General features: G+C 57.2%; 72 protein-coding genes, 1 tRNA gene and 3 pseudogenes (1 of these 76 running past the window's edge). 32 read left to right on the top strand and 44 right to left on the bottom strand.

Annotated features, from left to right (window positions below):
* Positions 1-22: 22 nt before the first annotated feature.
* Positions 23-105: transfer RNA gene (locus HS103_08670), tRNA-Leu, on the bottom strand.
* Between the two features lie 420 nt (positions 106-525).
* On the opposite strand from HS103_08670, the gene carA reads away from it, so the two are divergent.
* Positions 526-1659 carry a glutamine-hydrolyzing carbamoyl-phosphate synthase small subunit gene (gene carA / locus HS103_08665; protein ID MBE7512872.1) on the top strand — a complete coding sequence of 378 codons (1134 nt, stop codon included), beginning with the start codon at positions 526-528 and terminating at the stop codon, positions 1657-1659.
* On the opposite strand, the gene HS103_08660 is transcribed toward carA, so the two are convergent.
* The 5 genes from HS103_08660 to HS103_08640 form a co-directional block, all read right to left on the bottom strand.
* The gene (locus tag HS103_08660; GenBank protein MBE7512871.1) at positions 1656-4490 is read right to left on the bottom strand and encodes a hypothetical protein; all 2835 of its coding nucleotides are present in this window, start codon (positions 4488-4490) and stop codon (positions 1656-1658) included. The genes carA and HS103_08660 overlap by 4 nt on opposite strands.
* A 64-nt stretch (positions 4491-4554) precedes the next feature.
* Positions 4555-5970 (bottom strand): hypothetical protein, encoded by a 1416-nt coding sequence (locus HS103_08655; GenBank protein MBE7512870.1) that lies wholly within the window; start codon positions 5968-5970, stop codon positions 4555-4557.
* Positions 5967-6221, bottom strand: a complete 255-nt coding sequence (locus tag HS103_08650; protein ID MBE7512869.1) for a hypothetical protein — start codon at positions 6219-6221, stop codon at positions 5967-5969. Before HS103_08650 ends, HS103_08655 begins: the two co-directional genes overlap by 4 nt.
* On the bottom strand, positions 6184-7614 hold the full coding sequence (locus tag HS103_08645) for a protein phosphatase 2C domain-containing protein (protein MBE7512868.1): 1431 nt from the start codon (positions 7612-7614) through the stop codon (positions 6184-6186). The genes HS103_08650 and HS103_08645 overlap by 38 nt, the downstream gene beginning before the upstream one ends.
* 17 nt (positions 7615-7631) lie before the next feature.
* Positions 7632-8291: a VWA domain-containing protein gene (locus HS103_08640; protein MBE7512867.1), complete on the bottom strand. Its 660-nt coding sequence runs from the start codon at positions 8289-8291 to the stop codon at positions 7632-7634.
* A 608-nt stretch (positions 8292-8899) separates the two neighbouring features.
* Here HS103_08640 and trpB point away from each other — a divergent pair.
* Together trpB and HS103_08630 are read left to right on the top strand one after the other, a co-directional pair.
* A complete protein-coding gene (trpB, locus tag HS103_08635; GenBank protein ID MBE7512866.1) occupies positions 8900-10165 on the top strand; it encodes a tryptophan synthase subunit beta in 1266 nt (421 codons plus the stop codon).
* The gene (locus tag HS103_08630) at positions 10162-10965 is read left to right on the top strand and encodes a tryptophan synthase subunit alpha (GenBank protein ID MBE7512865.1); all 804 of its coding nucleotides are present in this window, start codon (positions 10162-10164) and stop codon (positions 10963-10965) included. The genes trpB and HS103_08630 overlap by 4 nt, the downstream gene beginning before the upstream one ends.
* Positions 10966-11230: 265 nt before the next feature.
* Here HS103_08630 and HS103_08625 read toward each other — a convergent pair whose 3' ends face one another.
* The 3 genes from HS103_08625 to HS103_08615 form a co-directional block, all read right to left on the bottom strand.
* On the bottom strand, positions 11231-12286 hold the full coding sequence (locus HS103_08625) for an ABC transporter ATP-binding protein (protein MBE7512864.1): 1056 nt from the start codon (positions 12284-12286) through the stop codon (positions 11231-11233).
* Positions 12287-12311: 25 nt separating this feature from the next.
* Positions 12312-13862 carry an iron ABC transporter permease gene (locus tag HS103_08620; GenBank protein ID MBE7512863.1) on the bottom strand — a complete coding sequence of 517 codons (1551 nt, stop codon included), beginning with the start codon at positions 13860-13862 and terminating at the stop codon, positions 12312-12314.
* A gap of 285 nt (positions 13863-14147) precedes the next feature.
* Positions 14148-15143, bottom strand: coding sequence for an iron ABC transporter substrate-binding protein (locus HS103_08615; GenBank protein ID MBE7512862.1), 996 nt, complete (start codon positions 15141-15143; stop codon positions 14148-14150).
* 225 nt (positions 15144-15368) lie between these two features.
* On the opposite strand from HS103_08615, the gene HS103_08610 reads away from it, so the two are divergent.
* Complete coding sequence (locus HS103_08610) at positions 15369-16997, top strand: hypothetical protein (GenBank protein ID MBE7512861.1); 1629 nt, start codon at positions 15369-15371, stop codon at positions 16995-16997.
* 7 nt (positions 16998-17004) lie between these two features.
* Here the strand turns inward: HS103_08610 and HS103_08605 are convergent, their stop codons facing one another.
* The gene (locus HS103_08605; protein MBE7512860.1) at positions 17005-17364 is read right to left on the bottom strand and encodes a hypothetical protein; all 360 of its coding nucleotides are present in this window, start codon (positions 17362-17364) and stop codon (positions 17005-17007) included.
* A gap of 664 nt (positions 17365-18028) precedes the next feature.
* On the opposite strand from HS103_08605, the gene HS103_08600 reads away from it, so the two are divergent.
* Positions 18029-20059, top strand: coding sequence for a flotillin family protein (locus HS103_08600; protein ID MBE7512859.1), 2031 nt, complete (start codon positions 18029-18031; stop codon positions 20057-20059).
* A 193-nt stretch (positions 20060-20252) separates the two neighbouring features.
* Here the strand turns inward: HS103_08600 and HS103_08595 are convergent, their stop codons facing one another.
* Positions 20253-21935: a methylmalonyl-CoA mutase family protein gene (locus tag HS103_08595; GenBank protein ID MBE7512858.1), complete on the bottom strand. Its 1683-nt coding sequence runs from the start codon at positions 21933-21935 to the stop codon at positions 20253-20255.
* Between the two features lie 257 nt (positions 21936-22192).
* On the opposite strand from HS103_08595, the gene HS103_08590 reads away from it, so the two are divergent.
* The 3 genes from HS103_08590 (at position 22193) to HS103_08580 (ending at position 26311) form a co-directional block, all read left to right on the top strand.
* Positions 22193-22918, top strand: coding sequence for a TetR/AcrR family transcriptional regulator (locus HS103_08590; protein MBE7512857.1), 726 nt, complete (start codon positions 22193-22195; stop codon positions 22916-22918).
* A 257-nt stretch (positions 22919-23175) separates the two neighbouring features.
* Positions 23176-24141, top strand: a complete 966-nt coding sequence (locus HS103_08585) for an NAD-dependent epimerase/dehydratase family protein (GenBank protein ID MBE7512856.1) — start codon at positions 23176-23178, stop codon at positions 24139-24141.
* Positions 24142-24715: 574 nt separating this feature from the next.
* Complete coding sequence (locus HS103_08580; GenBank protein ID MBE7512855.1) at positions 24716-26311, top strand: amidohydrolase; 1596 nt, start codon at positions 24716-24718, stop codon at positions 26309-26311.
* A 16-nt stretch (positions 26312-26327) separates the two neighbouring features.
* On the opposite strand, the gene npdG is transcribed toward HS103_08580, so the two are convergent.
* From npdG to HS103_08565, 3 genes are all read right to left on the bottom strand, one after another.
* Complete coding sequence (npdG, locus tag HS103_08575; protein ID MBE7512854.1) at positions 26328-26984, bottom strand: NADPH-dependent F420 reductase; 657 nt, start codon at positions 26982-26984, stop codon at positions 26328-26330.
* 68 nt (positions 26985-27052) lie between these two features.
* Entirely contained in the window at positions 27053-28372 is a 1320-nt protein-coding gene (locus tag HS103_08570; protein ID MBE7512853.1) for a nucleotide sugar dehydrogenase, read from the bottom strand.
* Between the two features lie 216 nt (positions 28373-28588).
* Positions 28589-30568, bottom strand: a complete 1980-nt coding sequence (locus HS103_08565) for a substrate-binding domain-containing protein (protein MBE7512852.1) — start codon at positions 30566-30568, stop codon at positions 28589-28591.
* Between the two features lie 268 nt (positions 30569-30836).
* Here HS103_08565 and HS103_08560 point away from each other — a divergent pair, with 268 nt between their 5' ends.
* The 5 genes from HS103_08560 (at position 30837) to HS103_08540 (ending at position 36338) form a co-directional block, all read left to right on the top strand.
* Positions 30837-31787 (top strand): ABC transporter ATP-binding protein, encoded by a 951-nt coding sequence (locus tag HS103_08560; protein MBE7512851.1) that lies wholly within the window; start codon positions 30837-30839, stop codon positions 31785-31787.
* Positions 31784-32590 (top strand): ABC transporter permease subunit, encoded by an 807-nt coding sequence (locus tag HS103_08555; protein MBE7512850.1) that lies wholly within the window; start codon positions 31784-31786, stop codon positions 32588-32590. Before HS103_08560 ends, HS103_08555 begins: the two co-directional genes overlap by 4 nt.
* A gap of 137 nt (positions 32591-32727) precedes the next feature.
* Positions 32728-35712 (top strand): preprotein translocase subunit SecA, encoded by a 2985-nt coding sequence (secA, locus tag HS103_08550; protein ID MBE7512849.1) that lies wholly within the window; start codon positions 32728-32730, stop codon positions 35710-35712.
* Positions 35713-35727: 15 nt separating this feature from the next.
* Positions 35728-36045, top strand: coding sequence for a hypothetical protein (locus HS103_08545; GenBank protein ID MBE7512848.1), 318 nt, complete (start codon positions 35728-35730; stop codon positions 36043-36045).
* Positions 36042-36338, top strand: coding sequence for a hypothetical protein (locus HS103_08540; protein MBE7512847.1), 297 nt, complete (start codon positions 36042-36044; stop codon positions 36336-36338). Before HS103_08545 ends, HS103_08540 begins: the two co-directional genes overlap by 4 nt.
* A gap of 43 nt (positions 36339-36381) precedes the next feature.
* Here HS103_08540 and HS103_08535 read toward each other — a convergent pair whose 3' ends face one another.
* Positions 36382-37494 carry a hypothetical protein gene (locus HS103_08535; protein ID MBE7512846.1) on the bottom strand — a complete coding sequence of 371 codons (1113 nt, stop codon included), beginning with the start codon at positions 37492-37494 and terminating at the stop codon, positions 36382-36384.
* Between the two features lie 29 nt (positions 37495-37523).
* Here HS103_08535 and HS103_08530 point away from each other — a divergent pair, with 29 nt between their 5' ends.
* Positions 37524-37853: a Nif11-like leader peptide family natural product precursor gene (locus HS103_08530; protein MBE7512845.1), complete on the top strand. Its 330-nt coding sequence runs from the start codon at positions 37524-37526 to the stop codon at positions 37851-37853.
* A 28-nt stretch (positions 37854-37881) separates the two neighbouring features.
* Here the strand turns inward: HS103_08530 and HS103_08525 are convergent, their stop codons facing one another.
* Positions 37882-38895 (bottom strand): hypothetical protein, encoded by a 1014-nt coding sequence (locus HS103_08525; protein MBE7512844.1) that lies wholly within the window; start codon positions 38893-38895, stop codon positions 37882-37884.
* Positions 38896-38990: 95 nt separating this feature from the next.
* Between HS103_08525 and HS103_08520 the strand changes: the two genes are divergently transcribed.
* The 10 genes from HS103_08520 (at position 38991) to HS103_08475 (ending at position 51538) form a co-directional block, all read left to right on the top strand.
* Positions 38991-39872 carry a hypothetical protein gene (locus HS103_08520; protein ID MBE7512843.1) on the top strand — a complete coding sequence of 294 codons (882 nt, stop codon included), beginning with the start codon at positions 38991-38993 and terminating at the stop codon, positions 39870-39872.
* A gap of 14 nt (positions 39873-39886) precedes the next feature.
* Entirely contained in the window at positions 39887-40831 is a 945-nt protein-coding gene (locus tag HS103_08515) for a P1 family peptidase (protein ID MBE7512842.1), read from the top strand.
* Positions 40832-41183: 352 nt separating this feature from the next.
* Entirely contained in the window at positions 41184-42278 is a 1095-nt protein-coding gene (locus HS103_08510) for an ROK family transcriptional regulator (GenBank protein MBE7512841.1), read from the top strand.
* A 12-nt stretch (positions 42279-42290) separates the two neighbouring features.
* The gene (locus tag HS103_08505; protein MBE7512840.1) at positions 42291-43583 is read left to right on the top strand and encodes a 6-phospho-beta-glucosidase; all 1293 of its coding nucleotides are present in this window, start codon (positions 42291-42293) and stop codon (positions 43581-43583) included.
* Positions 43580-44854 carry a 6-phospho-beta-glucosidase gene (locus HS103_08500; protein MBE7512839.1) on the top strand — a complete coding sequence of 425 codons (1275 nt, stop codon included), beginning with the start codon at positions 43580-43582 and terminating at the stop codon, positions 44852-44854. Before HS103_08505 ends, HS103_08500 begins: the two co-directional genes overlap by 4 nt.
* Positions 44851-45876, top strand: a complete 1026-nt coding sequence (locus tag HS103_08495) for an ATPase (protein ID MBE7512838.1) — start codon at positions 44851-44853, stop codon at positions 45874-45876. The genes HS103_08500 and HS103_08495 overlap by 4 nt, the downstream gene beginning before the upstream one ends.
* Positions 45877-45960: 84 nt before the next feature.
* Complete coding sequence (locus HS103_08490; GenBank protein MBE7512837.1) at positions 45961-47226, top strand: sugar ABC transporter substrate-binding protein; 1266 nt, start codon at positions 45961-45963, stop codon at positions 47224-47226.
* Positions 47227-47353: 127 nt separating this feature from the next.
* Positions 47354-48307, top strand: a complete 954-nt coding sequence (locus HS103_08485) for a sugar ABC transporter permease (GenBank protein ID MBE7512836.1) — start codon at positions 47354-47356, stop codon at positions 48305-48307.
* 26 nt (positions 48308-48333) lie between these two features.
* Entirely contained in the window at positions 48334-49197 is an 864-nt protein-coding gene (locus tag HS103_08480) for a carbohydrate ABC transporter permease (protein ID MBE7512835.1), read from the top strand.
* A gap of 16 nt (positions 49198-49213) precedes the next feature.
* Positions 49214-51538, top strand: a complete 2325-nt coding sequence (locus tag HS103_08475; protein MBE7512834.1) for a glycoside hydrolase family 9 protein — start codon at positions 49214-49216, stop codon at positions 51536-51538.
* Positions 51539-51570: 32 nt separating this feature from the next.
* Here the strand turns inward: HS103_08475 and HS103_08470 are convergent, their stop codons facing one another.
* From HS103_08470 to HS103_08450, 5 genes are all read right to left on the bottom strand, one after another.
* On the bottom strand, positions 51571-53778 hold the full coding sequence (locus HS103_08470) for a hypothetical protein (GenBank protein ID MBE7512833.1): 2208 nt from the start codon (positions 53776-53778) through the stop codon (positions 51571-51573).
* A 2-nt stretch (positions 53779-53780) separates the two neighbouring features.
* The gene (locus tag HS103_08465; GenBank protein MBE7512832.1) at positions 53781-54689 is read right to left on the bottom strand and encodes a DegV family protein; all 909 of its coding nucleotides are present in this window, start codon (positions 54687-54689) and stop codon (positions 53781-53783) included.
* A 1-nt stretch (position 54690) separates the two neighbouring features.
* On the bottom strand, positions 54691-55890 hold the full coding sequence (locus HS103_08460) for an AAA family ATPase (GenBank protein ID MBE7512831.1): 1200 nt from the start codon (positions 55888-55890) through the stop codon (positions 54691-54693).
* A 90-nt stretch (positions 55891-55980) separates the two neighbouring features.
* Positions 55981-59007, bottom strand: coding sequence for a class I SAM-dependent DNA methyltransferase (locus HS103_08455; GenBank protein ID MBE7512830.1), 3027 nt, complete (start codon positions 59005-59007; stop codon positions 55981-55983).
* Between the two features lie 385 nt (positions 59008-59392).
* A complete protein-coding gene (locus tag HS103_08450; GenBank protein ID MBE7512829.1) occupies positions 59393-60121 on the bottom strand; it encodes a DNA alkylation repair protein in 729 nt (242 codons plus the stop codon).
* Positions 60122-61006: 885 nt separating this feature from the next.
* On the opposite strand from HS103_08450, the gene nrdR reads away from it, so the two are divergent.
* The 6 genes and pseudogenes from nrdR to HS103_08420 all read left to right on the top strand — a co-directional run bounded on the left by nrdR (position 61007) and on the right by HS103_08420 (position 69372).
* On the top strand, positions 61007-61630 hold the full coding sequence (gene nrdR / locus HS103_08445; GenBank protein MBE7512828.1) for a transcriptional repressor NrdR: 624 nt from the start codon (positions 61007-61009) through the stop codon (positions 61628-61630).
* Positions 61631-61763: 133 nt separating this feature from the next.
* Positions 61764-62333: pseudogene (locus HS103_08440) on the top strand (ribonucleoside-diphosphate reductase, adenosylcobalamin-dependent).
* A 969-nt stretch (positions 62334-63302) separates the two neighbouring features.
* Positions 63303-64016 (top strand): annotated as a pseudogene (locus HS103_08435) (intein-containing adenosylcobalamin-dependent ribonucleoside-diphosphate reductase).
* A gap of 1473 nt (positions 64017-65489) precedes the next feature.
* A pseudogene (locus tag HS103_08430) lies at positions 65490-66368 on the top strand (hypothetical protein).
* Positions 66369-67133: 765 nt separating this feature from the next.
* The gene (locus HS103_08425) at positions 67134-68270 is read left to right on the top strand and encodes a hypothetical protein (protein MBE7512827.1); all 1137 of its coding nucleotides are present in this window, start codon (positions 67134-67136) and stop codon (positions 68268-68270) included.
* A gap of 67 nt (positions 68271-68337) precedes the next feature.
* Positions 68338-69372 carry a hypothetical protein gene (locus tag HS103_08420; protein ID MBE7512826.1) on the top strand — a complete coding sequence of 345 codons (1035 nt, stop codon included), beginning with the start codon at positions 68338-68340 and terminating at the stop codon, positions 69370-69372.
* 37 nt (positions 69373-69409) lie between these two features.
* On the opposite strand, the gene HS103_08415 is transcribed toward HS103_08420, so the two are convergent.
* The 7 genes from HS103_08415 to HS103_08385 form a co-directional block, all read right to left on the bottom strand.
* A complete protein-coding gene (locus HS103_08415) occupies positions 69410-70540 on the bottom strand; it encodes a hypothetical protein (GenBank protein ID MBE7512825.1) in 1131 nt (376 codons plus the stop codon).
* 134 nt (positions 70541-70674) lie between these two features.
* Positions 70675-71103, bottom strand: coding sequence for a response regulator (locus tag HS103_08410; GenBank protein ID MBE7512824.1), 429 nt, complete (start codon positions 71101-71103; stop codon positions 70675-70677).
* A 129-nt stretch (positions 71104-71232) separates the two neighbouring features.
* Complete coding sequence (locus HS103_08405) at positions 71233-71373, bottom strand: hypothetical protein (GenBank protein MBE7512823.1); 141 nt, start codon at positions 71371-71373, stop codon at positions 71233-71235.
* 16 nt (positions 71374-71389) lie between these two features.
* Positions 71390-72454 carry a Gfo/Idh/MocA family oxidoreductase gene (locus tag HS103_08400; GenBank protein MBE7512822.1) on the bottom strand — a complete coding sequence of 355 codons (1065 nt, stop codon included), beginning with the start codon at positions 72452-72454 and terminating at the stop codon, positions 71390-71392.
* A complete protein-coding gene (locus HS103_08395) occupies positions 72451-72693 on the bottom strand; it encodes a hypothetical protein (protein ID MBE7512821.1) in 243 nt (80 codons plus the stop codon). Before HS103_08395 ends, HS103_08400 begins: the two co-directional genes overlap by 4 nt.
* 168 nt (positions 72694-72861) lie before the next feature.
* Positions 72862-73251 carry a c-type cytochrome gene (locus HS103_08390; GenBank protein MBE7512820.1) on the bottom strand — a complete coding sequence of 130 codons (390 nt, stop codon included), beginning with the start codon at positions 73249-73251 and terminating at the stop codon, positions 72862-72864.
* Entirely contained in the window at positions 73248-73946 is a 699-nt protein-coding gene (locus HS103_08385) for a hypothetical protein (GenBank protein ID MBE7512819.1), read from the bottom strand. The genes HS103_08390 and HS103_08385 overlap by 4 nt, the downstream gene beginning before the upstream one ends.
* Before the next feature lie 140 nt (positions 73947-74086).
* On the opposite strand from HS103_08385, the gene HS103_08380 reads away from it, so the two are divergent.
* A complete protein-coding gene (locus tag HS103_08380) occupies positions 74087-75571 on the top strand; it encodes a B12-binding domain-containing radical SAM protein (protein ID MBE7512818.1) in 1485 nt (494 codons plus the stop codon).
* Between the two features lie 316 nt (positions 75572-75887).
* Here HS103_08380 and HS103_08375 read toward each other — a convergent pair whose 3' ends face one another.
* Both HS103_08375 and tatA read right to left on the bottom strand, forming a co-directional pair.
* On the bottom strand, positions 75888-77546 hold the full coding sequence (locus HS103_08375) for a pyridoxal-phosphate dependent enzyme (protein MBE7512817.1): 1659 nt from the start codon (positions 77544-77546) through the stop codon (positions 75888-75890).
* Positions 77547-77645: 99 nt separating this feature from the next.
* Complete coding sequence (gene tatA / locus HS103_08370) at positions 77646-77870, bottom strand: twin-arginine translocase TatA/TatE family subunit (protein ID MBE7512816.1); 225 nt, start codon at positions 77868-77870, stop codon at positions 77646-77648.
* 157 nt (positions 77871-78027) lie between these two features.
* Between tatA and HS103_08365 the strand changes: the two genes are divergently transcribed.
* Positions 78028-78807 carry a site-specific DNA-methyltransferase gene (locus tag HS103_08365; protein MBE7512815.1) on the top strand — a complete coding sequence of 260 codons (780 nt, stop codon included), beginning with the start codon at positions 78028-78030 and terminating at the stop codon, positions 78805-78807.
* On the opposite strand, the gene HS103_08360 is transcribed toward HS103_08365, so the two are convergent.
* The 14 genes from HS103_08360 to HS103_08295 form a co-directional block, all read right to left on the bottom strand.
* Positions 78737-79609 carry a hypothetical protein gene (locus HS103_08360; protein MBE7512814.1) on the bottom strand — a complete coding sequence of 291 codons (873 nt, stop codon included), beginning with the start codon at positions 79607-79609 and terminating at the stop codon, positions 78737-78739. The genes HS103_08365 and HS103_08360 overlap by 71 nt on opposite strands.
* Positions 79610-80449 carry a DsbA family protein gene (locus tag HS103_08355; GenBank protein ID MBE7512813.1) on the bottom strand — a complete coding sequence of 280 codons (840 nt, stop codon included), beginning with the start codon at positions 80447-80449 and terminating at the stop codon, positions 79610-79612.
* Between the two features lie 90 nt (positions 80450-80539).
* Positions 80540-80866 (bottom strand): Uma2 family endonuclease, encoded by a 327-nt coding sequence (locus HS103_08350; protein ID MBE7512812.1) that lies wholly within the window; start codon positions 80864-80866, stop codon positions 80540-80542.
* 84 nt (positions 80867-80950) lie between these two features.
* Positions 80951-82060: a DegT/DnrJ/EryC1/StrS family aminotransferase gene (locus HS103_08345; protein MBE7512811.1), complete on the bottom strand. Its 1110-nt coding sequence runs from the start codon at positions 82058-82060 to the stop codon at positions 80951-80953.
* Positions 82061-82423: 363 nt separating this feature from the next.
* Positions 82424-82939, bottom strand: coding sequence for an acyltransferase (locus HS103_08340; GenBank protein MBE7512810.1), 516 nt, complete (start codon positions 82937-82939; stop codon positions 82424-82426).
* 30 nt (positions 82940-82969) lie between these two features.
* Positions 82970-83584, bottom strand: coding sequence for a sugar transferase (locus tag HS103_08335; protein ID MBE7512809.1), 615 nt, complete (start codon positions 83582-83584; stop codon positions 82970-82972).
* Positions 83581-84807 carry a glycosyltransferase family 4 protein gene (locus tag HS103_08330; GenBank protein MBE7512808.1) on the bottom strand — a complete coding sequence of 409 codons (1227 nt, stop codon included), beginning with the start codon at positions 84805-84807 and terminating at the stop codon, positions 83581-83583. The genes HS103_08335 and HS103_08330 overlap by 4 nt, the downstream gene beginning before the upstream one ends.
* Positions 84807-85928 carry a glycosyltransferase gene (locus HS103_08325; protein ID MBE7512807.1) on the bottom strand — a complete coding sequence of 374 codons (1122 nt, stop codon included), beginning with the start codon at positions 85926-85928 and terminating at the stop codon, positions 84807-84809. The genes HS103_08330 and HS103_08325 overlap by 1 nt, the downstream gene beginning before the upstream one ends.
* Positions 85925-86845: a polysaccharide deacetylase family protein gene (locus HS103_08320; protein MBE7512806.1), complete on the bottom strand. Its 921-nt coding sequence runs from the start codon at positions 86843-86845 to the stop codon at positions 85925-85927. Before HS103_08320 ends, HS103_08325 begins: the two co-directional genes overlap by 4 nt.
* Positions 86845-87921, bottom strand: coding sequence for a glycosyltransferase (locus HS103_08315; GenBank protein ID MBE7512805.1), 1077 nt, complete (start codon positions 87919-87921; stop codon positions 86845-86847). Before HS103_08315 ends, HS103_08320 begins: the two co-directional genes overlap by 1 nt.
* Before the next feature lie 9 nt (positions 87922-87930).
* Positions 87931-88854 carry a class I SAM-dependent methyltransferase gene (locus HS103_08310; GenBank protein MBE7512804.1) on the bottom strand — a complete coding sequence of 308 codons (924 nt, stop codon included), beginning with the start codon at positions 88852-88854 and terminating at the stop codon, positions 87931-87933.
* Between the two features lie 6 nt (positions 88855-88860).
* Positions 88861-90735 carry an asparagine synthase (glutamine-hydrolyzing) gene (asnB, locus tag HS103_08305; GenBank protein MBE7512803.1) on the bottom strand — a complete coding sequence of 625 codons (1875 nt, stop codon included), beginning with the start codon at positions 90733-90735 and terminating at the stop codon, positions 88861-88863.
* Positions 90736-90751: 16 nt separating this feature from the next.
* Entirely contained in the window at positions 90752-92359 is a 1608-nt protein-coding gene (locus HS103_08300) for an O-antigen ligase family protein (protein MBE7512802.1), read from the bottom strand.
* A gap of 12 nt (positions 92360-92371) precedes the next feature.
* A protein-coding gene (locus HS103_08295; GenBank protein MBE7512801.1) for a hypothetical protein crosses the window boundary here: on the bottom strand, positions 92372-92517 show its end. The gene runs 1024 nt beyond the window's last position; only the last 146 of its 1170 coding nucleotides appear in the window; its start codon lies off the right edge, out of view; it ends in the stop codon at positions 92372-92374.

The following is a 92517-nucleotide window of genomic DNA, read 5'->3' as shown; positions in this document are numbered from 1 at the left end:
CTAAAGGCGGTGTTTTCTTGTGTGCCGAAGGTGGGAGTCGAACCCACACTCCTTTGGGGAACTACGCCCTGAACGTAGCGCGTCTGCCAATTCCGCCACTTCGGCAAGTATTCACCTATTGTAGGCGGTGGTCAGCCCAATGTCAAGTGTATTGCAGTACCCTCACTGGTTGGACTGCAACCAGCCTTCTTACAAGAAGGACGGGCGTCGTTCGTTTTCCCTTGATCGCCACCGCCTACCCATCGGTAAGTATATCGTGATAAGCGGGCTGTCAACCACTGCGGGGTCAATCTCGTTGAAAAATACTGTAGGCGAGTAGTCTCTCAAGAAGATACCGAACATTCCGCACCCCACCGCTAACCCCTTTTCTGTAAACCAAGAGGGGGCTAGGGGTGTTGGATCAGTACACTTATGCGCATAGCTATGCTGGATGAGTAGTCCATCCCCACGATTGATTCCTATTCCCTTTTCGGCTAGAGTTGCTGCGGATTATTGACCAAGCGAAAATGAAAAGGGAAACGCGCTGTGCCACAGGCTGTGATTGCACTTGAAGATGGGAGTCTCTACCCAGGACAAGGATTCGGGGCAGAGGGTATCCAAGTGGGCGAGGTTGTTTTTAATACGTCCATGACGGGCTATCAGGAATTACTCACCGATCCGTCCTACCACCGCCAGATCGTCGTCTGCACCGTCCCCCATGTCGGGAACGTGGGCATTAACGCTGATGATCCCGAATCGGAGCGGGTGTGGGTGGCGGGCTTTGCTGTGCGTGACCTCAGCCCAACGGTGAGCAATTACCGCAGCAGCGCAACGCTGGATGCCTATCTCAAAAACGCGGGCGTAATCGGCATCAGCGGCGTGGAGACGCGCTCCCTTGTGCGGCGCTTGCGAACACAGGGCGTCATGCGGGGGGTCATTGCGCACGGCGCGGCGGCGGCGGATACAACTGCGCTGATCGCCCAAGCGCGGGAATGGTCGGGGATGAACGACCTCGATCTAGCAAGGGAAGTGACCTGCCAAACGCCCTACACCTACGAAGAAGCGGCTGATCCAGCATGGTATGTGGCGGGGGAGGCAGCCCCCAACGAAGCATGTGGGCATATCGTCGCCTACGATTTCGGGATCAAACACAACCAATTACGGCTGCTCACCTCGCGAGGGTTTCGCGTCACGGTTGTTCCGGCACAAACAACCGCTGAGGACGTTTTGGCGCTTAACCCCCATGGCGTGTTCCTCTCCAATGGACCCGGCGACCCTGCCGCCGTGACTTACGCAATTGAGGCAACACGAGCGCTGCTTGGGCGTATCCCAATTTTCGGAATTTGCTTGGGGCATCAAATTTTGGGTTTGGCGTTAGGGGGGAAAACACATAAACTGCTCTTTGGGCATCGCGGCGGCAACCAACCCGTGATTGACCCCGAAAGCGGGGCAGTGACCATCACTGTCCATAATCACGGCTTTGCCATCACGCCCGGCTCCCTCCCCGAAGGGGTGGTTGTGACGCGCATCAACTTGAACGACGAGTGTATCGAAGGGATACGTGCCGACCATCTGAACGCCTTCAGCGTCCAATACCACCCAGAAGCAGCGCCGGGCCCGCACGATGCGGTGGATTTGTTCGATGAGTTTGCGCGGCGGGTGGGGCATGTATTGTCTTAGGATAGTTTGGGCGAGTGTGCAGCGACGCGCTCTGTCGCAAGGGGTGTGTCGCTTACCACGTTCACCGTTAGATCGCTCTCGCGGGAGGGTCCAATAATGACCACCCCGCGAGGATCGCTGAACGATTCCGAAGGCAAATCAGCATAAGCCGGATCGACGCGGATGGTGATCACTTGCGCCTTACCGGGGTCAAGGGTGAATTCCGCTGGTTCGGCGAGCAAATAGGGGGCGGGGTGGGTGCTTAGCGTCCATGCCCGCCCCCCTTCATTCGTCACTTTGAAGGTCGTTTCCTCACCACTGCGAAGGCTGATCGCTGGCGGGTTGATGGCGACCCATGGCGCCGACTCACTCAACACCAGCATCACCCGTACCACGATTTCTTGTCCCCCACCACTGATCGTAATCGCCTCATTCTCACTGATAATGCCCGGTAGTTGGCGGAGCGCTTTATCGGCAAGGAAGATTTTGATTTCGGCGGTGCTTCCTTTGGGAATTTCGATAGGGAGCGTCCGTGTGGGATGCTCGAAGGAAAGCCAGTCCAGATTGAGCGTGATCATCCCCGTCCAGGTGGCGGCACCGGCATTTAGCAGGCGAATCACTTGGGGATTGGTATTTGTTATGCTGTCCCCGATCTGCCCAAAATTCAAGGTGGGCGTTTCAAGGATCACCCCTTCCGGTTCATCGCGCACATCAAAATAGGCGCTGACAACGAGAGGTTCGCGCCCGCCTTGCACCGCAATTGCCTTCTCAAAGGTGCTGATGCCCACCTTCAACACCGTTTGCGCCTTATCGCTGAGGCTGATCGGGATGGTGATCGTTTCTTCCGGCGGGCAGGTAAAGCGCCGCTCTGGGACAACCAGCCACGAGTGCGCCGCACGGATTGTCCCCTCCCACCACGTTGGACCGAGGTTATAGATCGTCAGGCTGCCCTCCGGTAATTCCCCACGCACGAAAGGTGGAAAGCGAACGGGCTGCACAGCCAGAAAGGGCGGACGCTCAACCACCGTTAGGGAGACGGGGACGACCTCTGGATAGGGGAGTGAATCGCCTTTTGGCGTGAAGATCAGTTCGTCCACCAAAAAGGGTTGATCAAGGGCTGCCTCCTCAGGAACGGAAAGCAGGTTGATCCGCACCTCCAGCGTGCCATGCGGCGGTACGATCACCTCCTCTGGATCAACGCTCACCCATCCTTGCCGCGCCGTTAGCGTCCCTTCCCAAGCGGCACCGCCTTCATTCCATAAGGTGAAGGCTTGGCTAGGCAGAACGATGTTTCGCTCCACCTCCTGAAAGCCAATCTGGGCGTTCGGAAGGGTCAGATGTCCGCGTGCCGGCGTGACGACAACGTGAATGGGAATTGCCAGTGGGGAACCCTCGTGGGGAATCACCGTGAGGGCATTTTTAAACGTATGAGTCCCCACCGTGAGCGTTTTCCAATCAGGGAGAAGGCGAACGCTCCCCTCTACCGCCGACCATGCCCCGCCCTCTAAGGCGGTGGGAGGGACAACCTCCAGCCATGAGACAGCACTTTGCAGGCGTCCCTTCCATGCGGCAACCCCATAATTGATGATTCCCACCCGTGCCGTAGGGCTGGCGTTCAAGCCCGCCTCAACCTCACCAAAATCAACGGGTTGGGCGTCAAGGGCAATGGGCGGGCGGGCAATGGTGAGGGTGACGCCCAAATCACAGGCGTGACCGCCCCCTATGATCAACACCCCATTGCCAATGGTTTGTGTTCCGTTGGGCAAGGCGAGGGCAGATTCGTTGAGGGTCAATGTCCATTGGGCAGAGCGTCCCGCCGGAAGGCGAACAGCCCCCTCCGGGGTAACAGTCACCCACGCGAGGGGGGCAAGAACCTCTCCCCGCCACCCGTTTTTTCCGGCAGTGATGGTCAAGGTAACGGGATCGGGTATGCCCGCACGAAATTCTGGAAAGGTAATCACCTCGCGGTCTAGGGTGAAGGGGCGCTCTGCCTCGGCTTGAAGGGTGAGCGTATCTTCTCCGATGACGAGCGAATCGCCAAGTTTAAGCGGACGCCGCGCACGCGGCGGCACAAAGATGCCATTCAAGGTCACCGCCCCATTGTGATCTTCGGGCAGAAAGAGGGAGAGCATCCCCCCTTCATTGAGGATCACAAGCATGTGGCGAAGGCTTTCCAACCCAACCGCTTTGGCACGGGGGCGATCCAACCTCAAGCCTTGTGCGCCAACATGGATGAGATGTTTCCCAGTATGCAGGGCAAGCGGCAAGGAAGGGGCGGCGCTCTCCCCAACGACGCCGCTCACCCATAGGCGGCGGGTAGTCTCCCCTTCGCGGATGAGTATCTCCCCAAAGAGCAGTTCGCCCCGCCGGAGGGCATCCCCTTCAAGGTGCAGCGTCAGGTGGTGCGCTCCTGCCGCCGGAACATGATCGGGGGTGATCTGCGCCCCGTACAATCCGGCAGGATCAACGGTTGCCGCAGCCGTTGTTTCAATGAGCAGCGGCAGAGAAAAGGGCAAAGTGGGGGCAAGTTCGCCCAGATCAATGAGTGCGTTGTCGTCAAAAGACACAGAATCCACCCCTACTGGCTGCCATCCATTATGAGCGGCGACAAGGACGCCCGCCCGTATCGTTCGTTCAAGGAAAAGATTATCACAGCGCACCCCGCCAGAGCGGACAACCAGAACAGCACCCGCCCGCCGCCACAAGACCGTTTGTCGCCCCTGCCCACGCAGATGAAGCGGGACATCGACAAAAAACGGTCCGGCATATTCTCCCGGCGCAAGGTCGATCTCTGTGCCGGATGTGGCGGTACGCAGTGCCTCGCGGAGTTCGGCGGCGGTTGAAACATGCATAGCCCAGTCCCTTTCCCCTTACCGGTTTAGGGTGGGCAAGGGGTGCAGCGCGTCACGGTATGCTTTATCGTATGCCTTGCATCGTCACCTGTGCCAAACGCCCCCCCGTGCCAATTAAGAGGGTTTGCCCATGCTCTAGGCTGATCGGCTGCCCCACCTGAATGGGCTGTACGGTCCCTTTTTCGGCAAGGCGCAAATCGGAAATGTTCAGATTCCTAAGCTGCCAGCCATGTTCACGGGTATAGGTAACCTCGGCAAACGGTTGTTTGTCTTCCTCTTTCAAAATTCCCCGTTCCGCCATATCCGCCTGAATATGCCATTTGTGCAGCGTCCGCCCCTGCCACCCAACAATCCGCCCCTTATCCACTTGGAAATGACCATTTTGCCCAACCCCACGATAAAGGCGCAAGACGGGGACAGTTTGGGGAAACTTCACCGCCGTCCCACACCAGGGGCAAACCGCCGGACGATCCCGCAGCAGGACGAAGAACTTTCCCACACATGCCTCATGGGAACAAGGGATGATTTGGTCAAAAAGGCGAAGCAGCGCCTCATCCCATTCGGAAGCACGCGGGCGCTGTGTGGGTGTTCGCAAGCCAATGGTGAACGCCTTGCGCATGATTCCCTCAACCTCATCGCCAAGCGCCCATGCGCCGGGGAAGTCTTTTGCGGGGCGATTGGAGGTGTCGTTGGGGTCTTCAATGTAAAGCGCTCTCTCTCCAAACATGAGCGCATCATCGCGGCTAGGGTCATTCAGATCGTAATTTTTCGGTCCGCGTAAGGGGTGGCGCATCAGCAGCAGTTGGTAGATGAGTACGGCAAGCGAATGCAAATCGGCATCAATGGACGGTTTTGCCGTGTTATCGCCGCGAAAACTGGCAGCGACGATCTCTGGAGCAATGTAATCGCCCGTGCCGAGGATTTCCGGTGGCAGCACACCCGGCACCACCAAACTATCTAGGTCGATGAGAACAACCCTCTGAAGGGCGACATTTGCCAAAAAATTGTTTGAGGAAAAATCCGAATGGCAAAGCCCTGAGTTGTGCAGTTTCGAGGCAATGCGTGCCATATCGCTGGCAACCCGCGTCCGATCCAGCCATGTCCCACGCATCGCGTCGGGCATCTTTTGTAACAGTTTTGGGGAAAGCCACCAATGCAGCGGCTTGTAATCGCCACCATAGGTTACATTGCGCATCCGCACGCCCACTTGGGGCTTTTCAGAAATGCCATTGGGCCAGGCAAAGAGGTCTTTGATCGTGTGGTCGGGGCGGCGCAGCGCGGAATCACCTGGACTGGTGCGCGTGACGTTGAATTCGGTGATGATTTTCTTCAACCGCTCCGTCTTTAAGCGATCCGGCGTCGTATAAAGTTTGACAACAGAGCGCTTATCGCGTGAATGATAGAGATTTCCCTGCCCGCCGGAAGCGAACGGGTCATCCTCATAAATTTCCGTTGTGCCATCGGTGAAGGTGACAATCATCGTTTCCCTTTGCCCTCAACAACAGGCGTTGAGTCCTCAATCATATCGAGTTCACCATCCTCGCTCAGGTGAAGGGTCTGCTGCCCTTTGGGGTTCTCTCTGGTCGAAGACAGCGGGGCATAAGTGCCCTGCCGCTGCAATTCGCGCTGAATAGCCTTATCCCACCAGCGTTTGACGCCCCCGGAGAGGACGATCTCATCCCATGCATCCTGATCAGTCGCCCAACGAGAGGACGAGCAGCGTCCGGTCATCGAAACTTCCCCGCCGTTCATAGCTAATAAATTCGAGCAGCGCCCGTTCCCGATCTCGCAGGGGGTAACACAACACCCGCTGGCGCAGCGGCTCAAACAACTGCGTAGAGAAGGCTTCCCCGCTTGCCTCCAAATCGCCAGAGAGTCCGTCGGTCATCATCGCTAAGAGGCGAATCGGCTGTTCAAAGTCATAGACGATTGTCCGCCGCTTCCACACATTCACCTTCGCGCTGGTGAGGAACAGCGTCCGTCCGCTGTCCTCAGGGTCGGTGTCCGGTTCGGTGAGGTTGTAGTATGTGCCAACGACATCCTCGGCGACAATGATTCCATCCCCCACATGAACAACCCCAATCAGGCAGCCGCGCCGCTGCGGGGCGTGGATCACCAATTGTAGGGTCGTATGCAAATCGCTCACGGGCAAGTTCCGCGCACGGGCAAAGTCCTCTACGGCGTCGTGAGCGGCATCAATGCCTTCCCAAATGGCGCGTGCCACATCATCGGGAGAGGGCGGGTTGGGCATTGCCTTACGCATCGCGGCTACCGCTTCCCGCACGGCAAGGTTCGAGCCGATCCGTGCCAATGGCGCTGACCCCGCCCCATCGGCAACGGCGAGGATGTTCCAATAGCGAGTGGCGACGGCGGCAACGGCATCCTCACGAAACGTCCCCTGATGGGCGTGCGTTTTTCCACGGTGGCTGGCGGCAGCGATCTGGTAATCCTCTGTGCCGCGCAGGGAAAGGGTGAACTGATCGGGATAGGCGTTCAAGTCCCCCTGGTTGCTCGGCAGGTTGCGCCAGCGCGTCGGCGTCACACGGACGGGGTGCGGCGCTTGTGGAAGGGGGGAAAGCGGCGGCACATGCCTCGTCCCTACACCATCAAGGGCATACTCATCATGCGCGGGCTGATAGGCGTCGTAGCGCTGTGTGGGCGTCTCTCGCTGTCGTCCGCCGCGCTCGGTATAGTATTCGGAAAGGTTATCCTCAATAACTTCCGCCATCCAGCGGGCGGCGTGTTCCAAGCCGGCAGCCGATTGTTGGACGATTCGATAGGGAGAGCGGGCGAGAGGTTGATCTTTCGTCAGGGAGGTAATCTCGCGGATCACCGTGTAAGGAATGGAATCCGTATAAGTAACATAAAGGCGGCGCCCCCGCCCGTCAGGTCCATTCAGCCATACCCGAAGGCGTTCCACCCAATTCGAGGCGGGGGCGGCGGTGATCAACAAAAAGACAAAGGCATCAGAGTCAGCCGGAAGGCGATCCGCCCACCGCCCGTCCATGCTCCGCGCCTGCATTCCCACCGAAAAGCGAAGCCGCGCCTGAACCACCGAAAGGATAACCTCTGGGTCAGGGCGCTCTGCCCAATTCCGCATATCGGCAAGAAAGTAGATGTTCATGGCTCACCCAGGCATGGTTACGACCCATCCCCAATTCGTTTGATGATTGGGGGGAGGGGGACAATCTCCAACCCGTTTTCCTCTGCTTTTGTGTTGATGCGCTGGCTCGTTTTTTGGATACTGGAAGACACCCAACGGAAGAACTGCCGAATGGCATCTCCGCTTGTATCCGACATCAGCAAGCAAACGGGGGTAATTTCCTTCAAGACATTGACATTCACGTTGTTGCCACAGCCAAGCGCCACAAAAGACCCCAGTTTGCGGGTTTTCAAGGTAGCTAGGGGCGCACGCCATTCATCGGTAGGTGCGCCGTCGGTGAAAAGGAAAATAAGCGGACGGTAATCCCCTTTACGCCCTTCTCCTGCCGAGCGAATTTCCCGCTCAAGCGCCTGATCCAGCAGCGTCAAGGATGCCCCAAGCGCCGTACTCCCTCCCGCCGTCAGAATCGGGGGGGTGAAACTCTCTACAGAGGTAAGCGTAACAATCTGCCGTGCCGAGTTTCCGAAAACAATCACACTAAGGTAGACCGTCTCAATGGAATGGGGGTTGTTCATCAATTCATTGTGAATCATGATCACCCCTTGCTGTACGGCTTGGATAGGCGCACCTTGCATTGAGCCAGAGACATCCAACAGCAAATAGACGGGGCGGCGGCGAACAAATTGATCAGCGTCCATATCAAACCCTCTCCACAACGCATAGCGCAAGCATACCATACTCTAACAAAACTGAGAATTGCCTATTGGGGTTTCATAGGGGGCTAGCCGTCCACCACCGTGATTTCTAACGAACCCCTATCCCCCCGCCCCCTTTTCCTGCACACAGGGAAAGGGGAGACATGCTGCGGCGTAAGCGGGCGCCCCTGTGTGATCGCCCCTACAGGTATGGATGGTTTCCCCCTCGCCATAGGGAGAGCGCGTACACGCGAAGGCGAGTCCCAGGGGATGAGGGCTGTCTGATTCTAGGGGTACCTTTCTGATGGTCTACTAAGTACAAACAAAAAAGCCCTTTGGGGTGGGGACGACGGGAAAGCCCATACGGATATGCCTCTTAAGCCCCGAAGGGGTGGCTGTTTTCAGCCCGCTGCTTTAGCGGCGGGATCATACGTCAGCCCGCCTTTTCACTGTGGTGGTACTTAGGGCGCCTTTCCCTCCTCTCAGCCTCGTCCCTTAGTGCGGGGGCGCGGGCAAAGACTTTCCGCCACCGTCATCACAACGAATCGGTGCGGACAATGCGCCCCTCTGGTAAGATTGGCGGGTCGCCTACTGCAAAAAAATAAACCCAAATGCGGTTTACAGGATGTGCCATGAACACCCCCAACCACCTCCCCGATACGCCGCCCCTCCCCGATGAGCGCGGCTATTTTGGCAAATTTGGCGGACGTTTTGTCCCCGAAACCCTCGTCCCCGCCCTGGATGAACTGACGGACGCTTACGCCCGCCTGAAGGATGACCCCGAATTCACCGCCGAACTCGCCCACCTTCACCGTACCTACACCGGACGCCCGACGCCTATCAGCCATGCCAAGCGGCTTAGCGATCACCTCGGCGGGGCGCAGATTTATCTGAAGCGCGAAGACCTTGCCCACAGTGGGGCGCATAAGATCAACAACGCGCTAGGGCAGGCGCTCATTGCCAAGCGGATGGGCAAACAGCGCATCATTGCCGAGACCGGCGCCGGGCAGCACGGCGTTGCCAGCGCCACCGTCTGCGCTTTGCTTGGCTTGGAATGTATCGTTTACATGGGCAGCGTCGATATGGCGCGGCAGGCGCCGAACGTCTTTCGGATGCGTTTGTTGGGCGCCGAGGTACGGGCGGTGGAAAGCGGCAGTAAAACCCTCAAAGATGCGATCAACGAGGCAATCCGCGATTGGGTGACGAACGTCCACACCACCTACTACCTTCTTGGCTCAGCGCTCGGACCCCACCCTTACCCGCGGATCGTCCGCGATTTTCAATCGGTGATCGGCATTGAGGCGCGGGCGCAAATCCTCGACCTCGCACGGCGCTTGCCCGATGCCGTGATCGCCTGTGTGGGCGGCGGAAGTAACGCCATTGGCATGTTTCATGCCTTCCGCGACGATCCGGCGGTGCGCTTGATCGGCGTTGAGGCGGGCGGCTATGGCATTGCCAGCGGCAAACATGCCGCCCGCTTTGCCGACCCTACCATCGGGCGTTTGGGAGTCCTTCACGGGACCCGCTCCTACGTCATGCAAGACGACGACGGGCAGATCGCTGAAACGCACAGCATTAGCGCCGGGCTGGATTACGCCAGCGTCGGACCCGAACACAGTTTTCTGCGCGATAGCGGACGGGCAGAATACACCCTTGCCGATGATGCCGAAGCGCTTCATGCCTTCCAAATGCTCTGCCGATACGAAGGAATCATCCCCGCCCTCGAATCCTCCCATGCCGTTGCTGAGGCGATCCGCCTTGCCCCCACACTGCCCCGCACGGCGATCCTCTTGGTCAACCTCTCCGGGCGGGGGGATAAAGACCTTGACACCGTAATCAAGGCGCTTGATGCCCAGAAAGTGGTGGCAGGCAAATGATCTCAACTCACAGCGGCTTAGGGTCTATTCAAGCCACCTTCGCCCGTGCCAAAGCCGAAGGGCGGGCTGCCTTCATGCCCTTTTTCACCGTTGGCTACCCAACCCTTCCCGATTCGATTGAGGCGCTGGTTGCCCTTGCCGAATCCGGTGCTGATGCCCTGGAAGTGGGGATGCCCTTTTCTGATCCGCTTGCCGATGGTCCCGTGATTCAGCACGCCTCCAATGTGGCGCTGGCTCAGGGGACAAAACTCCGTGATTGCCTGGCTGCCATTCGCACTCTGCGGGCGCGGGGCGTCACCATCCCCCTCATCCTGATGGGCTATGTGAACCCTGTCCTCAATTATGGGTTAGAACGTTTCGTCAGCGAGGCTGCGGAAGCCGGTGTTAGCGGCTTGATTCTTCCCGACCTCCCCCCAGAGGAATCCGCCGATCTAACGACCTACACAGAGCGGGCGGGCGTCGGTCAGATTCCGCTCGTCGCCCCCAACACCACGCCGGAGCGCATCCGCCACATCGCGGCGATGGCACGCGGCTTCATCTACCTTGTCTCGGTGACGGGCGTCACTGGCGCACGGGCAGCGCTCCCACCCGATCTGGTCAGTTATGTGAGGCGCGTCCGGGCGGAAACGCCGCTTCCCCTTGCTGTGGGCTTTGGGATCAGCACGCCAGAACAGGCGCGGGGGGTTGCCGCCCACGCCGATGGCGTGATCGTCGCTAGTGCCTTGATTCGTCTGTATGAAAAGGAAGGGCTTCCGGCTGTGCGATCATTGGCGGCTGCGCTGCGGGCTGCTTGTGGATAGCGCGCACACGATGCACCCCTCCGAGGTACGAACATGCGTTGGTGCGGGGCTAAAGCCCTCGCGCTAGGACGAATCACCCCGTTGGGGCTTAAAACGGAAGATGGGTGCGCCGGTCAAGCGCGGACACCCCAGGCGGCATCCCTTTCTTGGTGCGGCGCATGGATTCCCCCTCCCCTTGCGGGGGAGGGGGCTAGGGGGTGAGGGCGCATTCCAAGCCCCGTAGGGGGGGCGTTCTTCGCCCGCTGCTTTAGCGGCGGGCGATGTCTCACCCGCCCGCAAATGCCCGCACCTTGCCGCGCACTGCTACCCGCACCCCCATCCCCGCCGTGTAGGGCGGCGACGCCTCTACGCGGGCGATGATCACGCTTTCCCCAAGCGCCACCCCCACCCGTTGATCGCGCCCGTAATACTCCCGCCACAAAACGCGCCCCTCGCCAGAGGTGTCGCCATCTGCCCACTCCGCAGCGGGCGTCAGGCGCACCATCTCCGGGCGAATCATAACCGCCACCGCGCCCGTTCTCGGTTCGTCTAAGGGCAAATCGCCTAGCGCACAGCGCACCGTTTCCCCTCGCCCTATCCCCGCCAAGAACGACGCCTCACCAATGAAGGACGCCACCTTTCGGTTGATCGGCGCATTGTAAATGACCTCCGGCGTATCACACTGGACGATATGCCCCTCTGCCATGACCGCCACCCGATCTGCAAGGCTCAGCGCTTCCTCTTGATCGTGGGTGACGAAAACACCTGTTATCCCCACCCGTCGCAAGATCGCCCGTATTTCAACGCGCATCATTCCCCGCAGCGCGGCATCTAGGTTCGAGAATGGCTCGTCCAAAAGCAGCATATCCGGCTGCGGAGCGAGGGCGCGTGCAAGGGCAACGCGCTGCTGCTGCCCGCCGGATAACTCATGGGGCATCCGTTGGCGAAACCCCTCCAGCCCAACCAAATCCAACAGTTCGGTAGTGCGGCTCGCTTTGGCGGTGGCGTTGCCTTTCACCCCAAAGGCGATGTTCTCCGCCACATTCAGATGGGGAAAAAGCGCGTAATCTTGAAAGACCATTCCCACCCGCCGCAATTCCGGTGGGGTTTGCACACCATCTCCGGCAACCACCCGCCCGCCAATCGAGATCGTCCCGCCCTGTGGGGTATCCGGCTGCTCAAAGCCGGCAATCACCCGCAAGAGCGTTGTTTTTCCGCAGCCGCTTGCGCCCAAAAGCGCCATGATCTCGCCAGCGTAAACCGTCAGCGAAACGCCGCGCAAGGCGGGTTGGCTGCCAAACGTTTTATGCAGTTGGGCGACGATGAGTGCCGGAGAATCCATCAGCGCTGAGGAAATGTTAGGGGTGTTAATGGTTGCCAGCGCCATCCCGCAGGATGAACACAAGCGAGAGCGCCGAAACCGCCACAATGACCAGGGCAGGGGCGGCGGCAAGCGCCCAATCGCCGTTTGTTTGCGCTGTCCACAGGTGGGTTGTCAGCGTGCGGAAACCTGTCGGGGAGAGCATCAAGGTTGTGGGGAGTTCTTTCATCGTGTTCAGGAAAACAAGCGCCATCCCGCCAAGCACACCCGCCCGCATCAGAGGGAGCGTCACCCGCCGCGTTGTCTGCCATGCCGAAAGCCCCAAGCTGCGCGAGGCATCTCCCAATCGGGGGTTGATCTGGGTGAGGGCGCTCCGTGTCGCCCCGATGCTCAGGGGCAAAAAGCGCACCCCGTACCCGAAAATCAAAATAGGGAGCGTCTGATACAGCGCGGGGAGGGCGTTCGCCGCCACAAAGACGAGGGCGAGCGCAATGACCAAGCCGGGCAAGCCATGCCCCAAAAAGGTGATCTGAACGATCCACCGTCCCCAACGCCCGTTTGAACGCACCGCAAGCAGCGCCATCGGCAGCGCCACCACCCCGACGACAAGAGCCGCAGCCCCGCTGACCGTCACCGTGTTCAGTAGCGCCCCATCCAATAGCGGCAGCGTCACCCCTGCTGCCGCCCCCTCAGCCAACCACGCCGCCAAGACCATCCCGGGCACGCCCACCCCCAAGCACACCAGTCCCCCACAAAACAGAAGCGCTGGCACTTTCCATCCCCGCAAGGCGACAACCCGATGTTTGCGGCACGCCCCCACCCCTGCCCGATAGTTCTTTTTCTGGCTGGCGATGCGCCGCTCAAGAAAAATCAGCCCAAAAGCGAAAACAACCAACACCAACGAAAGTGTGGCGGCAATCCCGCGATTGAACGAACTGGTGTATTGGACGAAGATCACGCGGGTGAAGCTGTCATACTGCATGATTGCCACTGCCCCAAAATCGCTCAGGGTATAGAGCGCGGCGAGGATCATCCCCACCCCCAACGCCGGGCGCAGTTGGGGAAACGTCACCCGCCGAAAGGTGGCGAAGGCGCTCAAGCCCATGCTTCGCCCTGATTCTTCCAACGCCGGATCGGTGTTCAATAGCGCGGCACGCAGCGGCAAGGCGACGTAGGGGTAGGTGAAGAGGGTGATCACCAGCCACGCCCCGAAAAAACCATAGATGGAGGGTAGGCGCTCAACCCCCAACGGGAGGAGCATCTGCTGAAGGTAGCCCTTTGCCCCAAACGCGGCGGCAAACGTCATCGCCCCAATGTACGAGGGGATTACGAGTGGCAGCAAGCCGAGGATCAGCCACGCCCGCCGGAAGGGGACATCTGTCCGCGTCGTCAGCCAAGCAAACAGGACGGCAAGCACCGTCGCCGCGCCGACTACCGCCCCCACCAACACCACTGTGTTCCCAATGATCGCCATCACCCGCCCACTAAAGAGATAGCGGATCGCTGCCTCCCCGCCACTTGCCGCCCGAAAGACCAAATACCCAACGGGGATCAGCACCGCCGCTGCGACGATCAGCCCAAACAGATGGAGCGCCATTCCCCCCGTCGTTTGCGGAAGGCGAAAACGAGGCAAGATGATTCCCCCCCGCAGGGGGGGCAGCGCGTTGGGGGCGATGGGGCGGGCGGGCGATGTGCTGCGGGCAATCTGCATCGGGCTATCTTTCGTCCTGTTCTCGCTCTCGGCTTACTATTCGTTATAAACGTTAACGGGTTATTTTTCTATGACGAACGATCTGTAAATTGTCTGCTTTTCGTCATGTGTCTATTCTATGGTGCATAGGTTTGCTGGCGGGCAATCCTCTCGAATTGCCCGCCTCTCCCTTTACGGAAGGACGCCAGTCTCTTGCAGCAGCGCCAGTGTGCCGCGCAAATCGGCAAGGTCGCTCAGGTCAATCTCTGGCATCTCCAGATCGGCAAGGGGCGTCAGCCCGTCGGCAAGCGCCACCCCTTCGATCAAGGGATACTCGAAGGTTGTCTCGGCAAAGTATTTTTGCGCCTTCTCTGAGAGCAGATAATCGATCAACTTCGCCGCTGTCTCGCGCTTTTTGCTCGTCGTCAAAATGCCCGCGCCGGCAACGTTCACCAGCGCCCCTGGATCACCTTTCGGGAAGAACGCTGCCGCCACCGCTGTATCCGGCGTTGTGGCGCGAAGCTGCCAAATGTAGTAGTGGTTTGTGATCGCCATCTCCACAACGCCATCGGCAACATCCTTCACCATCGGGACATTTCCCGAATAGACTTTCGTCTCGTTGGCTACCATTCCCTTCAGCCATTCGGCTGTTTTTTCCTCGCCAAGCAAAACGCGCAGCGCCGTCACCTGGCTTTGCAGGGAAGCATTCGTTGGCGCCCATGCCACACGCCCCTTGTATTCCGGCTTCACCAAATCAAGGATCGAGGTCGGCAGTTGATCGGCTTTGAGCGCCTTCGTGTTGTATGCCAATACGCGGGCGCGTCCCGACACCCCCACCCACACACCATCGGGCGATTGAAATTCTGCCGGGACACGCTCTAAGAGGGTGTCGGGGATCACCGTCAGGCGTTCTTCCGCCGCCAACGCCCCAAGCGCTCCGGCATCCTGTGCCAAAAAGACATCCGCCGGGCTGTTATCGCCTTCCTCAAGGATGGTCGCTGCCATCTCCGCCGTATCCCCGTAGCGAATTGCCAGTTTAATGCCCGTATCTTTCGTGAATTCTTCCAATATGGGGGACATCAATTTCTCATTGCGTCCCGAATACAGGGTGAGCGTTTCCTCAGAAGCGCGGGCGGTTGCTGTAAACCCTGCCGCGCCAAGTGTTGTCAGAAGGACAGCCAGCGCCATGATCACGCAGAGCGAACGTTGTTTAACCGTCATGTTGTCTTTAGCCTTTCTTTCGGTATGATTTCCAACCTTGACGGGCATAAGCCTACAGGAACGCTCGGTACGGCGTCAATCAGGCGGCTGAATAGTTTGTCTCACCCATTTCCTTAACAATACTGAAGTAGGGTTGTCATTGTCTATCATGGGAGTTGCGTTCATTTTTTATGGGGCAAAATGGAATCTTCTATGCGGGTTAAACTTTCTAAGGGTGACTTCACCGTGCGCCTTTGTGCCGTGCTATTCGCCCTTCTTGCCTGCAACCTAAGTGCAACAGAACCGCCTGCCGCCTCTCCCTCAGGGGAGAGCGCTTTCGCCACCCCCGCTCCGGTAATCACGGCGACGCGCCCCGCCCTGACGACGAATACCGCTGCCGCCGCTGCCCTCGTTCCCACCGCTCCCGCCGCGCTGCCCGCCGCCCCCTGTATTCCCCTTGCGCTTGGCGAGCCAGCCGCCCTTTACGAAGGGGATATTCGCGTCAATTACGCCGAAAAAACCGCCGCTGCCGCCTTGCGCATTACCTACCGCAACCCCACCGGACGCGATCTCTCTAACCTCGTTCTCAACGTCGATCCAAACCGTTCGGCGGGTGTCTTTTTGCTGGATAACCTCACCTTAGCAAGCGCCGTAAGTACGGGCAAAAATGCCATTGTTGGCTATACCCTTGAGGGGGGGCGGCTCACCATACGCCTTGATGAACCGCTCCGCCCCGATTGCCTAATCGCCCTTGATGTTCGCTTTACCCTGACTGTCCCCAAATTAGAGGCGGCGCGGATGCGTGCCTTCGCCTACACCGCCCGTCAGATGAACATGGGCTATCTCCTCCCAGAGATCGCCCCCTTCCGTAAGGGGCAGTGGCTTACCCCAGAGGCTGGGCGGGTGGGCGAATACACCTATTCGGAGATGGCACATTTTCGCCTTCGCGTCAGCGTCCAAAACGCCCCTAACGTTGATGTGATTGCCCCAGGCATTGCCGAACGTACTGCCGATGGCGGTTGGCAGTTCACCCTGAACGGTGGGCGCTCGTTCACGCTCACCGTGACAGACGCCATGCGCACCCTCTCCGCGACAACGGCGGATGGGCTTGCGATTGATCTCTACTACTTCCCCCGCCGCAAAGACGATGCCCCCTCCGAAGGGGCAAAACATGCCCTCCAAACGGCACGCGAGGCAGCCGAACGCTATACCGCCCTGTTCGGGGCGATTCCTGCCCCGCGCCTTGCCATTGTCGAGGGTGATTTCTTCGATGGGATGGAATACAGCGGCATTGTCTACGTTGGCACACAGTGGTTTGATCTCTATCGGGGGCAGTTGGATTCATGGCTGACGCTGATCACGGCGCACGAGGTTGCTCATCAATGGTTTTATGCCCTTGTCACCAATGATCAGAGCCTGTCCCCCTTCTTGGACGAGGCATTGGCGCTCTATTGCGAGGCGCTCTATTTGGAGACGAAATCGGCAGAGGATGTGGCCTGGTGGTGGACGTTCCGCGTCAAACAATACCAGCCTCGCGGCTATGTCGATGCCAGCATCTACGATTTTTCCGACACACGGAGCTACATCAATGCTGTTTATTTGCGTGGGGCGCAAATGGTTCAGGCGATTCGGGAGGGGCTAGGCGATACGCTCTTTTTTGCTTGGCTGCGGCGCTACCTAGAGAGAGGGCGCGGCAGCATTCTCACTCCGGCGGATTTGTGGCAGGCGTTGGGCGAAAACGCCTATCGGGGCATTGCCCCCATTCGGGCAGAATACCTTCGGGATGCCGACCCGCTCCGGCTAGACCCCCAAGCGACGCCCACCGCCGCCGCACAGAAATAACCCTAGACTAAGAGACGTTCACGGCGGCTACATCGTCATCGTTTTCCAGCGAACGTCCGTGCAGGTGGCGGCGAATATCTTCTAATGCCGCTTGAAATAGGCGTGTCAATTCCCGATCCGACCCTTTATAGCGCCGCAAGGTTTGCGTGGCACAGGCGGCACAACCCCGCATGGCACGATAGCTATCCGTCTCGCAGGCAAGACAACCATCCAGCCGGATCATCATCAGCACGAAGGCGAGGCTCATCTCATCCCCTTCGGGAACAGCTAAGACACGGGCGACAAGCTGCTGCCATTCCTCGCCGCGTAAATTACGCAGACTGGCGATGACGTAATGGGGAAAGAGCAACTCATTCTTCGTGTACATCCCTCCGCCTTTCTAAACAATTGTTCTCAGTTAAAAACATCCTTCATCAAACGCCATTCTATCATGGAACATTGCAGGTAATACGATCTTAACCATTTTCTATCCAAACCTTCCGACATTTTTTCTAATTCACAGACGTTGCGCAGTTGCCCTCATCCTCCTCGCCCGCAGAATTTCTCGCCTTTCCCTGTCTATAGGGAAAGGGGCGGGGGGATAAGCTCACCTTACGCAAACAATGTGATTCTCCCTGAGATTAGCTGTATAAAAGGGTGGGGAGGGGCAGCACCCCTCCCAAAGAGAATCCCCCACTACACGGGCGAGGGGGTGAGGGGCTGTGCGTAAGGTGAGTGAGTTAGAAATTTTTCTGGTGAACTAGGAGATGTTCTTCCCCCCTAACCATTGGGGGTATATCTTAATCTCTGATCGGGTGTACGATTCATTGGTGTGATCCTATTACGGCTTACGCAGTTGCGCCTGTTTACCCTGTATTCATCGAAAGGGGAAGTTTGAGGGGGCTTCCCCCTCAAACAATGGATTCCTCCTTCTCCCACTGGGAGAAGGGAGGCAGAGGGAGGCAGAGGGAGGCAGGGGGATAAGGGCAACTGTGTAACGTCTACCTATGTCATGCTCACCCCTGAGCATAAGAAAGGGATTTAGGCAATTTATGGGCGCCCTCGTTGCAATTGTCGTCCCACTGATTATTCTTGCCATACTCATCTTCGTGTTGATGGGTATTCGTTATGTCCCCAACAACAAGGTGGGGATTGTCGAAAAACGTTTTGCCACCAAAGGCTCGGTGAAATCGGATAGTTTCATCGCGCTCAACAAAGAAGCCGGCTATCAACCCGAAGTCTTGCGCGGCGGTCTGCGCTGGCTGATGCCCTTCCAATACAAAGTCCATCTCGCCCCGCTGGTGACCATCCCCCAGGGGCAAATTGGCTACGTGTTTGCCCGTGACGGTGTGCCGATGGCGCCCACCCAAACACTGGCAAATGTCGTCCCAGAGGCAAAAACCTTCCAAAATATGGAGGCATTCCTACGCGGCAGCGGGCAGCGCGGACCGCAGCGGGAAATCCTCCGTGAAGGGACGTATGCCCTTAACCTCGTCCAGTTCATCGTCTTCACCCAAGAGGGCATTTATTACCTGCCCATCAGCCGCGATGAAGAAGCCGTGTTCAAGCGTATGGCGGCGCTCATCCAAGAGCGTGATGGCTTTCGCCCCGTCGTCATTCGCGGCTCGGATGACAAAGTGGGCATTGTCACCGTTCATGACGGACCCTCCCTTGATCAAGAGGAGATCATCGCTCCCACCGTCGGCAACGATCCGGCACAACCAGCCACCTATCACAACAACTTCCAAGACACCGAAAAGTTCCTCAAAGCGGGCGGGCGGCGCGGACGCCAATACCATACCCTTGTCGAAGGCACGTATTACATCAACCGCTTGTTCGCTACCGTTGAGATGATTGATAAAACAACCATCGAAGTCGGCTATGTGGGCGTTGTCGTTTCCTACATTGGCGAACGCGGCGGCGACCTCTCCGGTGAGGAATACAAACACGGTGAGATGGTGGCACGGGGGCAAAAAGGTGTTTGGAGTGAGGCACTTATGCCGGGCAAATATGCCTTCAACACCTATGCCGGTAAGGTGATCACCGTCCCCACCACAAACATCATCCTCAAATGGAACAGGGACGAAATTGGCTCTCACCGCTTCGATGAGAACCTCTCCGCCATTGAACTGATCACCAAAGATGCTTTTGAACCGCTGCTGCCCCTCTCCGTCGTCATGCATATCGACTACCGCAAAGCGCCCCTCGTCATCCAGCGCTTTGGCGACATCAAGCGTCTTGTCGAGCAAACGCTTGACCCCATGGTTGCCGCCTACTTCAAGAACATTGGGCAAACACGCACGCTGATCCAACTGATCCAAGAGCGTTCGCAAATCCAGAAGCAGTCCTCCGAGGAAATGAAGGAACGCTTTGAGCATTACAACCTCGAATTGGAGGAAGTTCTGATCGGCACGCCCTCGTCCTCGGCGCAAGACCGCAAAATCGAGGAAATCCTCGCCCAACTGCGGGATCGCCAGATCGCCATTGAGCAGGTTGAAACCTACAGCCGCAAGCAGACTGCCGCCGAAAAAGAGCGCGAACTGCGTGAGGCAGAATCGGTGGCGAAATCGCAAACGGCGCTGACCGAATCGCAAATCAACATCAACGTCGAAAGCAACGTCGGGAAGGCGGCTTACCAACGTTCGCTCCAAGATGCGGCGAAGATCAAGGCGCTGGCAGAGGCAGAGGCAGAGCGCGAGGCGCGTATCGGTATTGCCAAAGCCCTTGCCATCGAAGAACAAGTCCGTGCCTATGGCGGACCGCAGTACCAAGTTTTGCAGGAATCGATTGATCGGTTCGCCCAAGCGGTGGAGACCTCCGGCGTGGACATCGTGCCGCGCATGGTCGTCGGCAATGGCGGCGGCGGCACGAACGGGCAGGGCGGCTCATACAGCGCCTTTGAAGGGCTGATGATGCTCTTGCTCTCCGAAAAACTAAACTTGGGCGTTACCCCTACCCAAAACGGCGGGCAAATGCCAGAGGAAATCAAGCGCCTGCGCGACGACATCATGCAAAATCTTGCCCGCAAACCGGAAAGCGGTGTCGGCACGCCCGGTGGAACGGCAGAGCCAGACTCAAAGTAGGGGCGCATTGTATGCGCCCGGGTTTGCGCCGGACGGTTAGGATTGACCGTCCCGCCCTAAAGGACGGGGCTGAAAGCAGGGAAAGACCCAAAATCTGCTTTCAGCACGCAGGCTTTAGCCCCGTGCCTCCCCGCATCCCCGTAGGGACGCCCTCTTGGGGCGTCCGCTTTGTCTAGGCATCTGCTATTGCCCCCTACAGCACCTCTTTTTCCACATGGAGTCCGAACTGCACCCGCAGCACGTCCATGATCTCTTGAAGGGTGCAATAGGCGCGGGCGCAGTCTAAGAGGTGTGGCATCAGGTTTTCCGTCCCCCCCGCCGCCGCGTGGAGGGCGCTCAGCGCCGTTCCAACCTTCTCGTTGTCCCGCGTCTGGCGCAGTTCGGCTAAGCCCGCCGCCTGCTTCTCATATCCCTTCGGGTCCATCACCAAAATCGGAATGTCAATCTTTCCGTTCGTCTCCGCGTACTGATTCACCCCGATCATGATCTGTTCGCCCGCTTCCATCTCCCGTTGATAGCGGAAGGCGGCGTCAGCGATCTCTTGCTGCATAAATCCGGCATCCAGCGCCGGCAGCAGCCCCCCATACGCCTCAATGCGACGGAAGTAATCGTACACAGCAGCTTCCGTCTCGTTCGTCAGTGTCTCTAGGAAGTAGGATCCTCCGAGCGGGTCAAGTGTGTTCGTCACGCCACTTTCGGCAGCGATAATCTGCTGCGTGCGGAGGGCAATCGTCACCGCTTTTTCGCTCGGCAGCGCCAGCGCCTCGTCCATGCTGTTCGTGTGGAGCGACTGCGCCCCGCCGAGGACAGCCCCCAACGCCTGAATCGCCACCCGCACGATGTTGATCTCCGGCTGCTGCGCCGTCAGGCTGACTCCCGCCGTTTGACAGTGGAAGCGCATCAGCCACGAGCGGGGGTCTTTTGCCCCGAACGTCTCGCGCATCTCCCGCGCCCAAATACGCCGCGCCGCCCGCAGCTTAGCGATCTCCTCAAAGAAATCGTTGTGAACGTTGAAGAAAAATGACAGGCGCGGGGCGAAGTCGTCAATCTCCAGTCCCCGCTGCCGCGCCCACTTCACATACTCAATGCCATCGGCAAGGGTGAAAGCAAGCTCCTGAATGGCTGTGCTACCTGCCTCCCGAATGTGATACCCGCTGATGCTGATCGTGTTCCACAGCGGCATATGCTTTGCCCCAAACTCAATCGTATCGGTGACAAGGCGCATCGACGGTTCTGGCGGGAAGATGTATTCCTTTTGGGCGATGTATTCCTTCAAAATGTCGTTTTGGAGCGTCCCCCGCAGCGCAGACATGGGGACGCCCTGTTTTTCGGCGGCGGCAATGTAAAACGCCCAGATCACGGCGGCGGGACTATTGATCGTCATGCTTGTGCTGATCTCTCCAAGAGGAATCCCCTCGAAAAGGCGCTCCATATCCCGCAGCGAGGCAACGGCAACGCCGCATTTCCCAAACTCGCCTAGCGCTTCTGGCGCATCCGAGTCGTAGCCCATCAGGGTGGGTAGGTCAAAGGCGACGGAAAGCCCCATATTCCCTTGCGAGAGCAGGTACTTGTAGCGGGCGTTTGTCTCCTCCGCCGTGCCAAAGCCGGCAAACATGCGCATCGTCCACAGCTTGCCCCGATGCCCCGTCGCATGGACGCCCCGCGTGTAGGGATACTCGCCGGGCAGACCGAGATCGCGCAGGTAGTCGAATTCGCCCAGATCGGCAGGTGTGTAGAGCCGCTTGATCGCCTTGCCGCTCGTTGTGATGAACGTTTTCCGGCGTTCGGGCATTTTCCCCAGTGTCGGTTGGAGCGTCTCCCGCTCCCACGAATCAAGGGCGGATTCAAGTTCTTCTAAGCGTTTCGCGTCGTACATAAAAGGCGCTCCTTATCAAAAAATGATCGGGCAGTGATTGGGCATGGTCTTGTTTGTGCGTGATGCACAAATTATGACACAGCCCGTCAACAAAACCACGCCTCACCCCAACACCGTGCCTTTAACACCCTTTTTGACTGTATAGACAATTCTCTAACAATCATTCGCTTTACATTGTTAAGTTAACGGTGTAAAGTTATTTAAAAGTTAACGGTGTAAAGTTAACGCCGTAAAGGAAACGAAAGGAAGGGTTGGTTATGCCCCGTGTTCGCAGCGATGCTGCCCATGAAACGATGAGCATCACGATTAAGCAAGCCGCCCGCGCCCTGATGGTAGAGAAAGGGACAGCGGGAGTCACCATTCGGGGGATTGCCAAGAGACTAGCGGTGACGCCCCCCGCACTCTACACCTACGTTCACAGTGTGGACGATCTGATCACCGCCCTGATTGTTGAGGATTTTACGGCGCTCTCCGATGCGCTGGCGGCGGCGGCACAGATGAAGAAGGAAACGCCCGTCCTCCGCCTGCGGGGGGTGCTGCGGGCATACCGCCAATGGGCGGTGGATCACCCAATGGATTTTCAGTTGATCTATGGGAATCCGATTCCGGGTTATGTCGCCCCGCGTGAGGTGACGGTGCCGGCGGTGGCGCGGGGCTTCGCGGTGATCATCCGCACCATCGAGGATGTGCTAAAGACCGAACGGTATCAGCCGCAGCCCCCTTATGATCGCGTGCCGCAGGCGCTGACGGGGCGCATTGCCCAACTGCGGCAAGATTACGCCGCCGCCGAACCAGACGCCGAGCCGGTTTCGGACATGGCGTTTTACTTGGGCATTGTCGGCTGGAGTCAGATGCACGGGCTGATCACCCTAGAGGTCTTGAACCATTTGCAAGGGGTGGTGGCGAACACGGCACACCATTTTGACACCCAAATGCGCTTCATGATCCAATCCTTCGGGATTATCGTGCGGGACAACGAATAGGGCATGTAGGGAGTGGGCTTGTGAAGGGGACTAATCCTTACAGAGATTACGCAGTTGCCCTCACTCCCTAACCCTCACAAGGGGAGAGGGGGAATCCTAGTTTTGAGGGGGCTTCCCCCTCAAGCTGCCCCTTTGCCAAAACACAGGGGAAATAAATCCAACTGTATAAGGCGAGATTCTTCGTATCTTGTTGACGAGCGACTCGTGAACACCTACACAGTAAGCAGCGTAACAGAGAAAACAAAGGACAGTAACCAATGGCTGGCACGCTACACATCGTTTTTGGGACGGGACCGCTAGGAAAGAACACGGCGCGGGCATTGATCGGCATGGGAAAACAAGTGCGGATGGTCAACCGCAGCGGGAAACTGGCGGGGATGCCCGCCGAGGTTGAGGTTGTGGCGGCGGATGCTTACAATCCGACAGCGGTGATCCAGATCACCCGCCATGCGGAGACGATCTACCAATGCGCCCAACCGGAATACCACGACTGGGCAGGGAAATTCCCCGCGCTGCAAGCCTCGATTATGCAAGGGGCGGCGGCAAACGGGGCAAAATTCATCGTCGGGGATAACCTCTACCTGTACGGGGATGGCGGTGGGCAGACGATCACCGAGGAGTCCCCAATCAAGCCGATCTCGAAGAAGGGAATCATCCGGCGGGATATGGCGGCGGCGGTTATGGCGGCACACGGGCGCGGCGAAGTGCGGGCGGCAATCGGACGTGCCTCCACCTTCTTTGGTGGGGAATACGACGTGATCGCGGAGATGGTCTACAAGGCGGCGCTCTTGGGGAAGCGGGTGCAGTTCTTCGGCAAGGGGAACGTCCCCCACACCTTCACCTATATCCCCGATTACGGGCGATTGCTGGCAGCGTTGGGGACTCGTGAGGAAGCGCTAGGGGAGGCATGGATCGCCCCCTCGAATCCCGCCCTTACCCAAGAGGCGTTCTTGACCTTAATCAGCGCTGAGGTGGGCAAGCCGCTGAAGGCGAGCTATGCCAACCGCCTGATGATGAGCGTCTTTGGGCTGTTCAACCCGGGTGCGCGGGAGACGGTGGAGATGATGTACGAGTTCGAGAAGCCGTATATCATCAGCAGCGCGAAGGCGGAACGCACCTTTGGTCTGAAACCGACACCCTTCCCACAGGCGATTCGGGAGACGTTCGATTGGGCGCGGGCGCAGTTCATGACTCCCACCGAGAGGATGGCGGCGGGGGGATAATCCTCGGAGGGGCGCGACCACGTGGTCGCCCGTGTCAATAAAGCGTGGCATGGTTAATTTAGGAATGGTAGTGATCGAACGACACAACAAAACCATACGATAGAAGGACTTACACAGCTCACCTTACGCAGTTGGGTTTGTTCACCCCGTATTCGTCGAAAGGGGCAGTTTGAGGCCCCTCAAAAAAGTGCATTCCCCCTCTCCCGCGTGGCGGGAGAGGGGTTAGGGGTGAGGGTCTGTGCGTAAGGTGAGTTACGCAGTTGAACGTGTTTCCTCTGTATTCATCCAAAGGGGATGTTTGAGGGGAAGCCCCTCAAAACCTCTTTTCCTCCTTCTCCCTGAGGGAGAAGGAGGTAGGGGGTGAGGGCAACGGTGTAACGTCTACACCTATAATTCGGTGAAGAAGGTATTCCTATCCATTGTTCAATCCTTTCGTTGTTGTCTTGGAGTGTCCATGGGCGATACCTTCTTTTCCTTACCAGACAAGCCTTTTAGCGGTGGGGTCACTGGGGTTACACTATCAACACAACCGAACATTGACCGGTCATTCAGGACAGGGAGTTTTATTACACTTATGGATCGCCTTTTGACAAACGCCACCGTTCACACCCTTCAGCCGGAGCAGCCCCGCGCCTCGGTGATCGCCGTGCGCGGCGGGCGGATCGTCGCCGTTGGCGGGGAAGACCTGCTTGCCTTGCGAACGAAAGAAACGGTGATCGATGATTTGGCGGGGGCGACGGTCATCCCGGGCTTGGTGGATGCCCACATTCACTGGGCATGGACGGCGCAAGGGCTGCGCGAGATTGAGCTTTTTGCCGTGCCAAGCAAGGCGGAGGCAGTGGCGCGGGTGGCGGCGCGGGCGGCGCTGACGCCGAAGGGCGTTTGGCTCACCGGGCGCGGGTGGGCGCAAGACCTGTGGGCGGATCGCGCTTTTCCCGCCGCCGCCGATCTGGACGCCGTGACGCCCAACCACCCCGTCTTTCTGAAGGCGCGGAGCGGTCACGCGGGGTGGGCGAACAGCGCCGCCCTGCACCTTGCTGGAATCAGCGCGGCGACGCCCGACCCCGAAGGCGGTGTGATTGAGCGCGACGACAAGGGACGCCCCACCGGAATCCTCTTTGAAACGGCAATGGACATGGTGGATCGGATTGTGCCGCGCCCCACTCCGGCGGAGCTTGCCGATTTGATGGCAGAGGCACAGCAGCACGCTTGGCGGGCGGGCTTGACTGGACTGCACGATTACGACCCGCCCCGCGCCTTTGAAGCGCTGCAAATCCTCCACGAACGGGGCGCGTTGGGGCTGCGCATCGTGAAGAACATCAACGATCCGTACATTGATCAGGCAATTGGGTTGGGGCTGCGGTGGGGCTTTGGCGATGATTGGCTGCGGCTTGGCGGGCTGAAAATCTTTGCTGATGGGGCGTTGGGGGCGCGGACGGCGGCGATGATCGACCCCTATGAGGGCGAACCGTACAACCGAGGGGTGATCGTCACCGACAAAGAGACGATGTATGCCCTTGTCTCGCGTGCCAGCCGCGCTGGATTTCCGGCGACGATTCACGCCATTGGCGATAAAGCCGTTCATGATGTGCTGGATGTCTATGAGGCGGTGCGCGGGGAGGAAGCAGCGGCGGGCATTCCCCGCGCAGCACGGCGTCACCGCATTGAACATGTGCAGGTGATTCACCCCGCCGATGTGGGGCGTTTGGCGGCGCTGGAGATTATTGCCTCAATGCAGCCGATTCATGCCACCGCCGATTACGAGATGGCGGATCGTTATTGGGGGGGGCGCTCGGCGCTTGCCTATAACGCCCGTGTCCAGATTGATCAAGGCGTGCGCGTCGCCTTTGGATCGGATGCGCCCGTTGAGCCGTTCGCCCCGCTGGTGGGGATTCACGCCGCCGTCACGCGCCGCCGCGCCGATGGCACACCGGGCGAGGCGGGGTGGTATCCGGCGCTGCGCCTGAGCGTTGATGAGGCGATTCGCGGTTATACCGAGGGGGCGGCATACGCGGCGGGGATGGAGGATCGCTTGGGGCGGATCGCGCCGGGCTTCCTTGCCGATCTGACGATTTTAGAGCGCGATCCGTATGCCATTCCGCCGGATGACTTGTTGACGGTGAAGGTGGTGGGGACGATGACCGGCGGGGTATGGCGCTATGGGGGGTAGCGCCACGTCGGGCGGCTCACCCGGCAAACCCTGTAATCGTGATCCCCGCGCCCTTCACCTTGTACTTTTTGTTGATGTAGAGCAAGACGGGCGTCAGCGCTTCCACCGCCACAGCGTTGATCAGCGCTCCGGCGTCAATGCCGCGCATCCCCGCCGCCATGACGAGCGTGATCGCCGTATTTTTCGCCGCCTCGTCATCGCCACAGACCAAGACATCGCAGGCGGGGGCGTGGTCAAGGTGCATCAGGTGGGCGGCGCTCACATTTTGAAAAGCGGCGACGACCTTTGCCCCCCTGCCGAGGATTGTCTGCGCCTCGACACAGGCGGATTTCCCCTCTGGAACATAGACCTTGCGAATGTCTGGCGGCTGCATGGGGACAGTCACATCAATGACGACCTTCCCTTGCAGCACATCGTGAAGGGCGCTAAGGGTGGATGTGTGGGCGTCATAAGGGACGCTGATCACAACGACCTGAGCGGCGCGGGCGGCATCGGCGTTGCCCATCCCTTGCAGCGGCTTATGGGTGGGACTGCCCTGAGCAGCGAGTTCAGCATTGAGTTCGGCGGCTTTTTCAGCTGCCCGCGCCCCATCCCGCGAGCCGATGAGGATGGGCATCCCCGCGTTTGCCCAACGGAACGCCAAGCCTGCTCCCTCTTTGCCCGTCCCGCCAATGACAGCGATCACGGTGGATGTTAGATCAGACACAAAATCTCCTTCTCGTTTAAGCCGCACAGGAAAGTTTACAAGCCGACGATTCGTGCGCCGTTCGTGCGCATTCCGGCGGTGGCGTTGCGCGTATCGACAATCAATTGGGCATTGGCGATCACCGCCGAATAATCGGTGATACTGTGATTCGTGACAATGACGACGCAATCCGCCGCTTGCAGCCACTCTGTCGTGAAGGGCACGGATTCGAGATGCCCGCCATGACCATGATCTAGGCGAATGGAGGGGACAAAGGGATCGTGATAGCTGACCTCCGCACCCCGTTCGATGAGGAGTTGGATGATATCTAGCGCCGGACTCTCGCGCACATCGTCAATATCTTTCTTATAGGCGACGCCCAAGATCGCCACCTTTGATCGTTTGATCGATTTCACATCATCGTTGAGCGCCGTCGCCACCTTGTTCACGACGTAGATCGGCATGGAGGTGTTGATCTCGCTGGCGAGTTCGATGAACCGCGCCGTGTAGTTGAGCGTTTTCATCTTCCAACTGAGGTAGAGCGGATCAATCGGGATACAGTGTCCGCCCAAGCCGGGACCGGGGTAGAAAGGCATGAAGCCAAAGGGTTTCGTACTCGCCGCCCGAATCACCTCCCAAACATCGACGCCCAGTTTATCGCACATGAGGGCGAGTTCGTTGACCAGCCCGATGTTCACCGCGCGAAAGGTGTTTTCCAGCAGTTTGACCAGTTCAGCAACGGTGGGGGAGGAGACGGCGACAACGGTATCCACGATGCTCCCGTAATAGGCGCAAGCAACTTCCTGACAGGCAGCGGTGACACCGCCGATCACTTTCGGCGTGTTGCGGACGCCGTAGGTCTTGTTGCCGGGATCAATCCGTTCTGGCGAGAAGCCGATGAAGATGTCCTCGCCGGGGGTTAGCCCGCCCGCCGTCAGTTTGGGGATGACAATTTCGTTCGTCGTCCCCGGATAAGTGGTGCTTTCGAGGACGATCAACATGCCGGCGTGAACGACCTGCACCAGCGATTCAACGGCGCTGTTCACATAGCTCATATCGGGGTCTTTTGTCTTGAGCAGCGGCGTTGGCACGCAGATGCTCACCGCGTCTACCTCGCGCAGCGCCCCATAATCGTCGGTGGCGCTAAGTTTGCCCGATTGGGTGAGGGGGGCGACTTGTGCCGTCGGGATGTCGGGAATATAGCTTTCGCCTCGGTTCAGGGCGTCCACCTTGCGGGTGTCTAAATCCAAACCGATGACACGGTAGCCTGCCTCGGCAAAGGCGACGGCAAGGGGCAGCCCAACATAGCCAAGCCCGATAATGCCCACAACCCCGCTGCGGTCATGGAGGCGTTCCAACGCCTGTGTTTTGCTCATAAGGGGTTTCAATGATTCCTTCACGGTTTCAATTCAGGGGAAAGATTGTACCGCGACTTGACGGAAATTGGAGGGTGGGGCTTGAATGTGTTCCCCCCGTGCTAAAGCACGGGGCTGAGATCAGGGCAAGACGCGCGCACTCTCTGCCCCGCCTCCTTGTGGAAGTAGGGGGAATCCTGTTCGGCGTCTGTGTGCGCCCGCTGCTAAACGATCCGTCTAGGGCGTTGCCACTGCGGTGGGCGTCACTTGGAGCGTCTCTTTGGTCATCATCCGCCCCTCAATCAGCACCAATTTAGGGACTACTGCCCCGCCCAACAAGCGGACGGCGGCATCAACGGCAAGCACCCCCGCCCCCACCGGATCATTATCGAGTGTGGCACGGAAATACTCGCCAGCGGTGATCAACCGTCGCACTTCCAATTCGGCATCGACACTGACAATGCGCACCTCGTCAAAGCCTTTGCCTGCCTCCCGTAGGACACTGACTGCCCCAAGCGCCCCATTATCATTGATGCTCATGATGACATTCACTTCGGGGTGTTCGGCAAGGATGCGCGTCATGCTCTTTTTGCCTTCCTCCGACAAGCCGCCTATGTAGCGCCCTAACAGAACAGCGTCAGGAGCGCCCGCTTTCAGCGCCGCTTCCATTGCGTTGGCGCGGATGGTAACTGTCGGCACGTCGGGGTATTCAAGGATGACCACATTCGCCTTTCCCCCCATTTCCTCATTGATCATCGCTACCGTGTATTCGCCAACCTTGCGCCCCATGGTCTCGTTCGTCAGGGTGAGGCTGACGGCGTTTTTGCCCCAAACCTTTTCGCCAGCACTCACAACAACCACGCCACCATCTTGGGCTGCTTTGACAAGCGGCGCAATGAGTCCCTCATCAAGCGGACACATAAGGATCACCTTTGCCCCATCGGCAAGGAACTTATTCAAGATCGTCGTCTGGCGCGATTTTTCCGCTTTGCCGTCTTCCACCCGCACGGCAAACCCGTAACTTTCCGCCCGTAGGCGCATGGAGCGCACCAACGAGGCGTGGTATTCCGTCTCTGTGGTACACGCCATAACACCAATGAAGGAGGTCTTTAAGATCGCACGGGCAGTCTCAATCTCTGCCGCTGTGGGGATAACCGACTCCGGCGGACCGCTTTCGGGGCGCTGTGCCTCATCAACAGTGGCAGCCACCCCCGTTGTTGCCGAGGGGTTCAGCCGCGAGACAAGAAACAACCCTAGCGTGAGCAAAACAATCGTCAGCAAGCCAATGGCGGCGATGTTCCGCGTGCGGACAGAATTCAAACTGCGCAAATTCGTCAACGAGACGGAGGTCATAATCAGCGTCCGCTGCTGCGTGACGAGCAGCCCTTGCACCGCCAAGCCAAAATCCCGCGCCAATTCCGTTGCGTTGGGGTAGCGATCTTCGGGTTTCTTTGCCAGTGCGCGGAGTAAGACGGCGTTCACCGAGGCGGGAAGGTCTGGGCGGAATTTTGAGGCGGGGGGCGGCGGCTCGCCCACGTGCGCCTTCATCACCGAAAACATCGAATCCCCGCTGAAAGGGGGCTTCCCCGTGACCATCTCGTAGAGGACAACGCCGAGGCTGTAGAGGTCAGAGCGGTAGTCGCCTTTGCTGGTGAGCGCCTGTTCGGGGGAAATGTAGGTGGGCGTCCCGACCAGGGCGCCGGTTTTGGTCAGGTTGTTTTGGTTGGGCTGCTCGCTTAACTGTGCCAAGCCAAAATCGGCAAGGTAAATATCGTCCTGATCATCGATCAAAACATTGCTCGGCTTAATATCGCGGTGGACGATGCCCTTGCCATGCGCGTAATCCAATGCGCCGGCAAGCTGCTTCAGAATGGTGCTGACCTTATCCAGCGGCATGGCGCCCTGCGTGATGCGGTCTGCCAACGTGCCGCCGCGAATGATGCGCATGGCAAGGTAAATTTGCCCCTCTGGGGTGCGCCCATGATCATAGACGGGGACAATATGAGCATGTTCCAGCCCGGCTGCCATCTCCACTTCGCGGTGAAAGCGATCCACAAAATCTGGGGAGTTGGCTAATTGAGCGGAAAGCACTTTTAGGGCAATATCGCGCTTCATTGCCGTTTGGTGCGCACGGTACACATCCGCCATGCCTCCATGCCCGATCAGCGAAACAACCTCGTAGCCTGCAATGTGTTTCCCAATGAGCGGATCGGTCATGGTCAAGTTCCCTCGATAGGTTTTGATGTGTGCTTATCCCTCGCCCCCTCCATTGTACCGTAAAGTTTGATTCCCGTTTTAACCATCTTTGCTCAGAATGGTTGCCTTTACAGGGGTAGACGTGCGAGAGGGGTAGGGTCTCTCTGGTGCGGTGCTAAATGAGACCTTGCTCATCTACCCCCTCATAGTTGGGGGATTGAACGAATCTCTAGAATGGGTGTAGGATGTTGCGTGGTTTCACGTCTCCCTTATCTATGGAGGCATAGGTATGACACAGCAATCTTCATCAGCCATTCACACAACTGGACTGACAAAATTCTACACGCCCGGCAAACCGCCGGCGTTGACCGACCTGACCCTAACGGTGAATCAGGGTGAGATTTTCGGCTACCTCGGACCGAACGGCGCGGGCAAAACAACGACGATCAAACTCTTGCTTGATCTGATTCGCCCCACGCGGGGGAGTGCTTCTGTGCTAGGCATGGATTCCCAAAAGCAAGGCGTTGAGGCACGGCGGCGAATTGGTTTTCTGCCCGGTGAACTTAACCTATGGGACGGTCTAACGGCGCGGCAGGTGATCGCCTATTTGGGTGGGCTGCGCGGCAAGGTCGATTGGTCATATGTCAATGCCCTTGCCGAACGGCTGCAATTTGACCCGACGAAAAAAGTCCGCAGCTATTCATCTGGGAACAAGCGCAAATTGGGCTTGATCGTTGCGCTGATGCACAAAGCCGATTTGCTGATTTTGGATGAGCCAACGAACGGGCTTGATCCGCTCATGCAGCAAATCTTCCTTGACCTGATGATGGAAGTGCGGCGCGAAGGGCGAACGGTGTTTCTCTCGTCCCATGTCCTCAGCGAGGTACAGGCGATCTGTGATCGGGTGGCGATTATCCGCAATGGGCAGCTTCAGACGGTGGATCGTGTTGATGCCCTGACCCATGTCAATTTCCGTTGGGTCAGCGTCCGCACGGCGTCGCCCGTCCCTGCGGCGCGGCTGGCTGGCGTCCCGGGCGTGGCGGATGTCAGCGTAAATGGCGACCCAACCACGCTTAAGTTCCGTCTGACGGGCGATATTGACCCCGTATTGAAGGCATTTTCCGGCGAATACATCGCTGATATTCGGACACAAGAAGCATCGCTGGAGGAAATCTTCCTCAAATACTATGGCAATGCCGCCGAGACAGCCATGACCGCCGGGAAGGAGGCAGTCCGATGAACACCGTCGTCTTTAAGGAAACCTTCCGTCGCAATTGGCGGATGATCTTCATCTGTGGCAGTTTCATGATCGTTTTGGCGGTCTATGTTGCCGTGCTGTTGAACGACTCCAAACTGGTAGAGCAGATGACGACCTTGTTGGCGAGTGTTCCCTTCCTGCTGAAAACCTTTGGCGGTGGGGATGCAGCGTTCATGGCGTCGCCCGCCGGACTGTTGAACTACAGCTTTTTCGGCTGGGTTATGTGGATGCTCTCTGGGTATGCGGTGGCGGCGGGGCTGAACATCACCGCCAATGAAGAAGAACGTGGGATTCTGGATGTCGTCTTGAGCGCTCCGCTCCCCCGTTGGCGTGTCCTTGCCGAAAAGCTCGCGGCGCACATCCTCGTTTTGGTGGGGATCGTCCTGATTAGTGCAATGGGAATGGTTGTGGCGGTCAGCCTATCTAGCGTCCTGCGCGATCAGGTCACCCCAGGGCAGTTGGTAGTGAGCGCGATCAATATGCTTCCCTCAGCGATCTTGGTCTTGGCGTTCACGGCGTTGGCGGGGGTTGTTTTCCGCCGCCGCAATACGGCAATGATGGTCGGGACATTCTTCGTCGTCGCCAGCTTCCTTGTGGAAACGCTAGGGCGCAACCTTGATACGGGTGGTGGCTTGCGGGCGCTTTCGTACTTCAACTATTACGACAGCGCAACGGTCATGCAGCATGGGTTGAACGTGGGGAATGTGGGTCTTTTGTTAGGCGCTGCGGCGCTGCTCACCGCCCTCACGGTATGGCGCTTCCAACGGCGTGAGATCGGCATCTAACCCCATCCTCTCAGTCTGCGCCGGTAGGGGTGCCCCCTGGGCGCCCCCCCGCACAGCAATCCAACACAACGCCAACATTCTCTGCCCTCCCGCTATGCTATAATAGGCGCTTGATCATTCGGGAGACAGAAACGACTATGGTGTTTAAGAAAATCGCCCGCGCTATGTTTGGCGACCCAAACGAGCGCGACCTAAAACCCTATCGCACACGCTTAGAGGCGATCAACGCCCTTGATACGGAGATGCGAGCGCTCCGTGATGAAGACTTTCCCCGCAAAACCGAGGCATTCCGCGCCCGCCTGCAAGAAGGCGAGACGCTTGACGATCTGTTGATCGAGGCATTTGCCCTCGTCCGCGAAGCCGCCCGCCGCACGATTGGACTGCGCCATTACGATGTTCAATTGATCGGCGGAATGGTGCTGCACGATGGCAAAATTGCCGAGATGAAAACGGGCGAGGGGAAAACCCTTGTCGCCACCCTCCCCCTCTACTTGAACGCGCTCAGCGGGGGCGGGGCGCACCTGATCACCCCCAACGATTACCTCTCCAAATTTGGCTTGCAACAGATGGGGAAGGTCTATCACCTTTTGGGGCTGCGGGCAGCGGTGATCCAGAACTATGCCAATGATCCCTCCAAAGGCTCTTTCCTTTACGACCCCACCTTTAGCAGCGACGATGATCGCTACCAGAACCTTCGCCCGTGCAGCCGCCGCGATGCCTACTACGCGGACATTACCTACGGGACGAACAACGAATTCGGCTTTGACTACCTGCGCGACAACATGGTGCGGGCGCTGGAAGAAACCGTGCAGCGCGAACACTATTTTGGCATTGTGGACGAGGTAGACAACATCCTGATCGATGAGGCGCGTACTCCGTTGATCATCTCCGGCGTTGCCGACCAAGCCAGCGATCTTTACGAGAAATTCGCCCGCATCGTGCGCGATCTGAAGCCAAGCAGCCAAGACAGCATCGATGACAAAGAGCCGGACGGCGATTACGTTGAAGATGTCAAATCGAAAAATGTCTACCTCACCGAGGCGGGCATTGAGAAGATCGAACAGCGCCTTCGCCGTCAGGGGTTGATGGAGGGCGAAAACCTCTACAGCCCGGAAAACTCCGACATGATTCCGTACCTCGATAACAGCCTTCGGGCGCTGGTGGTCTTTCACCGCGATAAGGAATACATGGTCGAAAAGGGGCAGGTGATCATCGTTGACGAGTTCACCGGACGCCCGATGTATGGGCGGCGCTTTTCGGAAGGGCTGCATCAGGCGATTGAGGCAAAAGAAGGGGTCACCATCCAGCGCGAAAACCTGACGCTGGCGACGATCACCTTCCAAAACTACTTCCGCATGTACAAAAAACTTGCCGGCATGACGGGGACGGCAATGACCGAGGCGGATGAGTTCCTCAAAATCTACAAGCTGGATGTCATTGCCATTCCGACCCACCTTGAAAACATCCGTACCGATCAGGAAGACCTGATTTACATGACCGAAGGGGCAAAATGGCGGGCGATTATCGGGGATATTCAAGAGCGCCACGCCCGTCAGCAGCCGGTGCTGATTGGGACGGTAGCCATTGAGACGAGCGAACGGCTTGCCAAACTCCTGAAGGACGCCAAAATTCCGCATATTGTCCTGAACGCCAAGCAGCACGAACGCGAGGCGCAGGTCATTGCCCAAGCGGGACGTCCCGGCGCGGTGACCATCGCCACGAACATGGCAGGGCGTGGGGTGGATATCCTTTTGGGTGGCAACCCCGAAGGGTTGGCGCGGGTGGGGCTGCGTGATGAGAACATTGAGGTGACCGAAGCCACCCCCGAACAGTGGCAGGTGGCTTTGGAAAAAGCGAAAGCTGCCTGCCAGCGTGACCGCGAAACCGTGCTTGCTGCTGGCGGGCTGTATGTCCTCGGCACAGAGCGCCACGAGGCGCGGCGTATCGATAACCAACTGCGCGGGCGGGCGGGGCGGCAGGGCGACCCTGGCGAATCGCGCTTTTACCTCTCCCTTGAAGATGACCTGATGCGGCGCTTTGGCGGGGATCGGGTGAAGGGCTTGATGAAAACCTTCCGCATGGATGAGGATGTCCCCCTAGAGGCGCGGCTGGTCAGCGGGACAATTCACCAAGCGCAGACGCGCATCGAAGGCTATAACTTTGATATTCGGAAGCGCGTCCTCGAATATGATGATGTGGTGAACAAGCAGCGCGAGGTGATCTACAAACAGCGGCGGGAGATATTGCAAAGTGAGAACCCCCGCGACCAGATTGAAAAGATCATCGCGGAGGAGATCACCGCCCTTGTCGATGAGCATTATGTAGAGACGACAGCAGAAACCGATCCAGAAAATGCGTGGCGTCCTGAAGAACTCTATCGGGATGCCCTGAGGCTCTTCCCTGTCCCCTTTCACGCCCACCCCGCCCATTGGCAAACTGCCGATGAAGAAACAATCACCGTTGAACTGACAAAAACAGCGCTGACTGTCTATGATGGGATTGAGCAGAAGGTCAACAGCGTTTTCAACAATGAGGCGATGATGCGTCAGGTGGAGCGCGAGGTCATGCTCCGCGCCATTGATCAACTGTGGATGCGCCATCTGACCGATCTCGATGTGCTGCGCGAGGGCATTGGGTTGGTTGCCTATGCGCAGCGTGACCCACTTGTAGAGTACAAGCGCGAGGCGTTCATGATGTGGGAAGACCTGAAAACCCAAATCAAACACAACATCGCCCAGACGGTTTTCCGCATTGACGCCCAACCGGTAGTTCAGCCCGCCGCAGCCGGGGCGGGGAGCGCCGCCAAGCCAGCGGCAGCGGGGACATCGAACACCATTGGAGCAAAGAACATCCGGGCGGTGCAAGCCTCGGTGAACACGTATGCTGGAAACAGCGGCGGGCAGAACGGCGGGGCAGCCCGCCAGCCGCAGCCGCAAACCAACCGTGACGCCGCCCCCGAACCGATCCGCGCTGATGTGTGGGCAAAGACAAAACCCAACGATCCATGTCCGTGTGGGAGTGGCAAAAAGTACAAATACTGCCACTATCGGGAAATTCAAGAGAAAAAAGTACTCGTCAACCATGACGAGGTGAAACGCGCCGTTGGAAAACGCCGGAAATAAGCGTGGCATGACCCTATGGAAAGCGCTGGTAGTGGTGCTTCCGCGCATCAAGCAATCACCATCCTAACGTGGTTTTTCCTCACCGCGCTGGCGGGCTTTCTGCTCTTGATTGCCCGCCAATATCAACGCGAGTTTGGCGAACGCACCTTCTTTTGGGCGTTCGCCCTTCCCCCCGTTCTTATTGGCATTGGGGCGGCACGTTATGCCTTCACCGACCAAGCCGGTGGCGATCCCCTCGGTGATCTCACCTCTGGCGTAGGATTGTTCCTCTTTGCCATCTTTTCCTGTCTTCTTACCGCCCAAATGCTCCGCTCGAAAGATGCGGCGGAATGATCCTCGTGGCGCTCATCTCCCCTGTAGCGCTCATCGTTGTTTTTGCCGCCCTTGCTCTGTTGAGCAAACGTTTGGGAGAGGTCTCCAACCGCCCGCCTATCTATCGCGGCTACTATGTGGGGGGGGCATTCGTCGCCTTAGGCGGACTCTTACGGGTGCTGTGGGGGGATGCCAACGCGGTTTTGATTGGGGATCGCGCCCTTGTCTACGATCTGCCTGTTTTCCTCGGCGTGGGAATTGCCGTTGTTGTCACCTGGCGCTGTTGGGGGTGGCTGCTGACGGAACGGGATTGAGCGGAATTGCTGGTTGTGAATCATTCGATGCGCTCTTTTGCGCTCACCCCATATATCGCGCTAAACGGGCTGCCCCGTCGTTGGCGGCAAGCGTCTCTAGGGTTGAGCCGATGAGGGCGATCAGGCGCTCTGCTGGCGGGCGCTCAGCATAGACATCGTGAAACGCCTCTAGGGTGATCCCTGCCCGCCAGACCAAGACTTTAAGTGCCTCGATAGCTCCTTCGGAAAGGGGCGGCGTCCCCCAGTAATTTTCAAAGCGCCCACCAGCACGGTAGGCGGGGTACTGTTCCAAGCCCATAAAGCGCAGCCACCAATCAGCGCGGTAACGCCCTGCTGCTGCGACAATGCCCTGATAATCCGCGATCACCTCGTCCAAAAGGTTGTTGCGCATCGCCCCAAACGCCCGTAGGGTGACGTAATGTGTCCCCTCGTGGGCGCGGCGGATCGTTTGCGAGAGGGTGCGCCATTGCTCTGCTGTCAAGCCCATCGCCTCGGCGGGAATGGCACTATAATCGCCGCCGCTGAGCAGCATCAGCCGATCTTGATAGCGTTCGGGGCTGCTGGAAAGCTGTTTTTTGAAGGCTGCCCATGTCAGTGTTGGGGTCTCACCCCCCAACGCCGCAAACTGTTCCCGAACCCGCCCCCAATTGATCATGCCGGTGATCAGGCACGCGCCCATTGAGGAGGGGACGGGCTTTGGCTCATGGCGCATGGAGAGCGCCCGCACCAGGGTGACGAAATCTTCCCGATCTGGGGTGAACAAAACCGGGATGCGCCCGGCAAGGGTGGGGTAGAGAGTCACGGTGAGCGCAGCGGGGGCGTTCAGGCTAAGCCGTTCTGCCTCGGAACGATGGGCAGAGGCATCCCCCTGACGCATTGCCGCCTGATACTCCCGTGTGGCGCTGATTCCCGCCCGAACGGGAAAGGCAAACTGGCTGAGCGCTTCCCGCAGCGCGGCATAGATACCGCTCTTTGCTGTGGCAATCCCTTCCCAAAAAGGGACGAACGGCTCATCGGGTAGAGGGAGGGGGAAAGCGCTTGGCTGAAACGGATTTTTGTTGTAAAGAAGGACTTCCTCCGCCACATCACCGACAATTCCGAGGGAGTGGAGGATCGTCCGCCGTTCGTTGGTTGATTCGATTTCAAAACTGACCATAATTAGATCAACTTTCAGGAGGGTAGGGAATGTCCAAAGAAAATGCCCGCGCCTTTCTCCAGCGTTTGATTGTGGATCGAACACTGGTCACCCGTTGTAAATCCGCCAGCCAGAGTGGACGGCTGCGGATTGCCGCGGAAATTGGTCTGCCGTACACGGAAGACGATATGCGCAGTGTTCTCCGCGAAGGTGTGAACCGCGCCCGCCGCGACACCTCGGACGAACTGAGCGAGGCGGAGTTGAGCCACGTGACGGGAGGGACACTCACCCTTTCGGCAGAGATCGTCCATCTTTTGCCCACAGGCGAGGGCGCGACAGAGTGGCTGACGGGAACACCGTTGGTCATCACGATGGGCTGATTATCGCCTGATCATTGCCTAAACCTACTTACCGCGTGAGTGGGGTGAAGGTGACTGAAGCAAGGATCGAATCGAGCAGGGGTTGGGTGACTTCGGCAAGGTGACCGGGCGTCGTCCAGCGAAAGACGATCAAAGCAACATCGGATTTCACCCCAATAAAGGAGATGATCTGCCCGCTGGCACGATCAATCTCCGTATAGACCGCCCCCTCTCGCCCGCCGATGGTCAGCGGGGTTAGCACGTCCGTTTTCCGCGCCTGAATCACCCGCCCTACCGCTTCAGCGGCGGTTAATGTTGTGTCCAATTCCTCGGCGATAATGACCAACTGAACGCCATTCACAAAGCCTGTATCATCTCGATAATCGCTTAGCGAGGCATCTCGATAGAGCGCCGCATTGGGGGCGAGAGGAATTTCTTTCCAGCCAAGCGGGAGTTCTAAGCCCACCCCGCCAGCGGGAAAGGTGATTGGCGTTTGGCGCAGATCGGGCAGGCTGTAAACGGTTGGCAGGACAAGCGCCGCCGAAGTGCGAATGGCATCGTAGACGAGGGCGAACTCCGCCCACTGCGCATCGGCGGCAACGGCGATCATGACAACGACGCGCCCATCGGGAATCCGAAAGGCGGTGGACTGCCCCATCAAGCCGTTTTTCGGATCATCGACATTGATATACCCCGCCCGCAGCCCCGCCACATAGCTTACACCCCGTTCCGAGCCAATGACGCCGGAGTCGGGAGCAATGCTCACCGAGGCGGCAATCATTTCGAGAGAGGTATCTTTGGCAAGGCGCAAATCGCGCACGGGGTCTACAATGCGCAGCGAAATGACACGATCCACCGCCGCCGGATCAAACGAGCCAGAGGGGGTGATCACCATCTCGCCAGCGGTGAAGATGGGCGCTTTCCACGATGCCGGAATCGCAAGGCGCAACCCAATATCCCAATAAACGATGGCGCGTGTTCCCTCTTGGGCGCGGCTTGGTTTCCCCCCGCTTAGCAAGCAGGCGCACAGCAGCATGAGCAGAAGAAAACGAAAACGTGTCATACCCATTGCCTGAAAATCCTGAAATGAAGTGATGTTATACTACCACACCACAGCAGCTTATCGGACTCGGTTCGGACTCAGGGAGGTAGGCGATTATGCAGCGGGATTCCCAACCCAAACCCCCAATGCTCCATACGAAAACACAACTTCATCGCGCCTACCGTCTGATTCAGGCTGGACAAAAAACAGAAGCGTTGGAAGTGATCACGCCGCTGCTTGCCCAACAACCGAACAATATCGATGCGTGGTGGTTGGCTGCCTTTGCCGCACCTACCGTTCAGAAAGCCGTTTTTGCCTGCCAGAAAGTTCTCACCCTCAAACCGGATCATTGGGCGGCACAGCACATGCTGGCGGAACAACAGCGCTTGCTCTCGCTTTCGAGTGTGGGCGTTGAACCCGATCACAGCAATCAACCGATTGCCCTAAAAGCGGCAAAGGCTGAACGGCGGCGGATTCGCCCTTTTCAGATTGTTCTGCTGCTGACGATACCGGTTATCCTGAGCGCCATGCTCTTGGTCTACATCAACCTGACGGGGAACACCTTTGGCTTACAGATTGGGGGGCTTTTCAATGGAACGTTTGATCTGCCCTCGATTGTCACCATTCCCTCTGTCGATACCGGATTGGTGGAGGGGGTGAATAACCCGAACCTGACGACGCGGGCGGGGTCGCTCGTCATTGGGGCAACCCATGAGTACCGCTTCCGCGCCACAAAGGGGATGAACCTCATCGCCATTGTGCGGTTTGCCTCCTCCAATGGGGAAACCCCCTGGCGGGCATTTCAACTCTTTGACGCCAGTCAAGCCCAAGACAATAGCAAGCCGCTTGCCATTAGCCCAAAGGCAAAAGGGACACAAGGCGAAATTCGCCTTGTGATTCCCGCCACCGGAAACTACATCCTGAAGTTGTATGGAACGGCGGGTGTGGCGCAAGGGCGCTACCAACTGCTGGTGACCTTCGCCCCTCAGAAGCCCTAACTCTATCCCTAACAATGATTCCATCACAGGCTACGCTAACTGCTATCTCGGGTGTGCGCGTTGGACACGCCACCGATCCCGACCATCCAACGGGCTGCACCGTGATTTTGCTCCCGCCCGGGACGGTGGGCGGCGTGGATCAGCGCGGCGGCGCCCCCGGCACACGGGAAACCGATCTGCTTCGCCCGCTCCATCTGGTGCAGCACATCAACGCTGTCGTGCTGACGGGCGGCAGCGCCTTCGGACTGGCGGCAGCCGATGGCGTCATGCGTTGGTTGGAGGAACGCGGAATCGGCTTTCCAACGCTGTCGGGCGTGGTGCCGATTGTCCCTGCCGCTGTGATCTACGACCTGACCAGCACGGGAAACAAACGCCGCCCCGATGCGGCAATGGGCTATGCTGCTTGCGAAAACGCAAGCAGCGAACCCGTCGCTGAGGGACGTGTGGGCGGCGGGGCGGGGGCGACAGTGGCAAAAATGTTCGGCACACCCGCCCTCGGCGGGGTTGGCTCGGCGGCGGTGGAGATCGGCGGGGGGCTGATCGTCGCCGCGCTGATCGTCGTCAATGCGCTCGGTGAAATCCTTTCCGAAGATGGATCGATCCTTGTCGGCGCACGAAACCCCGCGAATCCGACTGAGATCATCCCCGCCCTAGAGATTCTGCGGATGCCCTTCACGCAGCCCCCCGCGCCGACGAATACAGTGATCGGGATTGTGGCGACGAACGCTGCCCTTGATAAAGAGGGGACGAACAAAGTGGCGCAGATGGCGCATGATGGGCTGGCGCGGGCGGTGCGTCCGGCGCACATGCCCTTCGATGGGGATACCATTTTTGCGGCGGCAACAGGTGAGATTCAAGGGGAGGGCTTGGGCGCGGGCTTTGTGGGGATGATTGGGGCGTTCGCCGCCGAGGTGACGGCAGCGGCGATTCGGCGGGCGGTGCGGGCGGCGGCGGGATAGAGATGTATCGAACGCCCCTCCTGATGGGCTGCTAGGCTGTGTTGACGTTTTGGTTCAGAACCCCTCTATCCCCCCCCGGTTACTGCGCAGCAGTCGCCTTTCCCCGTAGGCAGGGAAAGGGGGGAGAAATGCGCCCTCAGTTGCAAACGGTCAGAGAATCACTCGCGCCGCGCCCTACCGCTTAAGAACCTCACCCTTCTCACCTTGCTTCTTTCGATCACTATCCTCAGTTTGTCCAATTGCTTGACAAACGTTTTTTCTCCGCATACAATGATCATTAATTGATTGCGTGCTTGCAATCAATTAATGAATGAGCGTTATTTTTTTCCTTTTAGGTGGACGTTACAGGGCAATGTCGCAAACGCAACATCCTGAATTGATGCGGCAGCACAACCGGGCAATGGTCTTGGCGACCATTCAGCGGCAGGGACCTATCTCCCGTGTGGAGTTGGCGCAGATGCTTGACCTGAACGCCGCCACGATCTCCCGCATCACGCGGCTGCTGCTTGATGAAGGGGTGATTCTGGAAGAAGGCGAAGACGAGAGCAAGAACGTTGGACGCAAGCGCGTCTTGCTGCGCTTCAACAACCGCGCTCAGTTGGTCGCCGCGATCCGCGTCGATGAGACCCAAATTACAGGCATTATGGCAGACCTCAGCGGCGCGATTCTGACCCGCCGCACGCAGTTAATCACCCCTTTTCTCATGCCCGCCCTCAGCGCCTCTGAACTGCCCACGCTTTTGCTCACGCTGATTGAGGAATTGTTTGAGGCAAACCCTAGCTATCGCTCCCAGTTTTCGGCGCTGACTCTGACGGGTGACAGTGATCTCCTTCAACAGCAGACCCTACAAGATACGTTGCAAACCCGCCTTGAAATTCCGGTGGCGGCGATCCATCCGGCGGCGGCGGTTGCCCTAGCCGAGACGGAATCGGAACTGCTGCGAGGGGAAACTGCTTTCCTAACGCTCTATTTGGGGGTGCAAAGCTGCTGCTGCCTCTACCTTGAGGGAAAAACACGCATCGGGGGGTTAGGGGTTGATGCCGACGGCAGCCCGCTGCACAGCCGCTTATGCGATGGGGGATTGATTGCCCACGTCCAAGCCGGATTTGCCGACTGTCCTGAGAGCGTCCTCACCACCCGCCCGCTGAGCGCACGCCTAATCTTTGAGGCTGCGCGGCAGCGGGATGCGCTTGCCCTGCGTGCCGTCACCCATCTTGCTAACGATCTAGCAAACGCCCTGCTGTGGATGCGCAGTTTATTTGCCGTTCAGCATGTCGTCTTGAGCGGGGCGTGGATTTACGCTGCCGATGTCTTGATTCCCTTGCTGCATACGGCGTTAGGGGCGCACAGTGGCGGTCTGCTGCTCCATCCAGCACATAAACGGGATGATGCAGCGCTGTTGGGGGCGGGTAAGTTGGCTATTTCCCTCGCGGAAACAACGGTTTAAGGAAGGGCTGTCATGGGCGCAAAACTCGTAATCATTGGCGGCGGCAGCACCTACACACCCGAAGTGATCGATGGGCTGATTCAACGGCGGGACGAGATTCCCCTCCGCGAACTTGCCCTTGTCGATATCTACCAAGAGCGTTTGGCGGTGATGCACGGGATGGTCTCCCGGATGCTTCACCATGCCGGCTATCCGCTCACCCTAAGCGCGACGACCCACCGCGAGCGGGCGCTGGACGGGGCGGATTTTGTCATTGCCCAACTGCGGGTGGGCGGGATGGCAGCACGCTTGATTGATGAAACTGTCCCCCCACGCTTTGGCGTGATTGGGCAAGAGACCATCGGTCCCGGCGGACTGCTGAAGGCAATGCGCACGATCCCAATCATGTTAGGCATTGCCGAGGATATCGAACGGTACTGCCCTTCCGCGTGGCTGCTCAACTTTACCAACCCATCGGGGATGGTCACCGAGGCGCTGCTGCACGAGACAAAGGTCAAAACACTTGGCTTGTGCAATATTCCGATGGATATGCACTCTGATGCGGCGCGGCTTCTGGATGTCTCCCTAGAACGGATCACCCTTGATTACATTGGGTTGAATCACTTGGGATGGGTGCGCGATGTTCATCTGGATGGCGTGTCCGTGATGGAGCGCGTCTTGCAAGCGACCATCCATGCCGCCCGACAGGAAAAAGACCCCCTCTTTTCGCCCGATCTGCTGCATACCCTGGGGCTTCTCCCAGGGTATTACCTTTCCTATTATTACAACCGAGATCGGATGCTCACCGAACAGGTGCAAAGCACGCAGTCGCGCACAGAGCGCGTGATGGAAATTGAAAGTGAGTTGTTCCGGCTCTATGCCGACCCGCTGACGGTGGAGCGCCCCGCTCTGCTGAACCAACGTGGCGGACGCCACTACTCCACAGCGGCAATGCGCATTATCCATGCCTTGTGGCACGATACGGGCGCAGTGAACGTTGTTAATGTCTTGAATCAGGGAACGTTTAGCAGCCTTCCGCCAGATGCGGTCATTGAAACCGCCTGCCGTGTTGATGCCGAAGGCGCTCACCCGCTGCCCGCCGCGCCGATACCAACGATCATTCGCGGGTTAATGGAATCCGTCAAAGCCTCGGAAGCGCTGGCTGTTCAGGCGGCAGTGGCGGGCAATTTAGGGATAGCCTTGCAATCTCTGCTGGCACATCCCTTAGTTCCGTCGTTTGCGGTGGCGCGTTCCCTCTTAGCGGCGTTGGTCGCCGAACATGCTGACTATCTCCCTCAATTTGCCCCAAGGAAACTGACCCAATGAAACCGTTGCGAATTGCTGTGGTGGGGGGCGGCAGCACCTACACCCCCGAACTTGTGGAGGGCTTTGTTCGCCATGCGGCTGAACTCCCCCTTGAACATCTGGTGCTGATGGATATTTCCGAGGAACGCCTGCGCACCGTTGGCGGGCTGGCGCAGCGTATGTTAGCGCCGTGCGGCGTCGAAGTGTCTCTGACGACACAGCTTGACGATGCCCTTGACGGGATGGATTTTGTCCTCACCCAAATGCGCATTGGCGGTTTGGCGGCACGGGCGCTTGATGAACAACTCCCTTTGCCACACGGCGTCTTGGGTCAGGAAACCGTCGGACCGGGCGGCTTTGCCAAAGCGCTGCGCACCATTCCGGTGATGCTGACCATTGCCCGCCGCATGGCAGACATTTCCCCCGATGCGACCTTGATCAACTTTACCAATCCAGCGGGGATCGTCACCGAGGCAATCTTGCGTCACACCGCGACCCGCGCCATTGGGCTGTGCAACGTGCCGATCAACTTGCGGATCAGCCTTGCCCAGACGCTCAATGTCCCCCTAGAAGCCGTTGAACTTGAGTATGTGGGGCTGAATCACCTCAGTTGGACGCGGGTGTGGGTCGATGGCAAGGATGTCACCGCCCACGTCTTGGCAACAGAGTGGGGGACAAGCGGCGGGCAGGTGGACGCGGGCTATTTGAAAGCCGTTGGACTGCTGCCCAACTACTATTTGCGCTACTACGTGCATCCTGATCGTGTCCTCCAAGAGCAGAAAAACGCCGCCCAAAGTCGGGGGCAATATTTACAGACGGTGGAAGCGGAACTGCTAAAACTGTACAGCGACCCCACCCTGCGCGAAAAGCCCAAACTGCTGGAAACACGTGGCGGGGCGCATTACTCAACGGCGGCGGTGGAATTGATCCGCTCTATTGCGCTGGATCGCCGTGATGTGCTGATTGTGAACACGCGCAACGGAACAGCCGTCCCCGATCTGCCGCCGGACTGCGCGGTAGAAGTCCCCTGCGTCGTCAGCAAAACGGGCGCCCGCCCCTTGACCATGGGCAGCCTACCGCCCACCGTGCGCGGCTTGATGGGTGCAGTGAAGGCATACGAAGAACTGACCATCCAAGCGGCAGTCACCGGCAGCGAGGATATGGCAATCATGGCGCTGTTCAGCAACCCCCTCGTTGGCTCATGGGATAAAGCCGTTGCCCTGTGGAAGGCGATTAAGACCGCCCATTGGGACTATCTCCCCCAGTTCCATCCCAAAGGAGAAGGGTCATGACCGGCACGGCAGGCACACCTCTCCCCCCCTATTTCCTCGGCGTTGATGGCGGCGGCTCAAAAACGGACGCCCTCATCCTTGATGGGCGGGGCATGGTCTTAGGAAAAGGGCGGAGCGGGCGCGGGAATTACCACACCGCAGGCATGGCAGAAGTGATCGCCAATGCCCGCAGCGCTATTGGGCAGGCGGTGGCAGAGGCTCAAACAAGTGGCGCTGATCTGTCTGGTACTGGGTCTCTTGCCCTCGAAAGCGCCGCATTTTGCATGGCGGGGGCAGACCTTCCCCAAGATTTTACCCGCCTGCGTGAGGCGTTCACCGCGCTGCCGTTGGGCTGTTCCTTTGAAGTCTATAACGATGTGATCGGCATTTTTCGGGCGGGCAGCCGCTTTCCCTATGGGGTCGGCGTCGTCTGTGGGACGGGCTTCAATGCGGGCGGTGTCGATCAACACGGGCGCGAGCTTCGCTTTCCGGCACTCGGTGGGTTCACCGGAGATCGAGCGGGGGGCGATCATCTAGCGATAGAGGCGGTTGGGGCTGCCTTTCGTGCGTGGGATGGACGCGGAGCGCCAACCCTCTTGGAAGGCGCCATTTTGCGCCTATGGCAAAAGCCTGATTACCTGACCCTCGCTGCCGATTACGAAAACGGGACGATTTCCGCCGATCAGATGCGGGCGCTTGTCCCGCTGCTCTTTGAGACAGCGGCGGCGGGGGATGCGCTTGCGCAAGGGATCATCCGCGAACAGGGGCTAGAACTTAGTACGGCGGCACTCACGATGCTGCGCTGCCTCGATCTATTGGGGACGGATTGTGATGTCGTCCTCGGCGGCGGCGTGTTTCGGGCGGCAAACCCCTTGCTCACTGACACCATTCGAGATCAGCTTGCTTCCGCTGCACCACAGGTTGTTGTGCAGCGTTTAAACCAGCCCCCCGTTGTTGGGGCGGCGCTTTTGGCAGCGGATCGCTGCGCCTACCCCACAGGGGATGGGTTTTTAGCCACACTGCGCAAGCAGATGGCGCTCTAAGGTTGGGTGAGTCATGGCGCTTTTCGATGGGGCGCTGTGTGAAACGATCACCAAAATGTCCGAAAGGTTTGGAGGAGTTGTTCGATGATTAAGAAAGTTGGTTTACTCTTTGTGGTGGTGGCGCTGCTGCTGATAGCCGCTGCGCCTAGCACACATCCGGCACAAGCTGCCCAAGAGCAGACGATCACCGTGTGGGGGTTTGTTTGGACGGCAGATTGGCTGGACAGCATCAAACCCGGCTTTGAGGCGGCGCACCCGGGCGTTACGGTGAATATTGAGCGGTTTGAGTACGATCCCTATCGGGATGCGGTGGTCACGGCGCTTGCCGCCGGGGAAAACGCGCCTGATGTGGTGACCCTTGATCCCATGTGGGCGGGCGATCTGATCCGCAATGGGGCAGTGGTTGCTTTGGATGGAATCGAGAACGAACTGAACCCGGCAGACTTCACTGGGGGCGGTTGGGAACTGTGCGGGTACGCCGGCAAACAATATGGCGTTCCCGCCGATCTCGATTTCAATGTGGTGTTTTACCGCAAAGATATCTATGACCCGGCAATCAAGGCGGCAGGGCTGGATGGCTTCCCCGCTAACACAGCCGATTTTGTGAAGGTTGCGCAGGCAATCACAAAAGACAAGCAGTATGCCATTCTGCTCGGTGTCAATGACTACTACGGGTTCTATCAGGGCTTCCTGACGCCCTACAACGGGCGCTTGGTCAGCGAAGATGGCAGCACCTACCTCTATAACAACGAGGCGGCGGTGGCAGCGCTGACGCTCTACAACGACCTCGCCAACACCTACAAAGTTGCCCGCTTGTGGGACGATGCTTCCGATGGCGATCAGGCTGCCGCGCTGAAGAATGGCGAAGTTCTCGCCGTGATGCGTGGCTCATGGTATGCCACCGAACTGGCAGCCGTCGCCCCAGAGTTGGAAGGCAAATGGGGCGTTGCGCCCATGCCCTTTGGTCCTGAAGACCGGAAATACCACGCCTCCACAGGTGGGGCGTGCTTCTCCATTCCGAAGGCATCGAAGGCACAAGACCTCGCCCGCCAATTCTTGGTTTATATGGAACAGCCCGAAGTCATGGCAACCTACTATGAGAAGGTCGGTGGCGTCCCTGCCCTCCAGACGGCATGGCAGCACATTGACCTAAGCCAAGACAACGAGTACCTCGGTGTACCGCTGGCAAAGCTGATCTCTGAATGGGCGGTGCAGGTGCGCGGGATGGAATTACCCTCGGCGGAAGTTGCCGAACATCTTGGCGAAGCGATTTACATCGTGACGAAAGAGGGCGGCGACGTGAAAGAATCACTCGATAACGCGGTGGCATCTAGTCCGGCGCTGAAGTAAGCCTTTCTTCTGGCGGGCATTGGGACCAAGCGCTTGGCGGTGCTTCCCAATGCCCGTGTCGTCGCCCTGTCTCTATCATACCTACCTTTTGTCATACCGTGCGGCGTTGGGTCACTGGAAGGTTCGCATGTCTCAACTAGCATCTCGATTGTTCGCCTCCCGAACCCTGACGGGCGAGAAACCATACCGCACAGGGCGATTCTGGGAGAAAAACGCGCCCTATGTCTTTGTTGCACCGTTTTTTTTGGCATTTTTGGCGTTTCAACTGTTCCCGATTGGCTTTTCGGTTTTTTTAAGCCTTCATCGCTGGGATCCTTACGCCGATGCGGGCAAGAGTTTCATTCCGCTGGATGGCGTGTTTGATAACTTTACCAACCTGTTCAACGATGCCCGCTTTTGGAACAGTGTCGGCGTCACGCTGCGGATCACCCTCTTTTGTGCGGTCATCGGCGCGGCATTAGCCGTCCTCATCGCCGTGTTGATTGACCGGATGCCCGATTGGTTGGGGGGTATTTTCCGTGCCACCTTTTTCTTGCCAGCGGTGACCTCTGTCGTCGTCATTGCCTATTTGTGGCGACAGCTTCTCAACACAAATTACGGACCCGTCAACGGGTTATTGGTGGCGTTGGGCGGGGAACGCGCAGACTTCCTCGGCGGGACAAACGCAATCTGGGCATTAAATGTGATGCTGATCTGGAGCGGCTTGGGGTGGGATGTTCTCATCGTTTCCTCAGCCCTGCGCAACATCCCGACGGAATACTACGAGGCAGCGCGGCTGGATGGGGCAAATGAGAATCAACTCTTTTTCCGAATCACCCTGCCGCTGCTGCAAAACGTCTTGTTTTTCATCATGACCACTGGGGTGATCTTCCTTTTAGGGATTTTTGTTCAGCCCGCGCTGCTTGTCCCCAACGATCCCCGCCATCGGGTAGAGACCATCGCCCGCTATCTCTATGACCGCGCCTTTTCCAAACAGGAATTTGGCTATGCCTCGGCAATTGCCATCACCTTAACGCTGATGATGTTCGTTGCCAGTTTCATCAATACACGCTTCTTCAAAGGCGGCACAACACACGACTAAAGGCGCAGAAGGTTGGAGGTTGTTCGATGGTTACACTCACCCGACGGGGTAAAACGGTCAAATGGATCATCGCCGCACTGTTGTGCATCCCGATGCTGCTCTATTTAATTCCTTATATGTGGGTGGTGTCCACCTCATTCAAGCCCGATGGGGAACTGCACAGTGGGCAGTTTTTCCCCTCAAACCCTAGCTTCATTCAATATGAACGGCTGTTGTTTGGGCAAAAGGTGGGCAATGTTGAACTGAAGATCGACTATCCGCGCTACTACCTGAACAGCATCTTTGTGGCGGGGGTTAGTCTGCTGCTGGTGACCACCCTCGATTCATTGGCGGCGTTCGCCTTCGCTAAGTTCAAATTTCGGGGGCGGACGATCCTCTTTTGGACGATGCTCGCCACGATGATGCTGCCTATCTATGCCACGCTCATCCCATCCTTTTACATGTTTTCACGGGTATACGGCTGGCTGGATCGCTATGAGGCGCTGATCATTCCCGGTATTATCGATGCCTATGGCATTTTTCTGCTCACCCAATACATGCGAGGGATTCCCAATGAACTGTTGGACTCGGCGCGTATTGATGGGGCGGGTCCGCTGCGCACCTTTTGGTACATTGTGGTGCCGCTCAGCCGTCCGGCAATTGGCACCCTGTTGGTCATCAAGTTCTTGGGCATTTGGAATGAATATTTGTGGCCCCTGTTGATGATCCGTAAGCCAGAGATGTTCACCTTGCCTTTGGGCATTGCCCAGATGCAGGTGCGGCAGGGGGCAGTTGTGGAGGGGATCCAGATGGCGGGCGCGGCGCTCGCCACGATTCCGGCAATTTTCCTTGTGTTCTTGATCCAACGTCAATTTTTGCGAGGGATGACGGCGGGGGCAGTCAAAGCGTGAATAGGAGGTATTTCTGATGATCCGGTTCATCTTGGCAGGTGTTCTGCTGTTTATGTTTCTATTCCCCATGCACGGCGCACGGGGGCAGTCGCCCGAAGCGGCAACCTTGATCGATGACTTTGATCAGGGCTATGAGGGTGGAAGCGTCGTGGGGCGCTGGTGGACATATACCGATAACTCTCCCGAAAAAACAACGTTTTCGGCGAAGATTGATCAAGAGACGTTCTTCAACGGGATAGGCTCGCTACGCCTTGATCTCGACGTGGCGGCAAAAGGCTACGCCGGAATCGGAATGGACTTCGGGATCACCCCCGATTGGCGCGATGGTGAGGGCATTGTGTTCAAACTCCGCGCCGATAAAGCCGGACTGCCGGTGAACATCGTCCTTCACCTGAATGATCCAACGCAAACCTCAGCGCAGTCGCCGGGCAAGACCCCCTTTGCGGCGCTGATTCACACCCCCGAAGGCGCCGATCAGGGGTGGCAAGAGATTATGATCCCCTGGTCTGCCTTTAAGCGCCTGACATGGATGGGAACAGAAGGATTGACCGTCTTTGCTGCCAACCCGATTGAAAGTCTTGAGATCGCGCTGGAAGCATTGGGCGATGAGCGGCTCACGGGGACGCTCTGGTTTGATGATATTCGGGTTGTTTCCACGAAAGACCTCAACGCACCGCCCGATTACACGACCTTTTTTGCTGATTTGCCCATGATACGCCTAAGCCAATACTACCGTCCAGACGAACGGAAAGCCTTTGTCGCCATTGTTCCCGTCGGTGATTTTCAAATTATCGAAGTGGGCAGCGGGGAAGTTGTCTTTAAGGGGAAAGCTGTGCGCTGGGGACCCGATGCCGACACCGACCAAACTGTGTATTGGGGGCGCTTTAACTCGCTGCGGCGAGCGGGAACTTACAAGGTTGTTGCCGAAGGCGCCGGCGAAAGCTATCCCTTTACCATTGGCGAAGATGCCTATCGGGACGTGACGCACCTTGCCGCCCGTTTCTTTTATTGGCAGCGGAGCGGGATTGCCCTTGCTGACCCCGATCATCCGACCTTCCAGTGGGAGGCTGGTCACACTGCGCCCGCCCTCTTGTGGGATGATCCAACCCAAACGATGGATGTCAGTGGTGGTTGGTATGATGCCGGCGATTATGGGCGCTACATTCCAACCGGCGCCTTCGCTATCAACCAACTGCTCTATGCATATGCGGCGAACCCCACCGCCTTTGCCGATAGCACCTTGACGCTCCCCGAAAGCGGGAACGGCATTCCCGATCTGCTCGATGAGGTTGCCTGGGAACTGAATTGGCTGCTGAAAATGCAGCGGGAAGATGGCGCTGTCCATCATAAAGTGACCGGACGCGCCTTCCCCAACTTTGGCACCTTGCCCGCCGAGGACAGCGACCCGCTCTATGTGTTCGGCATTACCAGCAATGACACGGCGTTTTTTGCGGCGGCAATGGCGCAAGCGGCGGGGATTTTCCGCCCCATCGATCCCGATGCCGCAGATCGCTATCTGGCGGCGGCAGAACGGGCCTGGGCATGGTTGGCGGCGCACCCCAATCAAGTCCCAGAGGGCGGTTTCCAAAACCCGCCAGAGAGCGAATACCCCATGCAGGGTGGCTATGACTATGTGGGCAGTGAGGAGGCAACCCGCCTGTGGGCGGCGGCAGAGTTGTTCAAGACAACAGGCAATCCCGACTATGAGCGGGCGGTTGCGACTTTATTTCCCCAAGCGGCGCCGCAGCTAACGATGACATGGGCGAACACCTTTCCGCAGGGGCTTTATGCTTATCTCACCGCCCCTAAGGCCGATCCGCAGCAGCAGGCGGCAGTACGAGAGGCATTTTTAGCCGGCGCCGGAGAAATTGTCGAAGTTGCTCGCAAAACAGGCTATGGCGTTGCGCTCAACCACAGTGCAGCGGGGTTTGCCTATGTCTGGGGGTCAAATCAGGTGGCGCTGGCGCATGGCTTATACCTGATGCTTGCCTATGACATCGATCCCAACGAGGATTACCACCATGTGGCAGCGGCGCAGATGCACTATCTGCTAGGGAAAAACCCAGTATCGAAGTTCTATCTGAGCGGGATGGGTGAAAACAGCGTCCTCTATCCGCATCATAACGTGAGCTACCGCTTCCGTCTGGCACTTCCCGGTGTGGTAACCGAAGGGGCAAACCGTGAAAATGCGGGCGGTGATGCGGCACTCATGGGCTTGTGGAGCGCGGGTGCGCCGCCGGCACTCTGCTATACCGATGACTTTGATTCATGGGCGTCCAACGAACCAACGATTGACGCCAACGCCACCTTTGTGGCGCTGGCTGCCTATCTCAGTCGTTAGCCTGTAGGGGGCGGGTGGGGCGCAGCCCCGCCCTACCCCCCCGTCAGGTCGTTAAGGGAAAATGAGTACAAAACCGACCCCGCCGCCACATAAACGGTGTTCCCCGTCACAAATACGCTGGTCACCCCGCTGAACATCGCCCCATCTGCCGCCCGAAACCGATAGCGAAACGCCCCCGATAGGGTGATTTGGTAGACGGACTGATCTTTGGGATCGACCACATAAATTGCTGGAAGGGGGGAATCGGCGTCAAGGAACATCGCGGCTGCGCTGCGGGGAGCGCCGCCATCGGGCATTTCCGTGTAGACGAACTTCAGCGGCGTCCCCCCATTGTATTTGCCAAGCAGCCCATCGGCAAACAAAACATAGACATTCCCCGCCGTATCAATGGCGAGATCAACACCTAACGAGAGGTCGGGACGATCATCCGGCTCAAAGTAGGTTTCTGGCGGGTTGGGATAGCTATTCCCCACCGGACGATAGCGCCAAATCTGGTTTTCCGTTGGGTCAAGCAGGTAAAGGTTGCCGCGCCACACATACATCGCCACCGGATCGCCCCATAAATCTGCCCCTGGTAAGCGCTGTGCCGTTGCCGGAGCAAAGGTAGGCGAGTAGGTGATCAGCAGCCCTTGTGTATCGAGCGCAGCGAGGACGTTTGCCCGCTGTGTGCCGCCCTCGCTGACCCACGCCATGTCGATGATCTGGCGGACGGAGAACGCCCCCACCGACTGCCCCCGTTGAACCACTGGCTGCGCGTTGCGGGTGATGAGGGCGACACTGTTCGGATTCAAGGTGTCGCGGTAAATGGCGCTCGACGCCCGATCCAGCGTGTAGACATCCGCCCCGCCGCGTATGATCGGATCGCTCATCACGGCGCCTGTCCCAAAATTGCGCAGGGCAACCGGCGTTCGCCGCGTCACTTTGTCAAACTGATCGAGAATCCCTTGCGCTTCGGCGCGTACTTTCAGCAGTTCAGGGTCGCCCGTCCGCCCGGAAGCAATTTCCACGCCCTCCACACGACGCAGCACTTCCATCCATGCGGCGCGGGCATTTGGCACATCAGCAAGGGCGATCACCCGCGCCTGTTCGGCTGCCTTCAACACCTCTTGCACCTGTTGTTCAAATTGCGTCATATCGAACTGCGAGAGCCGCAGGGCAACGATCACAAAGACAATCAGCACAGGGACGGCAATTGCCAGCGCCGCGGCGAACATGACCGGAAGGCGCGGCGACCCATCTTCTGTTGGTTCGGGCAGCAGCCGATCCACCGCACGGCTGAGCCCACCGCCAAACCACCCCGCCGCGCTGCCTATCCGCGAGAGAAGGGTCGGCGCTCCCTCCGTTGGGGGTGTTGTGTCCTCATCTCCCTCTGATGCCTCCACCGTCCCTTCCTGAGTGGGGAGGGTGAGCGTCTGTTTGGCGGGCGTTGAGGGGGTGAGCGGAATACGGATTGTCCCTGTGGGACGTTTGGGCGGTTTGCTGACGCTGGTGACGAGGACGCCGCTGCTAGGGGCAGCCGTGCTGACCGGGCGCGAGGGCGGCAGCACCGGATCGGGCGTGTCTGTGGAGACAAATTCGATAATCATCGCTTGGATTTGGGCAGGGGCAAGCGCCTTAATGCCCTCGATCACATTGGGAAGATTGCCTTTGGCAAGGGCTGCTTCCAGTGCTACTGGCTCAATGCGGGCAAGGTTCAGATCGGCAAGGCAGAGCGCATCGCCAGAGGCAACCTCATAGCGGGCAAGCCGCACATCGGGGTGTGTGCTTGTGCCAAGATTAAAGGGGTCGCTGTTGAGGGCATCGCTGAGGTCGGCGGGGAGGGTGGTGAAATCGTCGGTTTGTTTTAGCGCGCACAGTGTCGCGCCCGCCTTCGCTAGGTAAATTTCCGCCCCGCGCAAGACTACCGCCGCCATGCCGATTTCAGCTTTATTTCCGGTGTTTGCGGTGTGATCCAAAAGCTGCTGGTTGATTGCGTTCAGCACATCGCGCAGCCCGCTGGTGACGCTCCCCCCTGCCCGAAAGTAGAGATCGGCGGCATAGCGCACCAACCCCTCATAAAAGGGGGCGGGTTGGTGTGTTTTGCCCGCTGGCACGATGAGCGCGAAGAATGTGTCTTGTTCCCGTCCGCGCTGGGTTTTGCGGGGCGGTAGTTCAACAATGGCGCCGGGGGGAGGGGCGCTCACCGCCCGTCCGCCCGCAATCAGAACATACCCCACCAGTGCTTCGAGAACATCGGACATGGCTACTCATCATCCTCACCGTCAAAGTCATCGTCATAATCCCCCCCGCGGTTGCCTAATTCACGCTCAAGAATCATGATCCCAATTGCCTCTGTGCCAAGCAAAGATGCCAACACGGATGACGCCGTGAGGATGGGGTAGGGCGTTGGGCTGAATTCCTCTCGCATCCGCTCGGCAAGGGAGCGCATCACCTCCGGCGCGGCGGATGCCCCACGCAGTACGGCAAGCTGTTCTACGGCGGCAAATTCGGTGACGAATTCGATCAGCTTATCGACAACCTGTGGCTTGGATCGCGCCTTCTCCATGACGACCAATTCACCGTCCTCTAGGGTGAGAAACGGCTTGATTGCCAACATATTCCCCAAAACGGCTTGAGATTCCAACAGGAGTCCGGCACGGTAAAGGTAATCGAGACGTTCGCTGCAAAAAATAGAGTAAATATGGGGAATCAGCTTGCGCAGTTCGCGCACGGTGTCGTCAAGGGAATTCGTCTCACGGGTCAGGCGCACCCCTGCCTCGGTAAGCCAGCCCTGTCCGGCGGCAAGGCTGTGCGAATCAAAGACGGCAATATCGCAGCGCCCCAAGAGCGTTTCGGCGGCAGATTTCGCCTTTTCCCACATGGGATGCACCGCCCGCGAGAGGTGAACGGAGAGAATCCGATTCGACTCACGGTAGAGGTTGGCATAGACCCCTGCAATGGTTTCCACACTGGGGGGGAGCAGGCGCGGCGCTTCGCCCGTTGCCGCCACATGGCGGGCGATCATCTCAGCGTCAATATCGACGCCATCGCGGTAGCGCCTGCCGCCTAATTCCAGTTCTAAGGGAATAATCGTAATTCCCTGATCGGCGGCAAAGCCGGGCAGAAGGAACTGTGCCGCGCTGTCGGTGACGATCTGAATCGGGGCGCTCAAGTCAGGATTCGATGATCTTATCGTCGATCAACGTTTGTTGGACTTGCTGTCCGCGTGGGTCAAAGGCAAAGTAGGGGGCGTGCAGTTGGAATTCCATATCCATCATCGCCCGCCCAGCGCGGTTTTTCTCCACCGTAAAAACGACCCAATCGCGGAACTGCTTGCCCTGATAGGGATTAAAAGCGATGTGATCCTTCGCCAAAATCTGATACTTGTTGTTCATGATGATCGCAATATCGCACTCATAATCGAGCGCCGAACTCCCCCGCAGATGAAAAAGGTGCAGACGCTTCGCCCGCAAGCCATCCCGATCACTGGCGACGATGCTTAAGACGGGGACGCCCAACGAGAGCGCAATATCCTTCAGCCCCTCCACAACAATGGTCACTTTGTCGTTCTCGTCCGCCGCCCGTTCGGGATGAATGGCGATCTTCTGCAAATAATCGACAAAGACGGTCAGGTTGCCGCCCGTCGCCTCTGCCAGCCGTCCGGTCATCTCTCGAATGGCGCTCAGGGTCGTCACCGCCGGACTTGCCTTGACCATGATGAAACGGTCTGCATACTTCGAGAGCCGTGCCAGCGCCATCGAGGTGCGCGGATTTTCCCGCAGAATGCTTTGAAGGGACTCGGCACGGTTATCGCGCCCCAAGATTTCCCGCGCCCGTTGGGAGATGATCGTATCGAACAAATCTTTCAATTTCAGCCCGCTGCGCAGATCAACCTCTGGCGGGTTGATGCTCTCCAAACAGAGCAAGCGGCTCATGAGGTGTGTTTCGGTGTGTTCGTAGGAAAGGTAGAACACATATTGATCAGGGCGCATGGCGATGTTTCGCGCCATTTGGACGGCGGCAATTGTCTTGCCAATGCCTTGCGCCCCACCAAGCAGGACGAGTTCTGTTTTGCGCAGCCCGCCGCCGATCAAACCATCAAGGGGATCAAAGCCTGTTGGCAAAGGGACATATTCGCTGAGGTCGCCACGCACCACCTGTTCGTTGGCATCGTTCAGCACTTGGCTAAGTGTGCGCGGCATATGCTGGATGCTCTTGCCCGTCCGTTTGGGAGCGCGGCTGACGGGCGTCCCCGGTGTTTGTCCGGGCATCACCGGACGGCGGGTAGGCAGCGCCGTCCCGCTCCCGGGTGTTGGGTCTGGGGGAGAAGCCGGAGAGGGGGCGTTGTCGTCGGGAAAGCGTCGTGTGGACATGCCGAATTGCCGCCGTTTATCCGCGTCTTTTGAGAGATTCTATAGTGTAACGAAGGGGAACGCAAGGTGAGCGGCATAAAAACGTGTCTGCTACGCTTTCGATATTCGCGCTTGATTCAACGCCAACAAGCGCCGTAAAATTGCTTCTTGCCCTGCCGGAGTGCGGGCGGTGAGAGCCAGATCAGTCCACCCGTAAGCGCTCAATACAGCCCTATCCAATGCTTCGTGGAGTGCTGCCAGTTGGGGGGCGAATTGCGCTGCCGCCTTCACGGGTTTATCCCCGTTTTTGCCGTTCCCCCCCTTCCCCTTGCCCATGGACGGCTCAGCGCGATGAACTGCCAACGCATTGTAAAGATTTGTCAGAGTCCGTTCGGAAAGCGCTTTGCCCTTTGCCGTCGCCCCCAATTCCGCTAATTCCACTGGATGCAGCCATGCCTCGCGCCCCTCGTGGAGCGCCTTTGCCGCCGTGCTGATCGCCTGATAGAGGGGCGATGCGGTGTCCTCTTTGCCCGGCGGGTAAGGCAGCGGGAAGGTCTCAAAGGTTGTTGTGGGCGTGTAACGAGGGCGATCTTCAAGGGATGTTCCCTTCTGCAGCGACCATAGTTCATGAATATAGCTGTGGAGGACGCCGAAGAAGTAATCATCGTCACGGGCGAAGACATAGAGTTGATGATCGGGAATGATCCCGCCTTCGACCCATACAAACAAGCGGTGTTTTGCCACACTAGGCGTCGCGATAAAGCGCTTGAGAGGTCGAATTGCCTCGCGCATATCACCAGCAGGAATACGGTGAATCCACCAATAGGTACGGTGGCGCTCGTTGTTCACCATATCGCGTTCGGGCTTCACCATCCGTTTCACATACTCATAGGGCATTTTGTAGTGGGCGGCTTCGGCTTCGGTAGTATCTACGCCAAAATCGATGACCCACCTGTTCCGTCTGCCGCGTGTCACATCAAGCCCATTGATGTACGGACGCACGACATCGGCGTTCGATTTTCCACTGCGGTTTTTCGCCGCCAACATCGCCCTTGCCGTTGCCTCGTCAATATCGAACGATCCGCCTTTTTCGTCACTGCGAAAACAAATGCGAGCGTTTTCTGCCAGCACCTTTGCCCCGGTTAGATCAGCGCCAGCGGTCAAATCGGCATGGATGTTCTCGACGACTGCCCCATCGAGCATTCGTGCTGTCTGCACCTTGTTATCAAAGCCGACAATCGAAATCCGCACCGCTGCACCGGCGAGGAGCCATGGATTATCGCTCCATGCCATGAAAATATCGCCCGTCGCTTTGATGCGATCCAAGACAAGGCGATTTGAACCACCCCGAATCGAATTGGTGGCGATAAACCCAACCCGCTTAGCCTTTCCCTGGTCTAGATGGGCGCGTGCTTTCTCAAACCAATAGCAGACAAGATCGCTATCCCTTGCCAACCGCCCTTGATACAGCCTCTGGAGATCGTCAAGGTAAGCTCCGCCCAGCTCTCTGCGTTGACGGCTGCCCCCCAAAAAAGGCGGGTTGCCCATGATCACATCCACCGCCACCCACTCCGGCTCATAGGGCTTGCCCTCCGCGTCGTAACGCAAGAGGGCGTCCTCGCACAGGATGTGATCGATGGTTTCGTCCGGGTATTTGTCTTGGATAATGGGGTGTGGCAAATGCCGAGGGTTGGGGCGGCTGACCCGTGTTCTAAAACTTAACACGCCCTGATCTTCGTAGCGCCATTGTAAGTAGCCAATCCAGATAACGACAAACGCCAAGTTCGCCGCATAGGGGTCTTTCTCGATGCCGTAGAGTTGGCGCGGCGTGACAACGTCGCGAAACGGCAAGCCAAGTGGCTCAAAGGTCTTGCGGACTCGTGCTTCAAGGTCTTTCAGCGCCCGAAGGCTGACATAGAGAAAGTTTCCCGACCCACACGCCGGATCAAGAATCTGTGTGGTCTCAAGGCGAAACATCATCCGGTCATGAAGCAGGGTCAGCCGAGCGCGAATGGTCTCTTCTTGGCGGGGAGAAGCGCCATCAAAAAGGGTTTGAAAGAGCGGTTCAGCCTCCTCCAATGTCAACGCCCATTCGTCGTAAAGTGGCTGCATCAACACAGGGTCAACAACAAGGCGAATATCTGCCTCGCTGGTATAGTGAGCGCCCAACTGCGCCCGCTTTGCCGGATCAAGGGCTGCCTCAAAGAGTGTGCCGAAGATGGTCGGGTTCACCTTACGCCAATCACGCTTGCTGATCTTTTCTAAGAGATCGATCATGGCGGAATCTTTCGCCAAATCAAAAACTAGGTGGGCGGGATCGTCATCGACGTTAAACAAGCCCCCATTGAAATAGGGGACGTGTCGCATCACAAAGCCAGATTGACGCCCATCCATCGCCATAAATAAGCGCGTCATCTCTGCCACAAAATCTTCGGGAAGGTTGCGTGCGCCATCGGTAAGATACCGAAAAACAGGTTGGTCAAAGGGGCGCGGCATGAGTTGAACATCTTCGGCAAACAAACAAAAGGTTAGCCGCGCAAAAAAACGGGCAATGTGATAGTCACTCCAAAGATCGTTAGGGTCTTGGTGTTTGCGTACCAAATCGCTGAGATGGGCGAATTCTTGCGCCAGCTTGGTGGTCAGTTGTTCGCGTACTCGAAGCTCATCTTCGCGCAGTTCTTTAAAACGGTCTGGGTCTTCCAAAAGCCATACGATGTACCGCTGTGCATCTGGAAACAACAAATCGGCATTGCGAAAGATGAAGGGCTGCCCGCTGGTGTTCACCCACTGGGGGTAAATGCGGTATTCCACCATGTCCGAAACGATCAGCAGCGGTGGGTTGCCTAAACTGCCCTTATATGCCAGCAGTTGGGCATAGGCGGCATCTAAGTCTTTGTGCTTGCCCTTGTATTCCCAAGCAAATTTCCCCTTGTACCAGACATCTGCCCGCCCCCGCCCACCTGTTGCCTTTGTCACTTGTTCCTCAAAGGTGAAAAATTCACCCAGTGGGTCCAGTTCGGTGGGTGTTTTATGCCCCACTAAGCGGCAGAGTTCGTTGAAATGGCTTTGGGCGGCTTGTTGTTCACCGAGGGCGCTCGCCGTCCAGCGTTGAACAAAATCGCGCCATGTAAGAGTCATTGGGACTACCTCGTAAATGTCTGATTACACATCATTTCAAAACCCCACCCCTTCCCCCTCTTCGTAAACGGGGAGGGGGTGAGGTTGTTGGATCAGTCTATCTCTATGTATCTGTGTGGTGGACGACTAAGTACCGCCACAAAAATCATTTGGGATGAAGAAAGCAGAAACCCCCTGTGCGCTTATGCCTTTCAAGCCCTGAAGGGGTGGCTGCTTTCAGTCCGCGGCTTTAGCGGCGGGATCAGGCGACATGCCGCCTGCTCATTGTGGTTGTACTTAGGCGTACTGCTTGTATCCCCACCTCCACAAACAGGGTTTGCGGCAACGCTGCGCTCACCACCCTGAACCCGCCGCAAGGAAAAGGCGTCTGATCTCTGCTTGTCGGTTATTTCTTTCCCTTAGTCGCTTTAGCCGCAGCGCTTTTCGCCTCTTTTTCTGCCGCTCTTTTGGCACGGTGTGCCTTGATCCTATCCATATACGGGATCGCCAGCGGCGTTTCGCAGTCTGTCTGCCCGTGATCGACCTCAACCCTCCCGATCCGTTTGGCAGCAGCATAAGCGGGTCCTTCTAACGCGGCATTTCGCGTCCCAATACTGATTAGCGCAGTGTTCATCGCATCGCGGGTGCGGTTTTTCGCCGTATGAATGCCCTCCTCAATGGTTGCCAGATAGGGGAGGAAAAACGAATCAGGCAGGCTGTTATCCCCAGCGGCAAGGTGCGACAACAAAAGCCATCCGATGCGCCCTAGCCACTCCCCCTCATCGTTTGTCCAGCGCTCCATAAACGCCCGTATGTACGGTGTTTTGGCAATAATGTTGGAAACCTCTCCCGCCGTCCCATAGTCGTGTGTTGTCTCCCCCCAATGGGTGAGCGTCGCCTCGTCTATTTTCTGTGGATCGGCAATCATCGTGGCAACCGTCCGCGCATCAAAATTACCAGTTTCCCACAGTTCAAGCGCAGCCGTATGGTTGATCTTGATCTGCTTCACCAGTTTATTCACCTCAGAGCGCAGCACGCCAAAAACGTTATCATCTACCCCATGCCGCTTGGCAATCTTTCGGTTTTGTGCCGTCCCTGCCGCCTCCAACGCTGCCATAATTTCCGCTGTGTTCATCCCTTTGCCTCTCTCAGTATATTTGTTCTATTGTAGGGCATTGGGTTAACCCAAGCAATCTCCCTCTTATAAAATGGGAAATTATGGGGCAAAAAAGGAACCTCCCGACTCCTCATAGGCGTTACGGACTTGCCCTCATCCCCCTACCCCCATCTCCCTGAGGGAGAAAGGGAAAAAGAGGGTTTGAGGGGGAAGCCCCCTCAACCTGCCCCTTTCGATGAATACAGGGGAAATAAGTTCAACTGCGTAAGTCCTATCCCCATAACCTCCCTTGTACACCACACCAAGCAAACCCTACAGTCAGCCCCCTACGCCAGCGCCGGAGACAGCCCATCATCCCCTTCAAGCCCGTGACGCCGAAACAAATCAGCACCTTCTGGCACTATGCACATCTCACAATCCCGCTCTCCCAAACACAGATTGTTTTTTGGTTTGTGGCAAGATCGCCCCTTACCCCTCTCATTCCCTCTGAAGGGGTCAAATTCGTTTGAAGTACACCTGTTCTGTCACGTTAGAAAATTAAAACCTTTCCTCAAAATTTAATACATAGCCCTGTTATAACATGCCCTTGATTCATCCGATGATTGCTGAATCATCACGACGTATACCTATTTTAGAAAAACCTTTATGGAACGTCCCTTGTTAAATAGCAGATGTTCTGCTACCGGAAAAAACATACTACTTTCAAACCAAAAGACAACCACTCGATCACTTGAAATCTCCTCCGACCTGTGTTACAGTGTAGGCATGATAGTACCATATCTGGGAGGGCATGAATGCTGAGACCCCATATGTGGCGGTATTATCGTTGACGTTACGTAAATTGCGTGGCGTCATTGGGGATGTGGTCATTTTTCACAAACAGCATAGATGGGCTACGTGGTTATGCAATGCCCTTACTGTGACAGCAGCGACCTAAAGGTCTTGGATACGACGGATATTAAAAACGGTATCCGGCGGCGGCGGGAGTGTCAGAACTGTCACGAACGCTTCACGACCTACGAGCGCCCCTTAGCGGTGACTCCCGTTCTGATCAAAACGAATGGGGATCGTGAGGAATTTGACCGCGATAAGTTGAAACGAGGCATTTGGAATGCCTGTGCCAAGCGCCCAATACCCGCTGCCGCACTGGATCGTCTTGTCGATGAGATCGAGATGAACCTGCAAGCGGTGGGGAGGGCGGAAGTAAGCAGCCGTGTTGTTGGAGATATGGTCATTGCCGGGTTGAAAGACATTGACCCCATCGCCTATATCCGCTATGCGATTGTTTACATGGGGCTGGATAACTTGTTGAGTGTTCGAGCGGAGATCGATAAACTGCTGGCTGAACAGCAGGGCTATGCCGAAGTTGCCGCCGAGCGCTGGTCTGAACAAAAGGGACGCACAGACGGGGGGGATCGCGTTGCGGAACGTGATCTCTCCGTAAAAACGTCGGCGTTTCCAGCGAAGGGCAAGACGCAAGGCAAACGAACGAATGCCAGCGGACGCCCTAGAGGTCGCAAGACCTAAAGTGGTGAGCCTCTAAAGCGCCCTCTCCGGGCGTCATTGACGGCTCAAAAACGGGTGAGGGTGCTTCAAAAGTACCCCAATACTGCATCAACATTGTGTTCTGTGTTCTGGCTTTTAGCCGGGAGATTTAGCCATGCGTATCGCCAAGGTCGATAGTGCTTTGTCCGGCACTAACAGCTTACCCCCCGTCCCCCTCCCCGATGATCTGCGTGCGCAGACCATCCATCTGACGGATAACGCCCGTACAGTCTTGCAGAAACGCTACCTGCGGCGCGGGAACGATGGCAAACCGGCTGAGACCGAACACGAGATGTTTTGGCGCGTCGCCTATTACGTCGCAGTGGCAGAGCAGGCATTTGATGGCGATGTCATGGCGGCAGCGCGGCGCTACTTTGACCTTCTGACGGGCTTGCAGTTCTTCCCCAACAGCCCCACCTTTAGCGGCGCAGGAACTCCCCTGGGGCAGCTTGCGGCGTGCTTCGTTCTGGCTATTGATGACGACATGGGGCGCACCGACAGCGGGATTTTCCAAACCTTGCGCAACGCCGCCCTGATTCAACAAACGGGCGGCGGCAATGGCTTTGCCTTCTCCCGCCTTCGCCCAAAGGGAGCTATCGTCAACAGCAGTCGCGGCGAGGCAACCGGTCCCGTCGGCTTCCTCCGCGTCTACGATCAGGCATTTGGGGAGATTGCACAAGGCGGATGTCTAACACCCGACACCCTTGTTTTCACCGAAAAAGGGCTTCTCCGTCTTGATGAAATCGTCACACATACCGCCATTGGGTGGGATGAACATGAGATAACCGTTCCCACTGATGAAGGGGATCGCCACTCCGGTGCAGCCTATAACAATGGGGCTGCTCCTGTTTTGCGGATTCACACCGATGAAGGCTTGGAACTGACTGGAACGCCCAACCACAAAATCAAGGTGATGACGGATACAGGTCCTGTTTGGCGGGCATTTGAGGAACTCCAAGCAGGGGACGCAATTCTGGTCAAATTGGGGCAGCATCGTGGGCATAATCAACCCCTTCGCACCCCGCAAAAACAGCATGGCAATCAGATCATGCCAGTTTTCCCAGCCCTTCTTGATCAAGACTTTGCCTTCTTCCTCGGCTATATGGCGGGGGATGGATTCATGGCATCGGCTGAAGATGATCACCGGATAGGCGTCACCGTAGCGCACACAAGCTACCTCTTTAGCGAGATGCCGGCAATGATGCACCGCTTGTTTGGAGAGCATTTGACTGTTCACGTTCTTCAACAACCCAATGATGCCTCTGCCACCTTTGTCTTGGATAACCGTGCCATAAAGGATTTCTTTATCCTGAACGGTTTGACAAAAGAACGCAGTTTAACAGCCAGTGTGCCGCGTCTGATCCGCCAAAGCCCCCCAAACGTTGTTGGCGCTTTTCTGCGTGGTTTATTCGAGGCAGATGGATCACCCTCGCATGGCTACCCCTCGTTGATGAGCAGTTCTAAGACCTTAATTCACGAGGTCGCCACGCTCTTGATCGGCTTGGGTTGCCCGGTCACTATTCGCCGCCAAACGATCAACGAAACCCATTATGGGGAAAATCCCATGTGGATGTTACGGATCAATTCTTCTGTAGGGTTGGCGATATGGCAGGAAAAAATTGCGTGTGATTTGCGCTCCCGCTTCCAAGTAAGTATGGAGCTTATTCCTGACCGGGCGCGTGAAAGCAGTTATTCCTTGCCGAACCCTGCCTATTGGGTCACTCCCGTTCTGGATGGAATCACGTTGCCCCAAACCGAACACAGGGCAAGGGGCATGGGCAGAAATTTCCGCGCTGTGGATTCAAAACTGCGCAAAAAGTTGCTTCGTTACACGCGAGGAGATCGTCAATTAACCCTTTCGGGATATGCGATCTTAAGCGAGGCACACGCCGAATTCGCGCAGTATGCCCACCCGATCAATGATTCGTGGTTTGTCCGCGTCATCGCCGTTGAGCCAGCCGGGGAATCACTGACCCTCGATCTTGAGGTGGACGACAACCACACCTACCTTGCCAACGGGATTGTCACGCATAATTCTCGGCGCGGGGCGAATATGGCAGTTTTGAAGGTGAATCATCCTGACATTCGAGAATTCATCACCTCCAAAACCGACGAGAGCAAGATCACCAATTTCAACATCAGCGTCGGCATTACCGATGAATTCATGGAAAAAGTCCAAGCCGATGGGATGTTCGATCTGATCAACCCCCACGATGGTAAGGTCTGGGAGACCGTCCGCGCCCGCGAAATCTTCGATCTCATCGTCCAGCGCGCCCACCACAACGGCGAACCGGGGGTGTTGTTCCTTGATGCTGCCAACCGCGCCAACCCCGTCCCCCACTTGTATGAGTTGGAGTCTACGAATCCTTGCTTTGTTGGCTCAACTCGTGTAGCAACAGATCGCGGGCTTGTGACCATCAAAGACCTTGCTGAAAGTGAGCAGCACGTTATGGTTGCTACGGACGGGCGTGCGCCGTTTGGTGGCAATGGACGAGCCGAAAACACAAACTACGGAATTGCCTACCGTGCCTCTACACCAGCTTGGCTAACACGGCGTAATACGCCGGTCCTGAAGTTAACCACCAACCATGGTTATACGGTCACAGCTACACCGGATCATAAATTTCTTACCCCAGATCGGGGTTATGTTGAACTCAGCCAGCTGAAACCTCATGATAGTCTGCTTTTACAGTCTGGTGAAGGGGCATGGAGTAAAAACTATGCGTTACCCAATACCGAGACTGTCCATCAGGCAATGGCACTCATGGCTATGAGTGGTGATCATAAATCAGGACATACCGTTCAACGTCAAGATTTCGCCGATATGTATAACCATATACCAAGCATGTGGTCGCATGAGCTTGGCATTGTCTTGGGGTTCATTGTAGGGGATGGTTGGGTGTCACCAGACAGCGGTTCGCCGCTTGGCATGGTCTTTGACAAGCAAGCAAATGATGTTCGGGAATGCGTACATGGGGCATTGAAGCAATGGTTTGGGGATGGGCATTTGCATGAGCGAGAGTCGGTATGGCAATTGACATACGGCAAAGTGCCTTACACGTTCTTCACTACCCTTGGGGTGCTGCACACTCCAGCACATGAAAAGCAGGTTCCCGGCTCGATTTGGAACGCCCCCCGTGAAGCCGTTGTTGGCTTTTTACAGGGGTTGTTTTCTGCTGATGGGACAGTTGGTTCTAATGAAGCCGAGAAATCATGCAGTGTACGACTTGCGAGTTCTTCAAAACCCCTTCTCGAAGATGTTCAACGTTTACTAGTCAATTTTGGTATCGTCAGCAAAATTCACCATCGTCGCTCAACAGGTTATCGTCGCTTACCCGATGGACAAGGAGGTTATAAGGATTATCTCGTTCATGATGATTATGAGTTGATCCTCGATAAAGCGAATCGGGATCGCTATGTCGAGATTATCGGCTTCATTGATGGTGCAAAACAGGCAAAGGTGACCAGATTCATCACTGGGAAAGCCCGCAAATCAAACCGAGAGAATTTTATTACCAAAATTCTCTCTATCGAAGATGCAGGCACTGCTGATGTCTACGACCTCACTGAGCCTCAAACGCACAGCGTTATTGTAAATGGGTTAGTTGCACATCAATGCGGTGAGCAATTTCTAGGGGCATACGAAAACTGCTGCCTCGGCAGTATCAACCTTGCCAAGCTGCCTCTCGTTGATGGACAGCCCGACTGGAACACCTTCCAAGCGTGGATCGAAACCTCCACCCGCTTCTTGGATGATGTCGTCACCGCCAACAGCTATGTGCCAAGTGTCCCCCAGCTTTCCATCGCCGCCCAAAAAGTCCGGCGCATCGGCTTGGGCATCATGGGGCTTGCCGACCTCATGTACCGCCTCGGCGTTCGTTATGGCAGCGAGGAAGGGCAAGAATTCGCCGGACAGATCAGCGAATTCCTCCGCTACCACGCCATGCGCACCAGCATCGAACTGGCGAAGGATCGCGGCGCATTCCCCGCTATCAAGGGCAGCATCTACGATCCCGAAAATCTGAAATGGCAGCCCCCCACCCCGCTGTTCCCCTACAGCCGCAATTGGGGACGCCCCAAACTTGATTGGGCGAAAATCGTCAAGGGCATCAAAAAACACGGCATTCGCAACGGGGCGCAAACAACCGTTGCCCCCACCGGTACAATCGCCACCGTCTCCGGCTGTGAAGGTTACGGCTGCGAACCCGTCTTTGCCCTCGCCTACATTCGCCATGTCAACGACAAAGGGCGCGATCTTCAACTCCAGTACACCAGCCCGCTCTTTGAGAAGGCGCTCCACGATCTGAACCTTCCAGAGCATGAGATCACGCGCATTGTCACCCATGTCAACACGCACGGCACATGCCAAGATGCGCCCAACCTTCCAGACTCCATCCGTCACACCTTTGTGGTCAGTTCCGATGTCACCGCCACAGAGCATATTCGGATGCAGGCGGCAATGCAGTGCTTTGTCGATAATGCGATTAGCAAGTGTGTCTCGGGCGATACACTTGTGTTAACCGCATCTGGGTTGACACCCATCTCCGAACTTTCAGAAATGCGCCTGCACGATCAATTTGAGCCCCTGACAATGGATGTTGTCACACCTTGTGGGGTGGAAAAAACAGACGCCTTTTTCTATGGTGGGATGCGAGAAACCCGCAAAGTCCATCTCAGCTATGGCTTCAAACTTGAGGGAACGCCGAATCACCGCGTTCATGTTTTGGGAAAAACCGGTGCGATTCAATTTGTGCGGCTTGATGAATTGACCATTGGTGATACGGTTGTGCTTTATGGCGGGCAACAGGTTTTCGGTGATGCTAAACAGCTTCTTCCGGGTTTCAATATGCCTAAACGTCATCATCAGAAATTCATCAAATTTCCTGAGCGTATGTCAACCGAATTGGCGTATATCTTGGGATGCATTACCTCTGAGGGTGCCATTGGTAAGAATGGTACCTATATCACTAATGGCGATTACGATCTCTTAGATCGCTTAGGGCTGTTATTCACTGCCGTCTTCGGACTCACCTACCATATCAGCAAGGATACTCGCCGTGAGAGTGTTTACACCTTGCAAGTGAACTCACGTCCCTTGCGTGATTGGCTTTTGACCTGTATTGGTATGGAAGCTGGCGCACGAAATAAGATCATCCCCACCCCAATTTTACGCGGTAGCCGATCCGAGATTGCCGCCTTTTTACGGGGATTATTCTTAGATGCCTATATGACTCGGGATGGGCGTATGTTCGGAATTGGGCTTGCCACCCGCAGATTACTCCAACAACTTCAGGTGTTATTCCTGAACTTTGGCGTCATAGGGCGTATCCATAAAGGGGGTCCCAATGCCTGGGCATTAACCGTAGCAGGCTCGTCTCTGGAACTTCTGGCTAGTTTTATTGAGTTCGATGAAGTCTGGAAGACACAGCGTATCTCCATCCGACACGAAGGGCGTGAGCAAAGAGTACACACCTATGCTGAACTGATGCCACGTGAGTTGACATTGGCGCTCCGCCGGATGCAGCAAACATCGAAATACTCGCTTCGCTCACTTTATGGGGAACAAACCCAAGACTATCAACGGGCGCGGGTCAACTTGCTCCAAAATCACCGCATGGACAGGGACTTAGCAAAGGCAATTTACAGTCACTTTAGTGATGCGATTGATCCTTTCGCTAAAGGGTTCTTTGGGGGAGATAAGCCCGAATGCTTATATGTCGAGGTAGAAGCCATTGACAGTGGGTTCAGTGAAGTTTACGATTTGAGTGTGCCGGGATCGCACACCTTTGTCGCCAGTGGTTTGGGTAACCACAATACGTGCAATTTTCCCTCAAGTGCAACCCTCTCCGATGTTGCCGAGGCGTACCAGCTTGGCTGGAAACTCGGCTGCAAGGGCTTGACCGTTTACGTCACTGGCAGCCGTGAAAAGGTGGTGCTAGAGACACACGCTACGGCAAAGGCGAAAGATGGCGAATCCGCCCCCGTCCTCGCCGCACCCATCGCCATAGAGCCAACGAAGCCCGCTCCCATCAAGGCAGAGCAAAAGGGGTTGTTCTACGAGACGAAGAAACCCCGTCCGCGCCGCCTTCAGGGGCGTACTTACCGCGTGGGGACACCCCTCGGCGGGACGTATGTCACAATCAACGAGAACGGTCACGGCGAGGGCAACCCCTTTGAGTTGTTCATCCACACCTCAAAGGCAGGGTCAGAGACAGCGGCGGTTTCTGAGGCAATCGGGCGGCTCAGTTCGCTCATCCTGCGGATGGCGTCACCGCTTGCCCCCCGTGAGCGCGTTCGGGAAATCCTAAAACAGTTGGAGGGGATTGGCGGCGAACGAAGCATCGGCTTTGGCTCGCAGCGCGTCCGCAGCCTTCCCGATGGTGTGGCGCAAGCGCTCCGCGAATACCTAGACGAAACCGACGCCGCTGATCAGGTCGAGGTACACCCTGTGGTCTATGACGCCGACGAGGACGACGCTAAAATCGCCCCAATGACCCTTGAGGCGGGAGTAACAGCGCCAAAACGGATCATCGGGGATCTCTGCCCAGAGTGTGGCGAGGCATCCGTAGTGAATGAAGAAGGCTGCCGTAAGTGCTATAATTGCGGTTATAGCGAATGTTGAGGTTATAACCAACTGGGGGGCGGGTGGCAAACCCGCCCCAACTAACATAGATAGGCTTCCTTTTTTTATGACCGCACGCACCTATGTTGAGCGGCTTTTCGCCTCCTTTGACCGCACCGCCCAAACGCGCCGCATCCTTACTCATGACTACCACGTTGCGGATCGTCGCTTCCGCACGGTCATTCTTGGCGAGGCGCTCCAACGTTACCTTGAGCCTGCCCTTGCCCACATCGAAATCCCCCTTGCCGAGACGCCCGATTTAACCATTTCCCTATGGGATGGCAGCCTCACGGGGGAACATATCCCTCCCTATGAGAGGATGACCAGTACGGAGGGCGATCCGACCTACCGCTACCGCGACGCCGCCTACCATATCGAATACCATACAGCGTTCAACCTAACACTCTGCATCGATTTTCCCAACCGCCGCGCCGCCTTTTTCCTGCCTAACCCAGTGGTTCTTCCCTCATGGGCGCAAGCCTTTCCCTTGCGGACGATCCTCAATTCATGGCTGCGCGAGACGCCGTTCCAACTGACGAACGCGGCTGCCGTAGGCTTTCCCGAAGGCGGTGTTTTGATCGTTGGCGTTGCTGGCGCGGGGAAATCGGTCACGGCGCTGGCATGTTTAGAATCACCCTTGCAGTTTGCCGGAGATTCCTTCGTCCTCACCGCCGCCGAGCCAACCCCCATGATTTACAGCCTGTACAGCATCGCCATGCTGGACGCCGATGGCTTGACGCGCTTTCCCCGCTACGCTCCCCACGCCCTTAATAAAAAGCGTGCCGCCGATGAAGAAGCGCTGATCCCTTTAGCGGAGATCGCTTCCGAAAAACTCATTCGGGAAATGCCCCTTCGTGCCGTCCTCATGCCGCGCCTAAATACAGGCGCAGCAGCGGGAACAGCCCCGCTTATTCCGGCAATGCCTACGGCTGCCCTCGCCGTCCTTGCTCCCTCAACAGCGGCACAGGTGCGCGGCGCAGAGCGCGAAGGGTTTGCCAAACTTGCCACCCTCGTGAAATCCGTCCCCTGTTATATCCTTGAGGTGGGCAGCGATCTCACCATCATCCCGCCCCTCATCATCGATCTCTTGTTGGGGTTATAGGGGCAGCCAACCCCCAAGCACGCCTCATTCACAGCCCTCAACGCTGACCGTTTCTCACCCCATTTTGGCTGCCAATTTGTGCAATCGGGTACGAACGCCGCGTGTGCAGCACAGACCGATCCGACGACCATGTCCCATAAGGGGCAATCGTCATCGCCGCCAACGAGAGCAGCACCGTATCATAATTCACCCGCCATCCGGCAAAATCACGCCATGCCTGATCCCGATCTGGGCGCATGGCAACACCCGCATCAGCAAGCGCTTTGTAGACAATATCAAACTCGCTGCGTGTAATGCTGATCGGGTCGTCCGGTTTGGGGTCAGGGTTGTACTCCATCCCAAAGAAATCGGCGATCCGACGCAGGGCGATGAACCCACTGCGAATACAAATTTGTGCGTCTGGATCACGGGGCAGGTCAAGCGCAGAGACGATGAACGATGCGCTGTCCAAAACCGCCCCCGCCGCTGTCACCCAATGGCGGTGCGGTTGTGGCGAGCGAAACCACACAAGCGCCACCAGCGAGGTGTGCGTTTCCTCCAACTCGGCAAACCACACCTCCCACTGCTTCCAAAGGTCAACGAACTTGTCCAGCCGTCCCAACCCGTGATACCGTTCGACAAGCGTCTGGACAAAGGGTGGTGAGCCAGCCCGTACCTCCAGCATGGCGACAGCCGATTCCCGCCGGCTGAAAGCGCTGTAGATCGTCGGCAGGTAAGAGATCAAAATTGCCGTCAGGGTGATGCCGATGGTCGCCTCTAGAAAGACAAGCGCTTTCGTTAAAAACGTGTCGGTGAGTGCGAAACCAAGCGTCAGCAGCGACGATCCACTCAGACTGAAGGCTTCAAAAAGCGTCCCGATCCCTAGCGCCCAATAGATCAGCAGAAAGCCGATCAAGACCGTCGTCAGCCAGACGGTGGGCAGCAGCAGCAAACTGACCGGCGCATAGATCGCCATGACCCGATCCCGCCCCTCATAGGTATCGATATGCCGCACCTTAATGTACAGCCGAAATAAGCGGGCGACAGCGCGAAACAAGGCAGCAACAATCGGATCATACGCGGCACGAGGAAGGACAAACGTCCGCATTGCTGAGGAAATCCCCCGCAAGACGATGTAAACGCCAATCGCAATGAGGACAATTCGCGCTAGAATCTCAAAGATAGACACGCAATCCCCCTTTTCCTGAACAAGGAAGATTGTACATAAGAGGCATCTATTCTGGGGATATTCTGGGGATATTCTGAGGAGAGAGCAGGGGCAGATCAGACCGCTGGCTGTACCACCCCCCCTAGAGGGTCATTTCACATCCACTCCCAAATAGATTCCCCTGCCAAAACGCGCCGAATCTGATCTGGAAAGCGATCTGGATCAAGCGGTTTGCCAATGAATCCATCGAATCCCGCTGTTTTTGCCCGCCGCATCTGCTCATCACCCGTATCGGCAGTGACGGCGATGATCAGCGTATTGCGCAGACGCGGACTGGCACGGACTTTTTGGAGCGCCTGATAACCATCCTCATAGGGCAGGTGAATATCCATCAATATGAGGTCAACGCGGGGGAGCGTGTCGGCAAACTGGGCAACTTGCCAGCCCGACGTTTTCCATTCGCAGCGTTGAATCCCCATGTAGGCAAGCATCCGTGCCACAAGGACAAAATTTCGCATGTTATCTTCAACAACAAGGACATGCGCATCAGCGGGTTCAACCGGGGTGCGTTTTGTATCTGTCATGGGCGCTCCGAGCCGGTGTAAAGTAAAGATTTTATTTTGGTATGCATTTTAATTGTAGCGTACCATTATCGAAGGGGCGAAAACAGGGCAATGTTTGATAACATTGTGATCCTCCCCCAACGATCCCATTCACAGAAGATTGTGACCAATCACCTCATCCCACATATCGGCTGAATTGGGGGTGCCATGCACAAACAAGACAGGATGCCCTTCACCACGCTCTTTCACACGGAGGGCTATCCGTTGAACGGTGATCATCCGCTCTTTCATCGCCTAGCATCTCCCCTCATAACGCCGCGCCGTTCATCCCCCTATAAAACGGATCGTCTGGGGTAATCGCCCCACGTTGGACAATTTCCTTGCCGAATCCCGCCTTATAAAAGGCGGTGACAAATTCCAACGTCTCCCGTGCCGCCCCTGCGGAACGCATCAAGGGTGGCGTTCCCGCCTCCATATCCGCCAAGAGCGCCCGAAACTGCGCCGCGTGGTCAGCCGGCGAATCATCCTCTAACGCCTCCCATGCTGCCATCACCGCCGCCTCGCTACTATAGCATGTCCAATCCTTCGCGGTGAAGTCATAGAGGTGGCGTGTTTCCAATGTCGCTCGTTCAAAATCCAGCCGAAGGTACGTCTCTTGGCGCGGCGAAAGAGCGCTGTTCAGCAGCGATCCCACCGCCCCGTTCTCAAAAGTGACTACCCCTGCCGAGAGATTATCAACCTCAATCGCCCGCTGCCGCGTCGTTACCACCCCGCGCACATCCCGCCACCTCCCAAACAGATGCAGCAGTAAATCGATGAGGTGAACGCCCAAATTCATGGTGACACCGCCCGTTTCTTGCGCCCATGTTCCCCGCCAGGGGACGCGGTAGTAGGCGGCATCTCGAAACCATGTCGTCGCGCAGAGTGCGGCAATGGGCGCTCCCAACACGTCGCCTTCAATCAACCCTTTGATATGGCGTACAACCCCGCTAAAACGCCGCTGGGCGATCACCGAACAATAACAGCGGCTTTCCTGTTCGGCGCGGATAATCCGATCCAGTTCGGCAAGGCTGGCGCAGAGGGGTTTTTCGCAAAGCACCCACGCCCCACTGGAAAGCGCCTTCACGCATTGGTCAGCGTGAAGGGCAGGCGGCGTACAAATCAAGACGAGATCGGGGTGTTCCTTCTCCAGCGCAGTGGCGAGATCATCATAGGCGGCGGAAATCCCATGATCAGCGGCAAAGGTGCGGGCGGTTGTCCTATCCCGATCCACAACCCCTTTTAAAACGGCACGTTCCCCCTCACCCCGCACCGCACGAACATGCGCTGGCGCAATAGCGCCCGCCCCAACCAGTAGCACGCTGATGGTCACGCCTCGTCCTCGCTATCCGCCCCTGTTTGGCTCTGCGAACCCAAACCCGCAATGCCCCATTGGTCGCCAAGTTTTCGGCTGATGCTCAGGCTTTCCTGATACAGTTTCCGCGCCCGCTCATCCTCATTTTTCATGGCGGCGTTGCTGTTGTTCTTGCTGTGGGTCAGCCCCGTCTCTAGACAGAGAAACCCCACCTGCATAAGGAAAATCAGAGCCGCGCCGATCAGTACCCAAAGAATATCAAGGGGTTGGTAGGGAGGTGAGGGATAGCGTCATGACAATGTTCCCCCGTAAGGTATAGGGCAATTAACGAAGTGTCATTGATAGGGAAATTATAAAAGTGGAATAAGCTTCAAGCGAATCGCCATGTCCTAACAAAGAGGGGCGCAGGAGCGCGCCCCCTTTCCTCATAACGTCAGCAAATAGGCGATCAAGTCGGCAATCTGTTGCGCCGTCAGCCGCCCGCCATAAGCGTTGTACATCGTGTTGGCATACCCACTCACAAGGTAGGCGGCGGGCTGGCTAATGCTCTGGTACAAATAGTCTCCCGCCGAAAGCCCCCCTACCCGCTCCCCTGCCACCTTCCCAAGCCCCTTCAACGCCGGACCGTTGATCATCGTTTCTTGGACAGAGTGGCAGCCATTGCAGGTTGGCATCTCCTCAATCGATGTTCTAAACAGCATCGCGCCGCGCTCTGCATCCCCCGCTGGCAGATCGGAAAATGGTGGCGGTTGCCCGCCACAGGCGCTTAGGGCAAGCATGAATAAAAGCACACAACCAATAGCCCAACGACTCACGGGATAACCTCCGCCCTCAGCGAGCTGCCGCACTCGCACTCCCCACTATCGACACAGCTTTCCGCGCTAAAGCCCACATAGAGCAAATCCGAGAGAATCATCCCTTGCGGCTGAAGGCTCTGCGGTGCGTCATTCATCGGATTCAGCGAAGTAAATTCCAGTTGCGTCGGACGGCGAATATCGGGGGCGATCACCTCCCCAAATTCAAGGAACTGAATCGGGCGTTCCCGCTCACGCGCCGCCACATCGTACCAATTGGCGTCGGCGCATGTCCCATCTACCGCTGTGAAGTGAAAAATCCGATAGGTCCCGATCACCGTCCCAATATCAACGATCTGGCGTGGTGTGACCAGAATCGTTCTCATGCCGAGGAAAATCATACACGCCTTGTTATCAAAATCTTGAATCAAGACGACCCCACCATATTTCGGCGTGACGCCCCACACCTCCCCCACATGAGGGGCATAGACCGTTTCATCGACACAACGGAAATCATAGGTGCGGCGGTTGGGGTCGTAAGGCGGTCTGCCGTCTCGGTTTTTCCCGTGCCAGGTGGACACCTTCCCTAAGGTACGCCCCGCACAGGGTGAATAATAATCAAGAATCACCGGATCAACAGCGGCGCGGCTTGCCGTCACGCTCAGCCCTCCGCTCAAAAGGATGATTAGAAAAAGGATGCACCGCGCCTGTTGCATAAGAACTCCCTTTCTTTGCCCCTTCCTGCATTGTAGCCCAATTCGGGGCTGAGGAAATGTCAGCGTCATCAGCCCGTTCGGCAAGCGGTGGGGAACAGACTACAATCACCGCCATAAACCAGATCAGGATAGTAAAAATCATGCCTCACACGGTCTTACTCTATAACCCACGCAGCACCTCCGCCGGCAAACAACGGTTGCCGCTCTCCCTCATGGCGATTGCCGCCATGATCGTCCCTGAGTATGAGGTGGAATTCATTGATGGTAACCTGATCCCTGATCCGGCAGCGCATATCCTAGATCGGGCGCGGGCGACGGGCGCCACACTGCTCGCCGTCACCGTCATGCCCGGACCGCAGCTAAAACAAGCCGTAGAGGTCTGTAAACGTGTGAAAGCAGCCTTCCCCGCCTTGCAGATCGTTTGGGGGGGATATTTCCCCACCCATCACGGCGAGATCACCGTCCGCAGTGGCTATGTTGATTTTGCCATTGAGGGGCAGGGTGAGGTTGCTTTTCGCCGCTTGGTCGATACCCTTCATCAGGGCGGCGCGTTGGCAGACGTGCCAAGCCTATGGTACACCGAAAAGGGGACACCGACGCTCACCCCTCGCGCTCCACTGCTCCCTTTGAACAACCTCCCCTACTACCCTTACGAAAAAATCGATATGACGCCGTATGCCCAAAAGCACTACTTGGGCAAACGCTGTTATCCTCATCACAGCAGTTTCGGCTGTCCCTTCGCGTGCAGTTTTTGCGCCGTTGTCGCCCTCAGCCATCAGCGTTGGCTGGCAGAATCGGCTGAACGCACGGCAAAGATCGTCACCCGCCTCCATACCCAATATGGCGCAGACTCTCTCGAATTTCATGACATGGATTTTTTCGTCAGCGAGGGGCGCACCCGTGAATTTGCCGAGCGCATCACCCCCTTAGGTCTGCGCTGGTGGGGCTTAGGGCGTGCCGATACGCTCATGGGCTACAGCGATGCCACCTTTGCCACCATGCAAAAAAGCGGCGTCAAGATGATCTTCATGGGCGCGGAAAGTGGCTCTGACGAGGTGTTGGCGCGGATGAACAAAGGCGGCACAAGCGCCGTTGCCGTCACCGAGGCAATCGTCGCACGGTTGAAACAGTACAATATCGTTCCAGAGCTTTCCTTTGTCTTGGGCAACCCCCCCGACCCCCTTGCCGATATTGACGCCAGTTTGCGCTTCATCAAACGGCTGAAACGCTTGAACCCCGCCATCGAATTGATCCTCTACATCTATACCCCCGTTCCCCAAGACGGCGCCGGTCTCTACGAGGAGGCAAAGCGTCTAGGCTTCCGTTTCCCCGAAAGCCTTGACGAATGGGCGAACGACGATTGGGAAACCTATGCCTTCCGCCGCAACCCAAACCTCCCCTGGTTCACTGAGGTGGCGCGGCGCAGGGTGCGCGATTTTGAAACGGTGATCAACGCCTACTACCCCACCGTCACCGATATGCGCCTCCACCACAGCGGCATGAAGATAATCCTCAAAGCGCTCTCCGGCTGGCGCTATCGCTTGGGCATCTACCGCGCCCCCTACGAGTTAAAAGCGCTTCAAAAGCTCATTCGCTACCGCCGTCCAGAGACGACGGGCTTTTAATCCCCGTCGTCTCACCCTTGACGAAATAGAACTTTTGTGCTACACTCTGTCTTGAAACGCTGCGCAGCGTTGTTTCCTTACCAAAGCATACCGAACGGTATCACCTTTCCAAAGGTCACACAGCACCTTCACAAGCGCCCTAGCCCTCATAAGTAGCCACCCACCCACACCGTTCCCAAACGGGGAGGGGTGCGGTAGGCGGAACGACGGCAAGACCGAGTTCGTCCAGAGGTGAATCGCGCTTTGTTGGGGGTTCTGTTCAAGCGAAACACCACAGCAGCCTACCCTTTAGTGGGGGTGGGCTGTTTGTGCTGCCTTAGGCATCCTTTAAGGTCGTCACGACGTGATCGACCAGATCGCGGGTGCGATAGCTCCCCTTCAGCCAGATCGACTCAATGTGTCCCTCCAAGCGGGCTTTGTCCGTCGCCGTCAGGTCTTTCCCCGATAGGACAATGACCGGAATCGCCGCTGTCTGTGGATCGCTTTTCAACCCCTCTAGCAAAGCAAAGCCATCCATTGTCGGCATCGTCAAATCGGTGATGATCAAATCGGGGTGGCGCTGCTTGATCACATCCAGCCCATCGAGCGGATCGTTCATCTCAAAAATCCGGTAATTCTTGTGCGCTTGCAGCAGCCGCCGGATCAACCGCGTATCATTCGGGTTATCGTCAATGACAACCACCGTCGTAATCTGTTCTTCCAGCCGTTCCAGCGCCGCGCCCAAGCCTTCCACATGCTGCGTTGGGGCGTTCTCCCCAAATTCCAGTTCCAAAACATACTGATCTTCGAGGATGTGCTTTTCGGCGGGGAAGGTATGCCCAGAACAGTTGATCACCACCCGCTCGTCAGGGCGAATCTGCCCACTGGCAATCAATTTCTCCACGCCGGCAAGGGCAACCGCTGTCGCTGGCTCAACGCTCAGCCCCTCCATACGGGCAAGCCGGCGCATGGCGCGGAACGCCTCCCCATCATCGACGCTGACCATCGTCCCGCCATCCTTCAAAAGAGCCTCCCGTATCAAGGTGTAGGCATGACCGGGATCGCCTGTGGCAAGGACGCTGATCAACGTCTGCGGCGTGACGGGTGTCGCCGCCGCCTCGCCGCGTTCAAAGGCACGCACCATCGGGGCGCAGCCCTCCGCCTGCACAAGGGCAAGTTTCGGCAGTTTATCGATCAACCCCAAATGGAGGAGCTCCCTAAACCCTTTGGCAGCGCCCAGCGGTCCGATTCCCCCACTCACCGCCTGCACATACCAATCGGGGGCGATCCAGCGCTCGCCATCAGCAAACGCCAACCCCAGTTGTTCGGCAATCTCATAGGCAAGCGTCTTCATGCTTTCTTTGCCAATAACGCCCTTTGCCCCCCGATCAAGGTACACCCCCCGTCGCGCCGCGAAATCTGCCGCGAACAGCTTTGCTTGATCATACGTCCCCGTAATCTTCACCAACTCCGCCCCATAGAGGGCAAGTTCACGCATTTTCTCCGCCGGCACCAGGCTTGTCAGAAACACCCACAGTTTGATCCCCGCATGGGCGCAGTAGGCGGCGTAAGCAGCGGCGGCATTTCCCGTTGAGGCAAGGACACATTCCCTGATTCCCTCTTGCCGCAAAACAGACACCGAGAGCGCCCCCTGACGGTCTTTGAAGGAGTTCGTCGGCATCCGCCGCTCATCCTTCAACATCAGGTTGGGATGGTTCAACGCCTCCCCAAGCCGCCGCGCCGGAATAAGCGGCGTCCACCCTTCCCCAATCGAGATGCGGGCGTTTAGATCGCGCAGTGGCAGAAGTTCTTCATAGCGCCACAGGGATGGTGCCCGTTTGGCAAGCTGCCTCCGCCAATCCAAGTGAGGATCATCAAGGTTGTAACGGGCGTCCAGCCATCCCCCCCCACACTGATCACAAGCGCTTTGCAAGGGCGCGGGGGGATGTTCAGCCCCACACATCAGACAAACAACGCGAGAGAATAACGAGGGCATCAGGTGCTTATTCCTATCAACCTAATCGTAAACGCAAACGGGCGGGGTGTGCGCCCGCCCGTAGGTCTTAATGAGGATTTCTCTGCCAATGCCCGATGATCAGCGTTGTTCGACGGGCTGCTTTGCGGCGGGGAGTTCCTCTGGGGTGCTTGCCGTGTTAGGCGGGAGTTGACTTTGCGCCTTCTTTTCCCCGTCTCCAACCCCCCGCCGAAACTCGCGGATTGCCGAGCCAAGTTCCCCGCCAAGCCGCGCAATCCGCCCCCCGCCAAAAAGAATCACGACGATCACCAAAATGATGATCAATTCGGTTGGTCCTAATTGCATCCTTTACACTCCTTTAAGGCTTTGTGTTGGGTTGCCCTCTTTAACCTCATTATAGCACGAAGTGAGGATCACTCTCCCATACATCAGAAGTGGGAGAGTTGTCTCCAGAGAACGTTCGTGCTATCATGGCGACATTAATCACCATGAGGTGGGATCAATGCAGTCAATACTGGAAAAGCCGCAAAAAAAGCGGCGCAAAAGCCCAGAGGGAATCGCCACGAATGATTTGATTCTTAGCGCCCATATAGGGACAAATGACGCTCTTTTCCCCCAAATTCTTAGGTTGTATGTGCCGCCCGGATCAACGATTGCCGATGTCACTTATGGGCGTGGGGTTTTCTGGAAAGATGTTCCAAATGATCAGTATTGTCTTTTGCCCTCTGATCTCAGTGTATCAACACCAACAAGATTCGGTTTGGTGAGAGCGGATTGCCGCGCCCTCCCCTATCCGTCATCGTCCATAGCTGCCCTTGTTTGCGATCCCCCCTACATGCACACCCCCGGCGGTACCGCACATGTGAACCATCAAAACTACGAAACCTACTACCGAAACAACCAAGCTGGACGCCTAGAAAACGGCGCAAAATACCATGACGCCGTTCTTGAACTCTATTTTGCCGCTGCACGGGAAGCATACCGTGTATTGGTCAATCGAGGGATTTTTATTGTGAAATGCCAAGATGAAGTATGTGCGAACAAACAACGTCTCACACACGTTGAACTGATCAATGAATTCACGAGGATGGGATTTATTGTAGAAGATTTATTTGTTCTCATGCGACAGGGCAAACCGGGTGTCAGCCGCATCAAGCAGCAATACCATGCCCGTAAAAACCACTCTTATTTCATTATTTTTCGGAAGTGGGTCAAAAAAGCGGCGACTCGGAAAAATACGCTCCAAAGGGTTGCACTGAAAGAGGGGGTTTTGCCTGATTAAGCTGCATATAGGCATGAGGTGGATCAAGGTAGTAAATTCGATGAATCGTGGCAATATGGGCTTGATAGAGACGCCATTGATCGGGGACGCAAATTTCGACCACTGCGTAACGTTTATGATCGAGTTTTGTCTCACCCAACCCAATAAACATTCCTAAATAGGCATGTTCACCAAAGGCGTGATCAAGAATTCGTTGATGTGCCCAAAACTCCGAGGCGCGTTCGCGGGTTGATGTTTTGATCGCCACATGGAAACGTGTCGTCCCCTCTATAGGAGCAAGAATCATGTCGAGCGTGAGGCGAATAGTCGTGTCACCAACCCTCACCGCAACGCGCTCAGTTGGTTCACTCTCGGCTGTTGTGGCAATGAGGTGCTTGATCAGGTATTCGAAAAATGTCCCCGGCGTTTGCCGATCCCCAGGATTGATCACATCCACCACGCAGGCAAACCCTATCGCAAGGGTATAACAGGCAGTCGTAATTTCTGTTGTACTCAAATCGGCGTTCAGTCTTCTCTGTTTGGCAGCAGTCATTAAACGCGCCACCAATTCCCCATCCTGAAACAGTGCCTCATTCACAGGGCGAGTGCTATTTACGGCTGCCGTGCGAAAACTAAAGAACGTTTTCCCTGTGATCTGACTCAGGAGAGGACGCCGATCCATCTCCCGAAGAAAAGCAAGGCATGTCTCTCCAATAGAGCCAAGTAGATCGGAGGTCGCTGGGGAAAGCGCCCCAGCCCGCATCTGTTTTTGAAGATGATCGAACTGTACCAATACTGTGCCAGTTCGCTTTGAAGGTGACATTTACCCCCCCGCCGCCAGCGCCTGTTCAATTGCCTGCTGAAAGGCGCGGTAGGGCTGCGCCCCAACGAGCGGCAGCCCGTTGATGAAAAACGTCGGCGTCCCGCTGATCCCCAAGTTAAACCCCTCAGCGAGGTCAGACTGCACTTTTGTGGCGTATTTGTTGCCCTCCACGCACGCCGCAAACGCCGCTTGGTCGGGAATTTCTATCTGCACACCATAGGCAATCAGCGCTTTGACACTTAGATCATTCTGATTAGCAAAGAGAATCTGGTGATATTCCCAAAATTTGCCCTGTTCGTTCGCACATTCAGAAGCATTTCCGGCATTTTCTGCGTTTGGATGAATGTTTGAGAGCGGGAAATGCTTGAACACATAGCGCACTTTATCCCCGTAATCGCGCTTGATCAGGTCATAGGTGTCGCGGTTGTAGCGCCCGCAATAGGGACACTCGAAATCGGAGTATTCAATAATCGTCACCTTCGCCTCGGTAGACCCCCACCCCGGCGCCGTTGTCGTATCAATGACGGCGGGCGTCGGCGGGGCGGCGGGGGCGGTGTTACCGCCAGTTCCACCCTGATTGATCAAGGCGTTCATCGAACTGATCTCTGAACGGACGCCTTCCCGCGCACCAGAGGCGGCGGCGCTCCGAATATCTTCGAGGGAGACGCCCCGTGTCGAAAACGTCACCCCCCCAACGATGAAGCCAGCGACGGCAAAGACCACCGCAATCAGGAAATAGTAAATTGATTGTTGGCTGACGGTGATTGTGTCCGCCGGACGGGGAGCATCCGGCGCAGGGTCGTTCAGGTGAATTGTCTCAGAAACAGGAACATTGGTCATGATCGCGTAGAAACCTTCTCACTCGCTTTGGGGTCATCTCGTTACCGTCATTCTACGCTACACAGCACGCCATGCCGAAAACTTCTCACACTATCCAAACAATTCCGATACGGCGATGGTGAACTGAGGCAAAATCGCTCCGCCGCTCAATATATCCCCACTATGGAGCGTTTGAATATCGCCAGTAGGCGTGAAAACCCCTACCGTTTTTCGCTTGAAGTCAATCACCCACACAATCTGCACCCCATCTTCAAGGTATAGCCCCGCCTTTCGATATATCTCGCTCAGCCGATCCGAAGGAGAAACTACCTCTACTGCCAAATTGGGGACAAGGATAAAGGGCTTTTCTTGCCAATCTGGTGTTGCCAAACAATAGGCATTAAAGCGGGCTGCATCGTAGACCATCAGATCAGGCACACGCGATCCGCGTCCTCCATAGAAAACCTCACCATGAGGTCGTCAAGACGGTATAGTCGTTCTTGAACGGGGGTGCTGGTCATCTTAGCTGCCCACCACCGCACGGCGAAGATGTTCCGTCACATAGTCAACCTGTGCTTCGGTCATCACCCCCGAAAAAGGCAAGGCAAGGAAGGTGTCGCCTGCCTGTTCCGTGTGGGGAAGGTCACCCCGCTGCCAGCCGAAACGCTCCCGATAAAAGGGCTGCAAATGAATCGGTGTGAAGTATGGGCGAGAGGGGATATCCGCCGCGTTCAGCGCGGTGATGATCGCCCCGCGATCCGCGTCCATACAGCGAATCACATAGACAAACCAACTCATTCGCGTTGTCGTTGGGGCGATATAGGGCTTTTGAATACCCGGGATTTCATCGATGCGCTCGTTGTACCAACCCGCCACGCGCTCTCGCTTTGCCAGCAGTTCCTCAATGCGCGTCATCTGCGCCACGCCAAGCGCCGCGCTCATCTCGTCTAAGCGGTAGTTATAGCCCAGCCGTGTATGGTTCAGCCACGCATCAAAGACATCCCGCCCCTGGTTGCGCAAACTGCGGTAGAGGTCGGCGTGATCGTCCCGATTGGTGACCATCATCCCACCCTCGCCCGTCGTCATCTGCTTGTTTGGGTAAAAGGCAAACACGGCTACATCCCCAAACGTCCCGCACAGGCGTCCCTTATACGCCGCGCCAAGCGCCTCGCAAGCGTCCTCAATGATCATCAGGTTGTGGCGGCGGGCAATCGCCACAATGCGATCCATCTCAGCCGGCTGCCCAAAGGCATGAATCGGCATGATCGCCTTCGTCCGAGGGGTGATCGCCGCCTCCACTGCATCGGGGTCAAGGTTGCCTGTCTGCGGGTCAATATCCACGAAAACGGGTTTCCCCCGCTCATAAAGAATCGCGTTGGCGCTGGCGATAAAGCTGAACGAGGCGGTGATCACTTCGTCATCATCATGCACATCGGCAGCAATCACGGCAAGATGCAGCCCTGCCGTCCCAGAATTCACGCCAATGCCATGCTTCATACCTGTATAAGCGGCGATCTGCCCCTCAAACTCCCGAATATACGGACCAATGCTGAGTGTTGGCGTGCGCAATACCGCATTTACGCTATCGATTTCGGTTTGGGTAATGTCCGGCGACGACATAGGAATGTGCATGGAATATCCTTGTGGTAGCTCAGTGATTAGAATGAAATCAGACCCTGCTTCATGGCAAAACTAGGCTGTGTTGACGGTTTTGGTTCAGAACCCCTATCCCCCCCGGTTACTGCGCAGCAGTTGCCTTTCCCCCTAGACAGGGAAAGGGGATAGGCGATAGGGGTTCTTTAGAAATCTTCCTGATGGACTACTAAGTACAAACAAAAAGCCCTTTGGGATGGGGACGACGGAAAATCCCATACGGATATGCCTTTTAAGCCCCGAAGGGGTGGCTGTTTTCAGCCCGCTGCTTTAGCGGCGGGATCACGGGATCATACGTCAGCCCGCCTTTTCACTGTGGTGGTACTTAGGCGGCGGGAGGGCTTACTCAAAGCGTACTTTGGGACGCTTGCCAACCACCCGTGCTGGGACGCCCACATTGATCGTCCATGGCTCCACATCCTTCGTCACGATTGCCCCCGCCCCAACAATTGCCCCTTCGCCAATGGTCACGTTTGGATAGATGATCGCATTGCTGCCGAGGAAGGAATCCTTCTTCATAATCACCGCCCCCCGAATCACCTCTTGTTGTTCGATAGGGACAACCGGCACCATCCGTTTGCCGTCGCCGTAATGCTGTGTTCCGGTCACAATCCGGCAGCCCGCCGAGACGCCCACATAATCCTCGCTGATAAACTCCCCACCGCCGATGATCGTCGTGAACGAGCAGATGTGGTTGTAGCGCCCAATGACGATTCCCTGCCCGCCGTAGATGAAGGCGAAATCGTCAATCTGTGTCCCCTCCCCAATGGTGATCACCTCTTCTTTGATGATCCGCGCCCATTCGTAAATGACCACATTTGCGCCGAGCGCCTTAAATTTCGTCAGATCGGTTAACACGCTTACATCCTTTTGCCCTCTTGGGTGTATTCACGACTCAGGTCCCATCGTTCCCATAAATTCTGGCATTGTCGCATGACCATCACTGCTGATGCCTTCCCGCCGGATCACTTTCCATAGCGTGATCAGGATAATTTTCAGATCAAGCCAGAGGGAATAATGATCCACATACCAAACATCAAGCGCGAATTTCTGTTCCCATGTGATTGCATTCCGCCCGCCGATCTGCGCCAAACCGGTGATTCCCGGCGGCACATCGTGACGGCGTGCCTGTTCCGGCGAATAGCGCGTCAAATACTGCACCATCAGCGGGCGGGGTCCCACCAAACTCATCTCCCCACGCAGCACATTGAATAGTTCAGGGAGTTCGTCCAAACTTGTCCCCCGCAAAAAGCGCCCAAACGCCGTCAATCGCTGCGCATCAGGGAGCAGCGCCCCACTTGCATCACGGGCGTCGGTCATCGTGCGGAATTTGTAAATGGTGAAAATCCTCCCACCCAAGCCTGGACGGGGCTGCTTGAACAAGGCGGGCGATCCCAATTTTTGCCGCACCAAGACCCACACTAGAAGAAACAGCGGCGAGAGGATAATGATCCCCAGAATGGTCGCCACAAGGTCAACGGCACGTTTTACGATGCGTTTCATCTGCCCGCTGCCGCCTTCATTAAAACCCCTTCTACCCCTCGCGCAATTGTATCACGGTGAAAGCGGTTCGCGGCGAGATCGCGGGCTGCCTTCCGTCCACCTGCCAACCGCCCCTCATCACGCAGAAACGCCGCCAACAGCGCCGCCGCACGAGGGAAGTCCTCTGGGGGGAGGGCGATCCCCGCACCCGTTTCCTCTAAAAGTTCCCCTTGCCACCCGCCATAGTTGATCACAACAGGTTTTCCCGCCGCTAAGGTGTCGAAAAATTTATTTGCCGAATTGTGCCACATTGCTTCAATCGGTTTAAAGAGAGATGATCCGACGGTGGCAGCCGCAAGGATAGTGGGCATCTCCTCTTTTTTCACCGGCTTCCAAATCGTCACATTCACGCCGAGGACGCCCAGTTCTCTCGCCAGCGCCGTCACTTTCTCAACCTCTGCGCCCATGCCAACCAACAAAATATGGATATCGGGATCACTCTGCCGTAATTCTGCCGCTACGCGCACCCAATAATCGACCCCATTGATCACCCCAAACGCTCCGCTGTAGACGATCAACGGCTGATCGGGGCGCAGTCCAAGCTGTTCGCGGATTGACTCCCCCCGTTCGGGGGGGATATCAAAGAGCGCCACATCGCACGAGTTCGGCTGCACGCTGATCCGTTCGGCGGGGATTCCTCGTTTTTGGATTCCTGCGGACATCCCCGGCGAAAGGGCGATAATATGCCGGGCGTTGTGATAGGCAATCCATTCCAGCGCGTATGCCGCCCACCGAAACAAGGGATTCTTCAGCGCCCCTATGGCAATGGGCAGTTCGGGCCATAGATCACGCACCTCAAAAACCATTGGAACACGCCGCCGCAGTTTGGCGGCAATGGCGGGGATCGCAATCGTCAGCGGGGTACTTGTGGCGAAGATAACATCCGCCTCGCGGCGCATCGCCTCCCGCGAGGCACGCAGGGCGAATTGCCCAAAGGCACGGATGCGCTGCGAAAATGACATCTTGTTCGCATAGGGGACGGGGATAATTACTGTTGGGATGGTGTCAATCAGAGTCTCGGTGACTGTCGTAAACGCCTTGAATCGTTCGGGGAGGTAGGCGGGGGAGGTGATCATCGTCACCTCATGTCCTGCTGCCACCCACCGCCGCGCAAATTCATAGGAGCGCGTCCCCGCCGACCCTTCCGGCGTGCAAAAATATTGGTGCAAATAGAGAATCTTCATCAGGAGCGTCCTTTTGCTGCCAACGCCCGAAATGCCCCGACATACCGCGCCGAGTTCAGGCTGAGATCAGCCCGTTCGCGCACAATCTGAGCGTTTGCCGACCACGCCCGCGTTCGCAGCCCCAGATCGCCGTGCGCACGGCGAAGCGCCGCCGCCACCCCCCCTGGCGAGAGATCATCCAACAGAACCCCGTTTTCCCCCGCCTTCAGCCACATTCGATTTGCCAGATGATCAGCGACAACGGGCAGCAAGCCAACCGCCATCCCCTCCAACAACGACGCCGAGACGCCATCCGTATCAATCACGGCGAGGTAGGTGGTGTGCTGTGCCAACAGCCCCGGAAGCTGATCATTCGGGACGAACCCGGCAAAGCGCACCCGATCTGTCACCTTTAATTCGGCGGCTAATCCCTCAAGCTCCCCTCGCAAAGCGCCCTCTCCGGCAATCGTCAGGTAGACATCAACACCCTCTCTACGAAGGAGTCCCACCGCGCGGATTATAGTGTCGATTTTATAGGCGGGGCGCAGCGAGCGCGTGCTGATGATCCGCAGCGCTTGATCGGCGGCGGGTGGTGGGCTGTGAACGGCGGCGAAGGTCTCGGCTGGAATCCCACGTGGTAAGACCATAAGGCGATTTGCCACCGATGAGCGTTTTTGTTGTGGGAAAACCTTTAATGCCGCCGCCGCCATATGATCTGCCCACGCCGTGATCAGGTCGGCGCGGCTCAGGGTAAAGCGCACCACCGCCCGCATCAGGGGGTTATGTGGGGCGATCAAGACATCGCTGCCGGAGGTCACCTGCACCAGCGGGTGAACCCCTGTCAAGGCTGCCAGCAAGCCATAGCCAGTCACATAATAGGCGGCGACAACTTCTGGCTGAATCTCACGCAGCAAACGGCGCGCGGCGGGTAACGCGGATAGATACATCCCCTTCCCGGGAAGTTTTTTTTGCAATATATGCAGCGTCGCCCCCGCCACCTGCCCCCGCCGGAAACTGATTAGGTGAACTTCCGCCCCCGCGCCGATCAACCCCTCTGCCCAACGCTGGATGTTGACATGCCCCACATCAGCGAAAAGCGCCATTCGCAAAGGCGATCTCTCTTGCCCGCCTTGTGTGGTCATACCCCACCCTGTATCCCTTTCAAGCGTGCCTTTAGGGGTGAAATAATCTGCCGAAAGGGGTGACCGCCCAAGCCCGTTTTGAGCGTGAAACGGGCGAGATTATTATCCAGCGCGTTGATCTCTGTGCGCGGCAAAAGGGCGGGATCGGTGCGGTGTGCCGTCGCGCTGAACAAAGCGTGACACGACTCTTTCGCCGCATGCACGGTTTCTGTGTTGAACGCCCCACGTGGAAAGGCAAACCAACGCAGCACAGGCAATCCAGACCGCTCTAACCACCCCTGTGCCGCGCTAATTTCCCGATGCAGATCAGCCTCGTTCAGCGTCGTTACATTGGGGTGCGACCATGAATGGTTCGCCACCATCAGCGATCCGCGCCCGACGGCGTGACGAAGCTGCCCCTCATCCATGATTTGCAATTCTAGGGGGGTAATTCCCTCTGGGCGCAACCTGTCAATCAGCATGGCAAGTTGTTTGTCACGCTGTGCGGGGGATTCCTCGAACAGCGCCGTCGATAGGATGCGGTACGCCGTTCGTCGCTGTTCGGGATTTATCAACGGAAGGGGTTCACCCGCCCATACCACTTCTGAGGCGGTGGCACGAACGAGTCCATCCGCCAAACGGTAAAACCACAGCCCATTTTGCAGCGCGGCGGGGCAGATGAACACAACGCCCGTCAGCCCCTTTTCGGCAAGGATGTCCGCTGCGTGTATGACACCCGCCGCCCCATCGTCAAAGGTGATTAAAATGCCACGCGGGGTTTTTCCCTGTTGAAGCGCCTCATCAACAGCCTGCGGGTGAAGGATGTGCCGCCGAAGACGATCCATCTGCCGCCGAAAGGCATCCATTGTGACCTGCCCTTTAGCAATGGGCAGGTCTGACTTTTGCTCAATCACATTGTGATACATCAGGGTATGCATTAGGCGTTTTCCAAAAGGCTGGTATAGATCGCCTCAACCTGATTTGCCACCTCATCGGGCGCAAAACGTGCGGCAATCTCCGCCCGTGCTGCCTGCCCTAAGCGCTCTCGTAAATGGGCATCACCAATCAAACGTCGCAGCGCCGCCGCCAACGCCGCTGGATCGTCCGGCGGCACAAGCAGTCCCGTCCGTTCGTGGTCGATGATCTCACCGCCTACGGCTGTTGTGGTTACCACAGGCAGCCCCGCAGCCATGCCTTCTAGAATCGTGTTGCTCAACCCTTCCGCCCGCGAGGGGTGGACAAGGATATGAGCGCTCTGCAAGAGGTCTGGCACAGTGTCAATTTCCCCCAAAAAGGTCACTTGTTCAGCGACCCCCTGCCGCCGCGCTTGCCGTTCAAGCGCCTCGCGCTCTGCCCCCCCACCCGCAAGGTGAAGCTCGGCAATCATCCCTTCCGCCCGCAGCAGCCCTAGCGCATCGATCAGCACATCATACCCCTTGCGCGGGATGAGCAAGCCAATGGCGGCAAGGCGCGGGATCGTCATGGGGCGTTCCGAGGGCGCTGGTGGAAGGGGGACGATATTCCCGATGATCTCAACGCGCCGCATAGCGATTCCGGCGTCACGGGCGCTCTCAATAGAAACTGCCGCATTGCTGATCACGCAGTCGGTGCGGGCGTAGATCGCCGGGTACTGAATTTTGGCGATCTGCCCCGTGTGGGCGTCTGTCTTGGGATCGTAGCGAAAGGAATAGAGTGTTTTCCCCCGCCACAGCCGCGCCGCATAATCCAAATACAGATTCGTGTGGATCGACCACGAATGGCACAGCGCCGGACGAAAGCGGGCAATCTGCGCCCGAACGAGGATCACCCGCAGCCATTTATGGCGTGTGCGGGGGACGAAATAGAGCGGCACACCAAGCGCACGGGCGCGGTCATCCCACGCTTCTCCCCGGCTGAAAGAGAGAATACCCCCCCGCCAACCGCGTTTTTGCAGCGCCTCCACAAGGTAGAGCAGTTGACGCTCTGCCCCGCCCCGTTCCAACTGCCCAATGAGATGCAGAATACGACGACTCATGACCGCGCCTTACTGCGCCGTCGGTTCGTTGGGCTTCTGATAAACCGCCGTGAATCCCCGCGTAATGGTGTCGGGGGCAATCTCCACAAGGCGGAGATTCGCCCACCGCCCAAAGCGTTTTAGGCTGTGGTGTGTCCAGCCCACCTCGTAGCCGGATGTGCCAAAGCGAAACTGCCGCCCGCTGATTTCATATAGAAACGTCCGCAGCAGCGTCAACACGGAGGATGCCACCCGCCGCGCCCGCTTCAAATCACGGTAGAGCCGTCCCTGACGGTAATATTCCAGACCCACCTGCTCAGTAACCAGCCACCCGCCCGGTTTTAGGACGCGCCCGATATGCGGCGCGTGGCGGCGATGATTCAGGTAATGCATAGCGCCCGAACTAAACATCAAGCTGAGGCTGGCGTCGGGAATTTCCTTCAGGGTGGTGGCATCCGTACAGAAGGTCTCCACCCGCCCGCCGCTTGCCGCCGCCCCAATCTGAGTGATTGCCAGCGAGACGGGGAGCAAATCGTAAGCATAGATCGGGTCAAAGCCCATCTCGGCAAGGCGGTGGGTGATGTACCCTCCCCCGCAGCCAATATCCGCCGCCGCCCCACGTGGCGCATTTTGAAGATGGGCGAAGAGCCGCACTTTTTCTGGGCGCGGCTGGCGGACATACCCCCGGTGCAATTCGGAAAGCGCCTGAAGGCATTGCCACCCCTCGCCGTGCGTGGCAGAAAGCGCCTCACCGCTAAGACTGACCCATCCCATTGCCAGCAGGTGTTGAACAAGGTCTTCCCACGCCGCCGCCTCTAAGCCGTACTGCGCCCCGTGCTTGGAGACAGGAGCGCCGCCGTCCATCCACCAGCGGTGAATGGCGGCAAGGTAATCATGATTTCCGATGGTCGTCAGAACCGCCTGATCGCGGCTCTGTGTCGTAGTTACATCCATGTAGGCTTAGGCATCTCCATCCAAAAACCGTGCCGACCACATCTCAAGGATGATCAGCGACCAGAGGGTGTTGGCGTGATCATGCTCGCGGTTTTGGTGTTCTGCCCACAACCGCGCCACCGTCTCCCCATCAAGGTAATCAGCGGTGTGCCGTCCACCGCCAAGCAAAAGCTCCGCGCCCGCATCCTTCAATTCCCCGCGCAGCCAACGCCCAACAGGGACGCCAAATCCCTGTTTTTTGCGGTTCAGCACATCCGCTGGCAGTAAATCGCGCATGGCGTGTTTCAAAATGCGTTTTCCCGTTCGCCCGTCGTTTTTGTACGCTTCGGGCAAGCTGGCAGCAAAGGCAACCACCTCTTTATCAAGCAGCGGCGAACGTGCCTCCAGGGAATTGCCCATGCTCATCCGATCCATCTTCACCAACAGATCGCCCGGCAGGTAGTTGAACGTGTCGTGACGCATCATCCAATCGAGCGCCCCTAGCGTTTCCTCATCGTGGGCAAAGGCGGGATGGGTCAGAGGGTGTTCTGCCCCAGAGGGGTAAAGCGTCTTCAGCGTGGGGGGGTGAGTAATCTCCATCCAGCGGGTGAACTGTGCTTCCAGAGTGGCGCTGCTTTGGGCAACCAAGCGCCGCGCCCGTGCCAAAACGCCGCCGCCGCGTTCGCCACCGGGTAAGGCGCGAAGGGCAGGTTCGATCATCCTCTGGCGGAGGGGTGCGGGAAGGGTGAGATAGCGCCGATAGCGCAAGATTGCCGCATAACTGCGGTAGCCGCCAAACGCCTCGTCACCGCCATCGCCATTCAGGGCAACGGTCACATAGCGCCGCGCCATTTTGGAAACATAGTAACTTGGCACAGCAGAGGCATCCGCCATTGGCTCATCCAAATACCAGACAAGATCGGGCAGCACCTCCATGGCGTTGGGGCGCACCACCATCTCATGGTGATCGGTGTTGAAGCGGTGTGCCACTTGGCGTGCGTAGGGCAGTTCATCGAACGCCTCTTCTTCAAACCCGATGGAAAAGGTCTGTACCGGATGGGAGGAATGTTCCGCCATCAAAGCAACAATCGTACTTGAATCGACCCCCCCGCTGAGGAGCGCCCCTAATGGCACATCGGAGATCATCCGCAGTTTGACCGCCTCGGTGAGCAGCGCCCGCAGTTGGCGGGAGGCATCCTCAAAGGAGAGGGTTTGTTTCGGTTCGTAGTGGGGCGCCCAATAGCGCCGCAGCGCCAGCGCATCGGTATCGACATCGTAGATCAGGGTATGTGCCGGGGGAAGTTTGGCAACATCTGCCAAGATAGAGTATGGGGCGGGAATATACCCCCAACGTAAGTATGTGCCTATCGAGGCAGGGTCAATTTCTCGTGGGATTTCCGGCAGTTCGACAAGGGCTTTGATCTCTGAGGCAAAGGCGAAAAGTCCGCCCTTGTGATAGTAATAGACGGGCTTTTTGCCGAGAGGGTCGCGGGCGATGAAAATGCGCCGTTGGCGAGCATCCCAAATGGCAAAGGCAAACATCCCGCGAAAGTGTTCAACACACCCCTCCCCCCATTCCTCATAGGCATGGAGGATCGTTTCTGTATCGCTGCGGGTGCGAAACACATAGCCGCGCCCGCGCAGCTCATCACGCAATGCCTGAAAATTATAGATTTCGCCATTGAAGATGATCTGGATCGAGCCATCGTTGTTGGGCATGGGCTGATCGCCCGTATTCAAATCGATGATGCTCAGACGGCGAAAGCCAAGCGCCGCCCCATCGGTATAAAAATAGCCGTCCTTATCCGGTCCCCGATGGTGGATGGTTGCCGCCATGCGTCGCAGGGTGTCTAGAGCGCTTGGGCGGGTTGTCGCTGCCGCAAAACCGCAAATACCGCACATGATGCCTCGTTTCTCTTTACATCCGACGTGGAAGGGCTGGTGGTGGTTGGGGCGGCTCATGTAGCTGCTGACCTAAGGGCAAGGTGGGCTGTGTGGACTGTGTAGACGCTTCCTGTGCGGCGGGGCGCAGCACAGGGAATAACGCCAAACTAACCCCAGAGGTTGCCCACAGCAGTTTGCTGTAATGGAAACTAGAGGTCACACCCATGATGCAAATCATCACCTGCGCAATGAACCAGGTCTTTGCCAAGATCGCATGTTCAGCGCTCTCCCGTTGGAGCATGGCGCGGACAAAATATAACGACGAAAACCCCAACCAACCCATGTAAAAAGTAAAGCCAACCAACCCCGTCTCCGAGAGAACGCTCAGAAACATGTTATGGGCAACGGCGTTTTCAAGGCGGCGCACATCATAAATTCCGGTGTAGGTTTCTGCGTAGTCGATGTAGGTGCGCCCTTGCCCAACGCCAATGCCGGTAATGGGATATTGACTAAATGTCTCTAGGGCGCGTTCCCAAAGGAAGAAGCGGGCAATGACCGCCCCTCGTCCCTCGGCGTAGCGGTTTTTGCCTACCTCTGTCCCTGACACAATTTGATCAACGGTGTTGCTTAAGATGTTCCAATAGGCACTTGGCACGAACAAAATTCCGCCCACAATGATGATGCCCATCATCATCATCCGCAGGGCAAAGCGCTGGGCGTGTTGTTTAACCGATTGAAGGGGGATGCCGACGTTCAAGAAGAGCATCGACAAAATCAGCCCAGAGGCGAGCATGGCAAACCCCCCCCGCGAGACGGTGGCAATGACACCCAACGCCTGAATAGCGACCAGCACGGGGCTAACCAGCCGAAACAAGCGCGGTATACGTGCATCGTTGATCATATGCAGGGCAAAAATGCAGCCCACCGCCGCATACATGCCAAGCTCATTAATCCCGTTTGCCAAGCCTGCTTCCCGCTGCGCATACGATACGCGGGCAAAGTTATAATCGCGGATTGCCAAGCCCGATGAAAACGAGGCGGTCATCACATAGAGCATCATCAACAGCCGAATGCGGGCGGGCGTCAAGTTTTCCGAGATCAGCCACATAAGGACGATCAACTGGATATAGGTGAACACCCATCGCGTATCAAAGTGGCTGGCAACACCGAACGCCGCCGCTGGATTGGTGATGATGATCCACAGCAGAAAGAGGACAGCACAAAAATACTGTGGGCGCATCCCCGTTCGCAAGTTAAGCTGAAACTTAGAGCGGACGAGGTATGCCCCTAGCGTGAAATAGCCAATGACGCTGTAGCCGGAGGTGAGAAAGGGAATATCGGGAATCAGCGTATCGATGGGGAGGGCAACCACGATTAGAATCACCCCAACAAAGGGACGGGTGACAATTAACAGACTGAGCAATCCGACAAGAACGAGGGCAAAGCCCAGCATAATTTGGCGCGGGTCGTTGGCGGCAGTTGTTCCGATGAGCATTGCTCCCACCAGCACACCGATAACTACCGCAATCTGAAAGAGGGTGGTTCTGTCAACATCCAAGAGTGTTCCGGCGAAGTCGATCAGCCGTTCCCCAAAACCCCGCCGATGCCCTGTGAAAAGTGGGGTGCGTGTCCGCGATGCCATAACGATCCGTTCCTATTGTTGCCACGTTGAGAGTACCACATCCCGCAAATGATCTGCCACCCGGTGTGCCTGAAATTGTGCCGCCGCCCGAAGGGCGTTTGCTGCCAAGCGCTCCCGCAGGGGGCGATCTCCCCGCAAGCGGCGCAACCCCTCACGCA

It is taken from the genome of Anaerolineales bacterium (assembly GCA_015075625.1).
GTDB lineage: Bacteria > Chloroflexota > Anaerolineae > Aggregatilineales > UBA2796 > UBA2796.
The sequence above is the reverse complement of the archived record's forward strand: the minus strand, read 5'-3'. Positions and strand labels throughout refer to the sequence as shown.

Bases quoted from the DNA above. Each gene is read 5' to 3' on its own strand.
- HS103_08660 (MBE7512871.1), bottom strand. From the start codon at position 4,490: ATGCATGTTTCAACCGCCGCCGAACTCCGCGAGGCACTGCGTACCGCC.
- HS103_08655 (MBE7512870.1), bottom strand. From the start codon at position 5,970: ATGATTGTCACCTTCACCGATGGCACAACGGAAATTTATGAGGATGAC.
- HS103_08650 (MBE7512869.1), bottom strand. From the start codon at position 6,221: ATGACCGGACGCTGCTCGTCCTCTCGTTGGGCGACTGATCAGGATGCA.
- HS103_08645 (MBE7512868.1), bottom strand. From the start codon at position 7,614: ATGAACATCTACTTTCTTGCCGATATGCGGAATTGGGCAGAGCGCCCT.
- HS103_08640 (MBE7512867.1), bottom strand. From the start codon at position 8,291: ATGGACGCTGATCAATTTGTTCGCCGCCGCCCCGTCTATTTGCTGTTG.
- trpB (MBE7512866.1), top strand. From the start codon at position 8,900: ATGCGGTTTACAGGATGTGCCATGAACACCCCCAACCACCTCCCCGAT.
- HS103_08630 (MBE7512865.1), top strand. From the start codon at position 10,162: ATGATCTCAACTCACAGCGGCTTAGGGTCTATTCAAGCCACCTTCGCC.
- HS103_08625 (MBE7512864.1), bottom strand. From the start codon at position 12,286: ATGGATTCTCCGGCACTCATCGTCGCCCAACTGCATAAAACGTTTGGC.
- HS103_08620 (MBE7512863.1), bottom strand. From the start codon at position 13,862: ATGGCGCTCCATCTGTTTGGGCTGATCGTCGCAGCGGCGGTGCTGATC.
- HS103_08615 (MBE7512862.1), bottom strand. From the start codon at position 15,143: ATGGCGCTGGCTGTCCTTCTGACAACACTTGGCGCGGCAGGGTTTACA.
- HS103_08610 (MBE7512861.1), top strand. From the start codon at position 15,369: ATGCGGGTTAAACTTTCTAAGGGTGACTTCACCGTGCGCCTTTGTGCC.
- HS103_08605 (MBE7512860.1), bottom strand. From the start codon at position 17,364: ATGTACACGAAGAATGAGTTGCTCTTTCCCCATTACGTCATCGCCAGT.
- HS103_08600 (MBE7512859.1), top strand. From the start codon at position 18,029: ATGGGCGCCCTCGTTGCAATTGTCGTCCCACTGATTATTCTTGCCATA.
- HS103_08595 (MBE7512858.1), bottom strand. From the start codon at position 21,935: ATGTACGACGCGAAACGCTTAGAAGAACTTGAATCCGCCCTTGATTCG.
- HS103_08590 (MBE7512857.1), top strand. From the start codon at position 22,193: ATGCCCCGTGTTCGCAGCGATGCTGCCCATGAAACGATGAGCATCACG.
- HS103_08585 (MBE7512856.1), top strand. From the start codon at position 23,176: ATGGCTGGCACGCTACACATCGTTTTTGGGACGGGACCGCTAGGAAAG.
- HS103_08580 (MBE7512855.1), top strand. From the start codon at position 24,716: ATGGATCGCCTTTTGACAAACGCCACCGTTCACACCCTTCAGCCGGAG.
- HS103_08570 (MBE7512853.1), bottom strand. From the start codon at position 28,372: ATGAGCAAAACACAGGCGTTGGAACGCCTCCATGACCGCAGCGGGGTT.
- HS103_08565 (MBE7512852.1), bottom strand. From the start codon at position 30,568: ATGACCGATCCGCTCATTGGGAAACACATTGCAGGCTACGAGGTTGTT.
- HS103_08560 (MBE7512851.1), top strand. From the start codon at position 30,837: ATGACACAGCAATCTTCATCAGCCATTCACACAACTGGACTGACAAAA.
- HS103_08555 (MBE7512850.1), top strand. From the start codon at position 31,784: ATGAACACCGTCGTCTTTAAGGAAACCTTCCGTCGCAATTGGCGGATG.
- secA (MBE7512849.1), top strand. From the start codon at position 32,728: ATGGTGTTTAAGAAAATCGCCCGCGCTATGTTTGGCGACCCAAACGAG.
- HS103_08545 (MBE7512848.1), top strand. From the start codon at position 35,728: ATGGAAAGCGCTGGTAGTGGTGCTTCCGCGCATCAAGCAATCACCATC.
- HS103_08540 (MBE7512847.1), top strand. From the start codon at position 36,042: ATGATCCTCGTGGCGCTCATCTCCCCTGTAGCGCTCATCGTTGTTTTT.
- HS103_08535 (MBE7512846.1), bottom strand. From the start codon at position 37,494: ATGGTCAGTTTTGAAATCGAATCAACCAACGAACGGCGGACGATCCTC.
- HS103_08530 (MBE7512845.1), top strand. From the start codon at position 37,524: ATGTCCAAAGAAAATGCCCGCGCCTTTCTCCAGCGTTTGATTGTGGAT.
- HS103_08525 (MBE7512844.1), bottom strand. From the start codon at position 38,895: ATGACACGTTTTCGTTTTCTTCTGCTCATGCTGCTGTGCGCCTGCTTG.
- HS103_08520 (MBE7512843.1), top strand. From the start codon at position 38,991: ATGCAGCGGGATTCCCAACCCAAACCCCCAATGCTCCATACGAAAACA.
- HS103_08515 (MBE7512842.1), top strand. From the start codon at position 39,887: ATGATTCCATCACAGGCTACGCTAACTGCTATCTCGGGTGTGCGCGTT.
- HS103_08510 (MBE7512841.1), top strand. From the start codon at position 41,184: ATGTCGCAAACGCAACATCCTGAATTGATGCGGCAGCACAACCGGGCA.
- HS103_08505 (MBE7512840.1), top strand. From the start codon at position 42,291: ATGGGCGCAAAACTCGTAATCATTGGCGGCGGCAGCACCTACACACCC.
- HS103_08500 (MBE7512839.1), top strand. From the start codon at position 43,580: ATGAAACCGTTGCGAATTGCTGTGGTGGGGGGCGGCAGCACCTACACC.
- HS103_08495 (MBE7512838.1), top strand. From the start codon at position 44,851: ATGACCGGCACGGCAGGCACACCTCTCCCCCCCTATTTCCTCGGCGTT.
- HS103_08490 (MBE7512837.1), top strand. From the start codon at position 45,961: ATGATTAAGAAAGTTGGTTTACTCTTTGTGGTGGTGGCGCTGCTGCTG.
- HS103_08485 (MBE7512836.1), top strand. From the start codon at position 47,354: ATGTCTCAACTAGCATCTCGATTGTTCGCCTCCCGAACCCTGACGGGC.
- HS103_08480 (MBE7512835.1), top strand. From the start codon at position 48,334: ATGGTTACACTCACCCGACGGGGTAAAACGGTCAAATGGATCATCGCC.
- HS103_08475 (MBE7512834.1), top strand. From the start codon at position 49,214: ATGATCCGGTTCATCTTGGCAGGTGTTCTGCTGTTTATGTTTCTATTC.
- HS103_08470 (MBE7512833.1), bottom strand. From the start codon at position 53,778: ATGTCCGATGTTCTCGAAGCACTGGTGGGGTATGTTCTGATTGCGGGC.
- HS103_08460 (MBE7512831.1), bottom strand. From the start codon at position 55,890: ATGTCCACACGACGCTTTCCCGACGACAACGCCCCCTCTCCGGCTTCT.
- HS103_08455 (MBE7512830.1), bottom strand. From the start codon at position 59,007: ATGACTCTTACATGGCGCGATTTTGTTCAACGCTGGACGGCGAGCGCC.
- HS103_08450 (MBE7512829.1), bottom strand. From the start codon at position 60,121: ATGAACACAGCGGAAATTATGGCAGCGTTGGAGGCGGCAGGGACGGCA.
- nrdR (MBE7512828.1), top strand. From the start codon at position 61,007: ATGCAATGCCCTTACTGTGACAGCAGCGACCTAAAGGTCTTGGATACG.
- HS103_08425 (MBE7512827.1), top strand. From the start codon at position 67,134: ATGCCACGTGAGTTGACATTGGCGCTCCGCCGGATGCAGCAAACATCG.
- HS103_08420 (MBE7512826.1), top strand. From the start codon at position 68,338: ATGACCGCACGCACCTATGTTGAGCGGCTTTTCGCCTCCTTTGACCGC.
- HS103_08410 (MBE7512824.1), bottom strand. From the start codon at position 71,103: ATGACAGATACAAAACGCACCCCGGTTGAACCCGCTGATGCGCATGTC.
- HS103_08405 (MBE7512823.1), bottom strand. From the start codon at position 71,373: ATGAAAGAGCGGATGATCACCGTTCAACGGATAGCCCTCCGTGTGAAA.
- HS103_08385 (MBE7512819.1), bottom strand. From the start codon at position 73,946: ATGCAACAGGCGCGGTGCATCCTTTTTCTAATCATCCTTTTGAGCGGA.
- HS103_08380 (MBE7512818.1), top strand. From the start codon at position 74,087: ATGCCTCACACGGTCTTACTCTATAACCCACGCAGCACCTCCGCCGGC.
- HS103_08375 (MBE7512817.1), bottom strand. From the start codon at position 77,546: ATGCCCTCGTTATTCTCTCGCGTTGTTTGTCTGATGTGTGGGGCTGAA.
- tatA (MBE7512816.1), bottom strand. From the start codon at position 77,870: ATGCAATTAGGACCAACCGAATTGATCATCATTTTGGTGATCGTCGTG.
- HS103_08365 (MBE7512815.1), top strand. From the start codon at position 78,028: ATGCAGTCAATACTGGAAAAGCCGCAAAAAAAGCGGCGCAAAAGCCCA.
- HS103_08360 (MBE7512814.1), bottom strand. From the start codon at position 79,609: ATGTCACCTTCAAAGCGAACTGGCACAGTATTGGTACAGTTCGATCAT.
- HS103_08355 (MBE7512813.1), bottom strand. From the start codon at position 80,449: ATGACCAATGTTCCTGTTTCTGAGACAATTCACCTGAACGACCCTGCG.
- HS103_08345 (MBE7512811.1), bottom strand. From the start codon at position 82,060: ATGCACATTCCTATGTCGTCGCCGGACATTACCCAAACCGAAATCGAT.
- HS103_08335 (MBE7512809.1), bottom strand. From the start codon at position 83,584: ATGAAACGCATCGTAAAACGTGCCGTTGACCTTGTGGCGACCATTCTG.
- HS103_08330 (MBE7512808.1), bottom strand. From the start codon at position 84,807: ATGAAGATTCTCTATTTGCACCAATATTTTTGCACGCCGGAAGGGTCG.
- HS103_08325 (MBE7512807.1), bottom strand. From the start codon at position 85,928: ATGACCACACAAGGCGGGCAAGAGAGATCGCCTTTGCGAATGGCGCTT.
- HS103_08320 (MBE7512806.1), bottom strand. From the start codon at position 86,845: ATGCATACCCTGATGTATCACAATGTGATTGAGCAAAAGTCAGACCTG.
- HS103_08315 (MBE7512805.1), bottom strand. From the start codon at position 87,921: ATGAGTCGTCGTATTCTGCATCTCATTGGGCAGTTGGAACGGGGCGGG.
- HS103_08310 (MBE7512804.1), bottom strand. From the start codon at position 88,854: ATGGATGTAACTACGACACAGAGCCGCGATCAGGCGGTTCTGACGACC.
- asnB (MBE7512803.1), bottom strand. From the start codon at position 90,735: ATGTGCGGTATTTGCGGTTTTGCGGCAGCGACAACCCGCCCAAGCGCT.
- HS103_08300 (MBE7512802.1), bottom strand. From the start codon at position 92,359: ATGGCATCGCGGACACGCACCCCACTTTTCACAGGGCATCGGCGGGGT.